Here is a 101,909-nt window from a genome sequence, read left to right as displayed (position 1 = left end):
TAATAAAAATACCATTTCGTAGAGACGACTTGCAGGCGTCTCCATTGGTCTGTGAATTGTTATTATTGTCTATGGGGAATTAAATTCCAAAATAATATTTGTTGCAATGGATAGCCTTGTGAATTGTTAATATTGTCTATGAGGATTATACTCTATAATAACGTTCTTTCCAATGGATAATCCAACGGAGACGCCTACAAGTCGTCTCTACAAGACGGAATATTGAAAATTCAATCCAATTATAAAAATACAATCTCTTTTCTACGAAACAAAATAATGCCCCATATCACCAACCACCTACCAGTCAATAAAAAAAATACGTATTTTTACCCTTGTATTTTCTCAATTCAGCAATTTTAATCCTACTTCGTTGGTGGTTATGGCATGAATAATGCTATCATTTACACATATCACGATTGAATATCTCCTGACCCGTTTTGAAGGCCAAACTATAAATTTATTTAAAATACCGTTGCATGAGAACACAACTCCTATTGTTTTCAAGTGTACTACTAATTTTGTCAGGAAATTTACTTTACGCACAAACCGTTCACAAAGATTATATAGACGGAGAGGTTTATATAAAACTGAAAGAATTTCCAAAAATTACTCAGATTCTACCCAACGGAGCAGTCAACACGGCTCTGGAATTGCCGTTTCTGTCAAAAGCGGCTTTTATCTCAAACACCATAGCTGCCCAACGGAGCTTCTATTTCTCCAATTCTGCCGAGCTACAAAGAATCTATCGGGTAAAAATCGGGAAGCCTAAGTTGGTTAATCAGTTCATCAAGGAAATCAGTAAAGATAATAGTGTTGAGTACGTTGAGCCCGTTCCCTATCATCAGATTATTTCAATTCCGAACGATGCAAGCGTAGGTAATCAGTTTTACCTCAATAAGATAAAAGCATACGAAGCATGGGATATATCGCAGGGTGGAATAGACATAGTGGTGGCGGTGATAGACAACGCTATTCAGACCAACCATGCTGACCTCGCAGGGAATATGTTAGCAGGGAGGGATATTTCAGACAACGACAACGACCCTTCGCCACCTGATTCTACTTTCTTTCATGGCACGCACGTGGCAGGATTAGTCGGAGCAGTTACCAATAATAATATCGGGATTGCCTCAGTCGGATTCAATAGAGTGAAAATATTACCAATAAAAGCTACTCCGAATAATGGCTCACCTGATGGTATTTATCACGGCTTTGAAGCGATTTCGTGGGCAGTAGCTCATGGTGCTAATATCATTAATCTTTCGTGGGGAGGGAGTGCCTACTCAATGACCGACCAGGCTGTAATTGATGAAGCCTACAATGCAGGCGTATTGATTGTAGCAGCCGCAGGTAACAACGGGCAGAATAGCAGTTATTATCCGGCTTCATATAATCGGGTGATTTCGGTAGGAAGTGTAACCGTAAATGACGAAAAAAGCTATTTTTCCAACTATGGTTCGAGCGTTGATTTAGTAGCACCTGGTAGTGGAATCTATAGTACGATGCCCGGCAACAAATATGATTATCATAGTGGTACTTCAATGGCTACTCCTATAGCCAGTAGTGTATTTGCGTATATGTGGTCTGTTAAGCCAGACCTTACCTTGCTTCAGTTAGAGAATCTGATTAAAAGCACATGCGATAATATTGACGGACTAAACCCCGGTTATGCCGGAATGTTAGGCAGTGGCAGAATAAATGTACTAAAAACTATCTCTTGCATGGAAGGGCATATTGAGCCTGTCATAACTCCATCGGTTACAACCGTTTTATGTCCGGGAGGAAGTGTGATGCTGACCTGCAATACGATTGATGGTGTAACTTACCAATGGAAAAAGAATGGAGCCAATGTAGGAACTAATCAAACCACTTTTACTGCCTCAGAAACGGGGCAATATACAGTAGTTGTTTCTAAAAATACCTGTACTATTGCGGCTTCGTCGGTAAGAGTAAGCGTGATTCCGTCAAGTTTTACTATTACTGTTGGGCTTACTACCGCCTGTGTAGGAGATTCTATTCTGCTGACAGGCCCTAATCTTCCGGGTGTTACATATCAATGGAAAAAAGATGGTAGCAACGTAGGGAGTAATGCCCGGCAATTATATGCCAAACAAAATGGCAACTATACATTGAGTTTATCAGGAAACGCCTGCCAGATTACTTCGCCTGCCATCAGTCTTTCATTTATTACCCTTAGTCCGGTTATTAGCTCAAATAATTCAACTATACTCTGTTCAGGGCAAAGTACTTTACTATCTGTCAATCCGGTTACGCATACTACCTATCAATGGAAATTAGATAATCAGGTAATTAACGGAGCAACTGTCTTAACCTATACTGCTTTAGAGGCAGGAGAATACCAACTTGAGCAGAAGTTAGGGCAATGTGTGGTAAAATCTAATAAACTAACCATTACTACCAGTACGCAACATACACCGATACCAACAGTAAACGATAAAGAAATATGTGAGGGCGTTCGGCTGAGTGTGGGAAATGGGTTACAGGCTACTGCTACCACCTGTGTTGGTTCGCTGACAAAAGCCTATACCTACAACGGTAATGTAATAGGCTACGATGGCAATGAACAAACAGGCGCAAACCCTGCCATTGAAGTAACAGATTTGAGTGGCAACTCAGTGGCTAAAGTGAAAGTTACGATTGTGTTTCACAAAAAAGACCAAAACGGATTAAATGATTGTGATTTACCCCATCAGGGTAGTTTACCTTATACCGACGAAATTTCTTTTAAAATAAAATCACCCTATGGTACAGTTCTGACACTTTTGCCAAGTAATACTTATAATTACTATTCTTACAACGGACAAATAACCTTGGTTTTTGAAGATGGAAAACCTGCTATTGCTCCTGAGTCGGCACCAACATCAGGTACATTTGCCCCAAATGAGGCGTTGTCAGCATTTATCGGTCAACCTGCCAATGGTACATGGACTTTGCTGCCTAACGATAATTCAAGCGGAGACCCTCTTTGTGTATCAGGCTTTGCTGTGGATATTCAGATAAACAACGTGAATCTTCCGAATACTTTCAGTTGGTGGACATCGCCATCAGGAGGGGAGAGGTTAAGCCTTGGTAATGAGCTTGTAACCGCAGATTCTTTATTAGGAACCTACACCTATTATGTGCAGAACCAGTGTTCAGGACTTTGCCCAAGCGAAAGAGTGAGTGTAAACCTGACTATCAGCCATGCGAATATCGCTCCACCGTCAATCATGGCTTATATTATTGATGAAGCAATGGCTACTGAAATAAGCCCTTTATTACCTACGGCAAGTCTGAGTAATCATGACCCAATGACCATTCAGAATCAGGGCAATCCGACTATTATCTCAGACAGAGCTGCATTAATTGACCCGATAACAATTTGCAGCGGAACAGACCTATTATTGTTAGGCTCAGGTTGTGGCACTATTTATCAATGGTCAACCAATCAGACAGGCGTGGGGATAATTACCGTACCCACTACTACCCAGACATATTCGGTAAGGTGTAAGGATGCTTCATCAGGCTGTTGGACACCTATGAGGGACAAGCTGATTCAGGTAAAGCCAACAGAAGTGGTTATCAGCAATAACATTCCACAAAAAGGTTTGCAGACATTTGTAGGCAATCGTGTATCTGCTTCCAATAGGGTGGGCAATCAGTCTGCCACAACCATCAAGGCCGACAATGCTGTGGTATTTCTTCCGGGGTTTGCCGTTGAAGGTAATAGTGTTTTTACCGCAAAAATTGAGAATGCTTGTGGCAATTGAGTAGAACAAAGTACAAAAAAAACTTTATTTAGTAATAAAATTCTGTGAGAATCTAAAATGACAAAATTATAATTTGCTGATAGTGAGATATTTAGATGTTTCTGCTTATTTCTGCCTTTTATTTTTCAAATTATCCAATTTTCAAATTCAAGTTCTTATTGTAAATTTGCAGACTTTGTAAAAAATACTTACTAAACTCAAAATAATTCATTATGGATTCAATGATTGTCTATCTTGTTCCGGTGTTCGGAATAATCGGATTACTTTACACTGCTTGGCGATTCAGTTGGGTTTCTAACCAACCCACCGGAGACGCTAATATGCAAAAACTCTCGGGCTATATAGCCGACGGAGCGATTGCATTCTTAAAAGCAGAATGGAAAATCTTAGCTTATTTTGCTATTCCAACCGCTATTTTATTAGCATGGTTAGGCTCAAGCGAAGGCACTCCCGAATCCCCAATTCATTCTTCCCCTATTATTGCAGTTGCATTCTTAATCGGAGCGGTTTTTTCTGCCACAGCAGGTTATATCGGTATGAAAATCGCTACCAAGGCTAACGTTCGTACAGCACAGGCGGCTCGTACTTCATTAGCCAAAGCGCTTCAGGTCTCGTTTACAGGTGGTTCGGTAATGGGTATGGGTGTAGCAGGTCTGGCGGTTTTAGGTTTAAGTGGCCTTTTCATTATTTTCTACAACTACTTTGCAAAAGGAGAATTACTGACTTCTGACAATATGAAAAAAGCCATTGAAGTACTGGCAGGATTTTCATTAGGTGCTGAGTCGATTGCCTTGTTTGCCCGTGTAGGTGGTGGTATCTATACCAAAGCTGCCGACGTAGGTGCTGACCTTGTAGGTAAAGTAGAAGCAGGTATTCCTGAAGATGATGTGCGTAATCCGGCTACTATTGCCGATAACGTAGGTGATAACGTGGGTGACGTGGCAGGTATGGGTGCTGACTTATTCGGGTCTTATGTGGCTACTATTCTTGCCACAATGGTATTAGGACAGGAAATAAATGTAGTAGATGGTTTTGGTGGTTTCTCACCTGTTATTCTTCCGATGATGATTGCAGGCGTAGGTTTATTAGCTTCTTTAGTTTCTACCTTCTTTGTGCGCATCAGCAGCGAAGAATCTTCTGTACAGAATGCGCTGAACTTGGGCAACTGGGCATCTATTATTATTACGCTTGTTGCTTCTTACTTCCTGGTAACTATGATTTTACCGGAAAATCTGAATTTACGCGGAAATGAGTTTACAGCAATGGGTGTATTCTGGGCTATTGTTGTTGGGTTGGTAGTGGGAGCTTTAATGTCAATCATTACCGAGTACTACACAGCTATGGGCAAACCTCCTGTATTATCAATCGTTCAGAAATCAGGTACTGGTCATGCTACCAACATTATTGGTGGTTTGGCAGTTGGTATGGAATCAACCGTATTACCAATTATTGTATTGGCAGCAGGTATCATTTTCTCGTATAGTTTTGCAGGTTTATATGGTGTATCTATTGCAGCTGCAGGTATGATGGCCACTACCGCTATGCAGTTAGCCATTGATGCTTTCGGACCAATTGCTGACAACGCAGGTGGTATTGCTGAAATGTCTCAACTACCTCCGGAAGTTCGTGAACGTACCGATAACCTGGATGCCGTAGGTAACACAACAGCAGCAACCGGAAAGGGTTTTGCTATTGCTTCTGCAGCCCTTACTTCATTAGCTTTATTTGCAGCTTTTGTAGGGATTGCAGGTATTGATGCCATCGATATTTATAAAGCTCCGGTATTGGCAGGTTTGTTTGTAGGCGGTATGATTCCATTTATTTTTAGTGCATTATGTATTTCTGCAGTAGGTAAAGCAGCAATGGAAATGGTGAACGAAGTTCGTCGCCAGTTCCGTGAAATTCCGGGTATTATGGAATATAAAGCTGAACCTGAATATGAAAAATGTGTCGCAATTTCTACTCAAGCATCAATCAAACAAATGATTTTACCGGGAGCTATCGCTCTTATAGTGCCAGTATTAGTAGGTTTTGGATTCAAAGGTGTATTTGAAGGTACTTCATCAGCCGAAATTTTAGGAGGTTTGTTGGCAGGTGTTACGGTATCAGGTGTATTGATGGGAATATTCCAGTCGAACGCTGGTGGTGCATGGGACAACGCCAAGAAATCATTCGAAAAAGGAGTATTAATCGATGGTCAGACATACTACAAAAAATCTGAGCCACACAAAGCTTCAGTAACAGGAGATACTGTGGGTGACCCATTCAAAGATACATCTGGTCCATCAATGAACATCCTGATTAAATTGATGTCGATTGTTTCATTGGTTATCGCTCCATACATTGCTGTAAAATCAACAACTATTACTATTAATGAGCCAAGCTCTGGAATCATCGAATCTTCGTTGCCTGTAAGCATCAATAAACAATTATCTTCTGGTGTTACTTTAAACTTTGTTGAAGGTGGTATTGAAGACCAGTTAATCAAATTCATTGAAGACCCGAGCCAGGAAGCAGGTAAAGAAAACTGGTTTAACTTCAAAGATTTGAACTTTGCTTCAGGTAGTGCCACGATTGATTCAACCTCAATGAACGAAGTACAGAACATTGCAGAGATTCTGAAAGCTTATCCGATTGTAAACATCAAAGTAGGTGGTTACACAGATAGCGAAGGCGATGATGCTAAAAACTTGAAATTATCAGGCGATAGAGCAGGTGCAGTAAAATCTTCGTTGGTTGGTTTAGGCATTGCTGATGCTCGTTTAGAGTCAGAAGGCTATGGCGAACAACATCCGGTTGCTTCTAATGATACAGAAGAAGGCAGAGCACAAAACCGCAGAATTGCTGTGAGTGTTCGTAAGAAATAATTGATAGAAACATTCTATAAAAATACCTCCGGTGATGATTTGCCGGAGGTATTTTTGTTTGGATAAATACAACACTAATAGATTCAATCCCCACAACCCCCAATTCTCGCCGTAAAAACGCTATTAGCATTTACACTAAAACCTGCATTAAGCATTACTGCTGTATTGGCTCTGTAAGTAACTTTTGCAGGTGCCTGTATAAAATTAGTAGCATTGATGCTATTCCCGGTAAAAGTCTGCACGGTGTTTTCATAGACTTTATAAGTAATATTCACAGCATCGGCAGGAGATACAAACAGAATATTATTAGAAGAAATAGGTGCACAAGGCGACCACTCTTTATGGCAGTAAGCATTATAGCCGATTGGGGAAGCCGGTGTAACCATCAATGATTGTCCGTTTGCACCATTATTCCACGTAATTACGTTGGTAGGGCAGTCTTGTGCTATCAGTAAGTAAGATTCTGCGGTTGAACAAAGCGTAACAGGACTCGCCATAGGTGGTGTATCGCCTAAAGGAACATAGTCAGACTGAGGATTGGCGGCATCATATAGCTGATAGATATTCTGTTCATTTTTGCTGAACCTGAGCGTTTGTTTCTGTATTAGTTCCTTAAACTTCGGATTATTGCTCACATTGGAAGAAACAGGAAAAACAAAGACTTGCGGAACACTCACTACATTCAGCTTTGCAGGTATTCTTTGGCTTGGACATAAACCTTCGCATTGAGCCTGTACAAAAAATGTTTTTTCTCCTAAAGCATGGGTTGACGGAAAATACTCAGCACCAGTGGTTAGTAAGTTACCTCCCGTAGCAGCACTCCACCACGTAAGTACAGGCAGTTGCGGCGTACCATTCGTGGTAAGGGTAATAGCAAAACCTTTTACACAGAGCGGGTCAATAGAATTATCATCTTCAGGCAGTAAAGTCCATAATCCACTGGAACTCTCATTAAAGAAGGCAGCAAACGACTGTGCAGGAGCATAAGTACCCGAAGCAGGTAAAGAACCCTGTGGTATAGGGCTGGCTCCTGTCTCAAACACAGTAGTAACAATACCAGAAGATGAGGGTCCACCAGCATAAGTGCCATTGGCTATCAGGGTAATAATTTTGCCCGATGGAGATTGTAATTTAAACGAAACTTCATCATTAAAAGGCGATTCACCACCATCTGCATACCCGCATGAGTTTTTATCAAACTGGTCTTTCTTTTCCCACGTAATAGAAACTTTCACGGCAGTTATATTGCCTTTCAGACTAAAAACATTGACGGCAGGATTATCGCCACTTTTATCAAAACCATCGTAACCAACCACAGGGCCATTGTAAGTAAAAGTGGTAGGCCCGTTGTAATTGCAATTTATAGCAGAGGCCTTTAGCCCACTACTCTGGCTGAGGTCAGCACAATAAGAGGCTTCTTTATCGGTTGCACTGGGTAGGCCTGTAAAAGTAGTATTCAATTCTATTTTAGTTCTGTCTGAAATAATGGTACAATTACCATTACTGATTATTACCTCGTAATTACCAATGAAATGGGCATTGAACGCTTGTGTGGTAATATTGGTCAGTGTTCCGTCTTTTAACCATTGATAAGTATTGCCGTTGCCCGCATTGGCACTAAGTGTAACTGACTGTCCCGCACAGATATAAGTACTGCCGCTTGCCATAATGGTAGCGGCTGTGAGACCTATATTCGGACAGGCAATGGCTTTCAGCAGATTCACTCTGCCAGCCCCCAATAATCCTTTGTAAGAGGGGTTTACAGCATCTAAATTATCGGCGGTATGCAAAAGGATACTCTCTAACTGAGCAGGCGTTAAATTGGGAAAACAAGACCACAGATAACCCATGGCACTTGCTACTAATGGTGTAGCCATAGAGGTTCCCCCGATACTGGCATAGGTATTGAACGGAAAGGTGCTGTATATGCCTCTGCCGGGAGCGGCAATATCAACCCAGGTGCCATAGTTAGAAAAAGAACTCCGTTGGTCGTTATTATCTAAACTGGCTACCGAAATCACGTGCCTGTAGGCAGCAGGATAACTTTCTATGGCAGTATCTTCATTGCCTGCGGCGGCTACTACTACAATACCTTTATTAAAAGCATAGTCTATCACCTCCTGTTCTGCCTGAGAATAGCCAATGCCACCCCACGATAAACTGATAATATCTGCCCCGTGGTCAGCAGCCCATAAGATGCCTTCAAAGCCATAATAAATGGCCGTATGGTCGGCCGCATTGGGCGTAGCTTTTATAGGCAATACTTTCACCCGATTATTACTGGCAGAAGCCACGCCGATATTGTTATTCGACACCGCACTTACAATGCCTGCCACATGCGTGCCATGACTGAAACTAACATTTGGCGGATTAGGGTTGTTGTCATTATCGCCTAAATCAATACCGCTCAGCATATTGGCCTGTAAATCGGGGTGATTGGTTTGTATCGCATTGTCAACTACTGCGACTACAACCGTTGCACCTCCCGGATTGACATCCCATGCCTCAAATGCTTTAATTTTATTCAGAAACCATTGAGAGCCAACGCTTGGGTCGTTAGGTGTGGCAATGATTCGTCTGAGTCTGACTTTCTCAACCATCGCAACCTCGGGTAACTGTTTCAATACTTTAAGCATTTCATCAGTTTTCTCCGGGCTTTTAAGTTTCAAACGGTATATCTTTTGTAGATTTTCTGAATTACCGATGAAAAAAGGTTTACTTGCTTCCTGTAACAAAAAATCGGACGAAAATTTTTGCAGAAATACCAATTCATTCGATAAGTTAACTGCATTGGAAACAGCACCTAAAGGTTTTTGTTTCACCTTTAAATAAATTTCACCATCAATAAAATCTTTATTAACTTTCTGACCGAGTGAAGAAATAGTGATGAGTGTGGCAAGAATAAGTAGAGTTGTACGCATAGATTCGAATGATTATTTATTTCCACGACAAACAGAACAGCAGATAAACCCTTTTTTGCAGACTAAGTAAATTGCTACGTCTACACACAGCAGTGCGTTTATGCTAAATAGATATATTTGTATAGAGTGAATGATTTATTGAACAAATTTATCTCGAAAAATGTAATTCAAGAAATCTATCACTGGTTACAGGTGGTTCAAACCTAAATATTGTATAATTTTTGAAAACAATGAAGAAAACCCTAATTTTTTTACTACTTTTTTATTCTACGTTAAGTTTCGGGCAAACGAAACAAATGAGTACAGGGGAATTGATACAAGCCATGAAAAGGCTGAATGTGGTAGGTAATGTGTTGTATGTAGCTGCTCACCCCGACGATGAAAATACCCTTTTTATAACCTGGCTTTCAAAAGAAAAAATGGTACGTGCAGGCTATATTGCCATGACAAGGGGCGATGGTGGACAAAACCTGATAGGTTCGGAACAAGGCGAATATGTGGGTTATCTGCGTACACACGAGCTATTAGGCGCCAGAAGTATTGACGGAGGCGAACAATATTTTACAAGAGCTAATGACTTTGGTTTTACCAAAACAACCGATGAAGCCCTGAGCACATGGGGTAAAGAGCAGATTCTGTCAGATTTGGTGTGGCGAATCCGTAATTTTCAACCTGATGTGATGGTTAACCGTTTTCCGCCTGATGCCAGAGCAGGTCACGGGCATCATTCAGCCTCAGCCGTATTGTCGGAAGAAGCCTATAAGGCAGCCGCAGACCCGACTCGTTTTCCTGAGCAATTGGCTTATGTAAAACCCTGGCAGGTAAAAAGAGTAGTATGGAATTCTTTCTCGCCCAATTTTCAGAATACAACACCCGAAGAAGGTAGTTATATTAAAATTCAGTTAGGTAACTATAATGCCTTATTGGGTAAATCTTATACAGAAATTGCTGCTGAAGCACGCAGTATGCACAAAAGCCAGGGGTTTGGTTCTGCCAAAACCAGAGGGCAACGGGTAGACTATGCTTTACATAAAGTAGGCGAGTCTGCAAAAGATGATTTATTTGATGGTATTGATATGACCTGGAAACGAGTAAAAGGTGGAGAGAAAGTAGAAGGGTTAGTTAACGAGATGTTAGCTAATTTCAAAGTGGAAAATCCCTCAGCTTCTGTTCCGGCTTTGATTAATATTTATAACACAATCAATGGATTGGAGGAAAATGTGTGGACTACTTACAAGAAAAATGAAGTGAAAGACCTGATTTTAGCTTGTGCCGGATTATGGTTTGAAGCTAATCCCTCAGACTATTCAGTAGCAGGTGGTGATAAAATAAAGGTAAATCTGAATGTGGTTGCTCGTTCAAATACCACTATTGTTTTAGAGAAAGTGAGTTTTAAAGGTATTGGCAAAGATTCAGTTATGAATACAAAACTGGTTAATAATGTGCCAGTAAATCAGAATTTTGATGTACAGATTTCTGCCAATACACCTATTACACAACCTTATTGGCTAATGGAAGAAAAGGAAAAGGGTTTCTATAAAGTAAATGACCAACTATTAAGAGGATTAGCGATGAAACCTGCCGACCTGGTTTGTGAGTATTCTTTTTCAATTGATGGTAAGCAATTCAATTTCCAGACGCCATTGACTTATAAATTTGTTGAACCTTCCATTGGAGAAATCTATCGTTATTTTGAAGTTCGCCCGGAAGTAATGGCTACTATTGATGAAAAGGTTTATGCTTTTGCCGATAACCAGCCGAAAGACGTACATGTTACTTTGAAAGCAGGCAAAAAAGGCGTATCAGGCTCTGTGTCGTTAGATGCCCCTAAAGGTTGGAAAATCGAACCTGTGGCTATCAATTTCGAGTTGAAAGATAAGTATGAAGAAAAGAACGTAACATTCAAGGTGTTTCCATCAAATACAGCTTCAGAAGTAAGTTTAAAGGCTGTTGTTAAAACCGCCAACGGCACTTATAACAGAGGTATTGCCACTATTGACTATAAGCATATTCCAACCCTTACCCTTTATCCGGTATCAGAAGCCAAAGCTATCAGAATTGATTTAAAGAAAAAAGGTACCATGATTGGCTATATTGCCGGAGCAGGAGATGAAGTGCCAGCCGCTTTAACGCAGATTGGCTATCAGGTAACCATGCTTACCCCTGTAGAATTGGGTAAGAATTTAGGTGTTTATGATGCTATTATTGTAGGAGTACGTGCCTATAATACAGAAGAGCATCTGAAATTTTTTCAGGATAAACTCATGGATTACGTAAAAAATGGTGGAACTGTAGTTACCCAATACCAGACGAATGCCTTTTACGGAACATCGAAGGTGAAAGAAATCGGGCCATACAATTTCGGCATTGGTCGTGGAAGAGTAACTGATGAAAACGCAGAAGTAAAGATTCTTAACCCAACACACCCATTGTTGAATACCCCTAATAAAATAACAGCCAAAGATTTTGACGGATGGATTCAGGAAAGGGGTTTATATTTTGCCGATAAATGGGCCAAGGAATATGAAACTATTTTTTCAATGCACGATGCTAAAGAAAAAGAAGAAGAGGGAAGCGTTTTGTATGCCAAATATGGCAAAGGTAATTTTATATTTACAGGTTTAGCCTTTTTCAGAGAACTACCCGCAGGTGTACCCGGTGCCTACAGATTGTTTGCCAATATGATTTCTGTGGGTAAGTGAGATTTCGCCCCTAAACGCACGGCGAACCGTCCCTAAAGGGGAATGAAAAAAGCTCTTGCCAATTAATTGAAAGAGTTTCTTTAATTCCCCTTTAGGGGTTAGGGGCTGAGTTTATACCACTACATTCACAATTCTCTTAGGTACTACAATCAGCTTTTTAGGAGTATTGCCTTCAAGCCATTTGATTACGTTTTCATTGGCTAAAACAGCTTTTTCTATGTCTTCCTTGCTCATATCAGCAGGGAAAGAAATAGAAGTTCTCACTTTGCCATTAATCTGTATCGGATACTCGAAAGAATCCTCTATTAAATGATTAGCATCAAATTCAGGATAGCTTTGTTGGGTAACAGTTCCCTTTTCATTGCCTAATATTTCCCACAATTCCTCTGCAATATGTGGGGCATAAGCAGATAAAACTATTACCAATTGTTCTAAAATAGTCTTTTTAGAGCATTTCAAATCAGATAATTCATTGACACAAATCATGAATGTACTCACAGAAGTATTGAAAGAAAAGTTCTCGATATCTTCTGATACTTTCTTGATAGTTTTGTGTAAAGCTTTTAGTTCGGCTTTGGTTGGTTCAGCATCTGTAACGCTGTATTTACCATTCTGGTCGTAGAACAAACGCCATAGTTTACGGATAAAGCGGTAAGTACCCTCAATACCGCGGGTATCCCAGGGTTTGCTTTCTGTCAATGGTCCTAAGAACATTTCATATAACCTGAAAGTATCAGCCCCGTATTCTTCTACAATATCATCAGGGTTAACCACATTATACAGCCGCTTAGACATCTTTTCTACCTGCGAACCACAAACATATTTATCATCTTCAAGAATAAATTCAGCATTGGCTAAATCAGGTCTCCAGGTTTTAAACTTCTCAATATTCAATACATCGTTTTTCACCAGACTTACATCTACATGGATGGTAGTTGTTTCATATTGGTTTTTCAAGTTATAAGAAACAAATACGGGATTTTTATCGGCGCCCTCACTTGATTTCAAACGATAAACCAGACTCGAACGTCCCTGAATCATGCCCTGATTAATTAATTTCAAGGCATATTCTTCCTGAGGTACATAGCCTCTATCTTTGAGGAACTTATTCCAGAATCGGCTGTATAACAAGTGTCCGGTAGCGTGTTCGGTTCCCCCTAAATACAAATCTACGTTTTGCCAGTAGTCGATGGCTTCTTTAGAAGCAAATTCGTTTTCGTTGTGAGCATCCATATAGCGATACCAGTACCAGCTACTCCCTGCCCAGCCCGGCATGGTACTTAATTCGTAGGGATTACCTTTATAATTCCAGCCATCGGCACGTCCTAATGGTGGTTCACCGTCTTCTGTTGGTAAATATTTGTCAATCTCCGGTAAAATCATCGGTAAGTCTTGCTCATCAATTAAATACGGTAAACCATCCTTAAAATATACAGGAACTGGCTCTCCCCAGTATCGCTGACGGGCAAAAACCGCATCTCTTAAACGGTAGTTAACCTTACCTTTCCCAATGCCTCTTTCTTCCAACGAATCAATCAGTTTCTTGGTAGCTTCCTGATAGCCTAAGCCGTTAATCATGCCCGAATTGATATATTTACCTTCTTTGGTAGCATCAGCCTGTTGGTCAATATCCTGCTGCGAATCAAGGATTGGCACAATAGGCAAACCGAAATGTGTAGCAAAATTCCAGTCACGTTGGTCGCCAGAGGGTACACCCATTACTGCGCCTGTACCATAGCCAGCCAAAACATAATCAGCAATCCAGATAGGTACTTTTTCACCACTGAATGGGTTGATGCAATAGCTACCTGTAAATGCCCCTGAAACTTTCTTTACGTCTGACATACGGTCAAGTTCAGAACGCTTCTGTGTTTCAGTAATATAATTATCAATACTTTCTTTTTGTTCTGGCGTGGTTAAATCAGCCACCCATTCATGTTCAGGTGCCAACACCATAAAAGATACACCATAAATGGTATCAACACGGGTTGTAAAAACCTCTATTAACGTATCTGGTTTATTCTCAACTTCAAATTTCACCATTGCCCCAACCGAGCGACCGATCCAGTTGCGTTGTTGTTCTTTCAATGAGTCAGACCAATCAATGGTAGTCAAACCACTAATCAGGCGGTCTGCATAGGCAGTTATACGCATCATCCACTGCTGCATTTTCTTCTGTATCACCGGATAGCCCCCACGTTCAGACACCCCGTCTTTTACCTCATCATTTGACAATACCATTCCTAAAGCAGGGCAGAAGTTTACTACCGCTTCTGAAAGATAGGTCAAACGGTATTTTAATGAAATGGTATATTGTTCGGTTTCAGAAAAGCCATTCCATTCTTCCGCTGAAAACATTTTCACCTCTTCATCACAAACTGCATTTACGCCTTTAGTGCCATTCTGGGCAAACTTTTCGTAAAGTGTTTCAATCGGTTCTGCTTTATCTGTGTCTTTATTATACCAGCTTTTAAACAGCTCCATAAAAATCCACTGCGTCCATTTGTAATATTTGGGGTCAGACGTACGCACTTCACGGCTCCAGTCATAGCAGAAACCAATCTTTTTTAACTGACTGATGTAGGTGCTGATATTGGCTTCTGTCGTAATAGCAGGATGCTGACCTGTCTGAATCGCATATTGTTCGGCAGGTAAACCAAATGAATCAAAACCCATCGGGTGTAAGACATTAAAACCTTTCAGTTTTTTGTATCTTGAATAGATATCACTGGCAATATAGCCCAGTGGATGCCCCACGTGCAGGCCTGCGCCTGATGGATAGGGGAACATATCTAATACATAGAACTTGGGTTTTGAATGGTCAATCTTTACTTCATAGGTTTTATTTTCTTCCCAGAATTGTTGCCATTTCTTGTCAATCTCACGATGGTTATACTCCGACATAGAATTTTGAATAATTGTGTAAACGAGCGTAGCTGCCCGATGCTTATGAAAATTTTTGCAAAATTAGCATATTAAGGCTTAAAATTGCGTAATTTGTTGAATATTATCCCTAAAACTTATCTACAATTAGTATCAAACCTAAAACGAATCAGCTATGATACGTAAAATTTTACTAACCCTTCTGTTATTGATAATTCTTGGCACTTTAGGTGTTTTCTATATTCTTTCTGACAAATCGAAATCGGCTTTAGTTTTAATGACTGATTTCGGCGTTAAAGATGGTGCTGTAGCCGCTATGAGGGGAGTGGCGTTGAAACTTGCACCTGAATTGGGTATTCATGATTTAACACATGAAATTCCTACTTATAATATCTGGGAAGGAGCCTATCGGCTGCAACAGACAGCCCCTTATTGGGCTGAAGGAACGGTGTTTGTATGCGTGGTTGACCCGGGCGTAGGCACAGAGCGTAAATCAATTATACTGAAAACAAAAGCCAACCATTATTATGTAGGTCCTGATAACGGACTGTTTACTTTAGTAGCAGAAAGTGAGGGAGTAGAAGAGGTGAGAGAGATTTCTGCTGCCAATCGTTTACCAAATTCACAAGGCTCATATACTTTTCATGGAAGAGATGTTTTTGCTTACTCGGGGGCTAAACTGGCATCGGGAAAAATCAGGTTTACAGAGGTAGGGGAGGCGATACCCAATAACCAGTTGATAATGTTGGATTATCCAAAACCTAAATTTGAAAACAACATAGTATCAGGTGGTATTCCGATTTTAGATATCCAATATGGTAATGTCTGGACGAATATAGATACCCAGACATTTGGCAAATTAGGGGTAAAACAAGGAGATATGTTAAACGTTAAAGTATTGGCTAAAGATAGTCTGGTATTTCAGGGTTTAATGCCTTATGTTCATACCTTTGGTGATGTAAAAGAAGGAGACAACCTACTCTATATGAACAGTCTGATGAATCTTTCAATTGGTATAAATATGGACAGTTTTGCCAATAAATATGGTGTTTCAAGCGGAAACGACTGGAAAGTGGAGATTACAAAATAAGGTTCTAACAGCAAAAAGATGTACCAAATGCTGATACATCTTTTTGCTGTAAATTATGTTATCTGATTTATTTCTTCGCAGCCTTAGGAGCAATGAAAACAATCATACGTTTGCCTTCTAATTTTAGCTCTCCTTCAGGCTTGCCATACTCATCAAGACCTGCGATGAAGCGTTTCAATAATTCGGCACCCTGGTCTTTAAATACAATTTGTCGTCCGACAAAGTGTACATAAGCCTTTACTTTGGCGTTTTCTTTCAAGAAACTAATGGCATGCTTTAATTTAAAATTAAAATCATGGTCATCGGTTTGTGGGCCGAAGCGAATTTCTTTAATGACCGTTTTAGCAGCTTTGGCTTTTATCTCTTTCTGCTTTTTCTTCTGGTCATACTTAAATTTAGAATAATCAACAATTCTACAAACTGGTGGATTGGCTGTAGGAACGATTTCGACTAAATCAAGACTCTGGGCTTTTGCCATAGCTAATGCCTGCTCGACGTCAAAGATTCCTTGCTCAACATTGTCGCCGACTAATCGGACTTGAGGTACTCGTATTCTCTGATTGATACGATGTTCGTCTTCTTTCTGTACTGGTCTTCTGAAATTACGATTGAATGGTTGTTGTGCCATTTAACGATTTTAAGGTTGCTAATAATTGAATTTTACGAAATTATAAATAAAAATCATAAAAACAAACAATATTATCGTTTTAAACGATTTTTTGTTAGGGATTGTTTGTTTTTATGATTAAAATGTAATTAACACTATTTTTGACCAAACTGAGGGATATTTTTATTTATTTCGGTTTTGGCATAAGCAATAAACTCTTCGATACTCATAGCGCCTAAATCTCCCTCACCTTTTCGGCGTACAGACACTTTGCCTTCTTCGGCCTCTTTTTCTCCGACAATCAGCATTAAAGGTAATTTATTAACCTCTGCATCACGTATTTTACGACCGATTTTTTCGTCTCTATGGTCAACATATCCTCTGATATCATGCTCTTGTAAAGTCAGGAACACATCATTGGCATAGTCTTCATATTTTTCAGAAATCGGTAAAATAGCAATCTGGTCGGGCGATAACCACAATGGAAAATTACCTGCTGTATTTTCAATCAGAATGGCAATGAAACGCTCTAATGAACCAAATGGCGCACGGTGAATCATTACCGGGCGGTGTTTCTGGTTATCAGAACCAACATATTCGAGGTCAAATCTTTGTGGTAACTGGTAATCGACCTGAATGGTTCCCAACTGCCATCTTCTACCTAAGGCATCTTTTACCATAAAATCAAGTTTAGGGCCATAGAAAGCTGCTTCACCTAATTCTTCAACGGTTTGCAATCCTTTTTCGGCTGCTGCTTTACGAATAGCGTTTTCTGCACTATCCCATGCTTCATCTGTACCAAAATACTTGGTTTTGTTCTCAGGGTCTCTGAGTGATACCTGTGCTGAGAAATTCTCGAATCCTAAAGCTCGGAATACATATAATACCAAATCAATCACTTTCTTGAACTCTTCCTCTACCTGGTCTTCACGACAGAAAATGTGTGCATCATCTTGTGTAAAGCCTCGCACACGGGTTAAACCATGAAGCTCTCCACTTTGCTCGTAGCGATACACAGTCCCGAACTCTGCCAGACGCAAAGGTAATTCACGATAACTTCTCGGGCGTGCTTTATATATTTCGCAGTGATGAGGGCAGTTCATGGGTTTCAGCATAAACTCTTCGCCCTCTTCCGGTGTTGTAATGGGCTGGAATGAATCTTTACCATATTTTTCCCAATGACCTGAGGTAATATACAATTGTTTGCCCCCGATATGTGGCGTAACTACCTGCTGATAACCTGCTTTTACTTGTGCTCTGCGTAAGAAATTCTCTAATCTTTCTCTCAACATAGCCCCTTTAGGCAACCATAATGGTAAGCCTTTGCCTACTTTTTCAGAGAAAGTAAATAATTCTAATTCCTGACCCAATTTACGATGGTCACGGCGTTTGGCTTCTTCTAAAAATTGCAGGTAATCGTCTAATTCTTTTTGTTTAGGGAAGGTAACCCCATAAATGCGGGTAAGCATTTTGTTGTTCTGGTCGCCTTTGAAGTAAGCACCTGCCACATTCATAATCTTGGCAGCTTTGATAAAACCTGTGTTGAGAATGTGCGGCCCACGACACAAATCAGTAAAATTGCCCTGGCGATAGAAAGTGATTGAACCATCTTCTAAACCCGACAATAAGTCTAACTTATATTCATCACCTTTTTCTTCAAAATATTGAATGGCATCGGCCTTCGACATAGGAATACGTTGGTACTCGTTTTTCTGACGAGCCAGTTCCAGCATTTTATCTTCTATTTTTTTAAAATCATCGTTTGAAATAGCCACCCCATTGGTATCAACATCATAATAGAAACCATTTTCGAGGGGAGGACCAACCCAGAATTTTACACCCGGATACAATGATTCAAGGGCTTCTGCCATTAAGTGAGCAGAAGAGTGCCAGAATGTAGATTTACCGTCCGTGTCATTCCAGGTCAAAAGTTGCAAGGTTGAGTCTTCTTCAATAGGTAAATTGGCATCCTGAACTTTTCCGTTCACTTTAGCTGCCAATACATTCCTTGCCAACCCTTCGCTGATAGATAGGGCGACATCATAACTTGAGCTTCCTTTTGGATATTCTCTTACGCTTCCGTCCGGTAATGTAATTTTAATCATAAATCTGGTTGTACTGTATATATTAATAATCAATAATGGCTATGATATGGTTCAATCAGAACCTGATTCTTTTTGAAGAATCTGTTTTAACATTTACTTTTTCCTTGGGTTTAATAATATTGATTCTCAAACGTGAAGTATCTAAAAGTTTTTTAGGTTCTTCAACTACCACAGGTTTTGGAGCAGGTTTTGCAGGTTTTCTGACAGGAACCGATGTAGGGGTGTAATTAGGCATTCCGGCATTTACACGACCTGATACTCTGTTTAAGGCGATGATTGCCTGCTCATCATTCGGATTTTTCTCAACTGCTTCTTTCAGTGCTTCTTCGGCGGCTTCCATATTCCCTAATTGCTCCTGAGTTAAGCCAATCAGGTAATTAACCTTTGGCGTATCTTCATTGATGTCAAGCACTTTTTCGTAATTCTCAAGGGCTTTTAAGTAGCTTTTCCAACGGTAATAAATAGCAGCTGAATAAAGCAATACGTCAGTCCTTTTAGAATCTACAACTGTTACCTTTTCGTAATTAGCCAAAGCACTATCTAAACGACCAGCTTTAAAGAAAACCAAACCACGCTCTACCATGAAATCGGGATTGTCTGGAAACTGAACCATAGCCGACTTATTAACTACCAAAGCAGAATCATACATGCGGTAATTCTGCAAAACTTCGGTTAATTTTGTATAACCCTCTCTGAATGATGGCTTCATTTCTATCGACTGATTCATCAATGCGATGGCTGTAAGGGTATCTCCTTTTCTGGCCGCTAAAGTTCCCTTATAAAAATAGGTTTCACCATCATATGGAGCAATCTGTAAAGATTTTGCAAGATATTTCTCTGCTGAAGCAAGGTCATTTTTTTGCTGCGACAAGTCGCCTAACAGAGTATATAATTCAGGGGTATCTATATTCAATATTTCAGCACTTTGTGCAAACGAAAAAGCATCGTTATACCTTTTCATTTTTCTTAATATCAAAGCCTTTACGAACAAATATTTGCCTGTATTCTGTTTTAACTGGTCTGCTCGGTTAATGTCTTCAAGGGCTCTTTCGGTATTACCGATTTTCAGAAATACACTGGCTCTTTTAAAGTAGTTTTCAGCCACGCTCGGGTTACTTCTGATAGCATCTGTCAGGGCATCAACTGCAGCAGTATTCATAACACTTTCAACCTGAAAAGGAGACGGCGGAATCTTTGAACGGTCACGATTCCCCTGTCCACAGGCAGCAAGCAATGCAGCTACAATTACTAAAAAATATATGTTTAACCTTTTTTGCATTATTTCAATGATATACTCTATGGTATATTCCGGAATTTTTCACAAAAATCTGAAAATTTTCTAACAATAAAAACCTTTGCCAAGAATATAGAGGTTTATTTGCTGTGGTTTAGCACGATAAATCGCTTATTCTGTATATTTGATTGAAGGTTTTATTAAAATGAAGCAAAACGGTAGAAAACTCCTAAAGGTAAGCGTTTCTGAAAAGAATCCTGCAATACCAGTTCACCCATTTCAGCGTTTGTAATTGAAGGGTAATTCTGCTTAATAATGGTTTCTGCAATTACTGCCGAGAAACCCATCGAATAGAGATTTAATATAAAAAAGAAGTTTTTATCGTCAATCAGTTGTAGGCATCCTTTAATTAATTCGTTAATTCCTTCTTCCAGAATCCATTTTTCACCGTCGGGTCCTCTGCCATAGGCTGGCGGGTCAAGTATAATTCCATTGTATTTTTTACCTCTTTTTACTTCTCTTTTAACAAACTTCAAGGCATCTTCAACCACCCAGCGAATATCAGTTAACTGACTGATTTCCATGTTCTCTCTTGCCCACGAAATAGTTTGTTTAATAGAGTCAACATGCGTAACATCAGCCCCATTGCCTTTGGCTACAATAGAAGCGCCACCCGTATATGCAAAGAGGTTCAATACTTTTGGGGCAGGGACACCAATTTTTTGTAGTTTGGCTTCAATATATTGCCAGTTTTCTGCTTGTTCGGGGAAAATGCCTACGTGTTTGAAAGAAGAAAGGGAGAGTTTGAATTTATATTTCCGGCCAACCTGTTCATAGTTCATATACCATTTTTCAGGCATTTTTTTCAGGTTATGCCATTCGCCTCTCTCATCGGGGCTTAACTGGTCTTTTCCTTTGGTTTTTCTGAAAATAGCTGAAGCACGTTTTTGCCATTCATCTTCGCTTAAAGATTTATCCCAAACGGCCTGTGGTTCCGGTCGAGCCAGTATATAATCGCCGAAACGTTCTAATTTTTCAAAATTGCCCGAATCTATTAATTCGTAACCGGATATTTTGGGCTGTAGAAGCTGATACAAGGTAAGTACATTTAAATGGATTACTGAACCTTACTCAAATAAATGATTTTTTTGATATTTGTTTGAGGAAGTGATTGTTGCCCTTTTTTACGCTTTGTAGGTTTTTCTTTCGGAGCATCCAGATCTTTTATTGCCTCAAATTTAATACGACTTCCGTCAGCAATAAAATAATTTCCGTACCAATTTCGCACACCATGATAACTTGGTACAAATTGTATGTTTTTTACATCTATTTGCTCTTCTGAAAGTCGGTAAGTAGCTGGCCTTGCAAATTCGGACAAGTTGCTGACCGTTAAAGCCCCTTTGATACAAACTGCGGTAGATTTATCTTCAGAAATGGACAATGCTTCTTCTACTTGTGGAGAAATGAGATTCATATCAATTCTGTGCTGATTAATCAGGTTTCCTTCGAGGTCAAAATTAGCAATAAATCCATTCAGGTAATTATAACCTTTAAAGACCTGTTTCGATTGTGTACGTGGATAATTGTAGTTTGAATTACTGTATCGTCCGTAACTCGGGTAGGGGTCATACCCATTGTAATAAGGGGTACTGGTAGTAACTGTCTGAAAGTTTGCCTGAAAAAAAGTGCCACCTATGGTGAGAATATTATGACCGAAAACCGGCTTAACAGGTAATAAAACAAAGTTATCAATGAGTTTCTTAACTGTGACATCATCAATAGGAGGGATGCCTTTCAATAATTGACGGTAATCATAAAATTTGGTAGTGGTGGTTTTTCCGTCTTCTAGTTTTGAGATATACATTCCCTTTGCCCCTGAATTTGACTGGTAGGTACCCGAGATAAACTTAGTAGTTGGGCTAATCTCGGTTAAAGTAGCCGTTAAAGGAAAGTTACCTGCATTTGAAGCAATGGTATTCTTTATAATCAGCTTTCCGGTGGTATCGTATTTAGCATACACCACATACGCATCTTTGATAAACTCTCCTTTCTTTTTCTTCTGGTTGGCATAGGCTGATTCTTTTATAGCCCAGAGGCTCTCAATGATATTTTTCGGTGCATCATAATTAAAGTACTGAACCTGTGCTTTACCTATGAGTTCGGCCGTAATGAATTCGCCTAAATCTGCATCAAAATTATAATTATAAAAAGTTGCTCCTTTTTCGTTTACCCCAGCCATTAAAATCCGGTTTTTGAAAAAGACATAATCCTGGTCCTGAAAAAACTCTCTCAACTCAAATCCATTATTATTAAACTTTCCATCTTTCAACGAGATACTGAAAACCTGATAATACATTCCTTTGGTTTCGCTGAACATAAAGGTAATGTGGTCTTTATCAATGGTATAAGAAGAGGGTTTCTTTTCTACATCAAGAAATATTTCTGATTCCCACACTTTTTTTAAATCGGCATCAAACTTTACTGCCACAGCCTTGGTAATATCCTTTTTGGCAAACAGAATAATTCCGTCTTTGCCTAACGGAATCAACTGCTGCCAGGTGGGACGGCCATTAATTTCAAATTCTACCGTTTTCAGCACTTGCGCAGAAACCTTGACACAACTCAATAAAAAAATAATAACGAATGCCTTTCTCATCAATAATTGAGGTTATTGAGTGATTAATTGAAATATTTTTAACCAATTATTTAGCAATAGCCATTTACTAAAAAGCAATTTTATTCAGATAAAATACTTTTCTGGAGCCTCCATTTTTATTGGCTATTCTCTGATACCCCCATGCCAGATAATAATTCTGATGCCAGAATTCGAGGTCATCAGTAGCTGTATCCCTGATTTTATCGCCCTCCTGATTACTGCTTACTTCAATTACTTTGTTTCCTTCTATCACTTCGTTGCCTCTTACAATTTTACTGGCTAATTTGCCTTTATTGCTATAAACAAGCGTAATATCGTTGTTATCTAATTTAATCTTTACCTTTTCTTTCAGTTCCTGACTTTTCACATTGTCGAAGCTAAAGCTGTTATCCCAAATCAGATTGCCTTTCTGGTCGAATGCCGCTACTACAGCATGGGTATATTTAAAACCATCAAATTGCTGGTTGTTAAACCCTCTGCTACCAGACCATAACCACGGATTCCAGGCCCATGAATTGAGTCCATAATACCGATAATAATTCATGGTATTAAAGCCATAAGGACTATAAAACGGACTCCCGTACATACCTGAACCATAAAAATTATTGTTGTTTCTGAATTCAGGGTAGAAAACTTCAGCCACTAAAATATACTGATTGTCTTTCTGGATAATATCATGAACCAATACCCGGTAATTCAGTCGCAGGTCGCTTCCTTTATCTTTCTTTTTCGAAATCTGTTTTTCTATTCTGTCCTGTTGTTTCTGAGACATAAATTTGAAAAAGTTTCTGAATTCAGTAAAACTATGGAGTTTCAGGTATTCAGGATTCTCTTCATCAACTTTACTAATATACAAACCCTGCGACATAGGCACACCGTTTGACTGATAACCTCTATAGCCGAAATTACCAATCATCAGTTGAGTACCATCATTTAACGAAAACAATTTACCTGTTAAAAGACCGTAATCGTCTTCGGGTTCAACCGTAAGTTGTTCTACTATTTTGCCATTCTGGTTGATTCGTTTTACAGCCATATAACTCGAACGACCTTTCTTAACAGAATAAGAAACTACCAGTAAATTGTTCTCATCATCAAAATCAATAGAAGAAATACTGGCTGTTCCTTTTAATCCTCCGGCCAGAATCCGGGGTTGAAGTTTCTGAAGATTTACGCTCATCAGTACAGGTTCTTCTTTTACCATTCCGGCGAGATAGGCGTAATCATTGTGTACCTTAAATTCTGACACTTCAAACCTTGAGATATTTTCGAAGAAGAATTTCTGCATAATGCCTATGCCTGTCGATATTTTAATAATCTGGTATAGGTCGCTATTAAATTTACTGAAAAGAAAATACACATCACGGCCATCTCGGTAATAGTCAACATAAGACTGATTTTCCTCCAAATCGCCGTTTACCGACCATGATTGTTGCAATTCGGTGTCAAACTTGGTTATGTTGAAAGTTTTCTTTGATGTTTTTGATAAAATCAGCAAACCTTCATCACCCAAAGTGATTACCTGATACTTGTTATCTTCTCCGTTGGTTGGTATTTCTATGCGTTTAACGCTCTGAGCCTGGGTAGCAGTTAAGGTTAAAAGAAACGTTACGCATGCCAATATACACGACTTTACAACAGCGATGGTTACTTGTGTACGATTGGTCTTTGAATGCTCATATGTCTGATTACTGTTCATAACTTTTAGCGACAATTATGTCGAACTCTTCTTTTTTTACTGGTTGTACTGAAAGTCGGGAAAGGCGGATTAAGGCCATGTCTTGTAGTCTTTCATCTGTTTTAATTGCTTGTAGCGTAACCCCTTTAGGAAGTTTTTCGACTGGGGATAAATCGACAACTACCCAGCGTGGGTCTTCACAGGTCGGGTCTGGATAACATTCTTTCACAACTCTGGCAATTCCAACTACCTCAAGTCCTTCATTTGAGTGGTAAAAAAGCACTAGATCATCGAGTTTCATAGCTGCCAGATTATTGCGTGCAGCATAATTTCGCACACCGTCCCACATCCCTACGCCTTGATTAACGAAATCATCCCAAGAATATTTGAATGGTTCTGATTTTACAAGCCAATAGTTCATTTTATTCGATAGTATTTAAATGTTTGGAAATTTATAATCAAAAAAGCCCCAGTAAATGGGGCTAAATTCTTAATCAAGTTATGGAAACTTAGGGAATTTTTTAAAATCAGGTTTGCGTTTTTCCAGGAAAGAACGGAAGCCTTCTTTAGCTTCATCAGACAAATAGTAAAGCAAAGTGGCATTACCTGCTAACTCCTGAATTCCGGCCTGACCATCTAATTCAGCATTAAACGATGATTTCAACATTCTGACTGCCAGCGGAGATTTTTCCTGTATTTTTTTACACCATTCCACTGTTACTTCTTCCAGTTGCTCTAATGGCACTACTTTGTTTACGAGGCCCATATCTAAAGCCTCCTGTGCGTTATACTGGTCGCATAAATACCAGATTTCACGGGCTTTTTTCTGGCCTACAATGCGAGCCAGATAGCTGGCACCAAAACCACCATCGAAGCTGCCTACTTTAGGGCCTGTTTGTCCGAAACGTGCATTTTCAGCAGCAATAGTCAAATCACATACCACGTGTAATACATGGCCTCCGCCAATAGCCCAACCTGCAACCGACGCTATAACAACTTTAGGAATAGAACGTATCATTCTTTGCAAGTCAAGCACATTCAGCCTTGGAATATGGTCGTCGCCGATATAACCCCCATGCCCACGCACAGACTGGTCTCCACCACTACAAAAAGCCTTGCCACCTTCTCCTGTAAGAATAATTACTTCAATTGAGGGCTCTTCCCGACAAAATGCCATCGCATCTATCATTTCTTTTACCGTCTGCGGACGGAAGGCGTTGTGTTTTTCAGGACGATTAATACTGATTTTGGCTATTCCCTCAAAGTAACTGAACTTGATGTCTTCGTACTCTTTTATTGTTTCCCAGTTAATCATATACAGGCAGAAATATAATTAGTAAAAAATATTAGATAATTGGTATAATTAGTAAAACTATGGATTGTAAAAGTAAAATGATGAACCTAACTGACCATTAGTCTAATTCATCTAAATCAATGGTGTCAGCCCGATTATCTTCCTGAAAAAATTCCACTTTCCAGGTATGGTCGGCTAATAGAAAAACACGTGCTAAAAATTGATTGAAAGGAAAAGAACGTCCCCACTCAGCCGGAGCTACCATTGACAGAATATCTGAACCATCTTTCTTCTCATATAAATAATACGTATGATTAATAATTGGTTCAAATCCGATGGCGGCATCATAAATTCTTTCTGAAATATCAATCCTGTTTTTTATTTCTTTAGCCTGTTGAGCTAACAGTTCCATTTGCCTGTAAATCTTGCTCAACTGCTCATTGGTTTGCTGACGCATGGCCAATTGCGCTTTCCCTTTTACTTTTCCAATATCTTCCGGACGAATCACAGCTCCACCCGCAGTATGGGCATATTCCATTATGCCCGGGTTTTCGGCTACTTTAATTTTGTCTATCGGATTCTTTTCCATGATGCAAATTTATTTTGAAAACTTTGTTTCCGTACTAAATATTTAAAAAATAATGATTCTTTACTCTATTTTTCCAGAACATAATATGATTTAATAAAACCAAAATGGGTATTTTGAAGTTTTAATGATACACGATTATAACTGTTTATTTCGGCAAAAGTAAATCAATTTAGATAATACACAAAGTAAAGTTAATATAAATTAGATTATATATCTAATATGTGGTTAAAATTTAGATTTTATTACTTTTTGATTGCTTCTTTTGCGACCTTTCATGGAAATCTTACGTCTTAAATGATATAAAAACCATTCTAAAACTGCTATCGTACATTCATTTAAACCTTAGAAAAAATAATATGACTCCTGCTACAGACAGTAAAACAATTGACAGAAAAGAATTTATGAAACAAGTAGGCATAAGTTTTGGAGCTATTATGTTGATGAACTGCCTGCAATCTTGCGGTGGAGGAGAAATACCTGACCCTGACCCGAATGGTAATTCGGATAAAGTAGATTTTACTTTAGATCTGAATAGCTCTACCTACAACACCTTAAAAAATAAAGGTGGGTTTGTAGTTGTAAAACCGCAGAATATTATTGTGGCTCATACCAATACAGATACTTTTATTGCGGTGAGTTCTATCTGCACACATGAGTCGGCTACTATTGATTACCGAGCCTCAACCAACGATTTTCTTTGCCCCAATCATCAGTCAGAATTTAAAGCAGATGGGAGCGTACAGAAAGGCCCTGCAACTACGGCTTTGAAGAAATATTCAGTTTCTTCAGATTTAACCAATAATACTGTGCGCATTTTTGAGTAAATTTGCAGCATAATCTTAACTCAACCCTTCTTAATGCAGTTAAGAAGGGTTTTTTATTACTGCTACCATGATATTTTTAGAAAAAGATGGAACGCTTATCAATACTTCTCCCGATAATATCTATTATAAAAAAGTATTGAAATTTAAAGAAGCGTGGGATTCAGGACAGCAAAGTTTTACTATTCATACTTCAGGTTCAACTGGTATTCCTAAGTCCCAGACATTTACGAGGCTGCAACTCATAGAATCAGCTTATCTTACAGCCAAGACATTTGATTTACATGAAGGTGATACGGCATTTTGCTGCCTGAGTGTAGATTATATTGCTGGAATGATGATGCTTGTGAGGGCATTTGAAATAGGCATGGACATGATGATTGTTGAACCCAGTTCAAGCCCTTTTACTGGTGTCGAAAAACATTTGTATCTACTAAATTCTAATCGTGGGAAAAACTTTTTTGCCTTTGTTCCCCTACAGGTGCAAACCCTGCTGGAAGAGTCGGACAAGTTTCTGGATACTTTAAATGCTGCTAGAAATATTCTTATCGGAGGAGCTGGCATCAGTGAGTCATTGCACCAACAGCTACAAAAAATTCATGCGCCTGTATATGCTACCTATGGTATGACAGAAACCCTGACGCATATTGCCATAAAAAGAGTAAACGGCTCGGAACAGGAGAACTTTTTTACAGTTTTGGAAGGTATTGAAATTGCACAGGATGAGCGGGATTGTCTAAAGATTAAATCTAAAACTACTAATAATGAGTGGATTGTGAGCAATGATATTGTAGAACTGATAGATGAGCGCAGATTTAAACTGATTGGCCGCTTTGATAATATTATAAACAGTGGAGGGGTAAAAATTCAATTGGAAAAGGTTGAACACATAGGAGAGGAGGTGCTGGCGAAGATTAAATTTAAAGGAAGATTTTTTGCCTATGGTGTTCCTGATAATAAATTAGGTCAAAAACTGATTCTGGTAGTAGAAAGTAAAAAGCCACTTTCAAACGGAAATGATTTAGGAATAATTTTCTCGGAAAAATTGCCTAAGTTTGAGATTCCCAAAGAAGTATTTTTTGTTGAAAAAATGATTGAAACCCCAACCGGGAAAATCGATAAAATTAAAACCGTCAATGCCTACGTTCTCCCTCAAATACCAAACCTCTGAAAATATTCCACCGCCCTTTGCGCATGCCATTGAGCTTTCGGGGGAAATTGAACAAAATAAAGAATTAGCTCTTTCTTTTGAATTGACTTATCTGGACAGAAACCTTCTTACCGAAGAGGAAATTTTGGATGAAGGTTTTTCGGGTAATGACGACTTTAGCTGGAAAGGGACTTTACCAAATGTATGGAAAGATATTTTATATGGCAATCTTAAATCGGCCAAGCCTTTAAAAATAAAAGACTTAGAGCCACATCAGAACTTCTGGCAACTTGATTTCGAGCAGCAATCGTTTTATCCATCTAATGCAGAAAAATTTTCTTATTTGCTGGAAGAAATACAGCAAGCTGTTTTCGAAAAAGCGCAAAGAGAGTTGCCTCTCCATTTAATTTTCTATAAAAATCAATCAGGAGAGATAAAGGAAACAATTATTAAGGCATCGTTTGTTGAAAGAAAAGTAGAAATTACAAGAAATTTGAATAACCAAGGCAGAAAAACATCAGAACTGCCGTGGGATGAACTTAACTTTATTCTGAAAAATACTTTTTCAGGAGAATTTGTTATGGATGTAGCTTTCAACCAAAAGCCATTGCATAAGGGAACCTTTGTAAATATCGGCGATGGATATTGGTATGAAGTGGGCAAATCATTACTGATTGAGCCTTATAAAATTCAAAAACTTTTTAAGTTATAAAAAAAACTCATCTCTAAAGTTTGAGATGAGTTTAAACATTATCTATTCAACCTATGATTATTAATTCGCTCCTTGAATACGGGTATTTTTTGTAAACTTTACATCTTTATAAGTACCCGTCCAACTCAACAGAAGAGTAGTTCCCGCTTTAGGTTCAGTTATACCCAACTCTACCCATGACTTTGTCAAAACTGCTATTCCCTGGTCATTAGTTGTTAAGTCACCAATCTTAGCTCCATTTCTGAAAGATAAAGCTATTGGTAAAGCCTTTACTGCAATAGAATCTATGCCTTTGGTATTGTCTAAAATATTGGTCTTATCTAACTCAACCAGTTTAATGGTAAAGGTTACACCTTTTGAAATTTTGGCGCTTACAGTTGGTTCAGTTGTCAGGCCTGAGGAAGCAACTCCGTTATCGTCTATTACCAGAAATAGTAAAGGAGAAACTACTCTATCCACAAAAGGGTCTTTCTTTTCGCAGGCTGTTGCCAACAGAATAAGCCCTAAATAAAATATATATGCGGTCTTTTTCATTTTCTTAAAGTTTTAATTGTCAAATGGTTATTTAATCCGCCATTTTTTGATGATTAATTCATTGAAAACCTGTTTCAGATAGTGAAAGCAAGCTACGTCGGACACTATTTTTCAGCCCACCATAGTTTGGTTCGCATGTTATCTGCACCACCGTTCAGGGTAATTCCTTTGTCCAGACTGGTTTTGTTCAGTGAATATTCGGTAGTCGGATAAGGCAAACGGGTAGGTAATACACCTTCGTTCTCAAAAACAGCTCTTGGGTCTTTGGCAGGTAATACAGGAAATCCGGTGCGACGGTATTCTGTCCAGGCTTCTACGGCATTACCAAATAAGGTAATCCATTTCTGGTCAAGAATTTTCTCTTTTGTGGCCGTACCAACTGTTTCAAAATAATTGGCAGGAACTGTTACCTTATACTGGTCGTAAGAGGCCTGAATACCTTTTTTCATCAAATCATTAGCATCTGCAGTAATATCGCCATCAATAGCTGCCTCGGCTAAAATCAACAGCAACTCACTGTAAGTCATAATCACGCTTGGTGTATTGGCCTGGGTGAAAAAACTACCAAGTGTAGAAGCCGAACTCAGGTAAGTGGTAGCAATGGCATCAGGTAAGCCGTTCGGAATGCCTTCATATTTTCCGGCTCCGTTCATATTGGCAAATACCGACAAACGAGTATCTCCTAATCCGGTGAGTTTATCAACAAAGGTTTTGCTCATGCTCCAGTCGGTACGGCTACCCATTACCATTACTTCATGCCACTCATTATTACTTGGGCGAGTAGCTGTGTTTTTCAGAAGTGCATTGTCATCATTGCTGGTAAAGATGGGAAATTTTACTGCATCACCTAAAATCTCGGCCATAATGGCTTTAGATTCTGCCGACTTCTTGGCGGCCTGACGGTTAGCCAAACGAAGTCTTAATGAATTGGCAAATTTTTTCCATTTCAGAATATTACCATCATAGAGAATATCCCCTGAAATAGCCGGACCTGTAACGCTCAGTTTTTCGTTGGCAATTTTCAGGTCATTCAATAACCCTGCATACACTTTATCCATCGAGTCATATTCCGGCACATAGATAGGCGTAGCATCAGTTCCTTTTAATGCCTGAGAATAAGGAATAGCACCATAAAGGTCTGTTAGTACCGAGAATACCCAGCTACGCATCACAATGGCAGCTCCTTCGTAATTAGCGTTTGGTGTTTTGCTTTCAGGGCCTGCTTGTTTAATAATACTCTGGAAGTTGACCAATCCGTCGTTGAAGAATGATTTCCAGGTATTATTATAAAACGTTGGCGTGATTCCATAATTATCGCCTTCGTTTGAATAAATATTTCTTGACAAATATTGAATCCAGAGCATAGCCCCATCCAAATTCAAACGCTCAAATCTGATATTACTTCCCCAATATCTATCTACCGATTTTTCTATGGCATAAGGCAACAGGTATTGCGGGCTTATACTCGTCGGGTTATTGGGGTCTGTGTTCATTTCGTCGAATTCTTCTGTACACGAATTCAAAGAAAGGCTCATGGCAACTGCTATTGAGACTAATATTTTATATGATTTCATAAATTTTCAGGTTTAAGTACAAACTACGTTAGCGGTTTAGAATCCTAAAGATAAGTTGAATCCAAGGCTTCTTGATGATGGCAACTCTCCATAAGCAAAACCTTGAGAATTACCGCCAAAACGGTCAACTTCAGGATCGATGTGTGGAGCGTTCTTGAACAGAATTGCCAGGTTTCTACCTACTAATGAAAGTTTTGCATTCTGGATTCTTACTTTTCTCAGCATTGATTCAGGTAAACGGATACCGAATGAAATCTCACGAAGCTTAATGTAGCTACCATCAAAAATAGCTGCTTCGTGGTATCTTCTTGGGTTATTATATCCATAGAACTGGTTTCCTGCCACAATTACATCATTAGGCACGTATTGAGGATTATCAGCAGTTCCGATGTTTTTTACACCTTTACCAATAACTCCTTCCTCACGACCAATTCCGGTTTCAGCATATTGACCAGTCCAACGGGCAGTACCTGTTCCTTCATCGAAGAAATCTCCGCCTTTTTTCACATCAATCAGGAATGAAAGACTTAAACGCTTATATGTAAACGTATTTGACATTCCTCCGGTCCAGTCTGGTTGAATATTACCCAATACTCTTGGAGTGGTTTCCACCACAGGTAAACCATCTACATAGACCAATTGTCCGTCTGGTGCATGTTTGAATCCGATACCATACAGCGAGCCATAAGGCTGACCCACTTGCGCTATCGAAATCAAGCCTCTGCGCTCTTGCAAAGTATAGGTTGTTAGACCTTCAGCTAATTCAACTACCAGATTTCGGTTTCTGGCAAAGTTAAGCGCCACATCCCATTTAAAACCTGACATAGTTTCGAAAGGTGTGCCTGAAAGGGTAATTTCAACGCCTTTATTATTAATTTGCCCTGCATTCAAAATACGTTTGTCGTAACCGCTGGCTTTAGAGATTTCTACTCCTAAAATCTGGTTTTTGGTAGTCTGGTCGTAATAAGTAAAGTCTAAGCCAACTTTGTTTTTAAAGAAACGAAGGTCAAGCCCCAATTCAATTCCAGTCGTAATTTCAGGTTTCAGGGTTGAGTTCGAGATGGTGATGTTCTCATAATACTCAGGAATTGAGCCGTTCCATGAACCGCTGGCACGGAAAGTTTGCGCTAACTGATAAGGGTCAGCATCGTTTCCAACCTGTGCGAGACTGGCTCTTACTTTACCGAATGATAAGATATTCTTAGGAATATTTATTAAATCTGTAATAACAGCACTTGCCGAAACAGATGGGTAAAAATAAGAACGTGCATTAGAAGGCAATGTGCTCGACCAATCGTTTCTTGCAGTAACATCTAAGAAAAGGGCATTGAGGTAACCAAACTGAACTGAACCATACAAACTTTGTACATTGGTTTTTTCAATGCGGCTGGCTACCGAGTTCTGGCTTGGATTAGAGTTAGACAGGTTATAAACGCCATCAACTACTAATTCGCCCACGTTAGTAAAATTTCTTTTATAATAATTGGTTCTGAGCGCTCCACCTGCCTGTGCAACCAATGAGAAGTTTTTACCAAAATTTTTATCGAAACTTAGTAAGAAATCATGGTTACTTTCCTGACGGCGAAGTACTTCTTCTGAATAAGTACCCGGTGTTCTGTTTCCGTTACGTACTCTCTCGAAATTGGCAATGTTAATTCTTGTATCGGTCCACATATCGGTACCCGAACGAAGCATTACTTTAAGATAAGGTAGAATTTTGGCATTGATGGCGATATTTCCAACTAAGCGATCTTTATCATTTTTATTGGGTAAATACTTATTGGTATAATAAGGGTTCGTAAAATAGGTATGTTGCCAGTTAGGTGGGTCTGTGTCGGGCAATTTGCCTGCTACTGCTCTCTGAATGTGAACACCTCTGTAATCTTCATAATTGGCCAATTGGTCCCATGACACATGTCTGTGCGACCAGATAAACGTATCACCATTCTGATAAGTACGGTTACCACCCGATTTGATGTATTCACCGGATACGGTAGCTGAAAGATATTTAGTCAGGTTATAGTTAGAATTAACTTTGAAATTACTTCTTTCAAAACCATTGGCAAATGCAATACCTTTCTGGTCTAATCTGTCATACGCCAAACGGAAGTTTCCTTTCTCGTTCGCACCTGATAGGGCAATATGATTGGTAAAAGAAGTACCTGTTTCCCAGAATTCATTCCAGTTATTAGGTTGCGGTGTTAATGGCGCAACATCTTTTCCCGAAAACCATTGACGCACCAGACGTCCATCCATAGGTGCGCCCCAGCTTTCATCAGTTCCATCTGTTCCGGTAGTTCTGCCCGGATTTACAAAACCGTAAGCAGCTTTATACTGGTCATAGGCATCTGGTTGAATGGTACCACTCCAGCCATCTGAATACCAGGTTGTATAACCGTTTCCACCGCCATACGTATTCTGGAAATCAGGTTTTACCAATGGGCGTTCTGCTGTAAAGTTTCCGTTGTATTCTATCCCTAAACCTTTTGAGCCTGAACCATCTTTGGAGGTTATCAGGATAACCCCATTGGCTGCTCTTGACCCGTAGAGGGCGGCGGCGTTTGGCCCTTTCAAAACCGATATATCTTTAATATTGTCGGGGTTTATTTCCGAAATACCACCACCGAATTGTTTATCATATTGTTGTTGAAGCGGTACACCATCTAATACAATCAAAGGCTGATTGTTGCCTGAAACTGATGACGAACCACGAATTTGTATGGTAGAGCCACTACCAGGGCCACCATTACTGCTGATTCTTACCCCTGCAATACGACCAGCCAATGAGTTTACTACATTGGTAGAGCGTGCTTCCACGAGATTGTCGCCTTTTACTTCCTGCTGTGAGAATCCTAAAGATTTTTTCTCACGAGAAATACCCAAGGCGGTTACCACCACTTCGTTTAATGTTTTGGCATCGGCAACGAGCGAAATTTCGAAACTGGAACGGTTGTCAATTTTTTCTTCTAATGTCGTAAAACCAATGGCGCTAAAAACTAAAATACCGCCTGAGGCAGGTACTTTAATTGAGAATTTTCCGTTGGCATCTGTCAGGGTTCCTATGGCTGTTCCCTTTAAGGCAATTGAAACCCCCGGCAAAGTCCCCTCTTCAACCGAGCTTACTACCCCCGTCAGAACTTTGTCCTGAGCCAGAATAACCAAGGGGAGAAGCAATATAACTGTCAGAAAGTATAAGTGTCTTTTCATAAGTGTTAAGGAGTTTGTAAAGGTTTAATAAAACAATAGGAGCGTGAGACGTACGAAGCTGTCCGACTCAATCAATTACCCGAAATTCCGACCGCTCAGCTTCGAGATATGATTGAAGTCGGGAGCCACGTCAGCAAGAGAGGTGCAAGCCTGTCTCTTCTTAATCTTTAAGGTTTAGATATTTAGTTTAGTTTATTGATTTTATAAGGCAAATACATTCTTGTACAGGCCGAAAACGGCATGTAAATAAATGATGAACTCTGTTTTTGATTTATTCTGAATATATTTAATGGTATTCAGCAATTGCTAATAGTCGTTAATCTGTATAGACTATCAGCCCCGCAACTTCGCTTATGAGAAGTTTTGATTTGTTATAGGAACCAGATACTCGGCTTTTGCGGTCGGAAAGGAGTTTCTGATGAAGTGTTATTGTACTTTTCTAATAATTTCTACTGCAATATAATAGGTTGTAAAAATTACTTGCAAATTATTTTAAAGAAAATTTAATAATACATTAAAAATAGTTTAAAATATTAAATAATAACTTGAATATGTGCAATATTTTGAAATTTTATGTAATTAATAAATATTTTTGTAAAATTTATATGAAGTGTGATTTTTGATATAAAATTAATAAAAAATGAAAAATATTGGATTTATATGTTTGAAAATAATTGTATTTTCGTTGAAAAATTAAAAACATATAAAAAATAAGTTGAAATTTTATTCAATTAAACTTTGACAATTTGTTGTATTATACTACTTTTGTCAGAAATAATAATTTCTACAATTTTTAAATTCTCATTGAAATACTTCAGGAATATTTCAATAGTTTCAGCAAGCCGAATCTTCTGAATTTATCAGTTCAGTTACAAATTACTACTGTCTGTTTAAATAACCATAACTTATCTTAACTCAGAGTTATTAAAGCTAAACAATTTTATACTCTTTAAACACTTGAAGAAAATGAATCAGAACATTGACAGACGCAATCTCTTAAAATCAGGCTTGATGACACTTGGTGGAATGGTATTAGCCCCTCAATTAAGTATGGGTGCATTTCCGAATACACCTGTTCAATTAGACAGCAAGAACAGATTATATTATACCCCTTTAATGCGCGAACACTTCATCAGTAATCCACCTGATGTAACTAAATTAAAGGCACGTTTAAATGCAAATGAAAACCCATATGGCCCACCAGCCAGTGCAAAACAGGCAGTAGTTGATTCAGTAGTTTTAGGTAACCGTTATGCCTGGAAAGAATTAAGTGATTTAGTAGGTAAAATCGTAAAAAAAGAAGGGCCTGGTGTAACGCCTAATCATATCATGATGGGACCTGGTTCATCTGATTTATTAGAGAAAGTAGCACTTGTGCAATTTATGCACGGAGGTAACATTGTTTCAGCTGATCCTTGCTATATGTCGTTGGTGAGTGTAGCAAAATCTGTAGGTGCCAAATGGAAGGCTGTTCCTTGTAAAAGTGACTGGTCGCATGATTTGCCAGCGATGGAAGCTGCCATTGATGCCGATACAAAATTAGTGTATATCTGTAATCCGAATAACCCGACCGGTAGTATTACCTCTGGTAAAGAATTATTAGATTTCTGCTCACGAGTATCAGAAAAAGTGCCTGTTTTTATTGATGAAGCCTACCTCGAACTGGCAGAAGGAACAGGAACACAAAGTATGGTGTCTCTTTTAGGACAAAATAAAAATGTAATCATTGCCCGTACTTTCTCTAAAATCATGGGTATGGCAGGTTTGCGTGTAGGTTATATTGCTGCTTTGCCATCTTTCTTAGACAAAATACAGAATATTACCCGTGGTGGTATGGGTATTTCTTATACTTCTGTTTTAGCAGCCTCGGCAAGTATCGAAGACATGGAGTTTCAGACAATGACCAAGAAACTGAACTCTGAGACTAAAGCGTATCTATATTCGAATCTTGACCGTATGAATTATAAATACATTCCATCTTATACCAACTTCGTTATTTTCCCGATTGCGATGGACGGTAAAGATTTTCTGGGTAAAATGTATGCTAAAGGTATTGGTGTAAGAACTTTCGACATTCAAAAGAAAACATGGTGTAGAGTAAGCATGGGAACTATGGATGAAATGAAACTCTTCGTTAAGGCTTTAGAAGAAATCAGCTAAGCATACTTCAGATTTTTATATTATTCATTGATGTTTGGATAAGAAGCTCTTGAATGACTCTTATCCGAACATCACAGGAAAATATTTTCCTAAATCTACAATTTCTTATGGCAGTAGCACTTCAAAAAACATTTATACTCCTGTTACTTATTGTGATTGGATTGGCGTTAAGGTCGAAATTCAAGAGTAAGACAGAACTGAATGGAATAAAAGAAATGATTCTTTCAGTAGCGCTTCCTTCTACGGTTTTCGTAGCCTTGATGGGAGTAAAAATAGATTCAACGTTAATAATTTATCCACTCATCACATTGGCATTTAATTTCTTTATTTATCTGTCAATGCCTTACATTCTGACTCTTTTTAAAATAGAAACTGATAGTTCTATCGGGCGGACACTTACCATGCTGATGCCATCATTGGCACCGGGTTTGTCAAGTTTCCCGTTTATTCATGAGTTTCTTGGAAAAGAATCTTTAGCGAAAGCTGCAATGGCAGATGTGGGAAATAAATTTTTTGCCTTGAATTTTCTGTATTTCGTTGCCATGAATATGTATCTTAAAAACAACAAAGCAAACGAAGTAAAAGAAGAAGGAAAAATAAAAAGTTTATTACTTAGCCTTGTGAAAGAGCCGATTAACATTGTGATGTTACTGGCTATTGCATTTTTAAGTTTTGGAATCAGTTTTGATGATTTACCTCCTGTTGTTTCAGAAATTTTTAACCGTACAAGTGCGCTAATGACTCCGATGGTATTAATTTACATTGGCCTGGCAGTACAACTGAAAGAAGGAAAAATCAGACTGGTGAGTTCGATTCTGCTTTTCAGAGCAGGTATTACCATACTTTTCAGCGTGTTAATTATTACTGTTTTTCAGATTTCGTCCCCAACGCTTGTGTTATTGGCCGTGGTGGTACCATTGAGTTCTTGTAGTTTCTGGCCTTTTGCTCATATGTCAGCTATTGCCCTGAAAGAAGAAAATAGCCATATTCCTAAGGAGAAAAGAACATTTAATATTGAGTTCGCCGTCTTGGTATTAGCTTTTTCATTGCCTTTCTCTACTATTTTAGTGATGGGTATATTAACCGCAGGGACATTTTTTGCGCATACAGAAACGCTTCTAATGACCGGGCTTGGCCTGATTGCTATCAGTTTTGTGCCAAGGTATTTAGGAAAAGCAATTGTAAGAGTTTCAAAAACACAGGTTGAAAAAATAGAAGCTTAAAATATTATTTGGTTTGACATCAGTTAGAGGAAGCTTTTGAGGCTTCCTCTTTTATTTATAGCCTGCAAAGTCTTTCAGCGGCTTTTTCAAGCATTTCATCATCTTTGGCAAAGCAGAATCGAAGAATTTTATTATCATATTTTTCATGATAAAACACTGAGATAGGTATAGAAGCTACCCCGATTTCTTTCGTCCATCTTACTGCCAATTCATAATCTGATTCGTCTGTTATCTGGTTATAAGATACCATCTGAAAAAAGCTACCCTCGGCTGGTGTCAGGGTAAATCTTGAACCTTTCAGCCAATTGATAAATTTATTCCGCTTCTCTTCATAAAAATTGCGGACAGATAAATAATTGTCGGGTTCTTTCATAAAATCGGCAAAGGCATATTGCATAGGCGTTGGTGAAGCAAAAGTTATCCATTGATGCGTTTTTCTGAACTCAGCCGTTAATTCTACGGGTGCTAAACAATACCCTAATTTCCATCCGGTAGTATGAAAAGTTTTGCCGAACGACCCACATAAAAAGGTTCTTTGCTTTAATTCAGGGTGGGAGGCAGGAGATAAATGTAATCTGTTATCAAAAATAATATGTTCATATACTTCGTCAGAAACAATCAAAATATCTGTGTCTCTAACTACCTCAGCTAATTGAGCTAAATCTTCTTGTGTCAGACATTTTCCGGTTGGGTTATGTGGAGTGGTTAGCATGATAGCTTTGGTGTGCTTAGTAATCTTGCTTTTTACCACCGACCAGTCAATACTGAAATCATTTTCGGCGGTAAGTGTTACAAATACTGGTTTGCCGCCATTCAACTCTATAGATGGTACGTAACTATCATAGGCGGGTTCAAAAACAATTACTTCATCGCCTTTGTGCAGAATTGCCGCCATGGTTGCATATATGGCTTCGGTGCAACCAGAAACAATAGTTATCTCATCATTCGGATGATAATGGATATGATATAAATCGGCAGTTTTCTGGGCTAATATTTCACGCAAGGGCATAATACCAGCCATTGGTGCATATTGATTCATACCCTTTTGCATGTAATGATTCACTAATTCTATGAGCTTTGGAGAGCAATTGTAATTTGGGAACCCCTGTGAAAGATTGAATGCCCCGGTTTCAGCGGCTAACTGAGACATCACTGTGAAGATGGTAGTACCAACATTCGGCTGTTTAGATGTAATGGTCATTGGGTTAAATGTCAGCCATTAAACTATGGCAGACAGGAAATGATGAGAGTAATGTATAAGTGGTTATTTTTTCAATCGGTCTAATTCGAATTTCATTTCACCCACCAAATGATTCAGTTTATCAAAACTGGCGCTTGGCTCTGGAAGAACATAACTTAAAAAAGCTTTTATTTCCCAGGTTTCAAGCACATCATTGATAGAAATTTCAGTACTTGGGAATCGGTGATTGTCAGAACTCAGTAATAAAGTACCTTTAATTTTTACCTGATTATATACTCGGCGGTAGATAATGCCTTGTGGCTTGGTTACCAGTACATAATTTTTGCTATCGGCAATATCATACCAGTTCTTTATCAGGGTACCAATCAATAAAGCGCCTTCAAAAGCAAAATCCTCTGTTGCCTCAAAAGCACGGTATTCTCCTGCTGGTAAAGTAGGCAGATGAAATTCTGTCAGCGTTTTCAGAAAACTCAACTCCTTGTTTTTCATGAGGTAATCGTTGTACTGAAATCGCCGAACAATCTGAATGGCGTTTTTGATGCTTTGATTTTCTTGTATATACTTTGGTGCAGGTTCTGTGTATTCTACCTGAGGCTGTGGTTTATAAGGCTGATTGTCTGGAATAAATTTTGGTACTGGTTCAAAATATTCTTTTACCTGATTGGGGTTTGGTAATGGCTTTACGGGCATAGGTTCTGGCTCAAATTGCATTTTGTCGTTTGGTTTGAGCATAACCTTCTGGGCAATCATTTCCGTATTTTTTTCCTGTGCTGGCGTTTCATTACCTAAAAATTCCTGCATCAGATTTCCAATAGATGGTGGAAAATCGAATGGGTCGTCAGGTTCGGGGGCATCATCGCTGTAGGTTGGTTTGGCCTCAAATCCAAAAGTAAGATCTGGGGTTTCTCTTAGTTTTCGTATATCTTTTTTTACAAAATCATCTACACTAATGCCAAACGTATTGGCAATAATTTTAAGTGTATCTACAGGAGGCACCGCCCTTGCCTCTTCATAGGCCCCCACATTGGCTCTTTTGGTACCGATACGACGGGCAAACTGATCTTGAGTCAGACCATTGATACGACGAAGATATTTCAGATTATTACTTATTAATGACATCCGAGCTCATTTCTTGTTATAAGTGGAACAATTTACAGATTATTAGTCTCTTTAGCAGAGATTGAAAGCATAAACACTCCCCGAATATCTAAAAATTTTAATAATTCACCAAATTGTTTTCTTGTTGAAAGATTTTTGTATAATTAGGCGTTTTTTTTGAATTTTGTACATCTCGCATTTAACTAAGGCAATTCATGACTCATATACCCACCAGTGCTGAAACGGATATAGAAACTTTGTTTCAACTTCAGAAGAAAAATCTGTTAAATCTTGCAGCTACCACTTCAAAAGAGCGGATTGCTAAAATACGGAAAATTATGAACTGGGTGCTTGATAATCAGGAGCGTATGGCCGAGGCTTTACAGGCAGATTATCAGAAAAGTCTGTTTGAGGTAAAAGTCAGCGAAGTAATGCCTGTAGTAAGCGAGGCAAAGTATATAATAAAGCATTTAGACCAGTGGATGCGAGCCGAGAGCGTAGAAACGCCTTTGAAAATGCTTGGTACTACCTCTAAAATTATACACGAGCCTAAAGGAAATTGCCTGATTATGAGTCCGTGGAATTATCCGTTTAATCTTACCTTAAAACCATTGCTACAAGCCATTGCAGCAGGTAATGGAGTGATTATTAAACCTTCAGAGGTTGTTCCACATGCTTCGAAATTATTAGCAGAAATGATTCATGAATTGTTTCCTTCCAATGAAGTGGCTGTGGTAGAAGGTGATGCCAAGGTGGCAACTTTATTATTGAATCTGCCCTTTAACCATATCTTTTTTACGGGAAGCCCTGCTATAGGAAAAGTGGTGATGCAGGCGGCTGCCAGGCATCTGGCCTCTGTAACTTTAGAGTTAGGTGGGAAATCACCGACCATTGTCGATGAAACTGCCGATATTAAATTTGCCGCCCAGACTATTGCCGCCGAGAAATTTCTGAATAACGGGCAAACCTGTATAGCCCCTGATTATATTTTGATTCATCGCTCAAAAACGAGTCAGTTTTTAGAAGAGATGGGAAAATATATTGAAAAAATGTATGGCAGTGATGTATCAAAATCGCCGGATTATTGCAGAGTAGTGAATAACAGGCATTATAAAAGAGTAAAAGGATTGATTAATGATGCGGTAGAGAAAGGAGCAAAAATAGCCATTGGTGGAAATACTATAGATGCTGAGAACTTTATTGAGCCAACGGTAGTTAGTCAGGTAAATGCAGAAATGCAAATCATGCAAGAAGAAATTTTTGGCCCTGTTCTGCCGATATTAGCCTTTGATAAACTGGAAGAAGTAAGTACCTATATTAATAATAGTGAAAAACCATTGGCCTTATATATATTCAGTAAGAAGAGAAGTCATATTGATTTTATCCTGCAAAACACTTCTTCTGGTGCAGTAGTAATTAATGAAACGACCATCCATTATTTACAGAATAATCTGCCTTTCGGTGGGGTCAATAATTCTGGCATCGGTAAGTCTTTCGGCAAATACGGCTTTGAAGAGTTTTCTAATAAGAAAGCAGTGGTAGAGAATAAGTTTTCTACATTCAGCATGTTTCATCCACCTGCTACTAACCGGGTAGTGAAAATGCTTGATATGGTCATTAAATGGCTTTAACCAAACACTATTATGAAATTTACCCGAAGGACTTTTATTGTCTTTTCTTCGTTTATCACCCTTGCAGTTATAGGTACAATTATTTTTATGAGACAAAAATTTTTCGGTAAAAATCCATCTGGTGAAAGGCTTAAAAAGATTCTGAAATCTGCCCATTATAAAAACGATTCATTTCAGAATTTATCACCTACTTCTGTTACGCTCGAAGATGCTTCTTATCTGAAAATGATGAGAGAGTTTTTTAGTAAGCCAAAAGATGTGAAACCCTCAACACCTTTACCTTCAGTTAAAACAGATTTGAAGAATTTAAGCGCAGATAAGCCTACCATTGTATGGTTTGGGCATTCTACTTATTTTATCAAATCTAAAAATGTAACCATCATGATTGACCCGGTAATGAGTGGTTCTGTTTCGCCTTTCGGATCTTTTGGCAAAGCATTTGCAGGCGCAGATATTTATAAAGTCGATGATTTGCCTGAAATTGATATACTATTTCTCTCGCATGACCATTATGACCATCTTGATTATCAGACAGTAGTACAACTCATACCCAAGGTGAAACAGTTTTGTGTATCTTTAGGGGTAGGGTCTCACTTAGAATACTGGGGAGTTGAACCATCAAAAATTGTTGAATTTGACTGGTGGGATAAACACAAAGTAAGCGATGACATTGAGATTGTAGCTGCTCCGGCACGTCATTTCTCGGGGAGAAGCCTCGCAAGAGGAAAGACCTTATGGTCGGCTTTTATACTTTCAATACATGGCTACAAACTTTTTCTTGGCGGAGATTCAGGCTATGACACACATTTTAAGGAAATTGGCGATAAATATGGCCCTTTTGATATTGCAATGCTTGAAAACGGGCAATACGGTAAAGAGTGGCCTTATATACATATGTTTCCGGAACAAACGGCTCAGGCTGCTTTAGACTTAGGGGCTAAACTATTACTTCCGGTGCATTGGGGAAAATTTGTATTGGCTAATCACTCATGGAATGAGCCTATTCAAAGATTAGTAGTAGCCGCAGAAAAAAGTCAACTGCCCATTACTACACCCATGATTGGAGAGCCCGTTGTAATAGGAGAGAAAAACCCTGATAAAGTGTGGTGGAATGCCTAATTAATAAGAAAATTTATTAGTTTGGTAAATAATAAACAGCTTACCCTTTAATATATACGTAAAGGGTAAGCTGTTGTCTTTTAGAGAATTACTTTCAAAATATCTTATGCCGCAATGAAAGGGGTGGCAATTGCTAACACCTGTTCTTTGTTTAATGGCTCATCAAATGCTTCTGAAATAGCTTCATCTGATTTTCCGGCAAGACCTTTCAGATTTACTCCGCCTTGAGTCAGATTATCATCTGCGGCATATACAGCAGCAGGTGTACCTTGGTTCAACGTAATCCAGCCTTTTGCGCCTGGTACAAAGCCTTTAGTGTTTAACAGACGACGAACAACCGAGGCATGGCGTGCTTCAACTGAGTGAATCTGTAAAGCATATTCTAATAAAGGTTTATCTTCAGCCGCCATCAGATTTCCTGCTTGTCCTTTATAAGCTCTTACACCTGTATCTTCTAAAGCATGCGAAACAATGGCAAATGTTTTATAATTAGTGAAAACATCGGCAAATGCACCTTTAGCTGTAAAGTCAAATTTAGGTTTAGCTACTGCTTTGTTTCCTAAAGCCGCCAATAAAAATGCAACGTGAGCTGTTTCATGTTTACCAATCTGAGTAAAAATTGGTTTCTCAGCAGCAGGGATGAGATTTGCAGCGGCATTACCCATTTTATAAAATTCATCTTCGAGGTACTCAAGTGTCAGCGCATAATTCAGTACATCTATGGCTCCCGGAGTTGCCGCATAGGCTTTATGAATGGTGGTTGCCAATAAAGCAGGAAGTGCATAAGCTGAAACTTTTTTACCAATAGTGCTAAACATGCTGCGTCTTGAAATATGCTCAAGTCTTTCGTGAACGTCTGCGTCCACTTTCTCTATTTCTGATAATATATTGAAAATATTCATTGTCTGATTGAATTAAGAAGTTGGAAGATTTGATGCTGTAATAGTCGTTTTCACATAAGGCTTAACCGCTGCCAGAATATCTGCTGGTTTTACGGCCTTATCAAGTCCTTTAGCATCTATGATATCATCACCTGCAAACGAAGTTGAATTAGGCATCAACAAATCTCTGATAGCTGCTGCATGACGTGCCTCAACTGATACAATTTTACCGGCTATTAATAGATAATTGGCATCTTTAATCAGGTTACCTGCACCATTGTACGCTTGTACGCCTGTATCTTCAAATAGCTTAGCTGCTCCTAAAACACTGGCTCTGCTCGTAAAATCAATAGAAGAGAAATTTACTTCAAGGCCAGCTATGGCATTATTGCCAAGTGCCGCTTTAAGAAAATCTCTGTGGATGATTTCGTGGTCACGAATATCGGTAAGCATTGATCTTTCAGCATCTGTAATGCCTGAAAAAGGTGTAGCAACTACCTGTGTGTAAAAAGCAGCTTCTAATTGTTCGAGCGCATAAGCATAATTCAGGATTCCTACATCACCACTACCCAAATCAACCGAGGTAGGAGTAGGTGTCATGTCATCATCTTTGTCGCAACCAGCTAAAAATACTGCTCCGGCAACGGTTGTCATTCCGGCACTTCTTAAAAAGTTGCGTCTGTCTACGGATTTTACTGATTCATTTTTCGAGCGCACATCAGGCGATGAACCCAGATTCTGTGTTTCCATGGGCATGAAATTGTTTTAGATGAATAGCCGTTGAAAGCTACGATTGGATTTAATTTATTTATTGTAATACTAATATTTACGAGGTTTCAATCTAAACGGATTTCTTCAAGAGAAGTTTTTTTCTAAAAGAGTTGAACGCATTGGTATTATTCTATACTTTCAAAAATTTGCCGAATATTATTCTTCAAGTATAAAAAACTATACCACTTGTTTAAAGTAAGATAAATGTACTTTGTTTGGGGAATATTTTTACTTGCACCTATAAGTTTGATGAAATTTTGTAGAAGATTTCTCTCATATTTTAAAACAAAGCCCTATACCAAACGCATAGGGCTTTTGAGAAGAACATAGAAAAAAATTAGTTACACCCTCCGGTTTCTGCAGTAAAAACAACTCCGGTTTCTGCCTTAAATCCTGCGTTCAACTCCACGGCTTTCGCCATATAGGCTGCTTTGGTGTTTCCTCCGGTAATATGATTGGTGGCAGTTATTTTTCCGTTGGTAGCTGAAGCTAATCGGGTAACATTACCTGAAGTGATATTGTTAGCAGGGTTGGTGAGTGTTAAGTTAGTTGGACAAGGCGATGCTATAATTGTCAGCTTTTTGCTGTTATTGCTGAAAAGAATACAGCCACCTAAAGCATAAGCCTGGCTCATCGTTTTATTAAGCATAGTATTGGTATCGAAACCAGTTGCATAAGAAACACCATATACCTGATAAGTACCTCCGGGCAATGAAGTAAAGTTTGAAGAGGACGATACAGCTGAAATTAGCCCGCTGGTTTGATTAACGGCTAAATAGGTATAGCTCAAACCTGCTGGTTCAGTTTGAACATCAATAATATCTCCCGAGCCGCTAAAGTTAAAACTAAATGAAGAGTCATCATAAAAGTCATAAACCAGGGCGTAATAGGTTGTACACTCATTTAGTGTTATTGCTGCATTAGAAGACCAGCTAACTGCACCGTAAGCATTAGAACCAGTAAGATTAGCACAATTAAAGGTAAGCGCACTAAAAATACTGAAAGGAGCAATGCTTGTGCCATTGCGTAGTGCTGAAATAGTGTATGAACCTGTTTTAGTTACTCTAAATGTTACTAATTTAGAATTAACATTCCATGAATGGACTTGACAAGCTGTTTTATTTTCATCAGTGTATACTACAACTGGTCTTATAGACCCACCAGTAAAACTAATGGTTTTACTTTTATTAAAGTATAAACTTCCAATTGTTTTGGTTAATCCTAAATTGAATACCGGAGCACCACTATTACCTGAAACTTCATTGTCCGGGCATATAAATGATGTAGTAGCGTTACAATTTGAAGTGATGGTGAAATTGGCATTACTTACATCAAAAAACTCGGCTGTTGCACTATTGGTACTTACTATTTTAACCCTTGCTGTAGTAGAGTTAGGAATATAAGCAGGGATATTTACACTTTCAGAACCATCGTTAGTAGTGGAAGCTGCTAAGGTAAAAGGATAACTACTTCCACCATCAATCGAAAGTAAAATATTTACATTAGCACTTAAAGCGTTGGTACTATTTACACTCCAGGAAATGGTTTTGGCTGTACCAGCCGCCCAACTTTCAGCACCATTAGGTGCGGTTACGGCCAATGGACCTTTATTCCCATCTACTGTAATGGTTAGGGAGTGCATATCCACTCCACCGCCTCCGGCACGATTATCTCTGGCAGTTAATCGAAAAACCATTGTTCTGCCTACATTTGGTAAATCCTCACCTTCTGTATCCGGTGGATTGTTACTATTATTTAAAACAAAAGCCATGTCAGGAAAATTTCTTACAGGCGATAAGGAGTGCTTGCTTCTGAATAATGGCGCAGTTGTACTACCTACGGCATTATTGGTGTGTCCTAATTTCCCTGAATCACTTGCCATAGGCTGGTCATACTCTTCCCAGGTAAAAGTAAGTGCATCGCCATTGGCATCAGTGGCAGAACCGATTAAAGTAAAAGGTGTATTTTTAGGAATGGTATAAGCTGTACCAGCATTAACTACCGGAGCACTATTGCCTGTAGCAGTAGGAGTGCCGCAAGTGCTTCCTGTTCCGGTTTGAATATAGTTAATCATATTGTCCAATGAGTTGGTATGGAAATAGGATTCTTTCGGTCCGGTCAGATTTTGAGTGATGGCACAAAGACCATGATAAGACATAATGGTAGAACCACTACCAGGCTCATAGGCTGTAGGGGTATTTCTGTTACCTATATTACATGCAGCACTACCATTCCCATTAAAAGTATGGGGTGCGGTAAACTGATGACCAACCTCATGTGCCAATATTAAAAAACTACTTGGTGTGGTACTGCCAGACCAGCCCCCTCCTTTATAATCATTGCTACAGACCCCATAATAGGCCAAACCGCCGCCTACAGTATGAAGCGCGTGTCCTATATCATAATTAGATACACCATATATCGTATTCATTTGTGCACGGATGACGTCCACATTCTGATAATATGAATTTGTGTTCTCTGTTTTACGAAAGAAAACATTGGCACTTGCAGGGTTAACAGGAGATTTAAGGGTAAATCTGACGGCCATTTCTTTCTCGTACAAACCATTAAGGCTATTAAAAATGGCCGCTAATTCGTTGTTAATGGCAGTATTGGTATTACCTCTTGTGGTATAAAATTCATTGGTAACTATAATAGCCATTCTGTAAGTTCGCAGGCTTGTACCGTTGGTGTAATCGTTTGTTCCGGTAATCTCTTTGATACGACCGTTTTTTAGTAAAGCTTCATTCACATTACACTCAAAGGCCTCACTTGTTTGTTGATAAACATTATAAGTATTAGAAATAGTGGACTGTGCGTCTGGTTCTATCACAATCATCTGACCGTTAGATTGAATAACCGCAATTAGTTTCTCTTTGGTTAAGGTAATTCGACAGCCAACAGCAGGATTGCCCACTTGCTCGCCTAAATATGTTTTGGCATCACTATCAATACCTGCGGGTAATATAGAATATTCAACCACTCTGAACTGAGCAGATGTGCCATCTGGCATAGGCAGGGTTATAATTGTTTCTGAGTTTTTGGCATTGCCAATACCTAAAACAGATTCATGCTTGGTTGCCGCTAATTGTTGTTGAAATGAAGTGACATCTATAGTTACTTTTCTGACTGAGTTCTGCGCCAGTAAACTACTAATTGAGGCAAGATAAAAAGAGAAAAAGAATAAAGTTTTTTTCATAAACAATGAGTTAAAGGGGAGTGATGAATGATACTACTTTCTGGAATAAAAAATGCTTCCTACAAAATAGTTATTTAGTGGAAGCATTGTTTCTGCAATTTACTATTAAAAAATAGCATTCTTTAGATTTTGTATTAGTTTTTATCTTATGGTATTAAGTCTGAATGACTCCGACGTTATATCTTTTGGTGATAGGCGCATGATTCGCCGCCTCGATGCCCATTGAAATAATTTTTCTGGTTTCCAAAGGGTCAATTACACCATCGACCCATAAGTGCGAGGCAGCATAATAAGGGCTTAACTGAGAATTGTATTTATCGGTTATGGTAGTTAAGAGTTCCTTTTCTTTTTCTTCTGAAATCTCTACACCTTTTGCTTTTAAGGCAGCTTCCTGAATCTGGAGGAGCGTTTTGGCAGCAGATGCGCCGCTCATGACAGCCATTTGCCCTGTTACCCATGAGTAAATCAATCGGGGGTCGTAAGCTTTGCCACACATGGCGTAATTTCCGGCACCATAAGAGTTGCCAACTATAAAGGTGAACTTGGGTACTACCGAATTGGCCATTGCATTCACCATCTTTGCTCCGTCTTTAATGATGCCGCCATGTTCCGAACGACTACCTACCATAAAACCAGTAACATCCTGCAAAAATACCAATGGTATTTTCTGCTGATTACAGTTCATAATAAATCGGGCGGCTTTATCGGCAGAATCTGAATAGATAACGCCACCCATTTGCATTTCTCCTTTTTTCGATTTTACAATTTTACGCTGATTAGCAACAATTCCGACTGCCCAACCGTCAACTCTTGCTAGACCGCAGAGAATGGTTTGGCCGTATCCTTTTTTGTATTGGTCAAAAACTGAATCGTCAACTATCCGCTCAATAATTTCAACCATGTCATATGGTTTTACTCTATCTGTCGGTAAAATGGTATAGATTTCTTCTGGGTCTTTTAAGGGTGGGAGTGAGGGTTTTCTGTCAAAACCTGCTTTGACATTATGCCCCATTTTATCAAAAATATTTCTGATTTCATCCAAACAAGCTGCATCATTCGGAAATTTATTATCAGTAACACCTGAAATCTCACAATGCGTAGTAGCCCCGCCTAATGTTTCATTGTCTATCTCTTCGCCGATAGAAGATTTTACCAGATAAGACCCTGCCAGAAAAACAGACCCGGTACCCTCTACAATTAAGGCATAGTCTGACATAATAGGAAGATAAGCCCCACCTGCCACGCAACTGCCCATAATGGCCGCGACCTGAGGAATCCCCATTGATGACATCTGTGCATTATTCCGGAATATGCGTCCGAAATGTTCTTTGTCAGGAAAAACTTCTGACTGCATAGGTAGAAAAACACCGGCAGAGTCAACCAGATAAATGATTGGTAACTGGTTTTCCATAGCAATTTCCTGCGCTCTCAGGTTTTTCTTAGCCGTAATCGGAAACCAAGCTCCGGCCTTTACGGTGGCATCATTTGATACAATCACACACATTTTTCCACTCACATAACCTATCCCACAAATTACTCCGCCATTCGGGCAACCTCCTTCTTCTTCATACATTCCTTCGCCAGCAAATACCCCAAACTCAACAAACTCAGATTCTTTATCAATCAGGTACTCAATGCGTTCCCAGGCAGTCATTTTGCCCTTGGCTTTATGTGCCTGAATTTTTTTTAAACCTCCACCTGATTTTATTTGTTTTTTCTTTTGATTCAATTCTTCTATAAGCGATTCCAGACTTAGCATAATATTTGATTAATTTCGTTAGTAAGGCAAAATAATGATATTAATTCTTAATATTGAACAATTTTTCTGTAAATATGACAAATAGTTGTCAAAAAAATAATTAGTATTGCAACTAATTCTCAACAACCAACAAATAAAGATATGACAGTTTTTGAATTAGAGACAGACGAAGAGCTTGAAATGATTCGCCAAAGTGCCAAAGACTTTGCCGAAAACTATATTCGACCACATGTTATGGAGTGGGATGAAACCCAGAAATTCCCGGTTGACCTCTTTCATAAAATGGGTGAATTTGGCTTTATGGGCGTACTTGTACCCGAAAACTATGGTGGCTCGGGTCTGGGTTATCAGGAGTATATCACCATCATTGACGAAATTTCGCAGGTTTGCGGGTCAATCGGTTTATCTGTAGCTGCCCATAATTCATTATGTACTAATCATATCCTGACTTTTGCCAACGAAACGCAAAAACAAAAGTACTTACCCAAATTAGCCTCTGGTGAGTGGATTGGTGCATGGGGACTGACCGAAACAGGTACAGGTTCGGATGCGGGAGGAATGGCAACCACGGCCGTAGAAGATGGTGATTATTTTGTACTGAATGGGTCTAAAAACTTCATTACCCATGCCATTAGCTCAAATGTGGCAGTAGTTATTGCCCGTACCGGAGAGAAAGGAGATTCTCATGGCATGACTGCTTTTGTGATTGAAAAAGATACACCGGGTTTTTCTGCCGGAAAAAAAGAGAATAAATTGGGTATGCGTGCCAGTGAAACGGCGTGTTTGTTCTTTGATAACTGTCGGGTACATAAAGATAATATTCTCGGAAATGTAGGTGATGGTTTTATCCAATCTTTAAAGATTCTGGACGGAGGACGTATTTCTATTGCTGCCCTTTCTTTGGGTATTGCCAAAGGAGCTTTAGATGCGGCTTTGAAGTATGCCCAGGAAAGAGAACAATTCGGAAAAACTATCATAAATTTTCAGGGAATAAGTTTTAAACTGGCAGATATGGCAACTAAAATTGAAGCTTCAGAACTCTTAACCCGAAAAGCGGGTTTTCTAAAAGATACTGGTAAGAAGGTAACTAAAGTGTCGGCAATGGCCAAATTATATGCTTCTGAAACGGCGGTTGAAGTAGCAAACGAGGGTGTTCAGATACATGGAGGATATGGCTACACGAAGGATTATCCGGCGGAGAAATACTATAGAGATGCCAAACTATGCACGATAGGAGAGGGTACTTCAGAAATTCAGAAAGTGGTAATTGCCAGAGAAATTACCAGAAAATAAAGTAGAAGGAGCTACTAATCAGCGCTATGAAGATAATTGAATGCCCGAGAGACGCTATTCAGGGGCTTCATGATTTTATTCCGACACAAAAAAAGGTTAATTATATTAACCATTTATTGGCAAGCAATCTTTTTGACACGATTGATTTTGGTAGCTTCGTTTCGCCAAAAGCTATCCCTCAAATGGCTGATACGAAAGCCGTTGTGGAAGGGTTGGACTTCTCTAATACGAAAACTAAACTCTTAGCGATTATTGCTAATGAAAGGGGAGCCATTGAAGCGGCACTATATCCTCAAATCACTTATTTAGGGTATCCCTTTTCAGTTTCAGAAACCTTTCAGTTAAGAAATACCAATGCTACCATAGCCGAATCATTGGAAAGAGTAAAGTTGATTCAGGAAATTTGTGTAAAATCAGCTAAACAACTGGTATTATACCTTTCTATGGGTTTCGGCAATCCTTATGGTGATGCCTGGAATGCAGAAATTGTTTTAGACTGGATAGAGCAATTGAAACAACTCGGAATAAGCATATTTTCTTTGTCAGATACAGTTGGTGTAGCCACACCTGAAAATATTGGTTATTTATTCAAAAACCTGATACCAAAACATCCTGACCTGGAGTTTGGGGCACATCTGCATACAACCCCTGATACCTGGAAAGAAAAAATAGAAAGTGCCTACATAGCAGGTTGCCGAAGATTTGATGGAGCCATAGCAGGATATGGTGGGTGCCCGATGGCGGCAGATGAACTGGTAGGTAATATGCCAACCGAAAATATTCTATCTTATATAGGAAATGCTGATACTGATAAAATAGAGTCTTTAAAAATTGCTTTTCAAAACCTCATTGCCTGATGTATTTTTCAGAAACTGCAATTGCTTTTTTCTCAGCCATTGAGCTGAAAATGATAAAAACAGAACTCAGAGAAAACCTGTTTATTATTACCCTCAGCAGACCTGAAAAGCGGAATGCCTTTACCCCGACAATGGTACAGGAGATTGCGCTGGCCTTGGCTTATGCCAACATGCAGGATAATATCTGGTGTATATTAATAGAGGCAGAAGGGCCTGTTTTTTGTGCCGGAATGGATTTAAACGTATTTCAGAATCCTGACCTTGATAGTAGTAATAACCATTTGCCTAAGCCGGAGAAAGAAATAACTTTAGGAGATGCTTTCAAAAGTTTATCGAAACCATGTGTAGCAAAAGTAAAAGGTGACGTATTAGCAGGCGGATTTTTATTGATTGGAGGTTGTACATTTGTGATAGCGACAGAAAAGGCTAATTTTAGTTTGCCTGAGGTAAAAAGAGGGATTTTCCCTTTTCAGGTAATGGCGACTTTGTTAAAAATTATACCTCAGCGGAAAGTATTGGAAATGTGTATTTTAGGTAAAAAATATTCAGCAAGAGAGGCTTTGGATTTAGGTTTAGTCAGTCAGGTTTCTACTGATGACGCCATTGAAGAAGATACTCATCATTTAATTCATACAATTTTAAGTGGCGCACCTTTTGCCATTAAAAAAGGCATTGAAGCCTGTCAGCATCTGTCTGAAATTCCTGAAAATGAGCAACACGTATATCTGATTAACCTTTTGCAGGAGGTTCGCCAATCATCTGATGCACAAGAAGGTATTGTGGCATTTAAAGAAAAAAGGAAGGCTGTCTGGCAGAATCGTTAAAAAATAGGGCTACTCAATAAATTTCAGGAATATTTTTTGCTGTAAAGTATTCAAATCCTTTCTTTGAACGGCATTCCGCTTATGGTAAATTTGCAGTCCGGAATTTTAATGTTATTTTTGGCGAAAATTAAGAGAGGTACGCATGAATCGTAATGAGCTTGACAAAATTATTGATAACCTTGACACTGTTTTTAGAGGAGATGCCTGGCATGGCCCTGCTGTAATGGAATTTATCAACTCAATGTCTATAGATGTAGTTGATACCAGAAAAGAATACTCTAAATACACAATTTGTCAGATAATTTTCCACCTTGGTATCTGGAGAAAATTTGTTTTAGAAAAACTGAATGGAAACATACGTTTTGATTTAGTAAGTGAAGAAGAAAATTACGGAACCGAGGAGGACATTACACAAGCCAACTGGCCGAATCTTGTCAGTCAGTTAAAGAAGAATCAGGAAGAATTACTGTTAAAATTAGAAAATTTTGACGATGAATTACTGGTTAAATTAGTACCGGGTCAGGACTACAATTATTATAAATTATTAACAGGATTAATTCAGCATGATACCTATCATTTAGGTATGATTTGGGTTTTATGGGAATAATAAGGCATATTTAAACGTTAGCAATAGAATTAGATTTAAAATATAATGGAAGAACTACAAACTAAAGAAATAGACAGAATTAAAACTTTATTGAATGCCGCTTTTCATGGCGGTTCATGGCATGGCCCATCGGTATTGGAGAATGTCAAAGATATAAAGCCTAAAACTGCCGGAAACCGTCAGAAAGGAATTCATACTATTGCTGAATTAGTTTACCACATGACGACCTGGAGAATTTTTGCTTTAAAGAAAATTCAGGGAGAAGCTGATTTTGATATTAAAACGGAAAAACAGAACTGGGGGAATTTAAAGGAAATTGATGAGTTTGAGTGGGAAACCCTTCAGATGGAACTTACCCTGAGCCATGATGAACTGATGAGCAGCCTTGAAGACAAAACTGATGATTTTCTGGCTGAAATAGTTCCGGGTAGTGAATATGATTTCTATACGCTTCTGCATGGTATTATCAATCATGACCTTTACCATAACGGACAGATTGGAATTCTGAAGAAAATGGCACCTAAAAGCAGCAAGTTTGATGATGAGGAAGACATGAGAAGTAGCCGTTATTTCAGTGAAGGTTTTGATGATGAGTACTGAAAAATAAATAAAATATAGAAAAAACTTGGAAATGTATAAATAGTTCTTATAATTTTGAGAAAAATTAAATTCACTCAAAAATCCATACGACTATGTTTACACTTACCAAGTGGGCAGGGAAGCACCCCACGCTCGTTCGTTTCATTATTCTTCCTGTTTTATTTTACATTCAATGCCGCATGGCTTTCGTACTGGGAGCCGAAATGTTTTTTGAGGGTACTTCACTTTCTATTGCATTTTTGTTGGCTATGTTTATTATTAATATTGGTATTTGTGTGGTTTACCCTTTCAATGCCAAAGAACTAATCCATAAGTATTATTATAGATTAAAAGTAATGCAATTAGTGGCTTGCTTGTCTGCCGCAGGCTTATGGGGATTCATTGGTAATCAGACAGCAGCCTATTATGAGCATGTGCGTATTGCTGAAATGGGAATTAAACCCACTTATAGTTATCCTTTTTCGATTCTGGCAGTTACCCTTACCAACACAACTGTAGGGGAGTCAGAAAGTTCCATGCTCACTACCAAAACAGTTTTCAAGAATTATTTTAAAAATGCCATTGCCAAAATAAAAAAATCAACTTTGCTTCGGCCAAAAGCTGACCAATCTGCTAAAGTTTTATTAATCATACTTGGTATAATTTTGCTTGGCCTTGGCATTGTAGTATTAGTTTGCGGTATCCAATGCGGAGGCGCTTCAGGTTCAGTAGCTTTGGGCGTCATAGGGGGATTAGCCCTTTTGGGTCTGGGTATCTGGGCTTTGGTTGGTGGTTTCAGGAGGGCATTCAGAATGATGAAAAGACCTGTGGTGAATTAGATCGATAATAATCTTTATATAAAAAAATGGCTCTTAAAGGGATTAAGAGCCATTTTTTTATATAGTATTTTCTAATGCTGAAAACTGATAATCAATTCTTCTAATATTTTCTGATCTTCTTCATTTAAACATTTAGCGGCACTCAGGTAGCTTAACGCACTTATGATTTTACCTTTATCTAATGGCGTTCCTGCATTGCTTACATAAGCAGGTAGAATAAAAGATAAAGGTTTTAATTCTTTTCTCTCACACCATTTATCAATTAATGAATCTAAAACGGGATTTTGGTTTTCTAAAGCATTCATTCTTTTCAAACCCTCGGTAATTCCAGACTTTATCATATTTCCGTAAGGGTTAGTTGAAAGAGCATCTGCATAGTCAGCCCCTAATTGATAATATTGAATGGCTTCCTGATTTTGTCCAAGGTCTTCGTAAGATTTGCCGACGTTCAAGCAAAGCGATGGGAAATATTTCTGCATCGCATCTCCTTCAACTTTTTTTGCCAACTCAAACGATTCTAAATTCCATGTTAGCTTATCTGTTAAAGAATTTTGTCTCCGGGCTATATAATGTGCAGCGATAAAAGCCTCAAAATTATCAGATGCCGATTCCCATGCCTGTTTGAATAGCTTTTCAGACGCTTCTAACCTGCCCTCAAATTCTGCATTCATACCTTCAGCACATAACTGAACAATTCTATTGCTTGGGTCGAAGTCCATTTTAGTGAGGAATATTTACCGTTTCCAGACCTTTAATAGTTACTCTGTCGGCTTCTACTAATACTGAGATAGGCGTTTCTGAAAGGTTATCAATCGTAATATAATCATGAAAGATGGCTACTTGTAAAGCATTTTGTCTGAATCCTACTCTAAAAGAAAAACTCTGCCATTGTTCCGGCAAAAATGGACTGAATGCGAGCGTATTCTCTTTGATACGCATCCCACCAAATCCTTTTACAACCGACATCCAGGTTCCTGCCATAGAGGTGATATGAAGCCCGTCTTCAGTATCATTATTATAATCATCAAGGTCTAAACGGGCTGTTCTGACATACATTTCATACGCTTTATCTTTCTTGCCCAATTTAGCTGCCTGTATAACATGCACACAAGGAGATAAAGATGATTCATGAACGGTCATAGGCTCGTAAAAATCAAAGTTTTTACGCAATACATCTACTGAAAAATCATCTTCAAAGAAATACAAACCTTGCAAAACATCGGCCTGTTTGATAAAGCAAGACCTTAAAATTCTATCCCATGACCATTTCTGGTTAATAGGGCGGTGTTCTGCAATATCATGTACGGTCAATAACTCTTTATCAAGAAAACCATCCTGTTGAAGAAATACTTCCCGCTCGGCATCATAAGGGAAATACATATTTTTGATAATGTTTTTCCATTTTGATGTTTCAGCAGTTTCGTCGAAACTGGTCAGGTTTACAATCTGTTCATATCTGAAGGGATTTGATTTAACTTTTTCAAGGGCTTCAAGCGTATATTTCAGACACCATACTGCCAGATAGTTGGTGTACCAGTTATTATTCACATTGTTTTCATATTCGTTTGGTCCTGTAACCCCGAGCATTACATATTTTTGCTGCGCCGATGACCAGTTGATGCGTTGAGACCAGAATCTGGCAATTCCGATTAAAACTTCCAAGCCATATTCTTGCAGATAGTTTTCATCGTTTGTATATCTGATATAGTCATAGATGGCATAGGCAATAGCTCCGTTGCGATGAATTTCTTCAAAGGTAATTTCCCATTCATTATGACATTCTTCTCCATTCATTGTAACCATCGGGTATAAAGCAGCACCATTTGAAAAGCCGAGTTTTTCAGCATTCTCAATAGCTCTTTTCAGATGATTGTGTCTGTAAACCAATAAATTACGTGCAACTTTTTGTTCTGACGTTGAAAGATAAAAAGGCAGGCAGTAGGCCTCTGTATCCCAGTAGGTAGAGCCGCCATATTTTTCACCTGTAAATCCTTTAGGGCCAATATTCAGTCTTGAATCTTCTCCGGTATAAGTTTGTTGTAGATGAAAAATATTAAATCTTATCCCTTGTTGTGCCGCCACATCGCCATCAATCTGAATATCATTCCCTTCCCATTTGGCTTTCCAGGTTAGTATCTGCTCCTCTAACATTTGATTAAAACCTTTAGCTGTAATTCTTGCCAGATAATTTTTGGCCTCAGCCGTAAGGTTTTCAACTGGATAATTTTCAGAGGACAGATTCACCGCATATTTATAAATCACGGTTTCTTCGTTTTGCTTCAATGATAATTTTACTTCATTGGCTACATACTTATCCTTTTTGATAGGCATGGTTTGACAATCGACTGACTCGCCACCCTTGAAACACTCGAACTTCATGCCTGTACAAACCTGAAAAGTAGGCACCGAGTCCCATTTAGACTTTTTGGTTTCTAAGGTTAGATAACACTCACCATGTGTTGTTTCTTTGCTAATCTCATTCCAGAATTTTTCTCCGTGGTTAGAGTCTTTATTAGAAATATCTCCATCTAAAGAAACGGTTAATTTAGCTTGTGTTGAAAAATTCAGCGGTGTAATGGAATAGCTTATGGCTCCGGCTTCGTCGTCTTTTAAACTACAAAATCGTAGCGTGTTTATTTTTAAAGATTTACCTGAGGGGAGTTTTACCACAAAAGAGCGTTCAAGTGTTCCTTCCTGCATATTCAGCACACGTCTGAATTCAGACACTTCACATCTGGCTAAATCAAGGGTCTCTCCGTCAATCTCAAGGTCAATACCAGTCCAGTTACAAGCATTTAGTACTTTGGCAAAATAATTAGGATAACCATTTTTCCACCAACCTACACGAGTTTTGTCAGGAAACCATACACCGGCTACATAATTACCTTGTAGGGTTTTACCTGAATATTTTTCTTCGAAATTACCTCTGCCTCCCATACGTCCATTTCCCAGGCTCATCAGACTCTCAGTAATTTCGTTATATTCCGGATGAAAACCCTCTTCAATAATGCACCATTCATCATGGACAATATAATTTTTCATACGCGTTTTTTATAGCGGTTGTCGCTTATTAAAGGTTAAAGTAAGTGTTTTGTAATTAGTTATCTTCTTTGGAAATCGTAACTGTCTTAAAGTCTAATACGCAAGGTTAATTTATCTGGGCTAATAATTCATGAATATCAACGCCTACAAGATTTTCAAAAACTACATCGGCTTGTGTAAGTACCTCCTTTTTGCCAATACCTACTACTTTCATGCCACCGTTTTTGCCTGCTTCTACGCCTGCCACTGCATCTTCAAACACCAGACATTCTTCTGGTAATACAACCAGTTCTTCAGCACCTTTCAGAAACACTTCCGGGTCTGGTTTGCCTTTAGCTATTTTAGTACCATCAATAATGGCATCAAAATCATCAGACATACCAATGCTTTCCAAAATTAACTTGGCATTTTTACTTACTGAACCCAGTGCTGTTTTAATATTTTCTTTTTTTACCTGTGCAAAAAAGTCGGTTACTCCCGGCAGAATATCTTCAGGACTCATTTTGCTAACCAGATTAAGATAATTTTCATTTTTTTGGGTAGCTAAAGCTAATTTTTCTTCCTGACTTAGTTCAATCCCGCCATGTGTCAGTATAATGTCCAGCGAGTCCATACGGCTGACCCCTTTCAGTTGCTCATTAAATTCTTCTGAAATATCAAACCCTAAACCATTTGCCATCTGTTTCCAGGCCTGATAGTGGTATATGGCAGTATCAACGATTACTCCGTCTAAATCAAATAGGAATGCTTTAATCATCTTTTTCTTGGGTTGTTTTGGCAATCTTAATCAGGTTTGTAGCTGTAAACTATCCGTCGTCTATAAACCCAAATAATTATTTTCTGCGGTATTACAAATTAACAAATAGTTTTTCTAAGCGCAATTGTTGTTAGCCAGAAAATTGCGCTTAATTGTATTTTTTTAATAAGTGAACTTAATTAATCTCTAAGATAAGGGCTGTCATTGGAGGAACTTTTATGTTTTTTATATCATTCAGGGTCTCACCAGTCATGATATTTTTTGCAGATTGAGACGTTTTTAAAATCTCGGCAAAATTTTTAGTGCTGATTTCTTTTTCAGTAGTATTAGAGTTGCTGACAACCATTACACGTTGTTTATCTGTATATCTGAAATACACATAAATCCCGTCGAATGGTAAAAATTGTTTCATCTTACCCTGAGTAATAGCCTCTGATGTTTTGCGATAATTCAGAAGTTTCTTGTTCCACTCAAATGCTTCATTTTCTTTGTCATTTCGGCCACTTGCTACAAATTTATTTTCTTTGTCGCCAGCCCAGCCCCCCGGAAAATCTTTCCTCACCTCGGCATCGGTTGGATTTTTAAAGTTTTTCATCAGAATTTCTGTGCCATAATACATTTGTGGAATCCCCCGTAAGGTATAAAGCCATGTAAGCCCCATCTTATATTTATTAAAGTCTTCGCCGATGACAGAGAAATATCTGTCGCTATCATGGTTTTCAACAAAAGGCACTAATCTTTCAGGGTTCTGATAAACCATGTCCTGTGCAATTACCTGATATAACCGATTTACACCTTCACTCCATCCGAATTTTTCGTTCAAAGCAGTGTTAATGGCACTCTGAACCTGAAAATCACAGCTTGAAGGTAGATTGCATTTAAAGGGAATATTAAAATTGTTTTTGGTGAAGTATGACTGACTGACAACTGTTCCTACGGCCGACTCTCCAAAAATCAACATAGTGGGGTGCTCGTCTAAAATAGCCTTATTACACCTGTTCATAAACTCCATATCATTATAAATATATGTGTCAATCCGCCAGGCGTCAATATCAAAATATTCGATTGTCCAGAGGGCATGTTGAATCAGAAAGTTTGCCAGAAACGGGTTTTTCTGATTCAAATCAGGTAAAAAGGGTACAAACCAACCATTTGACGTTACTTTTTTGTCGTATTCTGAGGCATGAATGTCGAATATTGGTTGATCTTTATAAGAAGTATTGGTATAGCTATCCCACCGATTCAGCCAGTCTTTCGAAGGCATATCTCTTAAAAACCAGTGGTTGATACCCACATGGTTATACACAGCATCCTGTATCACTTTAATGCCTTTCTCGTGGGCAACTTTAATAAGTTTCAGGTAGGCTTCATTCCCTCCTAATCTTTTGTCAACATTATAATGGTCTGTAAAACCATAACCATGATACGCACTGCGCATAGTACCGCCTTCATTGGTAACAGGCTGGTTATTTTCAACAACAGGGGTAAGCCAGATAGAAGTAGCGCCTAATTCTTTGATATAATCTAAATGATTGATAATACCCTGTAAATCTCCTCCATGACGCAACCAAGGGTTTTTTCTATCAGAATTATTATCAACCATATTGTCAAATTTATCATTGGTTTCGTCTCCGTTAGAGAAACGGTCAGGCATAATCAGATAAACCACATCTGCCTGCGTTACGGCTTGTGGTTTGGCTGTTCTCGATTTTAGCTCATAATCAATTTTCAGGGCATCTGCTCCTGTTCCCAAGGTAAAAGCCAGTTTTCCTGCCTTGGTAGTTTTGGCAATTTCTAAGTCTACAAATAGATAATTCGGGTTTTCGACCTTATTTGTCTTTTTTATTTTTACCCCTGCATAGGGTTGTAAAGTGAGTTGCTGAGCAGCTATATTATTGCCATAAAGCAAGATTTGGAGGTTGGGGTTTTTCATGCCTACCCACCAGTTGGTAGGGTTGATTCGTTGCAAATCAGGTTTTTGTCCAAAAAGTTCAGTAAATAGTAATAATTGTACAAAAACAAGAATTGCCGATTTTGACAGGGATTTCATAGAGGTAAAGTGTTTCGTTTATCTGGCAAAATAACACAAACAAAGTTTTTTTTCATAAAAAAATACTCATTAGATTTGAAAACACTTTAACCTATGTGCAAGATGTATAAGATTATATGCTTTGCGGTGTTATTCTTTTATAACTGGGCAATAGCGCAAACCCCTACAAAAATGACCAAAGAAAAAAAAGAAAGTGAAAAAAAAACCGATAAACTGGTGGTTTATCAAATCTACACGAGGTTATTCAGCAATACCAAAACAACAAACAAATTCAACGGAACAATCAAGGAAAATGGTTGTGGAAAGTTTAATGACATCAACGACAAAGCCTTGCAGGCTTTAAAGAAATTTGGTGTATCTCATGTATGGTACACGGGTGTAATTGAACACGCAACCATGACAGATTATTCTAAATATGGTATTCAGAAAGATAATCCACTGGTGGTAAAAGGAATGGCAGGCTCGCCTTATGCAGTTAAAGACTACTACGATGTTGACCCCGACTTAGCTGTAAATGTAAAAAACAGGATGAAAGAATTTGAGTCATTGGTGAAGCGAAGCCATAAAAATGATTTGAAGGTAGTCATAGATTTTGTGCCTAACCACGTAGCACGTCAATACCATTCTGATGTGAAACCACCACACGTAAAAGACTTAGGTGAAGATGATGATAAATTGAAAAGTTTTGCGCCTAATAATAATTTCTACTACATAGAAGGGCAGCAGTTTGTGGTTCCTGAAAATGTGAATCCGCCTGTGAAAGTTGCCGAACCCTTTATAGAAAATCCAGCTAAAGCAACAGGAAATGATGTTTTTACTTCCATTCCCAGTATAAACGACTGGTTTGAAACTGTAAAACTTAACTACGGCATTGACTATCTGGATAATCGCAGTACGCATTTTAATCCTGTGCCCAATACCTGGTTGAAAATGAAAGACATTCTTCTTTTCTGGGCTTCGAAAGGTATAGATGGTTTCAGATGCGACATGGCAGAAATGGTTCCTAAAGAGTTTTGGGGCTGGGTAATACCCGAGGTGAAAAAAGTAAACCCTCATCTGATTTTCATTGCAGAAATCTATAACCCATCGGCTTACTGGTCTTACATTGCCGAAGGTAAATTCGATTATCTGTATGATAAAGTGGGTTTATATGATGGTTTAAGACGTTTGATGCAGGGTGGGGGAGATGCTAACGATATTACGAAGGTCTGGCAGAATGAGTCAGGAAATTTTGCCAATCAGATGATTCGTTTTTTAGAGAATCATGACGAACACCGCATCTGTTCCAAGTTTTTTGTTGGAGATGCCTTTAAAGCAATTCCCTCAATGATTGTGAGTGCTACGCTCCATTCGGGGCCAGTCATGCTGTATTTCGGACAGGAGTTAGGGGTAAATCCTAATGTAGCGGAAGGCTTTAGCGGCGATGACGGACGTACTACTATTTTTGATTACTGGGGTGTGCCGGAGTTTCAGAATTGGGTGAATGACCATAAATATGATGGTGGTAAAATGACTACCGAACAAAAGAAAATAAGGAAATTCTATGCCGATTTACTAAAATTTGTGAATACCAGCGATGCTGTGCGGAATGGACAATTCTTCGATTTACAATACGTGAATAATAACGGTCAGGCACCTCATTATAACGACCAAAAAATATTTAGTTACCTGAGATTTACCGAAAAGCAAAAATTATTGTTTATTTGCAACTTTGACTTAGAAAATTCATATTCAACTGCTGTTAATATCCCCGTTGGTGCATGGGAAATGATGAAGCTTGACCCTTCTCAAAAATATACTTTTAAAGGAGTTTTTGGTAATAAATTAGTTATTGAAGAAGGAAAAGCCGACAAAGTAAAAGTTGATATTCCGAAAAACAGTGTGCTGATATTTGAGATTAAATAAAAAATAGCAAACCAACCCTTTAACCTATATAAACCCAATCAGATAATGGCATCGAGTGTCAACAAAGACAAACCACTACTTTCGTTCTGGCAGATATGGAATATGAGTTTCGGCTTTTTCGGTATTCAGTTCGGATTCGAATTACAGAACTCCAATGTTAGCCGCATTTTTGAAACCTTAGGAGCTAATAAAGATGAAATACCTTTGCTTTGGATAGCTGCGCCTGTAACAGGCTTAGTAGTGCAGCCGATTATCGGCTATCTGAGCGACCGCACCTGGCATCCTTACTGGGGAAGAAGAAGACCCTTTTTCTTTATCGGCGCAATTTTAGCCACAATTGCTCTCTTTGTGATGCCTAATTCGTCGGTCTTGTGGGTTGCCGGGGGAATGCTCTGGATTCTTGATGCTTCTATTAATATTTCTATGGAGCCGTTCAGGGCATTTGTCGGGGATAAACTAAACTCTAAACAAAGAACTACAGGTTTTGCCATGCAGAGTTTCTTTATCGGGGTGGGTTCGGTTATTGCCGCTTTATTACCCTATATTTTCACTAACTGGTTTCATTTTAGTAATACGGCCCCTGCTGGAGAAATTCCTGACTCGGTTAAGTATAGCTTTTATATAGGCGGTGTAGCATTCCTGACAGCAGTATTATATACGGTTTTTACCACTGATGAATTCCCTCCGGAAGATATGGAGGAGTTTAAGAAGGAGTTAAAAAAAGCCAGTTTTATGGACGGGTTTAAAGAAACCTTTGTAGGAATCTTTAAAATGCCTAAAACGATGGCTCAGTTGGCTGTTGTGCAGTTTTTTACGTGGTTTGGTCTGTTCGCTATGTGGATTTATAGTACCAATGCTGTTACAAGCACCAAATATAATATGAAGGTGGATAAAGCACTGGTAACAAAAATGGAAACGGCTTTGCAGGCTAAATTACAATCACCACAATTAGATGCGAAAGAAGGCAAGATATTCAAATCGCTACAGGCTGATATTAATGAGATAAACGAATACAGAGCTAATCAGAACCCTGTAACTATCTCCATTAATCTGGCTAATTATTTTGAAGAAAACAAAGAAAATATACTCAGCGCTGAAGAAGTAAGTGTATTGCAAAGAGTAAAGCATGAGTATAACGACGGCGCCGACTGGTTAAATCTTTGCTCAAGTGTAAGAAACGGAATAGCGGCTTTATTTGCCTTTATTATTCCACTCATTGCCCTGCGCACCAATCGTAAAGTTACCCACATGATTTGCCTGATTATTGGCGGAATCGGCCTGATTTCTATTTATTTTATTACCAATCCGCAATTAATCATTCTTTCAATGGGTATGGTTGGTATTGCCTGGGCAAGTATATTATCTATGCCTTATGCCATTCTTTCTGGAGCATTACCCGCCAACAAAATGGGTTATTATATGGGGGTTTTCAATTTCTTTATTGTTATTCCTCAAATTGTTGCCGCTACAATTTTAGGATTCTTTACAATGAAAGTTTTCGGTGCTAATACTTTAAACACGATTGTTTTAGGCGGTGTGTCTATGATATTAGCAGGCTTATTAGCTCTACGGGTAGAAGATAAAGACTGATAATTGTTATTTTTGCGATTGAAATCGTATAATTCTACAAACTGCCATATACTGTAAGCATTATTCGGTATATGGCTTTTCTTTATTTTTTTTCATTTACATTGACTGATTTGACGACTTTAGATTCATAAATGATGCTGTAATTTGTTATAATTGCAAGTCTATACAATTATAATAATGGTCTTATTCCACTACTGCTTTATCTTAAAAGAATTTCTTTATGCTTAATTAACTCTATATTGTACTGAAACTCCGGACAAATGTTTAAAAACAGGTATCTATATCCATTTCTTCATATCATTATGTGGTTAGGTTATACCGCCTTACCGCAATTGAACATTAATTTGCGAGATAGTTCAAGACCGCAGGTTAATCCTTATAGCAATGGCTATTATTGGGCTTATGCTTCTTTTTCGGCTATATTCCTGTTTTATTTTCACTCCGAATATTTATTCCCCAAAGTTTACAAACAAAGGCCTATCAGGTATTTTATTTATCTGGTTGTAGTAATTGCTGTATTGTTAGTAGGGAGATATATGGCTCGAATAAATTTTGTAGGTAACGACATTAATCAGACTCTGTTTTATGTGAATGGTTTTCTTCAGTATTTGTATATTTTTGGCATTAGTGCTTCCTATAGTTTCTTTACATTTTATCAAAAACAACAAAGTTCACAGCGTGATAATGAGCATGAAAGACTAAAGTCTGAACTTTCATTTTTACGCTCGCAGATTTCTCCGCATTTTATGTTTAATCTGCTTAATAGTCTGGTGGCCCTGAACAGAAAAAAATCAAACCTCGTTGAGCCTGTTTTATTGAAAATGTCGGATTTATTGCGGTATATGCTTTATGAAAAGGACGATAAACAGATAACCCTTGACAATGAGGTAAAATACCTGCAAAACTATATTGATTTGCAAAAGCTGCGTTTCGGAGACTATGTTGATATAGACTTTATGGTAAAAGTGCCTACTTTCAGTAAAAATATTGAGCCTATGCTACTGATACCATTTGTCGAAAATGCCTTTAAACATGGCGTAGGTATGATAGAGAAACCTATCATCAGGGTAGAACTGCAAATGATTGATAATCAGCTTCTTTTTAAGGTAATGAATAAATTTAATAAAGATATTCAGGAGGTAAAAGACGGAGCCTCGGGCATTGGTCTTACCAATGTAAAAAGAAGATTGGAATTGCTATATCCGGACCAACATTCGTTGCTGGTAGAGGAAAAAGATAATTTTTATACGACTGAACTGACACTTAATTTAAGACAAGTAGCCTGATTTTTCTGACAGGATTCTGTCTTGATATATACTAAATTTCAATAATTACTTTGAATTTCTGTATTTTTGTAAGGTAATTGTATTTTGAAACTGAAATTCATTTGCATCAAAAACCAGAAAACCCCCAATAATATGCGTTGTATAGCCATTGATGATGAACCATTAGCCTTAGACCTTTTAGAAGATAATATCAGGCAGGTGCCCTATTTAGAACTAGTCGGACGCTGTAGAAACGCTTTTGAAGCCATACAGTTGATTCAGAAAGAAAAAGCAGAATTGCGCCAGATAGACTTGCTCTTTTTAGATATTCAAATGCCCGGTATTACCGGTGTTCAGTTTCTTAAAAGTCTGGTTACAAATCCGATGGTTATTTTTATAACAGCTTATGAGCAATTTGCTTTAGAAGGATTTGAACTGAATGTTATTGATTATCTGCTGAAACCTGTTTCATTTGAACGCTTCCTGAAGGCCTGTAATCGTGCACACGAGTTGCATCAACTGAAAAATACGCCACAGCAAGTAACGGCACCCGTAGCTTTAGAAGAGCATTTCTTTGTAAATGCCGAGTATTCGCTGGTTAAAATCCGCTACAACGATATTTTGTATATAGAAGGCTTAAAAGACTATATCAAAATTTATTTGGCTACACAGAGTCGTCCTGTCATTACTCGTATGACCATGAAAGGTATCGAAGAAAAGCTGTCTTCCATGCCATTTATGCGTGTACACAAATCTTTCATTGTCTCTCTCAATAAGATTGAGTCTATCCGCAATCTTAAAATTAGCATTGGTACTCACCAGATTCCTGTTAGTGAGCAGTTCTCCGAGGAACTTATGCGTAGGATTGGAGGTAAATAGACGTCGCAAAAATCGGGTGTTTTGTCGAAAGTATTTTAAAGAAGGTACATATATGTTTAATATTGTGCATCTCTTTAGATGAAAACATCGTCTTTTATGTATAAATTCAAAGAGTGTTTCCTTGCATAGTGTGTAATCAGATTTAGGTATTCTTTAAACCTAAATCCTGAATCGATAGTAGAATGTCAGCCCAATACCGTATTACGAGTAAGAAGTTGTTCAAACCAAAAGCTGATTTGAAGATATGTAGGAAATTTTTGGAATTGGAGTAAATATCTACTCATAAATAATAGGTTAGTACGTAAAACTCGCGAGCTTTGCTTGCGAGTTTTTTTATCTCAAATTTGCATCAAAAATAATCAATAGAATTTAATACTGATGAATCATCGACAAATTTTCCTGCAAAATATGGCACAGACCTCTGACTTCCCATTGGCACTCGAAATTGAGAAAGCAGAAGGCATCTATTTGTATGAGAAAAACGGTGAAAAGTACATGGATTTAATTGCCGGAATAGGGGTCAGCAATGTGGGACACCGACATCTGAATGTAGTAAATGCTATTAAAGACCAGTTAGATAAGTATATGCACCTGATGGTGTATGGCGAGTATATTCAGCAATCACAGGTAATGCTGGCGCAGGCCTTGACCAAGACTCTGACTGACTTTCAGACTTCTTCTGGGTTAAAATTAGATAATGTTTATTTTACGAACTCAGGAACCGAGGCTGTAGAGGGTGCAATGAAGCTAACCAAGCGGTTTACGGGGAGAACAGAGATAGTTTCCTGTTATAACTCCTATCATGGCTCTACACAAGGCGCATTGTCTTTGGGAGACGAGCATTTTAAAAGAAATTTCAGACCCTTACTGCCATCCATTACAAAAATCCATAGAAATCAATTAATTGATTTAGAAAAAATTACAAATAAAACAGCCGCAGTTTTTTTTGAACCCGTAGGAGGGGAGTCAGGTGTGCGGCCTGCTAATCCAATTTATCTGAAACAATTGAGAAAACGGTGCGATGAAGTAGGGGCATTATTGGTTTTTGATGAAGTACAATCTGGTTTTGGACGAACAGGTACTTTCTGGGCATTTGAGCAATATGAAGTTGTGCCTGATATATTGCTATGTGCCAAAGGAATGGGTGGAGGAATGCCCATTGGGGCTTTTATTGCGCCACAAGCGATTATGTCGGTTTTTAAAGACAATCCGATTTTAGGGCATATTACTACCTTTGGTGGGCATCCGGTAAGCTGTGCGGCTTCATTAGCTACTCTTTCAACTATTTTAGAAGGTAATTTAATAAATGAGGTAAAAAGAAAGGCCGAGCTATTTAAAAAGCTATTAGTACACCCAAAAATTAAAGAGGTGCGTAATCAAGGATTAATGATGGCTGTTGAATTTGATAATTTTGAAGTTCTTAAACCTATCATTGACAGAGCCATTACAAAGGGCGTTATCACAGACTGGTTTTTGTATTGCGATAATTCCATGCGCATAGCTCCGCCATTAATTATTACAGAAGAAGAAATCAGACAGGCCTGCGCAATTATTTTAGATAATATTGATTAGGCTTATGCATTATCATAAAAGAGCTGATTCTGATAGTCAAGATATGGTTTAAGTATAGCACATCCTTTGATTACTTCTTGTGCAAAATCTTTGGCAATTACCTCTTTGTCTGTAAATTGGTGATAAAAAAAGAGTTGTTTATACTTTAGCAATTCAATGTCAGGATGGTCAGCTGAATACCCTTTGGGAACATTTTTTACTTTTTCGCCTGATATATGATTATAATAGCTTCTGAATGTAGGGGTATCGATAATGCTTTTTAAATGCTCTGGATTATAGTCTATCTCCTGTCTGAAAGTTACCAGATGGGCAGAGGTGGGTTCCCACATGCCACCACCCAAAGTTGATAAGTTATCGGGCTGTATCTGAAGAAAAAAGTCAATTCTTCCGGACGACCTTCCACCGGGACCAAAAGCCGCAGAAAAGTATTTTTTATAAGGAGATTTATCTTTTGAGAAACGTATATCACGGTTAATTCTGAAAATACAATCTTTTACTTTAGTATTAATCAAGTCGTCCTGAAATGCTGATAATCCATTCAATATGTCCTGGCATAGCTTTTCAAAAGAAGCTTTTGCCCGGTCATACTCCTCACGGTTTGCCTGAAACCATTCCCGATTGTTATTTTCTTCAAGGTTTTTTAAAAATTGAAGTGTAAGTTGAGTAAGCATTAGTAATTTGTCTATTTTTGCCTCAAATTACATCATATTATTGAAAAAATATTAAAATCTATGACAAGAATTCTGACAGGTATCCAGGCAACGGGCCGACCGCACTTGGGGAATATTTTAGGTGCTATTTTACCTGCAATCAAGCTTTCTCAACAATCAAAAAATGAATCTTTTCTATTCATTGCTGACCTTCATTCGCTAACTGCCGTTAAAAATGCAGAGGAATTGGCCGCCAATACCCGTGCAGTGGCTTCTGCATGGCTTGCCTGTGGTTTCGATGCAGATAAAAACTACTTTTATCGTCAGTCTCGTCTGGCGCAATATCATACAGAGCTTACCTGGTATTTATTATGCCAGACACCTTATCCGATGCTGGCGAATGCTCATTCTTTCAAGGATAAGTCTGACAGGCTTTCAGATGTAAATGCCGGACTATTTACTTATCCGGTATTACAGGCGGCTGATATAGTCTTGTATCATGCGAATTTTGTGCCTGTGGGAAAAGACCAGAAGCAGCACCTTGAAATGTCGAAAGACATTGCAGGAGCTTTTAACAGAACCTATGGGGAGGTATTAACGATTCCTGAGCCTTTGATTGATGAAAGTGTGATGGTAATACCGGGTACAGACGGGTCTAAAATGAGTAAATCTTATAACAATTATATTGATATATTCTTGCCTGAAAAACAATTGTTGAAGTCAGTAAAATCAATTATTTCAGACAGTACGCCCTTAGAAGCACCCAAGAACCCTGATACAGATGTAACTTTCAAGCTATTTTCTTTAATGGCAGATGAAGCAGAAACTGCAACCATGCGTGAGAATTATTTAAGAGGTGGCTATGGCTATGGACATGCCAAGCAGGCATTGTATGAGTTGATCTGTAAAAAGTTTGAAAAAGAAAGAGAGCTTTATAATTATTATACAGAAGACACTGAAGCTCTTGAAAAGAAACTGAAAGAGGGAGAGGAAAAAGCAGCAGAGATAGCCAGACAAACGATTGCAGAAGTAAGAAAAGTTTTAGGATTCAATTGATATGATAGAAACTATCAGATATGCCGAATATGAATGGTTTCTATGGCTTAATAGTTTTCATTCTCCGTTCTGGGATACAGTCATGTATTGGGTAACCTATCGGTTAACATGGATTCCTCTTTACATTTATATTATTTATTATATTTTTGTTGTAATCAGGAAAAACGCCTGGTATAAACTGATTTTTGTTCTGATTTCGGTAGGGCTGGCCGATAGGGTTACGTCGGGTCTGATGAAGCCTTATTTTCAACGTTTCAGACCTTGCCACGACCCTGCCATAGAAAACCTTGTGCATGTAGTTGGCGGTTGTGGCGGACAATATGGTTTTGCTTCGAGCCATGCTGCCAATACTTTTGCGTTTGCATTGGCTTTTACACTTATCAGTAGGAGGCAGACCAAATGGAAATATTTTCTTTTTTTATGGGCAATTTTGGTCTCTTACAGTCGTATATATGTAGGGGTACATTATCCTACCGATTTAATGGCAGGAGCTATTGCCGGCTTGTTAAGTACTTATGTCATTTATTTTTCAATTACTCAATTCAATCAATCATTACTAACTTAAAACTGAGGGATTCTCACATTTGCACATGAAAAAACTATCTTTATTTGTTATTGTATTTTTACTTTCAAAATTCGCTTTCGCTCAGGATATTACGCAGGGTACCTGGTATAATGAAGAAAAAAGCGCTAAAATTCAGTTTTTTAAGCAAGGAGAGAAAATATTCGGTAAAATTGTCTGGTTAAAGGAGCCAAATGATGGTGGTAAACCGCGAACAGATAAAGAAAATCCTGATGAAAAACTAAGAACAAGGCCGTTGATAGGATTGGTAAACCTTAAAAATTTTACACAGGAAAGTAAAACTACCTGGGAAGACGGAGAAGTATATGACCCTAAAAATGGCAAAACCTATTCATGCAAAATGACCCTTTCGAGCCCAACCAGATTAGATGTGAGAGGTTTTATTGGTATTTCAATTATAGGTCGGACTTCGCACTTCACTAAAGCAGATTAATAGCAAAATAGCTTATAACAAAAAACTCCCTTAGTAATAAGGGAGTTTTTTATGTATTTCAATTTACTGACTTATTTTACCTCTTCGTAATTTACATCAGTAACTTCTTCGTCTTTGCCAGCACCTGCTGTACCAGTATTAGTTGGTTCGCCAGTTGGCGTAGCGCCTGCAGCATATATTTCCTGAGAAGCTGCCTGCCAGGCATTGTTTATTTTCTCCATAGAGGCATCAATTGCTGCTACATCTCTTGTACCATGAGCAGCTTTAAGTTCTGCTAAAGCATTTTCAATGGCCGATTTATTACCTGCAGATAATTTATCACCATATTCTTTCAACTGCTTTTCAGTGGTGAAAATCATGGTATCGGCAGCATTTACTTTCTCTACTTTTTCTCTTTCAGCTTTATCTGCTTCCTCGTTCGCTTTTGCTTCATCACGCATTCTTTGGATTTCGGCATCTGATAAACCAGATGAAGCCTCAATACGGATTTTTTGCTCTTTGCCTGTACCTTTGTCTTTCGCAGTTACATTCAGGATACCATTGGCATCAACGTCAAATGTTACTTCAATTTGAGGTACTCCTCGTGGTGCAGGTGGAATACCATCCAGGTGGAATCTACCAAGCGTACGATTCTGGCTTGCCATTGGGCGTTCACCTTGTAAGATGTGTAATTCTACCGAAGGCTGGTTATCTGCTGCGGTCGAGAATATCTCGTTCTTTTTGCTTGGAATAGTTGTATTCGCTTCAACCATTTTGGTAAATACTCCACCCATAGTTTCGATACCCAATGAAAGTGGAATAACATCTAACAAAAGAATATCCTTTACTTCACCTGTCAAAACACCACCTTGAATCGCCGCACCGATTGCAACTGCTTCATCAGGGTTTACGTTTTTGGAAGGCTTTTTACCAAAGAACTTCTCCACTTCTTCCTGCACACGAGGGATACGGGTTGAACCACCTACCAATATTACTTCATCAATATCGCTATTATTCAGACCTGAGTTTTTCATGGCTCTGCGGCAAGGCTCCATTGCTCTCTGAATTAATTTATCGGCCAATTGCTCAAATTTTGAACGGCTCAGGCTTCTTACCAGGTGTTTTGGAATACCATTTACCGGGAAAATATACGGCAGGTTAATTTCTGTTTGTGCCGAGCTTGATAATTCAATTTTAGCTCTCTCAGCAGCTTCTTTCAAACGCTGTAAGGCCATTGCATCCTGACGAAGGTCGATTCCCTCATCTTTTTTGAATTCATCAGCCAACCATTCGATAATTACCTGGTCGAAGTCATCACCACCTAAGTGTGTATCACCATCAGTTGCTTTTACTTCAAATACACCATCACCTAATTCAAGTACTGAAATATCGAATGTACCACCACCCAAGTCGAACACCGCTACTTTCAAATCTTTGCCCTGCTTGTCAAGACCATAGGCAAGTGCTGCAGCAGTAGGTTCGTTAATGATACGTTTCACATCAAGCCCTGCAATCAGCCCTGCTTCTTTGGTTGCCTGACGCTCGGCGTCATTAAAATAAGCAGGAACTGTGATTACGGCTTCACTGACAGTTGTTCCTAAGTAATCTTCTGCTGTTTGCTTCATTTTTTGAAGAATGAAAGCTGAGATTTCCTGTGGAGTATATTGACGGTCTCCTATGCGTACACGAGGCGTATTATTAGGGCCTTGTTCTACATCATAAGAGATTGTTTTCATTTCTGCACTTACTTCATTGAAACGTTTTCCCATGAAGCGTTTAATAGATTGTATCGTGTTTTTAGGATTGGTAATTGCCTGGCGCTTAGCAGGAGCCCCTACTTTTTTCTCACCATTTTCTAAAAACGCTACGATTGAAGGAGTTGTGCGGGCACCTTCGCTGTTAGCAATAACAACTGGTTCGTTACCTTCCATTACGGCAACGCAAGAGTTGGTTGTTCCTAAGTCGATTCCAATAATTTTTCCCATATTTTTTATTTATCAGTAAATTAATTCAAAGTATTTATTACTACTTCCTCAATGGACGTGCCAAGCATATATTTGGCAGGAAAAACTGACAGATTGACAGTAGGTAACTTATGAATCAGTACTAAATAAAGCGATTTTGGCTTATAGGATAGTTTTGGAGAAAAATTAAAATGTACAATCTGACACAATCTCTTAATTATTACACCCGGCAATCTGGACTCGGAAAACCGTGCCGTATTCAACCTGAAATCCTGGCTGGAGCGTAACCGATTGCCCGGCCTGGTACATGATTTTAGCATCGGGCAAAATTACATTGCGGGCAGTAATAACCGTAGAGGCTCTGAAATTGAGGTTGACATTTGACCCATAGAAATCATCGGTGGGACTAACCAAATTATAAGAAGTAGCACAATTGGGAATGACTTTGACAGTTATTTTTACAGGTGTACTGGTACAGTTTCCGATTTTGCAAGCCGCAGAATATTCTGTAGTAACAGTTGGACTTACGCTGACTGATTGGGTTTGGGCTGTAATGCCAGGGCTCCAGATAATTGAGCCACCAGAACATCCATAGGTTTCTAAAGTTGCCGATTGGCCTATATTAATGGTTTGTGGTGAGGCTGCAATAATTAACCCTGAAGAAGTAACTATTTCTGCCACATTGCTAAATCCTGATGAATTACCTGAGAAATCTCGGGCTCTTACCTTAACTGTATAGTAATGCAGGGGCTCCAGACCCTGAATATTATAATTCGTTACCGGAGCATCAACCGAACCTACCAAAACATCATCCACATAAATATCATATTTTTCAACCTCCATATTGTCAGTTGAAGCAGTCCAGGTAATGGTAGCACAGCTTTGCCCTACCTGACTTACATTTAGGTTTTGCGGGATAGATGGTGCCTGGTTATCTACACAGTGTAATCTGGCTCCTGCCCAGTCGGTATGGTCAAAATTAAAATTATCAGGTCCCTGATTGGTAATTAATTTTAACTCCTGTACGCCTGTTACATCTATATTGAGCTTAATTGTAGCACTTGTATTGCTAAGTAATGGACTTTCGTAGCGCAGGGCATTATCGGCATATACTCTGAAATAAACTGAGCCACGTGTAGGTGGTGGAGCAATTTCATCATCAATACCTATATGTGTGATAAACCGCCCAAAATTTCCATTAAGCTTGTAAGTAATTTCAGAATTGGCATGACACCCAATGCCTTTAGGATAAGTAATACCTTTTAGTTTGATAGGGGCACCATCATTACTCTGGTCGTACTTAACAGCTCCAAGACCATTAATAGCAGTACAAGCTACCATATCTGAAAGATAAGTTAAACCATTGCAACTGATTGCCCCTGAGCAGCCGCAGATTACAGGTTGAGTGAATGTAATATTGCCTTGGTTATCTGTCAGGTAACAGCGGTAAGTACCACTGGTTCTGCTTATCATCTGTGCTGTCGATTCGGCAGGGTCTTCGTAATCAGCATTGCCAATATCAAGTCTTACCCATTTATAGGCTACATATCCTCCGGGAGCAGTTAACTGAAACTCAGAATTTACTTGGCTTACACTCACCGTCGGAAGTATTTTAGCCGGAATAGGCGTAGCATTATTAAAGAAGTTTTGATCGAGTGCTGTCTCCCAGAGATTGGCTAATTCTACTACTCCACTATGATTAAAGTGCACATCATCTTGTCTATAACTGGCATTCAGCACATCAGTGTCAGGGCCGGGGAAAATTTTGTTTCCATTGTTGCCACCCAGATTTTGTTGGGCTACTTTTATATCAGCCTGTGTATCGCTATAATTAAAAAGTGTAGCTTTTGAAATAACCCACGGAATAGTGCTGCCGAAGTCGTTACGGCTTTTATTGATTACATCATTTACATTGGTGTGATATTCACTACCAAGGGTATTAATAAAATTATCTGTTTCTCCATGATGCCATAAAATAGCTCTTACACCAAAAACAGAGGCATAATAATTCATAATTCGTTTCAAACCTGAATAAGGAACTCCCAATTGATTACAAAAGGTAGATTGGTTAGGATTATAATGATTGGCAGTTGGTTGACCTAAAGAACTTTCTTTCCAATTGATACTTGAAGTGGAAGTGGCCGCTGCATTAAAAAAAGCAACCGGAATCCCTAACCTGCTGGTGAGTAAGTCGCCCAATCTGCCATAACACCAGGCGCTATAACCAGTTTTAGAGATATAACCATCAGAAAGCTGGGTAAAAGCCGGATAACTCGGAAATTTGTTGTCGCATTGTCCGGCATTACTGTCATACCATGTCAGCTCATTATGGGCTACAACGCGCTCATCACCGGCACCTGTAGCAATACCTTCTAAACCCTGTGCATTAGATTGTCCTGCAATTAAGAAAACTTCACCTACACCCACCCGGTTGAGGGTAGCAGTTCCGCTGATATTACCACCAGAAAAACTCCTCAATTCCAGCCTGTACCACCCGGCAGGAACACCTGAAAGGTTTCCGTTAAAAACTCCGCCGGAAGGACTATTCTGTATGGTTGTCCAATCAATGACAATACCTTCATTGTAAGGGTTTATCAAACGCGCCTGAACGTAGCTGATGGAAATGTTGGCAGGAAAACTTCCGGCAATTGAAAGTGTTGCAAGATTATTCTGGTTTCTCTGAAACACAGCTTTTTCCATCGGAAAAGTGATGCTTATCTGAGCATTTGCAGTAACTATTATCAGCAAAAGAGCAAACAGTAGGTATGGAGATTTAAGAGTCATATTTTTTTTATTAGACACTGCCAAAGCATAAAACTAAATATTAATATTTACCTTAATACGTATCATACTATTTGATGGTCAGGTAAAGAACTCTTTTAATAAATGTTCAAACAGCTTGCGTATTATTACTTTTCGAGTATAGGTTTATCATGCAAAAGTATTAAAAAAGAAAAACCAAACCATAAAAATCCGGCCATAATTGATTATACGGCAATGATTTAATGGTTTGGCTTTGGTTAAATTTTAATCAATAACTATTTGCCACCAAAAAGGCCTCCTAAAAGCCCCCCAAGTCCTTCGCTGCTGTTTTGTGGTTTTCTGCCTCCCATAGCTCCGCCGGCAATATTAATCAAATCGTTCATATCTAATTTACCATCAGATAAGGCTCCGGCACCCTGGCTGAGAATACTTCCGAAATCAATGCCTGAAGTTTTCCCACCTGATAGCACATCCATGATACCTCCGGTACTTACTGAGTCATCATTGGGGTCGTTTGCTTTATTAATCAGGCTTCCTAATACCTGTGGAATCATACTTGCCACTACACTTGCAGCAGCCGAATTTGACAAGCCAAATTTTTGCATCAGGTTGCTGATAACACTTTGAGCAATGTTACCAACAATCGGGTTAGACATCATACTTTGACCAGAACCTGAGCCACCACCAAGCAATCCAAGTAAACTGCCAAGTCCACCCTGACTATTGGCCTGGTTCGACAAGCCACCCATAAGACCTGTCATTACTTCATTCATGACACCTTCATTATGTTGATTTGGTACAGCAGGATTGCTAACTACGGCACCTTGGCCATATTGCTGAATGAGACCTTGCAAAACTTCTAACATTTTCTTGTTTTTTTATGGTTATTAAAGGGTAAGTTATTATTTTTTTCTTACATTTAAACCAGAATCCGGTTTAAATATGCAATTTTTAGACTATTAAATTTTTGTAAAGTAACAAAATGGAATCAGAAAAAAATAATGTTGAGTCAGAATCTTCAAAAGAAACAAGCGTAGCTCAAAAATCTGTGGTTGATTTACTAAAAGAAAATGCTGTTGATGTATTATACCCAAGTGAATCTGATGAAAAGGTAAAGGTGATTGACTGGCAGGCAGACCATCCGGCACCCTTTAATACTATTTTATTCAGAAAATATATTGGTCTGACCCCGGCTGATAGAGTAGAGACTCTTCCCTGGGAAAAATTCTTTAAGGTAGTGCTTGAAGAGCAGGACTGGTGGACCGATTATGAAAAAGAACGGGCAGAAAAGTTTGCCAAAATCAAGGCTATTATGCAGGAAAACCTGACAGAATTAGAGTATCTGAGAGCAGGTAGGGTAGAAGTTGAGGCATACCTGATAGGGAAAGATGCCGAAGGTAAATGGAAAGGGCTGAAAACATTAATTGTTGAAAGTTGATTATATGATATAAAAAAAGAGGTACCAATCTGAATTGATACCTCTTATGACAGAGAATAATTAATCTGCTGTTTATTTTACTTTCTCAACTACTGCTCTGAACGCCTCAGGGTGGTTCATTGCTAAGTCGGCCAATACTTTTCTGTTTAATTCAATGCCAGCCTTGTTTAATTTGTCGATTAAAACAGAATAAGATAATCCTAAAGGACGTACCCCTGCATTAATACGCACAATCCACAAACGGCGGTAACTTCTTTTCTTTTGCTTACGACCTTCATAGGCGTAAACTAAACCTTTTTCAACGGCGTTTTTAGCAACCGTCCAGACATTCTTACGACGTCCGTAATAGCCTTTGGCTAATTTTAAAACTTTTTTACGTCTTGCTCTTGAGGCAACGTGATTGACACTTCTTGGCATTTTAATTTTAGTTTTTTGACTTTGGCGGCCCGGTTTAACCAAGCTCTTTGGTGCCATTCATCGGGTGAAACAATTGAACCAGTGTAAGAGTCCGGAGACTACAATTACATGCTTAATAACGACTCGATACGGTTAGTATCTGCCGGACTTACTAATGTAGCAGAAACAAGGTTTCTTTTACGTTTGTTTGATTTTTTGGTCAGGATGTGGCTATGGAAAGCGTGTTTACGCTTAATCTTACCAGTACCTGTAATTTTGAAGCGTTTTTTTGCTCCAGAATTGGTTTTTTGTTTTGGCATTGTACTGAAACTTTAAGTATTGAACAAAAAAGTAAATTGGGCTGCAAAATTACTATTTAAATCTTGTTTTTACAAATCTGAGTCCAAAATCTTATTTAATCGTACTACAGATTGAACCATCGAACGCACATCATGGTAATTAATCTTCCACGAATGGCTCATGTGCTTCCAGATGGGCTCACCCTGGCGTGTCATTAAAGGCCACCATTCACCCAAAGCATGATTAATCATTTTGTCGAAAACAAAGCGGTGTACATTCACATAAGCCTTCCAGTATTTTTCATCTTTCAGGTATCTGAAGGCATCTAACATCCCTATTAGCATTTCTGCCTGTTGCCAGAATTCTTTTTCCCGATCATATACATCTCCGGCATGAGAGCCTTCTACATATACGCCACCATGTTCCCAATCTACTCCATAATCTACCGAATGGCTGTAAGATTTGATGATTTGCTCACGATGAGTATCGTATGGCAAGCCTAAAATATCCAGTGCATGCATAAGCAACCACGCAAACTCAGAATTATGCCCATAGCTGGTATTATCTTCTGCGGAGGCTTTTTGCCCATCTTCCGAAAATCTATCCCAACCCCATACAATATCAAACTTAATTTGTGGCGCTACTGTCCAGTCAGCCCAGAATTGCGGAATACCAGTGCCGTATTCAGGGTGCATGATTTTTTTGGTCAGTAATTCTATGATTTCTAATAATTTACGGCGGTGCACCTGCTGGCCTGTACATTCATAGAGGGTGGTAAATGCTTCCATTAAGTGCATATGGGCGTCTAATGTTTTTCTATCTCCACCTGCGGCACCCGAGCCTTTTAAATCCCAGTTTCTTAAAAACATTTCCCAATAGCCACCATAATAGGTGTCAACCGCATATTTTTGCAATAGGTCGAATACTTTTTCGGCATATTCTTTTCCTCTTGGGTCGCCTGTGGCCAATGTATATTCACTCAGGCTGTAAATGGCAAAGCTATGTCCATAGATAATTTTTTCATCAATCGTTACTTCGCCTTTACGATTCACCATCCAGTAAAAACCGCCATACTCATGGTCCCACATTTTATCTATCAAAAAATCTACCCCGTGTTTAGCCATTTCAGCTAATTTTCCTCCGCCATATCCGGCACGATGGGCAGATGAATAAGTAAATACTGAACGGGATTGTGCAATCAATGATTTTTCATCTTCTCCCGAATCGTTGCCAAACTGGTCAAAGTGGGTCAGGAAGCCCCCGTATTGATTATCGACCGTACGGCTTATCCAGAAAGGTAGGAGGCCAGTATTAAGGTAGTTAATTATTTCGTCACGAAGTTGAATAGCGGTTTCTTTTGAGTACATAGGTGTTGTTATCTATTTTGAGTTGAATTTTTCTGATAAACTGATAAAATTTCGTTTAAGGTGGCCGTGCCTGTTTGTCTGAGTTTCTGCACGGTTACGGCAGCTGCCAGATTCGCAATCTCTAATGATTGAAGTATAGACGCACCGGCACCTCTGCTGGCCGAAAACGCTGCCACAACCGTATCGCCAGCCCCTACGGTGTCTATTTCATTGCTTATAGGTATAGCCTTTACGTTCTGTGTTTCTTCTTTATCCAGATACAAAATGCCATATTCTCCTCTGGTTACGATCAGACAATCTCCTATCTGATTTTGTAAAGTTTTTCCATGTTCAACACAGGCACTTTCATCTGCTTCATCAATTTCCTTTACATTCAATAATCTGGCCATTTCTTCGGTATTTACTTTCAGGATTGTATTTTTGATACAATACCCATAGGCTCGTAAATCGGACACAAAAAGGCAATTTGGTGATTTGGCTATCAGCGAATTAAGCTGCTCTATCCTTTGTGGGTTCAATAACGGATTAGGGAATTGCTGATTAATCACTAACACATCAAGCTCTGGTAATGATTGTGCCAATGTATCAAGCAATTCATTGAATAAATGGTCAGATAACTGATTGTTTGTGCCGAAATCCAAACGGTTCGATTCACCGTCTTTTGCCATAGGCTTGGTATAAGTACAGGTATCCCAATCAGTAGAGAGAATTTTTAAGTATTTGGTGTCCGCACCTATTCCATGAAAAAGACTCTGCATTTCACGCCCGTAAATATCGTTACCAATACACCCGAAAATACAGATATTTTTAATGCCTAATGCACTTAAATTATTAACAACATTTCCTGCACCACCTAATGAAGAATGTGGTTTACTGGCCCAGAAAACTTCTTTATTTGTTTCAACCGAGAACTCACCAGTCTGATAATTAATGTCATAATAAAAATCGACTGCAAAATCACCAATGACTCCAACACGCAGGTTACTTATTCTTTGAAAAATGGCTTCAATTTCACTTCTGATAATAGGCATTCGTCAGGATATTAAATTCTTACTAAGATTTATGCTAATAGTACAAAATAGATAGGGGCGGTAAAATTGCTAAAAAAATGGTAAATAGAAATTAAAAACCTGAAAAACTTATTGCATAGAAAACGGTCTTTTTATTAGACTGAAAAAACGCTGAAAACGACTACTGATATTCAGGGATTTATCGGTTTGTTGATAAATAAATGATGACAAGGACAGTTTTTTTCGTAATTTAGTGTTATAGTATTATAAGCAAACCCGATATATGCAATTTTCCCATTTACATAACCACACCCAGTTTTCACTCCTCGATGGTGCTTCCGATATAAACAAATTATTTGCAAAAGCCCAGGCCGACAATATGCCAGCAATGGCTATTACCGATCATGGAAATATGTTCGGTGTATTTGATTTTGTAGCTACTGCCGGAAAATACAATGTGAAGCCCATAGTTGGTTGCGAGTTTTATGTGGTAGAAGACCACACCCGAAAACAATTTACCAAAGAGCAAAAAGACCAACGTTTTCATCAGCTTTTGCTGGCGAAAAACCCTACCGGCTATAAAAATCTGACTAAACTGTGTTCATTGGGTTTTATTGAGGGATTGTATGGTAAATTCCCACGTATTACTAAGGCCTTGATTGAACAATATAAAGAAGGATTGATTGCTACCACTTGCTGTATTGGCGCTTCAGTGCCTAAAACTATCTTAAAAAAAGGAGAAGAAGAGGGAGAAAAGGAATTTAAATGGTGGCTCGACAGGTTTGGAGAAGACTATTATGTGGAGATTCAGCGCCATGATATTCCTGAGCAAATCAGAGCCAACGAAGTGTTGTTGAAATTTGCCAAAAAATATGGTGTAAAGGTAATTGCTTCCAACGATAGCCACTATGTTGACCAGCAAGACTGGGTAGCCCACGATATTCTGCTTTGTGTAAATACCAACGAAAAATTATCGACCCCATCAGCCAAAGAGTTTAATGATGATGAGGCGATGTCGAGAGATACACGTTTTGCCTTCTTCAACGACCAGTTTTATTTCAAGACTACCCAGGAGATGTCGACACTTTTCAGCGACATTCCTGAATCAATAGATAATACGAATGAGATTGTAGGGAAAGTTGAAACACTCAAGCTGAAGCGTGACATCATGCTGCCGAACTTCCCGATTCCTCCGGAATTTAAAGTTCATGCAGACGATGTAATGAACCAATGGGAATACCTGAAGCACTTAACCTATGAAGGTGCCAGACAACGCTATGGAGAAATTGGTTCGGAAGTACAGGAACGCCTTGATTTTGAGTTGTTTACTATTAAATCAATGGGTTTTGCCGGGTATTTCCTGATTGTATCAGACTTCATTAAGGCCGGGCGTGATTTAGGGGTAATGATTGGGCCGGGGCGTGGGAGTGCAGCCGGAAGTGCCGTGGCTTATTGTATTGGTATTACTAATATTGATCCGATTAAGTATAATCTGCTATTTGAGCGATTCCTGAACCCTGACCGTAAGTCAATGCCCGATATTGATACCGATTTTGATGATGAAGGTCGTCAGAAAGTAATAGATTATGTGGTGCAGAAATATACCAAAAATCAGGTAGCCCAAATTATTACCTATGGTACAATGGCTACCAAGTCGTCTATTAAAGACGTGGCGCGGGTGATGGAGTTACCTTTGGCAGATGCCAACTATATAGCTAAACTAATACCCGATAAACCTACTTATGGAATTGATTTCAAAAAATTGATTCATTATCCTTTAGAGGGGCCTAAAAGTCTAACGGAAATCGGCCTACAGCCTGATGAGATTGAGAATGTAAAGAAAGTGCGGGCATTATACCACGGCAATGACCTTACCGCCAAAGTAATGCAGCAGGCTGAGAAACTGGAGGGGACGATTCGTAACACGGGCATCCACGCCGCAGGGATTATTATTGCTCCTGAAGAGTTATTCAATATTCTGCCAGTTTCTACTTCAAAAGATTCTGATTTATTAGTTACCCAATATGAAGGGAAAATTATTGAGGATGCAGGGGTAATTAAGATGGACTTTCTGGGTCTGCGCAACTTAACAATTATCAAAGATTGTCTGCGTATGATTAAAGAAAACCATGACCTTGAAATCGATATAGATAGTATTCCATTAGATGATAAGTTGACCTACGAGTTGTTCCAGAGGGGTGAAACCAATGCGGTGTTTCAGTTCGAGTCTGACGGTATGAAAAAATACATGAAAGACCTGAGACCTGACCGTCTGGATGATTTAATTGCCATGAATGCCTTGTACCGTCCGGGCCCGATTGCTTATATACCAGACTTTATTAAACGTAAACATGGTTTGCAAGAAGTAAGTTATGACTTGCCGGATATGGAAGAGTATCTGGGTGAAACTTATGGGATTACCGTATATCAGGAGCAGGTAATGTTACTATCGCAAAAGTTAGCCGGATTTACTAAAGGCGATGCAGACGTTTTGCGTAAAGCAATGGGTAAAAAAGACCGGAAAACACTTGACAAACTAAAACCACAGTTTTTAGAAGGAGCGAAAGCTAAGGGACACCCCGAAAAGAAATTGGAGAAGATATGGACAGACTGGGAGGCGTTTGCTTCTTATGCCTTTAACAAATCTCACTCAACCTGTTATGCTTTTGTTGCCTATCAGACGGCCTATCTCAAAGCCCATTATCCGTCTGAATATATGGCTGCCGTTATGACCTCACAATTGGGTAACATAGAAAAAATTACTTTCTTTATGGAAGAGTGTAAATCTATGGGATTAACTGTTTTAGGACCTGATGTTAACGAATCACAAAAGCAGTTCAGTGTCAATAAAAAAGGAGACATTCGTTTTGGAATGGGGGGTATTAAGGGTTCTGGTGATGCGGCTGTTGATGCTGTTATTGAAGAAAGAACCAAAAAAGGACCTTTTCTTGATATTTTTGATTTCATTACCAGAGTTAATCTAAGAACAGTCAATAAAAAGACGCTTGAGTCTTTTGCTTATGCGGGGGCATTTGATTGTTTCACAGATTTACACAGGGCTCAGTATTTTGATAATGCCGATGGTACTACATTGATTGAGAAATTAATCAGGTATGCCAATAAGCACCATGAGAATGCTTCTGCCGGACAAAACTCTCTTTTTGGTGCCATTGGTGGCAGTGGTTTCGATATTGCTAAACCGAAGATAAATCATTGTGAGAAATGGGGAGATATAGAAAAACTCAGGTTAGAAAAAGACGTAGTAGGGTTTTATATATCGGGTCATCCATTAGATGAATTTGCCATGGAAATGAGGCGTTGTGTGCCACTTGACCAGGTTTTTGAACCAAATAATCAGAATAAAGAAATTACGATTGGTGGGGTGGTAACCAATGTACAACACAAGCAATCGAAGAACGGCAATCCGTTTGGGATTCTGAAAATAGAAGACTATGGGTCAAGCATGGAAATGATGCTTTTCGGGCAAGATTATGTCAATTTCTCGAAATTCCTCAATATGGGTTTATTTCTTTTTATCAGAGGCAAATTACAGAATAAGTGGGGCAGGGAAGGAGAATGGGATTTTAAACCTGTAAGCATGGAATTATTAAGTGAATTAAGAAACAAAATGTTTAAGGAAATTAAAATCACCTTAGGTTTACAGCAAATCAATGCACAATTGATTGAAGAAATTGATGCAATGACTACCCGCTATCCGGGTAATTTCGATTTTAAATTGTCAGTACATGATGCTGATGAAAGATTAGATGTTTTGCTGCTTTCAAGAAGGGCAAAAGTGGCTTCTACAAACGATTTTGTGAAAGAATTGAAACAAATTGTTGGTGAAGAAAATGTTGTCTTTGCCTGATGGAACTTTTATTAAATGTTGATTTGTTAGACGTATAATAAACAAAATAATAAAATAAAAAACCTTTCTGCATAACGCGTAAAAAGGTACTAAATCATTATAAAATGGCACATAAAGCAATTGAAGTCACGGATGCAAATTTTGCTGAACTGATTAACTCTGACAAACCGGTATTAGTAGATTTTTGGGCTGAATGGTGTGGCCCTTGTAAAATGATTGGACCAGTAGTTGAAGAAATGGCTGGCGATTATGAAGGCAAAGCCATCATTGGTAAAATGGACGTTGATGCTAACTCAAATGTTCCGATGAACTTCGGTATTCGTTCAATCCCGACTTTGATGATTTTCAAAAATGGTCAGTTAGTTGATAAAATTGTTGGGGCTGTTCCGAAACACATACTTACTTCAAAATTAGAAGCTCAATTGAACTAAAATATATAAGATAAGAAAGCCTGATTCTTGCTAAGAGTCAGGCTTTCTTGTTTATGGACTTATCGATGTGTCAATTAGTCAAACTCAAGACTTTTGCGAAGTCAATCTCTGTGTTATCAATTTTTTCAGCCCTTAACAAGTCTCTGATAGGTTTTTCTAAAGAGTGATTATCGGCAATATTAGAAAAATATACGAATAAGAATTGTTTTCCAGGCACTACATTCACTACATTACTGAACCCGCATGTACTTCCGGTATGATATAATTCTATACCCTTATCGCCATAACCATTAAACCAACCCAAGCCATAATTAATATCTTTATTTCCTTCTATTAGATGGTTTATCTTCTTCAATTCATCTACTACATGAAATAGTCTGTTACTTGCTATAGCCTGATACCATTTACTGTAATCCTCTAATGAGCTATAAACACAGCCATCACCTTTGGTAGCACTTGTAATGCTCTGATCTGCAAATACAACCTTACCAGATTTATCACGGGCATAGCCCATTGCCCTGTTGAGCATTGGTCTGCCAGCTTCATAAATAGTGCTGTTATTCATACCTAAAGGCTCAAAAACATTAGCCTTGATGAAAGTAACAAAATTTTGCCCCGAAGCCTTTTCTATAATTTGTTCTAACAGACAAAAGCCCGAATTGCTATAGCGGAATTTACTACCTGCTTTGAAATAAGTTTTGGTCTGCACTTTCAGAAACTGCAATACATCGGCATCAGAAAGTTGTTCTTTCTGATTGTCGGGAATTAGTTCTTCATAATCTAAAATGCCTGAAGTATGTGTAAGTAAGTGTTTGATTTGTATTTGAGAACCAATTTCCTTGTTGAAATCAGGAAAGAATTTCAGTAGATTATCTTCATAACTGAGCTTCTTTTTGTTTTCAAGTAAAATAATACAAGCTGCTGTAAACTGTTTCGACACAGACGCCATTCTGAAATTGGTTTCCGGAGTAATAGGGGTTTGTGTATCAATGTTCGACAACCCAAAACCTTCTTTATAGAGCGTTTTTCCGTTTTTCATTACAAGCACAGCCATTCCTGCTTTATCTTTCTCTGCATGTGCTTGTAAAAGAGAATCTAATTTTTTCTGAAATAGCTGTGCAAAAGAGACATTTGCCATAAGCAAGAGTAAAATGATTTTTCTCACGAAGAAAATGGTATTAGGTATGTTGAGATTATTGAAAGTCTCTGATGAGAATTTCTGCTAATTGAGGAACCCCAATGGATGCCGTTTCTGTAATAAAAGTAATGTTCTTATAGTTGGAAGAAGCCTCCGGAATATGTGGGTCAACCATAAATTTAGGCTTTGTTTTATTTACGTAATTGAGAAGTCCGGCTGCAGGATATACTTGTAGTGATGTACCCACTACAACAAAAATATCTGCATTTATGGCTATATCAGTGGCTGGCTCAATCATCGGAACGGCTTCTCCAAACCATACAATATGCGGACGAAGCTGGTGTCCATCTTCAGCTAAATCTCCAATTGCAATGGCTTTTCCGCCAATATCAGCAATTAAATGGCTATTTTTAATGCTTCTGACTTTATTCAGCTCTCCGTGTAAATGTAATACACTGGTCGAACCGGCCTTTTCGTGAAGATTGTCAACGTTCTGGGTAATTATGTTTACCTCAAAATATTTTTCCAGTTCGACTAAAGCCAGATGCCCTGCATTGGGGGTGGCTTCGTACGCTTTGGCACGACGGTCATTATAAAACTGTAAAACCAAGGCTGGATTTTTTCTCCAGCCTTCCGGTGTTGCTACGTCTTCAATACTATGATTTTCCCATAAACCATCGCTATCTCTGAAGGTTTTTAAACCACTTTCGGCACTGATGCCTGCACCTGTTAAAACAACCAGCTTTTTCATGAGATAGGGAATAGGTTTATCGGGTAAAAATTATCCATTTGCCAGTTTCAAGCAATCTTCTAAAGTTAGAGAAGCGGGGTCTGTACCTTTAGGTATCTTCACATTTCTTTTACCTGCTTTAATATAAGGTCCATATTGCCCGTTCAGTACCTGTATAGTCTTGTTTTCAGGGAATTCTTTGATAATCTTATTGCTTTCAGCCGCTTTTTTGGCTTTAATAATTTCAATGGCTTTATCAATACTTATTTCGGCGGCATTGGTTCCTTTATCAATATTATAATATTTGTCGCCATGTTTCACATAAAAGCCGAATCTGCCTTTACCCACATTCACTGCCAATCCCTCAAAAATGCCTAAATCTTTAGGTTGAGACAAATCTCCGCTATTGCGTTTGGCTTCAATTACTTCAATGGCTCTTTCTTCTGATACCAGATAGGGGTCATCTGTTTTTTCCAAGTTATAAAACTTATCATCATGTCTGATATACGGCCCGAATTTCCCAGTAGCCACTACCAATGGTTTATCTTCATAAAAGCCTACTTCCCGAGGTAATTTGGGCATTTCAAATAATGCGAGGGCATCTTCTAAGGTAATGGTATCAACCAATTGATTTTTTAATAAACTGGCGAATACAGGTTTTTCTTCATCATTGATATCGCCCAACTGCACATAAGGCCCAAACTTGCCTATCTTAACCGAAATCTTTTTGCCTGTTTTGGGGTCTATACCAAGTTCTCTGGCACCTTTTGTTGCCTTCACCCCATCGGCCTGTTCTACTTTCTGATGAAAATCTTTGTAGAAATCGGCAATCATATTTTGCCATTCTACTTTGCCATCGGCTACTTTATCAAAATCTTTTTCAACATTAGCCGTAAAACTGTAATCAATTACATCATCAAAGTTTTCTACCAGAAAATCGTTTACTACAATTCCGATATTTGTAGGGAACAATTTAGCTTTTTCTGTACCGTAGGTTTCTGTCCCTGTTTTCTCAGTAATGGTATTATTTTTCAAAGAAAATTCTTTGAAGTTTCTTTCCTTACCCGGGCGGTCTTCTTTTACTACATAATTACGCTTAATAATAGTAGTAATGGTTGGTGCATAGGTAGAGGGACGTCCTATACCCATTTCCTCTAATTTTTTTACCAGACTTGCCTCTGTATATCTTGCTGATGGTTTAGAAAATCTTTCAGTGGCTTTCATTTCTGAAAGATTAAGGATTTGCCCAATTGATAAAGGTGGTAACATTCCTTTATTTTCTTCATCCTCATCATCACTTGACTCTAAATATACTTTTAGAAAACCATCAAATTTAATTACCTCACCTGTAGCAATCAGTTCTTCTGAAGTAGTAGATATACCTATTGTGGCAATGGTTCGCTCGAGTTCTGCATCTGCCATTTGCGAGGCAATAGACCGTTTCCAGATTAACTCATAGAGACGTTGCTCGCTTCTGTCTCCTTCTATGCGTTCTACGCCAAAATCTGTAGGCCTGATAGCTTCGTGAGCCTCCTGTGCCGACTCACTTTTGGTTTTATATTGCCTAACCTTTACATATTTTTCTCCGTAAGCATTTTCAATCTGAATTTTTGCCTTTTCAATCGCTTCTCCCGAAAGGTTTGTTGAGTCAGTTCTCATATAAGAGATTTTACCCGATTCATACAATTTCTGGGCTACGGTCATGGTTTGTAAAACCGAAAAGCCTAATTTTCTCGAAGCCTCTTGTTGTAAGGTTGAAGTAGTAAACGGCGCAGCGGGTGATTTTTTAGCCGGTTTTACCTCTAAATTTCTGATGGTAAAAATGGCATTGATACATTTTTCTAAAAATGTACGTGCCTGTTGTTCAGTCTCAAAGTTCTTAGGTAACTCTGCACTCAGTATTTTACCTTTTTCGACTAAAAACTGGGCAATTACTTTAAATGATGATTTGGCATTATGGGCATCAACTTCTCTTTCACGTTCAACTATCAACCTTACCGCTACCGATTGTACTCTCCCTGCCGATAAATTGGTTCTTTCTCCTGTTCTGATTTTTTGCCATAAAACAGGCGATAATTCAAAACCTACCAGTCGGTCAAGAATCCGGCGGGCTTGTTGCGCATTCACTAAATCCATATCAATCGTACGTGGATTCTGAATGGCAGTAGTAATTGCTTTTTTGGTAATTTCTCTGAAAACAATTCTTGGGGTTGAATCTTTTAAACCTAACGATTCTTTCAAGTGCCATGAGATGGCTTCTCCTTCACGGTCGTCGTCAGTGGCAAGCCATACTGTTTCAGATTCTTTGGCCAGTTTCTTCAACTCACTGATTACTTTTGTTTTATCTGAAGAAATAGCATATTTGGGAGTAAAATTTTTACTGATATCAATTCCTAATTCCTTTTCAGGTAAATCTCTTACATGGCCAAAACTTGATTTGACTGTAAAATCTTTTCCGAGATAACCTTCTATGGTTTTTGCTTTTGCGGGCGACTCAACTATTACTAGGTTCTTCGACATTCTTTGGCCTTTAATTTTAATTTTTGTGCGATATTAAGATATTAATGCAAAAGTGAGCACAAAAGTTTTAGAAAAATTATTAAAATAATATAAAACCGAAAATATTTGAACAAAAAAGTAGGGCATTGAGGTTATTTCTATGGAGACATATTATTAAAAACGGGATTTGAGGGTATTTGAATACCTATTTTTATTAATATTTAAAAAATTACTATTTGTAATTTGATGATGTTTCGTAATTTTGGCGCAATCCTTCATCTCCTCAATCCGGATTTGAGTTTTTAACATTTAAAAATTTCTTTACAAATGGCAGTTTTTGATTTAGATATGATTAAGAGCGTTTATGCTCGAATGCCTGAAAGGGTAGAAGCAGCCCGCAAAATAGTGGGAAAACCTCTGACCTTAGCGGAAAAAATTCTTTATTCTCACTTATGGGAAGGGGCTCCCGAAAAAGCATATAACAGAGGGGTTGATTATGTGGATTTTGCTCCTGACCGTGTAGCTATGCAAGATGCTACCGCTCAGATGGCATTATTACAGTTTATGACTACCGGACGCCCAAAAGTTGCTGTTCCGTCTACGGTTCATTGTGATCACCTGATTCAGGCTAAAGTGGGTGCGGTAGATGATTTAAAAGTTGCCAACGAAAAAAATAAAGAGGTTTATGATTTTCTTTCATCGGTTTCTAATAAATACGGTATTGGTTTCTGGAAAGCAGGTGCTGGTATCATTCATCAGGTAGTGATTGAAAACTATGCTTTTCCGGGCGGTATGATGATTGGTACTGACTCACATACACCAAACGCAGGTGGTTTGGGTATGGTAGCCATTGGCGTGGGTGGTGCTGATGCCTGCGACGTAATGTCGGGTCTGGCATGGGAGTTGAAAATGCCAAAACTAATTGGCGTAAAATTAACCGGAAAACTAAAAGGCTGGGCTTCTGCAAAAGACGTAATTCTTGAAGTAGCAGGCCGCCTGACTGTAAAAGGTGGAACAGGATATATTGTTGAATATATAGGTAAGGGTGCAGATGCTTTATCGGCAACTGGTAAAGGTACTATCTGTAACATGGGTGCTGAAATTGGTGCCACTACTTCATTGTTTGGTTATGACCGTAAAATGGCTGCTTACTTAAAAGCAACCGGCCGTGCAAAAGTAGCTTCTTTAGCCAATGGCATTAAAGACTTACTTCGTCCTGACCAGGAATGTATTGATAATCCTGAACTATATTATGACCAGGTAATTGAAATCAATCTTTCAAGATTAGAACCACGTATCAATGGTCCATTCACACCAGATTTGGCCTGGCCTCTTTCTAAATTCGCTAAAGCTGTTAAGAAAAACAAATGGCCTGAGAAATTAGATGTAGGTTTGATAGGTTCATGTACTAACTCTTCTTATGAAGATATGACACGTGCCGCCTCAATTGCTGCACAGGCTGCTGCCAAGCACATTGCTGCCAAAGCGGAGTTTACGATTACCCCAGGTTCTGAGCAGGTACGTTATACGGCTGAAAGAGATGGTATTTTAGACACGTTTAGCTCGATAGGTGGCGTAGTGTTAGCCAATGCCTGTGGACCGTGTATCGGGCAATGGGCAAGACATGGTGCAGAAAAAGGAGAGCGTAACTCAATCATTACTTCGTTTAACAGAAACTTTGCGAAACGTGCAGATGGTAACCCGAATACGCACGCATTCGTAGCCTCTCCCGAAATCGTAACGGCTTTTGCTATTGCAGGTAGCCTTACTTTCAACCCTGCGAAAGATACCTTGACTAACGAAAAAGGTGAACAGGTGAAATTAGACCCACCATTAGGTGTTGAATTACCTCCATTGGGTTTTGATGTAAAAGATGCCGGATACCAGAAACCTAAAAAAGATGGTAGCGGTGTGAAAGTAGCCGTTAGCCCGACATCTGACCGCTTACAATTACTCGAGCCATTTAAAGCATGGGAAGGTACTGACCTGACTGGATTAAAATTATTGATAAAAGCTAAAGGTAAATGTACTACTGACCATATCTCTATGGCAGGTCCTTGGTTAAAATACCGTGGTCATTTAGATAATATCTCTAATAACCTGTTGATTGGGGCCATTAACTTTGCTAACGGTACTGCCAATAAAGTGAAAAATCAGATAACAGGCGAATATGGTGAAGTTCCGGCTGTGCAACGTGCCTATAAAGCCGCAGGTGTGGGAACCATTGTAGTGGGAGACGAAAACTACGGTGAGGGTTCATCACGTGAGCACGCAGCTATGGAGCCACGTCACTTAGGTGTTCGTGCTATTGTTGTTCGTTCATTTGCTCGTATCCACGAAACAAACTTGAAAAAACAAGGGATGCTGGCATTGACTTTTGCTGACCCGGCAGATTATGACAAAATTCAGGAAAATGATACTTTCGATATCTTAGGTTTAACCACCTTTGCCGAGGGAGTGCCTTTGACTTTAGTAGCACATCATGCAGACGGGTCTAAAGACGAAATCAAATTGAACCACACGTATAATACAAGCCAGATTGGCTGGTTCAAAGCTGGTTCAGCCTTAAATCTGATTGCGGCAGAAGTTTAATACCTGAAATTATATATTACCTGAAAATATCCTGTGGAAACGCAGGATATTTTTTTTGCCTTCTTCGCTTATGTTTTTCGCTTCTATTACACTTATCGAGCATTTTTATATAAAGCTTTTTACTTAGAGGCTAATTCTGTAACATCAATATGCTATTTACAGCGGTTTCTTTATTGAGTTATTTTGTCAGATAATTAAACTTATTATTAGCATGAAATTTTACCTGACTTCAGTGCTTTGCACTTTGCTTTTGCTGAACAATCTATGTGCCCAAACTTTAAACGGAAAATGGGAATGCGAGAGTACAACCTTCTCTATAACGAAACAAAATGGCACTACCTTAACAGCGCTGAATAACCTTAAAGAGAAAGGTGTAAGTATAATCTGGGAATTTATGAGTAACAGCAAATTTATTGCCCGACAAGATAATTTGATTCAGGAAGGCACATGGGAATTAAAGGGTAGTCAATTGATTCTAAGAGGCAATTTTACTAAAGAAATTGCACAGGCAATGGGTCTGAAAGAACTGATTTACGAAGTTGAACAGAAAGGAAATAAAGTAGATTTTAGTGTTGATGCCACCAAAATGGGACCTTATAAAAAGAATATTCTGACCTACACTTTTAAGAAATTATGAAAAAATTACTACTATGTATATGTGTTATTTTATTAGCGATTAAAATAGCCATAGGACAATCAGGTGAAATAAGCAGCCAGAGTATTGCCTTTCCCAAATATACTACTTCTAATCGACCCTCGGCCAATACTGTAGGAACAGGTAGTGTTTTATTTAATACTACCGAAAACATACATGAATATTCGAACGGAACTTCGTGGCTTAACTTAGTAGGAACAAATTCGCTTCCTTCGGGTACAAATCATCAGACTTTGCGTAACAGTGGCACTAACTGGGTAGCTGATGATAATTTTAAAAATAATGGTACTAATGTATGGATTGGGAACGTAACACCGATAGCTTCTGATTTCTTGACAGTTACTGCACCAGCCGGATTAAATAACACTGCCATCAAAGGAGTTGCACCGAGTGGCTATGGTGTTTTAGGTTCATCGACTTCGGGGTATGGTATGGTTGGTATTTCAGATTCTTTTGTGGGTGTAAAAGGTAGATCAGTATCAGGAAATGGAATTGAAGGTGAGTCACAGACTGGTTATGGTGTATATGGTACTTCTTATAGATATCCGGCAGTTGCCGGCTTTTCAACTATTGGGCAAGGTGTTTACGGGCATTCTACAGATAGCTATGGAGTTGTGGCAGTTTCTGCTGGAAATGTAGCCTTATTGGCTTCATCAGTTAATGGTTATAGTGCTTATTTTGATGGGAAGTTAAAAGTTTTTAAAGGGGCAAATACCGCCGATGCGGGAATTGACTTTTCAAGTAACTCTCTCTCAGATGGTTATATCGGTATGAGGGGGAATAGTGAAATGGGAATTTTTGGTTATGGTTTGAATGATTGGATTCAAAGATGGAATGTCTATTCTGGAAGCATTTGTTATGCAACTACTCCGACTATTTGTTCTGATATCCGGTTAAAGAAAGATTTTCGGCCAGTTCAGAACTCGTCTCTAAGACTTTCTCAGTTGAAAGGTTTTAATTATTTGTGGAAGAATGAGAAAATGACAGACTTGCAAACTGGTTTTATTGCGCAGGAAATTCAAAAGATTTTCCCTGAATTGGTAACCACTGATGCCAAAGGTTTTTTATCAGTCAATTACGTAGGATTAATCCCTCATCTGGTGGAAGCGAATAAAATTCTGCAAAAACAAAATGAAGATTTATTATCCAGAGTTGAAAGACTTGAGAAAGTAATATTAGCTCAGGAAACCACTCTTAATACCCCTAAAACTAAAAAATAATGAAAAACATATGGTTTATTTTTGGCTTTTGTTTACTTTCAGCTCAAATATTTGCACAAATACCTCAACCTAAATCAGTTACTATCGATCCGAATGGAACTCATATTCAGGATGTACAAGGGAATTTAAAAGTACAGGGTATTACAGAAAGCCATACTGTTAGGGCCAGTGGTCTGGCAACCGGAAACCCTTTCATTGCAAGACCAATCTATGCTAATGGAGAGGGTTATTTAGTAACGGGATACAAAGTTGGATATTTTAGTATTCCACCTGTTGCATTCAGATTAGATTGGGATGTACAATCAGAAGGACAAGCTTCGGGCTTAGGAATTGATATAGTAAGTTATGATGCAGATAGAATAACTTCAATTTCTACAAGTAGTAATAAAACGCTTTTAGCTCCTCTTTATTTTCCGCATAGAAGCAAACTGGCCTCTATAAAAATTACTTTTTATTCATACCCTATTGAGCCTAACTCTCTAATTGGAGATATTGTGCAGGCACCACTAAATGAGGGGAGTGGTCTAAGTACCATTTTTAGTTTTACCACACCAACTTCTTCAAACTCATCATTGATTGTAGCTGAATTCCCGATTAACTTATTAGAAATAGATAATCAGAATTACGTCTATTCTTTAAAATTGAGAAATTCGGCTAATACCTGGACTTTTCTTAGTATCAGAGGCGTGAGTATTGAGTATAGAGACTTTTAACAAAACGGACTTCTCCAAAAGAAGAAGTCCAGAAAGTATAGATGATTGCTAAGATTATACTTATGGTTTAGGAAAATTCTTAGAAGCATCATCTAAAACCAATACCCAGTCTTGCCCATAGCCTGAACGTGGAGGAGTAAATTTTTGAGTACCTTTATTCTCAACTTTATTAATCTCCTGCACTTTACCATTTTTGGGGTCAAACCAGTAAGCATTGAGTTGAGTGCCTGATATTCTACCTAAATTAACTGTAAATGGTTTTCCGGCGGCAGAATAAATAAAGGCATAATCTTTTCCTCTGGTTGCCTGAATGCGTTCGCTTGCGGCTAAGTCATTTTCAACGATTAATGACTGGTCTGGTACTCTGTCCAAAAAAGGACGTGATTCTATTAATCGTCTGGCATGTTGCATTTGTCTGGCACCGGGCAATTCCATTGCTTCCTGCCAGTAAATATGCGGACCATTCACCGCTTCACGATTTGCTGAATACATTTGCCAGATGTCATGGCAACCATAGGTATGCCCGAATGCGCCAGCAAAAAGGTCGAGATAGGCATATTTACGCACATCGTAAGCGTTTGACGTACCTAAATCATTGACATTAAAACAAACTGGGTGATCTTCATAAATAGGTTCGCCATCAATTACCGGTTTTATCACAGTGCGGTCATAAGAACGTTTGATATTATCATAAATAGGGGTATCTCTGCAATGCCCATTCTGAAACATATTAAAGTCAAACCACTCATCGTCATGAAACCATTGGCTTGAACCTTCTTTATTTGGTTGCGGATGGTAAGTTATAAGGGCATTATCATTGCCACCCACACCCTCTACAATACCTGCAGCCATAGCTCTCCAGACTTCTACATCATTTGAGTTGTCTCGTGGTTGCCTGTCTCCACCCAGTATCCAGATTATATTTTTTTTGTTTTTGTAACGGATTGATAGCCACTTACCATAAATCCGGGCATTATCGACAGTAAAAACCTCAGGACCTTTACCCCAGCTTGATTTATTCAGTTTATCTCCCCAGGTTGGTAAAAAACCTATGGTTAAACCATATTCAGCCGCTTTATCAATTATAAAATCGACGTGTTTAAAATAAGCTTCATTGGGCTTTGTAGGGTCATTGTTAATCAAAGGTTTTTCTCCATAAGGGTTCGGCTCATTCAAGCCGTCAAACTCAGCCAATGCAACTGCCTGAATAACTGTATAGGCTTGTGAAGCACGTTTTTTAAGATAGAAATCTGCTTCTTCCCGGTTGAGGCGATGGAATAATTCCCATGCGGTATCTCCTAACCAGAAAAAAGGTTTGCCATCTTTTAATAAGAAACGTTTGTTTTCACTTACAGAAAAGGTTTGTGCAGAAACACTAAAACCAAAGAGGAGGAGTAAGAAAATGAAGTAGGTCTGATTTGATTTCATGTGTAATAGGAATTCTTGGTTGAATAGACTTCCAAACTAATCAATAAAATCGAAAAAATATACTGGATATAAAGAATTATTGAAAAAATGCCGATAAGTCGCTTTTACGATTATCGGCATCTATACTCAATTGTAAGGTTGCAGAGCATCAGTCTTCAAAGAATCCGCAACTACCGCCAACCCAATCAAAATTCTTATTAAAGTTTACCCCAATCATTTCTCCTCTGCTCAATCGGGCCAGATTTGTAACAAGTGTAGGGCGTGGTGCTGAATCTTCCCAGGCAAATAACATTCTGATTTCTGTTTTTATCAGATTGCCATCTGGGTCTTTAATAATGGGTTCATATTTCACTTTACGCTGAATCAGAAAGTTTTCCTTGTCTTCAATAGCATCTAAATCTTCTTTGGTGAAATTGAGTTTTACACCGCTTCCGGCAAACGAAAACAAGGGTTTTAATACGTAGTTTTCTAAATCAGCAGGATATTCTTTTAATTCTGATAAGTAATAGCTTTTAGGTACAAATGGACTGTTGAGTAGGGGTAAAGTAAACTTGCTGATTCTGAAAAACCAGTTTGGATGTGTTACCCATTTTACATCAACATCATCAGTTAGTTTAAAGTCTGTTTCTAAATCAGGGAAATTCTGCAATAAATCATCAAAAATCAGGCGGTTGTAGATGCGTTTGATTTTAATTTTTCTACCGTCTTTTTCATAATAGAGTTTACGACCGTCTTTCTTTATTTTAGTGTAGCAAACCGATTCAATACCCCACAACTGTTTGGTGATTTCAAAATCAAGCCTTGTTTTCTGTTTTTCGGGATAAATTTCAAGCAGAATAACATTCTCAGCCTTTTCGCCTCCCAGAAAAACTTTTTTCATAAACTCTACATAAGTAGCCATATTCAGTCTGTTGAAGTACTGATTGAAATTCTTAGGATTGTAGAAGAATTTCTTATACTTCTGACCTATATACCACTGATACCCATATAATGACGGAAATCCCTGTAATTCAATTAATTGTGGAGTCAGGTCTCCATTTTCATCCCGACAAACTGCAAAATCAATGGCTAAAAAATTCGGATGATTGTCTTCATTGGGTACATGCTGATTGGCCGGAATTGCCCTGATCGTCCAGGCTTTGAAGTCGTCTTTAAGTAAAGAATCAATAATATCATTGCAAGCCTGTAGAAGCCTAATTTTGAGTGATTGCGGTACAAATACTGGCGTTTCAGCCACCCGAAAGTCTAATTGTGAAGGAAAATCTTTTTCAATCTCGGCTAATAACGCCTGATACTTTTCATTGGAAAAACTTTCATTGTATTGCTGACGAATTTCAGGTATCATAAATAGGAGAAGTATTAATGGATTGAAATTAAAGATTGTGGTTACAAAACACAAATAATTTTTGAAGTAAGGCAAAACTGGTTATAGGAAGCTATAACCAGTTTATCAATATCAATTATGCCAATTCCAAAATATTTTCGGTGGCAGTACGGAGAAATGTCGGGATAACAACCGATTCGGTAAGCATAATCTTGTCAGGGTCGTCTAAACGCTCAATCATTTCTTCGTATTTTTCGACACCATATTCCTTAATAACTGCCAGCATTTTTTCTTCCTGCTTAAAATAACGCATCATTCCTTCTGAGTCTGCTTCAGGGTGAAACTGGGTACCGAAAACTTCATCAGAAAATCTGATAGCCATAACTGCCCTTTCCAAAGGAACATAAGGCCGGACTTTTTCTAAACACAGTATTTTTGCCCCAAATTCGTTGATTTTCTCCCAGTTGGGTTGTATCAACTGATAATCTCTTGAGTCGACAGCGAAGAAAAGCTCAGGCAATTTCTCGAATAAGGGCTCATTTTGGCCATCTTCTGTGCGGTGCATAGGCATCACACCAAATGAAGTTGATTTTCTTTTGCATACCTGACCAAATCCTAAATGATGGCTCACAATCTGAAAAGAATGACAAATCAGAAAAACATATTTCTTTACTTCATTGTGCTTGTTATAGGCAAAAATAGAGTCTATAAAGTCATAATATTTCTGTTCCCAGGCATGGCCTTCCGGTAATGGACTGCCCGGGCCACCTGTAGAAATAAAAATCTGATACTTGTTTATGTCCGGGATTTCATTTTTTTGACGCACATCAAAAATATCATAGCCACCATTAATCCCTTCCTGCGATAAAAACTGGTCGCATAACATCTTAATACAACGCATACCCTCATTGGTTTTTCCGTCGTAAAGGTCTAAAATTGCAATATTCATAAAACACAACAGGCTTGCTGTATAGGCAGCAAGGCTTATATTAGTAAAATTTAATACAAAATTAACAAAAATAAAATCCTGTAAGTAAATACCTTACAGGATTTTATTGCTATTAAAAGCATATAACAAAATTAAGCGACTGTTTCGTTCACTTACTAAAGACCGATTTTAGTTTCTGAAACAATGTAATCAACCACCGATTTCAGGCTGTTTGTTTCTTCAAATACTTTTAATTGTCGGTCTGCTCCACTGCCCATTTTTAGTATTTCATGAATATACTCTACCTCTTTACGACTTCCTAACTCATCTAATACATCATCCACAAATTCCATAAGTTCTTCGGCCAGATGAGAATAGGGAACTTCTGTTTCTTTACCAAAATCAATCAGATTTCCTTGAATCCCATATCTGGCAGCACGCCATTTATTTTCGCTGATGAGCATTCTATGATAAGTACGAAAACTCAAATTCTGTTTATGTAACTTATGAATTTTGGCTATAATTGCCTGCATCAGTGCTGCTAAACAGATAGTTTCATCGACCCGCATCGGAATATCACATATTCTGAATTCGACCGTAGGATAGAAAGGATGCAAACGGATATCCCACCAGATTTTCTTTCCATTATCAATACAATTAGTTTTTATCAACAGATTAACGTAATTATCGTACTCTGCAACGCTCGAAAAATAATCAGGAATACCTGTTCTTGGAAATTTATCAAATACTTTCGACCGATAAGATTTGAAACCTGTATTACGGCCACACCAGAATGGAGAGTTGGTAGAGAGCGCATAAATATGCGGCAGGAAATACCTTGCAGTATTCAGAATCTGAATACCTTCTTCCCGGTTTGGGATACCAACGTGAACGTGCAAACCGAAAATCAGGTTTGAGCGAGCCACATCGCGCATATCGTCTATTAGCTTCTCGTATCTTTCATTAGGCGTAATTAATTGTTTCTGCCAGTCTGAAAACGGGTGCGTTCCTGCTGCTGCAATCTGAAGATTCTGTTTAGCAGCTAAGTCAAACAACATCCGTCGCAGATAAGTTACTTCCTCTCTGGCTTGCTGAATATTCTCGCAAACGCTTGAAATCATTTCCACCACCGCCTGGTGCATTTCCTGTTTGATTCTTTCCTGCAAAATTACCTGGCCTCCCTCAACTAATTTAGACATGTGTGAACGAAGCTCACGAGTTTTTGGGTCAATAGTCTGAAATTCTTCCTCAATACCTAATGTGAATTGTGACATAATTTTCTTAGTTCAGGGGTTAACAGTGGAACAGTTTAGTCTGGTTGGCAATAATCAGGCATATTGCCAACCTATTCATTCGTTTATTTCTTCTTTGCTGGTTTTGCAGAAGCTTCATCCTTTTTAGCAGCCGGAGCTTTCTTGGCCGGAGCTGCCTTTGGTGTTGCTTCTGCTTTTTTAGCAGGCGCAGGTTTTTTCTCTGCTACAGGATTTTGTGCTGATGGTATCAATAAATCAGCCCCATTTCCTAAGGCCGAAGACCCTATAAATGTACCCCAGGTACAGTTATTTTTGCCATCTTTTTGCTCAATCGCTCTTTCAATAGCCATTTTAGCAGCATTTTCCACAATCCATTCAAAATTCTTCTGTCCTACCGAATTTACATCAGCATCCGGCGCAGGATTACAGAAGTCAATGGCATAAGGGATTCCGTCACGGATGGCAAATTCAACCGTATTAAAATCGTAACCTAATGCTTTGTTTAATCTTAATACATAGTCTGTAATAGTTGCCATCAATTTTTTATGCTCTTCACCTTGTGTTTTAGGTTGTGTAGCATAACGTAAATGATGCGGATTGCGTGGTTCGTACGGCATAATATGTACATATTTACCATTCAAGCAGTAGCAACGATAGTAATCAGTAAACTGAATTTCTTCTTGCAATAACATCACTAACTGGCCTGTTTCTTCGTGTTTTTGCCAAAGGTCATTTGGGTCATATACTTTATACACACTTTTCCAGCCACCACCTGCATGAGGTTTCATATAGGCCGGGAAACCGATTTGGCCGAACATATATTCCCAATCCATCGGAAATTTAAGGTTTCTGAATGATTTTTCAGTGGTATCTGTTGGTCTTTCTTTTGATGGTAAAAGAACCGTTTTAGGTACCGGAACACCTAACTTTATAGCCAGACAGTTGTTGAAAAACTTTTCGTCAGCACTCCACCAGAAAGGGTTGTTGATTACTGCTGTACCGCAAAGGGCTGCATTTTTTAAATATGCTCTGTAAAATGGCACATCTTGTGATATTCTATCTATAATTACGGCATAATCTGTTGCTACCCCTTGTTCTACTTTAGCAATTGATACAGGCTCGGCGATGATTCCTGCAGGAGCAGTTCTGTTTACTTCTTCAATAAATGCCCACGGAAAAGTGTCTTCCATGCCAAAAAGAATTCCTATTTTTTTCATAAACAAGTCTTGATTTAGATTTTGCTTTATTATTTTATTAAATGTAATGGATATAAATTCATTTTACTGTATAACCGGATTTAATCAATTATGGCCTTATAACTGTCCGGCCACCATTTTGCCTACATATTCAGGGAACATCATGCGCCAGAGTGGCCAGTCGTGCGATGCCCATTTCTTTTCATCATACCAGTGGTCAATGCCTCTGGCGGCGAGTATTCTTGACATATTAATGTTGTCATCTTTGCATATATCCCAATCAGAGGTGCCCAATACAATTTTCATGTGATTGTATTTCCAACCATCCTGATTCTGCATATAATCAATCGGATTATTGAAATACACATTATCATCAAAGTATCCTTTCATGAAACTCTTAATGTCAAATGCTCCACTCAGGCTGAAACAATAATCCACTACATCGGGGTATTTCAGGGCAAAGTTGGTACAATGGTATCCTCCGAAACTGCATCCGGCAACGGCAATACGGTGAACGCTACATTCTCTCTGAATTGATGGAACCAGTTCTTCCCGAATGAAACGGGTATAGAGGTTATAATTGAAAATTTTGACATTTGGAGATAATCCTTGTCCATAGAAACTCTGGAAATCGATACTATCAACGTTATAAAGTTTTACTTTACCGTCATTTACGAGATTAGCAACAGAATTATTGAGTCCGAAGTCACGGTTTTGAAGGTAATTGCCCATAGAGGTCGGAAACATAAGAATCGGATAGCCCCAATGGCCACTAATTAAAATGTCAATATCTCTGCCCAAAAAATGAGAAAAGAATTTAATATGTTTTTCGTCCATACAGCTTAGAGTGCTTAAAAGGTCTTTGCTTTAAGAGCAGTTTATTTGATTGATGAAATATTTTTATGCAAAAATCGCAGATAATCTGTATATGAAAAAATATTTTGCCAAATAAAATTTTGATTATTAAATGTTTTTATCTTTTTGTCAAATATAAAATTTTGTATAAATTGTGTAATAAAAAATAAAATATTGTTTTGATTAGTTTTGGTGTTTTCGTATGATGAATTTGTATTTTTGTCAGAATAAAACATTTAACTGAAATATTAGTCGATTTTAATCAATGAAACAAATGATTTGGAAAAATTTTGTTCGGGCAATACGGCTAATTACTTTTTTATCAGTCTTTTTATCCATTAAAACCTACTCACAAGTGCATCAGATTTCCGTTCAGAAAAACCTTAAAATTCAGTCAGAATACCTAAACAGAGAAGTTATATACGATGTAATTTTACCACCCAATTATCAGAACAATGTTCAACCCGGCAAAGTATTATTAATGAATGACGGACAGGACTTATCAGCCCTGAATATGGAAAAGGTAATACTGAATCTTTATCAGAACTCAGAAATAGAACCTTTTGTTTTGGTGGCTATTCATACCAACGAAAAGCGGCTAAGAGAATATGGAACAGCTTCTGTGGCAGACTATAAAAACAGAGGTGATTTAGCCCAGCACTATACTAACTTTATCGTAAAAGAGTTTTTACCTTATATCAGAGGGTATTATTCAGTATCAGCAGACAAAAAAGATAATTTCTTCTGCGGGTTTTCTTTAGGTGGTCTTTCTGCTATGGATATTGTCTGGAATAATTCTGAAGTTTTTTCTAAGGTCGGGGTATTCAGTGGGTCATTCTGGTGGCGCAAGAAAGCTTATGAAGAAGGGTATGATGAAGATAAAGACAGAATTATGCACACGATCGTAAAAAATGGTAGTTATCATCATGGGCAGGAATTCTGGTTTGAATGTGGTACAAATGACGAAAAAGACGACAGAAATAATAATGGCATTATAGACTCAATTGAAGATACCCTTGACTTAATTACCGAATTAGAAAACCTTGGCTACAAAAAAAACGTTGATATAGTGTATTACGAAGTAAAAGATGGAGAACATAATCCGAAAACATGGAGTGAAGCTATGCCTGTTTTTTTGAAATGGTTGTTCGGGAAATAATACCTCTTTACTTACGTTAATTCACTTTTAATGTGAATCAAGGGTTGAAATTATCAGAAACAAACAAGGAGTATTTTGTTAAATTGCAAAATGCGACCTTTACAATTAATACAAACTTACAGCCTTGTTTGTGAGTGCTATGATACGCACATGAGTTTACATTTCCAAAGACAGAGCAATAATAATTGTCCTGAATTTACAGACCAAGAGGCAATAACGATTTACCTATGTGGTATTTTCGAAGGCCATTATAGCCATCGCTCAACTTATAATTATATGGTCAATCATTGGTCATCATGGTTTCCAAAATTGCCGTCATATCAAGCTTATAATGCACGAATTAATGCAATATACTGGCATTTTGAGGTAATTATTTCCCATTTGATGAATCAAATGAATTTTAATGATTGCTATGATAATGTATCTTTGGTGGATTCATTGCCTATCATGCTTTCCAAACACCCTTATACAGCTAAAGTAGCATCT

General features: G+C 38.5%; 74 protein-coding genes and 1 pseudogene. 34 read left to right on the top strand and 41 right to left on the bottom strand.

Annotated elements, in window-relative coordinates; genetic code table 11:
• Positions 1-476: 476 nt before the first annotated feature.
• The gene (locus EWM59_RS15200) at positions 477-3,770 is read left to right on the top strand and encodes a S8 family serine peptidase (protein ID WP_130022039.1); all 3,294 of its coding nucleotides are present in this window, start codon (positions 477-479) and stop codon (positions 3,768-3,770) included.
• Between the two features lie 212 nt (positions 3,771-3,982).
• On the top strand, positions 3,983-6,637 hold the full coding sequence (locus EWM59_RS15195; RefSeq protein ID WP_130022037.1) for a sodium-translocating pyrophosphatase: 2,655 nt from the start codon (positions 3,983-3,985) through the stop codon (positions 6,635-6,637).
• Between the two features lie 83 nt (positions 6,638-6,720).
• Here the strand turns inward: EWM59_RS15195 and EWM59_RS15190 are convergent, their stop codons facing one another.
• Positions 6,721-9,558, bottom strand: a complete 2,838-nt coding sequence (locus EWM59_RS15190) for a S8 family serine peptidase (protein WP_130022035.1) — start codon at positions 9,556-9,558, stop codon at positions 6,721-6,723.
• A 230-nt stretch (positions 9,559-9,788) separates the two neighbouring features.
• On the opposite strand from EWM59_RS15190, the gene EWM59_RS15185 reads away from it, so the two are divergent.
• Positions 9,789-12,260: a PIG-L family deacetylase gene (locus EWM59_RS15185; RefSeq protein WP_130022033.1), complete on the top strand. Its 2,472-nt coding sequence runs from the start codon at positions 9,789-9,791 to the stop codon at positions 12,258-12,260.
• Between the two features lie 111 nt (positions 12,261-12,371).
• Here EWM59_RS15185 and leuS read toward each other — a convergent pair whose 3' ends face one another.
• Positions 12,372-15,164 carry a leucine--tRNA ligase gene (gene leuS, locus EWM59_RS15180; RefSeq protein ID WP_130022031.1) on the bottom strand — a complete coding sequence of 931 codons (2,793 nt, stop codon included), beginning with the start codon at positions 15,162-15,164 and terminating at the stop codon, positions 12,372-12,374.
• A 154-nt stretch (positions 15,165-15,318) separates the two neighbouring features.
• On the opposite strand from leuS, the gene EWM59_RS15175 reads away from it, so the two are divergent.
• Positions 15,319-16,233: an SAM hydrolase/SAM-dependent halogenase family protein gene (locus tag EWM59_RS15175; RefSeq protein WP_130022029.1), complete on the top strand. Its 915-nt coding sequence runs from the start codon at positions 15,319-15,321 to the stop codon at positions 16,231-16,233.
• 67 nt (positions 16,234-16,300) lie between these two features.
• Here the strand turns inward: EWM59_RS15175 and infC are convergent, their stop codons facing one another.
• The 9 genes from infC to EWM59_RS15130 all read right to left on the bottom strand — a co-directional run bounded on the left by infC (position 16,301) and on the right by EWM59_RS15130 (position 26,396).
• The gene (gene infC / locus EWM59_RS15170) at positions 16,301-16,861 is read right to left on the bottom strand and encodes a translation initiation factor IF-3 (protein WP_130022027.1); all 561 of its coding nucleotides are present in this window, start codon (positions 16,859-16,861) and stop codon (positions 16,301-16,303) included.
• A gap of 134 nt (positions 16,862-16,995) precedes the next feature.
• Positions 16,996-18,945, bottom strand: a complete 1,950-nt coding sequence (gene thrS / locus EWM59_RS15165; protein WP_130022025.1) for a threonine--tRNA ligase — start codon at positions 18,943-18,945, stop codon at positions 16,996-16,998.
• A gap of 55 nt (positions 18,946-19,000) precedes the next feature.
• Positions 19,001-20,224, bottom strand: coding sequence for a tetratricopeptide repeat protein (locus EWM59_RS15160; protein WP_130022023.1), 1,224 nt, complete (start codon positions 20,222-20,224; stop codon positions 19,001-19,003).
• Positions 20,225-20,379: 155 nt separating this feature from the next.
• Positions 20,380-21,276: a class I SAM-dependent methyltransferase gene (locus EWM59_RS15155; RefSeq protein ID WP_130022021.1), complete on the bottom strand. Its 897-nt coding sequence runs from the start codon at positions 21,274-21,276 to the stop codon at positions 20,380-20,382.
• Between the two features lie 20 nt (positions 21,277-21,296).
• Positions 21,297-22,835 carry a hypothetical protein gene (locus tag EWM59_RS15150; RefSeq protein ID WP_130022019.1) on the bottom strand — a complete coding sequence of 513 codons (1,539 nt, stop codon included), beginning with the start codon at positions 22,833-22,835 and terminating at the stop codon, positions 21,297-21,299.
• A 67-nt stretch (positions 22,836-22,902) separates the two neighbouring features.
• Positions 22,903-24,534, bottom strand: a complete 1,632-nt coding sequence (locus EWM59_RS15145; RefSeq protein WP_130022017.1) for a hypothetical protein — start codon at positions 24,532-24,534, stop codon at positions 22,903-22,905.
• On the bottom strand, positions 24,524-24,934 hold the full coding sequence (locus EWM59_RS15140) for an EVE domain-containing protein (RefSeq protein ID WP_130022015.1): 411 nt from the start codon (positions 24,932-24,934) through the stop codon (positions 24,524-24,526). The genes EWM59_RS15145 and EWM59_RS15140 overlap by 11 nt, the downstream gene beginning before the upstream one ends.
• Before the next feature lie 78 nt (positions 24,935-25,012).
• Complete coding sequence (gene menB / locus EWM59_RS15135) at positions 25,013-25,828, bottom strand: 1,4-dihydroxy-2-naphthoyl-CoA synthase (protein ID WP_130022013.1); 816 nt, start codon at positions 25,826-25,828, stop codon at positions 25,013-25,015.
• 97 nt (positions 25,829-25,925) lie between these two features.
• Positions 25,926-26,396 (bottom strand): DUF2452 domain-containing protein, encoded by a 471-nt coding sequence (locus EWM59_RS15130; RefSeq protein WP_130022011.1) that lies wholly within the window; start codon positions 26,394-26,396, stop codon positions 25,926-25,928.
• Positions 26,397-26,752: 356 nt separating this feature from the next.
• On the opposite strand from EWM59_RS15130, the gene EWM59_RS15125 reads away from it, so the two are divergent.
• From EWM59_RS15125 to EWM59_RS15115, 3 genes are all read left to right on the top strand, one after another.
• Positions 26,753-27,220, top strand: a complete 468-nt coding sequence (locus EWM59_RS15125; RefSeq protein ID WP_130022009.1) for a QcrA and Rieske domain-containing protein — start codon at positions 26,753-26,755, stop codon at positions 27,218-27,220.
• Between the two features lie 67 nt (positions 27,221-27,287).
• The gene (locus EWM59_RS15120) at positions 27,288-28,388 is read left to right on the top strand and encodes an AMP-binding protein (protein WP_130022007.1); all 1,101 of its coding nucleotides are present in this window, start codon (positions 27,288-27,290) and stop codon (positions 28,386-28,388) included.
• Positions 28,354-29,079, top strand: a complete 726-nt coding sequence (locus EWM59_RS15115) for a hypothetical protein (protein WP_130022005.1) — start codon at positions 28,354-28,356, stop codon at positions 29,077-29,079. Before EWM59_RS15120 ends, EWM59_RS15115 begins: the two co-directional genes overlap by 35 nt.
• A 60-nt stretch (positions 29,080-29,139) precedes the next feature.
• Here EWM59_RS15115 and EWM59_RS15110 read toward each other — a convergent pair whose 3' ends face one another.
• The 3 genes from EWM59_RS15110 to EWM59_RS15100 all read right to left on the bottom strand — a co-directional run bounded on the left by EWM59_RS15110 (position 29,140) and on the right by EWM59_RS15100 (position 34,394).
• The gene (locus EWM59_RS15110; protein WP_130022003.1) at positions 29,140-29,613 is read right to left on the bottom strand and encodes a hypothetical protein; all 474 of its coding nucleotides are present in this window, start codon (positions 29,611-29,613) and stop codon (positions 29,140-29,142) included.
• A 104-nt stretch (positions 29,614-29,717) separates the two neighbouring features.
• Positions 29,718-31,187, bottom strand: a complete 1,470-nt coding sequence (locus tag EWM59_RS15105; RefSeq protein WP_130022001.1) for a SusD/RagB family nutrient-binding outer membrane lipoprotein — start codon at positions 31,185-31,187, stop codon at positions 29,718-29,720.
• Positions 31,188-31,223: 36 nt separating this feature from the next.
• On the bottom strand, positions 31,224-34,394 hold the full coding sequence (locus EWM59_RS15100; RefSeq protein ID WP_130021999.1) for a SusC/RagA family TonB-linked outer membrane protein: 3,171 nt from the start codon (positions 34,392-34,394) through the stop codon (positions 31,224-31,226).
• Positions 34,395-35,360: 966 nt separating this feature from the next.
• Between EWM59_RS15100 and EWM59_RS15095 the strand changes: the two genes are divergently transcribed.
• On the top strand, positions 35,361-36,554 hold the full coding sequence (locus EWM59_RS15095; protein WP_130021997.1) for a pyridoxal phosphate-dependent aminotransferase: 1,194 nt from the start codon (positions 35,361-35,363) through the stop codon (positions 36,552-36,554).
• 107 nt (positions 36,555-36,661) lie between these two features.
• On the top strand, positions 36,662-37,777 hold the full coding sequence (locus EWM59_RS15090) for an AEC family transporter (protein WP_130021995.1): 1,116 nt from the start codon (positions 36,662-36,664) through the stop codon (positions 37,775-37,777).
• Between the two features lie 55 nt (positions 37,778-37,832).
• Here the strand turns inward: EWM59_RS15090 and EWM59_RS15085 are convergent, their stop codons facing one another.
• Together EWM59_RS15085 and EWM59_RS15080 are read right to left on the bottom strand one after the other, a co-directional pair.
• A complete protein-coding gene (locus EWM59_RS15085) occupies positions 37,833-38,978 on the bottom strand; it encodes a methionine aminotransferase (protein WP_130021993.1) in 1,146 nt (381 codons plus the stop codon).
• Positions 38,979-39,041: 63 nt separating this feature from the next.
• Positions 39,042-40,097: a helix-turn-helix domain-containing protein gene (locus tag EWM59_RS15080; RefSeq protein WP_130021991.1), complete on the bottom strand. Its 1,056-nt coding sequence runs from the start codon at positions 40,095-40,097 to the stop codon at positions 39,042-39,044.
• Between the two features lie 194 nt (positions 40,098-40,291).
• Here EWM59_RS15080 and EWM59_RS15075 point away from each other — a divergent pair, with 194 nt between their 5' ends.
• Both EWM59_RS15075 and EWM59_RS15070 read left to right on the top strand, forming a co-directional pair.
• Positions 40,292-41,707: an aldehyde dehydrogenase family protein gene (locus EWM59_RS15075; RefSeq protein ID WP_130021989.1), complete on the top strand. Its 1,416-nt coding sequence runs from the start codon at positions 40,292-40,294 to the stop codon at positions 41,705-41,707.
• A gap of 12 nt (positions 41,708-41,719) precedes the next feature.
• On the top strand, positions 41,720-42,826 hold the full coding sequence (locus EWM59_RS15070; RefSeq protein WP_130021987.1) for an MBL fold metallo-hydrolase: 1,107 nt from the start codon (positions 41,720-41,722) through the stop codon (positions 42,824-42,826).
• A gap of 104 nt (positions 42,827-42,930) precedes the next feature.
• On the opposite strand, the gene EWM59_RS15065 is transcribed toward EWM59_RS15070, so the two are convergent.
• The 4 genes from EWM59_RS15065 to EWM59_RS15050 all read right to left on the bottom strand — a co-directional run bounded on the left by EWM59_RS15065 (position 42,931) and on the right by EWM59_RS15050 (position 49,436).
• Positions 42,931-43,728, bottom strand: coding sequence for a ferritin-like domain-containing protein (locus tag EWM59_RS15065; protein WP_130021985.1), 798 nt, complete (start codon positions 43,726-43,728; stop codon positions 42,931-42,933).
• A gap of 12 nt (positions 43,729-43,740) precedes the next feature.
• Positions 43,741-44,457: a ferritin-like domain-containing protein gene (locus tag EWM59_RS15060; protein WP_130021983.1), complete on the bottom strand. Its 717-nt coding sequence runs from the start codon at positions 44,455-44,457 to the stop codon at positions 43,741-43,743.
• A gap of 358 nt (positions 44,458-44,815) precedes the next feature.
• Positions 44,816-47,677 carry a M12 family metallo-peptidase gene (locus EWM59_RS15055; RefSeq protein WP_130021981.1) on the bottom strand — a complete coding sequence of 954 codons (2,862 nt, stop codon included), beginning with the start codon at positions 47,675-47,677 and terminating at the stop codon, positions 44,816-44,818.
• A 154-nt stretch (positions 47,678-47,831) separates the two neighbouring features.
• Positions 47,832-49,436, bottom strand: a complete 1,605-nt coding sequence (locus EWM59_RS15050) for an acyl-CoA carboxylase subunit beta (protein WP_130021979.1) — start codon at positions 49,434-49,436, stop codon at positions 47,832-47,834.
• Between the two features lie 141 nt (positions 49,437-49,577).
• Here EWM59_RS15050 and EWM59_RS15045 point away from each other — a divergent pair, with 141 nt between their 5' ends.
• The 6 genes from EWM59_RS15045 (at position 49,578) to EWM59_RS15020 (ending at position 54,435) form a co-directional block, all read left to right on the top strand.
• The gene (locus EWM59_RS15045; protein WP_130021977.1) at positions 49,578-50,729 is read left to right on the top strand and encodes an acyl-CoA dehydrogenase family protein; all 1,152 of its coding nucleotides are present in this window, start codon (positions 49,578-49,580) and stop codon (positions 50,727-50,729) included.
• A 26-nt stretch (positions 50,730-50,755) separates the two neighbouring features.
• Complete coding sequence (locus tag EWM59_RS15040; RefSeq protein WP_130021975.1) at positions 50,756-51,586, top strand: hydroxymethylglutaryl-CoA lyase; 831 nt, start codon at positions 50,756-50,758, stop codon at positions 51,584-51,586.
• Positions 51,586-52,410 (top strand): enoyl-CoA hydratase/isomerase family protein, encoded by an 825-nt coding sequence (locus EWM59_RS15035; RefSeq protein WP_130021973.1) that lies wholly within the window; start codon positions 51,586-51,588, stop codon positions 52,408-52,410. The genes EWM59_RS15040 and EWM59_RS15035 overlap by 1 nt, the downstream gene beginning before the upstream one ends.
• A 142-nt stretch (positions 52,411-52,552) precedes the next feature.
• Positions 52,553-53,017 (top strand): DinB family protein, encoded by a 465-nt coding sequence (locus EWM59_RS15030; RefSeq protein ID WP_130021971.1) that lies wholly within the window; start codon positions 52,553-52,555, stop codon positions 53,015-53,017.
• A 45-nt stretch (positions 53,018-53,062) separates the two neighbouring features.
• Complete coding sequence (locus tag EWM59_RS15025) at positions 53,063-53,617, top strand: DinB family protein (protein WP_130021969.1); 555 nt, start codon at positions 53,063-53,065, stop codon at positions 53,615-53,617.
• A 92-nt stretch (positions 53,618-53,709) separates the two neighbouring features.
• The gene (locus tag EWM59_RS15020) at positions 53,710-54,435 is read left to right on the top strand and encodes a hypothetical protein (RefSeq protein WP_130021967.1); all 726 of its coding nucleotides are present in this window, start codon (positions 53,710-53,712) and stop codon (positions 54,433-54,435) included.
• Positions 54,436-54,506: 71 nt separating this feature from the next.
• Here EWM59_RS15020 and EWM59_RS15015 read toward each other — a convergent pair whose 3' ends face one another.
• The 4 genes from EWM59_RS15015 to EWM59_RS15000 all read right to left on the bottom strand — a co-directional run bounded on the left by EWM59_RS15015 (position 54,507) and on the right by EWM59_RS15000 (position 60,284).
• Positions 54,507-55,154 carry a hypothetical protein gene (locus tag EWM59_RS15015; protein WP_130021965.1) on the bottom strand — a complete coding sequence of 216 codons (648 nt, stop codon included), beginning with the start codon at positions 55,152-55,154 and terminating at the stop codon, positions 54,507-54,509.
• A gap of 1 nt (position 55,155) precedes the next feature.
• Positions 55,156-57,477, bottom strand: coding sequence for a family 65 glycosyl hydrolase domain-containing protein (locus EWM59_RS15010; protein WP_130021963.1), 2,322 nt, complete (start codon positions 57,475-57,477; stop codon positions 55,156-55,158).
• A 106-nt stretch (positions 57,478-57,583) separates the two neighbouring features.
• Positions 57,584-58,234 carry a beta-phosphoglucomutase gene (gene pgmB, locus EWM59_RS15005; RefSeq protein WP_130021961.1) on the bottom strand — a complete coding sequence of 217 codons (651 nt, stop codon included), beginning with the start codon at positions 58,232-58,234 and terminating at the stop codon, positions 57,584-57,586.
• Between the two features lie 175 nt (positions 58,235-58,409).
• Positions 58,410-60,284, bottom strand: coding sequence for a glycoside hydrolase family 13 protein (locus EWM59_RS15000; protein WP_130021959.1), 1,875 nt, complete (start codon positions 60,282-60,284; stop codon positions 58,410-58,412).
• Positions 60,285-60,386: 102 nt separating this feature from the next.
• Here EWM59_RS15000 and EWM59_RS14995 point away from each other — a divergent pair, with 102 nt between their 5' ends.
• The 5 genes from EWM59_RS14995 to EWM59_RS14975 all read left to right on the top strand — a co-directional run bounded on the left by EWM59_RS14995 (position 60,387) and on the right by EWM59_RS14975 (position 67,495).
• A complete protein-coding gene (locus EWM59_RS14995; RefSeq protein WP_130021957.1) occupies positions 60,387-62,189 on the top strand; it encodes an alpha-amylase family glycosyl hydrolase in 1,803 nt (600 codons plus the stop codon).
• 45 nt (positions 62,190-62,234) lie between these two features.
• On the top strand, positions 62,235-63,779 hold the full coding sequence (locus tag EWM59_RS28410; protein ID WP_229239367.1) for an MFS transporter: 1,545 nt from the start codon (positions 62,235-62,237) through the stop codon (positions 63,777-63,779).
• A gap of 260 nt (positions 63,780-64,039) precedes the next feature.
• Positions 64,040-65,065, top strand: a complete 1,026-nt coding sequence (locus EWM59_RS14985) for a sensor histidine kinase (protein ID WP_130021955.1) — start codon at positions 64,040-64,042, stop codon at positions 65,063-65,065.
• A 132-nt stretch (positions 65,066-65,197) separates the two neighbouring features.
• Positions 65,198-65,923, top strand: coding sequence for a LytR/AlgR family response regulator transcription factor (locus tag EWM59_RS14980; RefSeq protein WP_130021953.1), 726 nt, complete (start codon positions 65,198-65,200; stop codon positions 65,921-65,923).
• A 378-nt stretch (positions 65,924-66,301) separates the two neighbouring features.
• Positions 66,302-67,495, top strand: coding sequence for an aspartate aminotransferase family protein (locus tag EWM59_RS14975; protein ID WP_130021951.1), 1,194 nt, complete (start codon positions 66,302-66,304; stop codon positions 67,493-67,495).
• Between the two features lie 2 nt (positions 67,496-67,497).
• On the opposite strand, the gene EWM59_RS14970 is transcribed toward EWM59_RS14975, so the two are convergent.
• Positions 67,498-68,166, bottom strand: coding sequence for a DUF2461 domain-containing protein (locus tag EWM59_RS14970; protein ID WP_130021949.1), 669 nt, complete (start codon positions 68,164-68,166; stop codon positions 67,498-67,500).
• Positions 68,167-68,226: 60 nt separating this feature from the next.
• Here EWM59_RS14970 and trpS point away from each other — a divergent pair, with 60 nt between their 5' ends.
• From trpS to EWM59_RS14955, 3 genes are read left to right on the top strand one after another with little or no spacing between them, the layout of a single operon-like run.
• Positions 68,227-69,201, top strand: coding sequence for a tryptophan--tRNA ligase (gene trpS / locus EWM59_RS14965; RefSeq protein ID WP_130021947.1), 975 nt, complete (start codon positions 68,227-68,229; stop codon positions 69,199-69,201).
• A 1-nt stretch (position 69,202) separates the two neighbouring features.
• A complete protein-coding gene (locus EWM59_RS14960; RefSeq protein WP_130021945.1) occupies positions 69,203-69,766 on the top strand; it encodes a phosphatase PAP2 family protein in 564 nt (187 codons plus the stop codon).
• Positions 69,767-69,791: 25 nt separating this feature from the next.
• Positions 69,792-70,217 (top strand): DUF2147 domain-containing protein, encoded by a 426-nt coding sequence (locus tag EWM59_RS14955; protein WP_130021943.1) that lies wholly within the window; start codon positions 69,792-69,794, stop codon positions 70,215-70,217.
• A 71-nt stretch (positions 70,218-70,288) separates the two neighbouring features.
• On the opposite strand, the gene dnaK is transcribed toward EWM59_RS14955, so the two are convergent.
• The 3 genes from dnaK to EWM59_RS14940 form a co-directional block, all read right to left on the bottom strand.
• Positions 70,289-72,181, bottom strand: a complete 1,893-nt coding sequence (gene dnaK / locus EWM59_RS14950) for a molecular chaperone DnaK (protein ID WP_130021941.1) — start codon at positions 72,179-72,181, stop codon at positions 70,289-70,291.
• 192 nt (positions 72,182-72,373) lie between these two features.
• A complete protein-coding gene (locus EWM59_RS14945) occupies positions 72,374-74,944 on the bottom strand; it encodes an NPCBM/NEW2 domain-containing protein (RefSeq protein ID WP_130021939.1) in 2,571 nt (856 codons plus the stop codon).
• A 254-nt stretch (positions 74,945-75,198) separates the two neighbouring features.
• Positions 75,199-75,789 (bottom strand): DUF937 domain-containing protein, encoded by a 591-nt coding sequence (locus tag EWM59_RS14940; protein ID WP_130021937.1) that lies wholly within the window; start codon positions 75,787-75,789, stop codon positions 75,199-75,201.
• Positions 75,790-75,905: 116 nt separating this feature from the next.
• On the opposite strand from EWM59_RS14940, the gene EWM59_RS14935 reads away from it, so the two are divergent.
• Positions 75,906-76,361, top strand: coding sequence for a nuclease A inhibitor family protein (locus EWM59_RS14935; RefSeq protein ID WP_130021935.1), 456 nt, complete (start codon positions 75,906-75,908; stop codon positions 76,359-76,361).
• A gap of 72 nt (positions 76,362-76,433) precedes the next feature.
• Here the strand turns inward: EWM59_RS14935 and rplT are convergent, their stop codons facing one another.
• The 4 genes from rplT to EWM59_RS14915 all read right to left on the bottom strand — a co-directional run bounded on the left by rplT (position 76,434) and on the right by EWM59_RS14915 (position 79,455).
• Positions 76,434-76,778 carry a 50S ribosomal protein L20 gene (gene rplT, locus EWM59_RS14930; RefSeq protein ID WP_130021933.1) on the bottom strand — a complete coding sequence of 115 codons (345 nt, stop codon included), beginning with the start codon at positions 76,776-76,778 and terminating at the stop codon, positions 76,434-76,436.
• Positions 76,779-76,882: 104 nt separating this feature from the next.
• Positions 76,883-77,077 (bottom strand): 50S ribosomal protein L35, encoded by a 195-nt coding sequence (gene rpmI, locus EWM59_RS14925; RefSeq protein ID WP_101727000.1) that lies wholly within the window; start codon positions 77,075-77,077, stop codon positions 76,883-76,885.
• A 69-nt stretch (positions 77,078-77,146) separates the two neighbouring features.
• The gene (locus EWM59_RS14920; protein WP_130021932.1) at positions 77,147-78,424 is read right to left on the bottom strand and encodes a beta-1,2-mannosidase; all 1,278 of its coding nucleotides are present in this window, start codon (positions 78,422-78,424) and stop codon (positions 77,147-77,149) included.
• 8 nt (positions 78,425-78,432) lie between these two features.
• Positions 78,433-79,455, bottom strand: a complete 1,023-nt coding sequence (locus EWM59_RS14915; RefSeq protein ID WP_130021930.1) for a bifunctional heptose 7-phosphate kinase/heptose 1-phosphate adenyltransferase — start codon at positions 79,453-79,455, stop codon at positions 78,433-78,435.
• A gap of 262 nt (positions 79,456-79,717) precedes the next feature.
• On the opposite strand from EWM59_RS14915, the gene dnaE reads away from it, so the two are divergent.
• Positions 79,718-83,302, top strand: coding sequence for a DNA polymerase III subunit alpha (dnaE, locus tag EWM59_RS14910; protein WP_130021928.1), 3,585 nt, complete (start codon positions 79,718-79,720; stop codon positions 83,300-83,302).
• Between the two features lie 104 nt (positions 83,303-83,406).
• Complete coding sequence (gene trxA, locus EWM59_RS14905) at positions 83,407-83,733, top strand: thioredoxin (protein ID WP_130021926.1); 327 nt, start codon at positions 83,407-83,409, stop codon at positions 83,731-83,733.
• Positions 83,734-83,803: 70 nt separating this feature from the next.
• Here trxA and EWM59_RS14900 read toward each other — a convergent pair whose 3' ends face one another.
• Genes EWM59_RS14900 through topA form a run of 3 tightly spaced genes read right to left on the bottom strand, consistent with a single transcriptional unit; the run spans position 83,804 to position 88,121 of the window.
• Complete coding sequence (locus tag EWM59_RS14900) at positions 83,804-84,898, bottom strand: serine hydrolase domain-containing protein (protein WP_130021924.1); 1,095 nt, start codon at positions 84,896-84,898, stop codon at positions 83,804-83,806.
• Between the two features lie 28 nt (positions 84,899-84,926).
• A complete protein-coding gene (locus EWM59_RS14895) occupies positions 84,927-85,622 on the bottom strand; it encodes an SIR2 family NAD-dependent protein deacylase (protein WP_130021922.1) in 696 nt (231 codons plus the stop codon).
• A 30-nt stretch (positions 85,623-85,652) separates the two neighbouring features.
• Positions 85,653-88,121, bottom strand: a complete 2,469-nt coding sequence (gene topA / locus EWM59_RS14890; RefSeq protein ID WP_130021920.1) for a type I DNA topoisomerase — start codon at positions 88,119-88,121, stop codon at positions 85,653-85,655.
• Positions 88,122-88,427: 306 nt separating this feature from the next.
• Between topA and EWM59_RS14885 the strand changes: the two genes are divergently transcribed.
• From EWM59_RS14885 to EWM59_RS14870, 4 genes are all read left to right on the top strand, one after another.
• A complete protein-coding gene (locus EWM59_RS14885) occupies positions 88,428-90,692 on the top strand; it encodes an aconitate hydratase (protein WP_130021918.1) in 2,265 nt (754 codons plus the stop codon).
• A gap of 211 nt (positions 90,693-90,903) precedes the next feature.
• Entirely contained in the window at positions 90,904-91,329 is a 426-nt protein-coding gene (locus EWM59_RS14880; protein WP_130021916.1) for a hypothetical protein, read from the top strand.
• Positions 91,326-92,567 carry a tail fiber domain-containing protein gene (locus EWM59_RS14875; RefSeq protein WP_130021914.1) on the top strand — a complete coding sequence of 414 codons (1,242 nt, stop codon included), beginning with the start codon at positions 91,326-91,328 and terminating at the stop codon, positions 92,565-92,567. Before EWM59_RS14880 ends, EWM59_RS14875 begins: the two co-directional genes overlap by 4 nt.
• Entirely contained in the window at positions 92,567-93,280 is a 714-nt protein-coding gene (locus EWM59_RS14870) for a hypothetical protein (protein WP_130021912.1), read from the top strand. The genes EWM59_RS14875 and EWM59_RS14870 overlap by 1 nt, the downstream gene beginning before the upstream one ends.
• Before the next feature lie 60 nt (positions 93,281-93,340).
• On the opposite strand, the gene EWM59_RS14865 is transcribed toward EWM59_RS14870, so the two are convergent.
• The 6 genes from EWM59_RS14865 to EWM59_RS14840 form a co-directional block, all read right to left on the bottom strand.
• The gene (locus EWM59_RS14865; protein WP_130021910.1) at positions 93,341-94,708 is read right to left on the bottom strand and encodes a glycoside hydrolase family 140 protein; all 1,368 of its coding nucleotides are present in this window, start codon (positions 94,706-94,708) and stop codon (positions 93,341-93,343) included.
• 148 nt (positions 94,709-94,856) lie between these two features.
• Entirely contained in the window at positions 94,857-96,053 is a 1,197-nt protein-coding gene (locus tag EWM59_RS14860; protein ID WP_130021908.1) for a hypothetical protein, read from the bottom strand.
• 115 nt (positions 96,054-96,168) lie between these two features.
• Positions 96,169-96,981, bottom strand: coding sequence for a type 1 glutamine amidotransferase (locus EWM59_RS14855; RefSeq protein ID WP_130021906.1), 813 nt, complete (start codon positions 96,979-96,981; stop codon positions 96,169-96,171).
• Positions 96,982-97,136: 155 nt separating this feature from the next.
• Positions 97,137-98,234, bottom strand: a complete 1,098-nt coding sequence (locus tag EWM59_RS14850; protein ID WP_130021904.1) for a carboxylate-amine ligase — start codon at positions 98,232-98,234, stop codon at positions 97,137-97,139.
• Positions 98,235-98,317: 83 nt separating this feature from the next.
• The gene (locus EWM59_RS14845) at positions 98,318-99,430 is read right to left on the bottom strand and encodes an ATP-grasp domain-containing protein (protein WP_130021902.1); all 1,113 of its coding nucleotides are present in this window, start codon (positions 99,428-99,430) and stop codon (positions 98,318-98,320) included.
• Positions 99,431-99,526: 96 nt separating this feature from the next.
• Positions 99,527-100,246 carry an alpha/beta fold hydrolase gene (locus EWM59_RS14840; RefSeq protein ID WP_130021900.1) on the bottom strand — a complete coding sequence of 240 codons (720 nt, stop codon included), beginning with the start codon at positions 100,244-100,246 and terminating at the stop codon, positions 99,527-99,529.
• A gap of 373 nt (positions 100,247-100,619) precedes the next feature.
• On the opposite strand from EWM59_RS14840, the gene EWM59_RS14835 reads away from it, so the two are divergent.
• Both EWM59_RS14835 and EWM59_RS14830 read left to right on the top strand, forming a co-directional pair.
• On the top strand, positions 100,620-101,423 hold the full coding sequence (locus EWM59_RS14835; protein WP_130022041.1) for an alpha/beta hydrolase: 804 nt from the start codon (positions 100,620-100,622) through the stop codon (positions 101,421-101,423).
• 150 nt (positions 101,424-101,573) lie between these two features.
• A pseudogene (locus EWM59_RS14830) lies at positions 101,574-101,909 on the top strand (hypothetical protein); the annotation flags it as partial.

It is taken from the genome of Emticicia agri (genome assembly GCF_004168285.1).
Classification (GTDB): Bacteria; Bacteroidota; Bacteroidia; order Cytophagales; family Spirosomataceae; genus Emticicia; species Emticicia agri.
This window is presented reverse-complemented; position numbering and strand designations above follow the sequence as displayed.

What these genes read in the sequence shown, in the direction of transcription:
- EWM59_RS15200 (WP_130022039.1), top strand. Translation starts at nt 477, where the DNA reads ATGAGAACACAACTCCTATTGTTTTCAAGTGTACTACTAATTTTGTCA.
- EWM59_RS15195 (WP_130022037.1), top strand. Translation starts at nt 3,983, where the DNA reads ATGGATTCAATGATTGTCTATCTTGTTCCGGTGTTCGGAATAATCGGA.
- EWM59_RS15190 (WP_130022035.1), bottom strand. Translation starts at nt 9,558, where the DNA reads ATGCGTACAACTCTACTTATTCTTGCCACACTCATCACTATTTCTTCA.
- EWM59_RS15185 (WP_130022033.1), top strand. Translation starts at nt 9,789, where the DNA reads ATGAAGAAAACCCTAATTTTTTTACTACTTTTTTATTCTACGTTAAGT.
- leuS (WP_130022031.1), bottom strand. Translation starts at nt 15,164, where the DNA reads ATGTCGGAGTATAACCATCGTGAGATTGACAAGAAATGGCAACAATTC.
- EWM59_RS15175 (WP_130022029.1), top strand. Translation starts at nt 15,319, where the DNA reads ATGATACGTAAAATTTTACTAACCCTTCTGTTATTGATAATTCTTGGC.
- infC (WP_130022027.1), bottom strand. Translation starts at nt 16,861, where the DNA reads ATGGCACAACAACCATTCAATCGTAATTTCAGAAGACCAGTACAGAAA.
- thrS (WP_130022025.1), bottom strand. Translation starts at nt 18,945, where the DNA reads ATGATTAAAATTACATTACCGGACGGAAGCGTAAGAGAATATCCAAAA.
- EWM59_RS15160 (WP_130022023.1), bottom strand. Translation starts at nt 20,224, where the DNA reads ATGCAAAAAAGGTTAAACATATATTTTTTAGTAATTGTAGCTGCATTG.
- EWM59_RS15150 (WP_130022019.1), bottom strand. Translation starts at nt 22,835, where the DNA reads ATGAGAAAGGCATTCGTTATTATTTTTTTATTGAGTTGTGTCAAGGTT.
- EWM59_RS15145 (WP_130022017.1), bottom strand. Translation starts at nt 24,534, where the DNA reads ATGAACAGTAATCAGACATATGAGCATTCAAAGACCAATCGTACACAA.
- EWM59_RS15140 (WP_130022015.1), bottom strand. Translation starts at nt 24,934, where the DNA reads ATGAACTATTGGCTTGTAAAATCAGAACCATTCAAATATTCTTGGGAT.
- menB (WP_130022013.1), bottom strand. Translation starts at nt 25,828, where the DNA reads ATGATTAACTGGGAAACAATAAAAGAGTACGAAGACATCAAGTTCAGT.
- EWM59_RS15130 (WP_130022011.1), bottom strand. Translation starts at nt 26,396, where the DNA reads ATGGAAAAGAATCCGATAGACAAAATTAAAGTAGCCGAAAACCCGGGC.
- EWM59_RS15125 (WP_130022009.1), top strand. Translation starts at nt 26,753, where the DNA reads ATGACTCCTGCTACAGACAGTAAAACAATTGACAGAAAAGAATTTATG.
- EWM59_RS15120 (WP_130022007.1), top strand. Translation starts at nt 27,288, where the DNA reads ATGATATTTTTAGAAAAAGATGGAACGCTTATCAATACTTCTCCCGAT.
- EWM59_RS15115 (WP_130022005.1), top strand. Translation starts at nt 28,354, where the DNA reads ATGCCTACGTTCTCCCTCAAATACCAAACCTCTGAAAATATTCCACCG.
- EWM59_RS15110 (WP_130022003.1), bottom strand. Translation starts at nt 29,613, where the DNA reads ATGAAAAAGACCGCATATATATTTTATTTAGGGCTTATTCTGTTGGCA.
- EWM59_RS15105 (WP_130022001.1), bottom strand. Translation starts at nt 31,187, where the DNA reads ATGAAATCATATAAAATATTAGTCTCAATAGCAGTTGCCATGAGCCTT.
- EWM59_RS15100 (WP_130021999.1), bottom strand. Translation starts at nt 34,394, where the DNA reads ATGAAAAGACACTTATACTTTCTGACAGTTATATTGCTTCTCCCCTTG.
- EWM59_RS15095 (WP_130021997.1), top strand. Translation starts at nt 35,361, where the DNA reads ATGAATCAGAACATTGACAGACGCAATCTCTTAAAATCAGGCTTGATG.
- EWM59_RS15090 (WP_130021995.1), top strand. Translation starts at nt 36,662, where the DNA reads ATGGCAGTAGCACTTCAAAAAACATTTATACTCCTGTTACTTATTGTG.
- EWM59_RS15085 (WP_130021993.1), bottom strand. Translation starts at nt 38,978, where the DNA reads ATGACCATTACATCTAAACAGCCGAATGTTGGTACTACCATCTTCACA.
- EWM59_RS15080 (WP_130021991.1), bottom strand. Translation starts at nt 40,097, where the DNA reads ATGTCATTAATAAGTAATAATCTGAAATATCTTCGTCGTATCAATGGT.
- EWM59_RS15075 (WP_130021989.1), top strand. Translation starts at nt 40,292, where the DNA reads ATGACTCATATACCCACCAGTGCTGAAACGGATATAGAAACTTTGTTT.
- EWM59_RS15070 (WP_130021987.1), top strand. Translation starts at nt 41,720, where the DNA reads ATGAAATTTACCCGAAGGACTTTTATTGTCTTTTCTTCGTTTATCACC.
- EWM59_RS15065 (WP_130021985.1), bottom strand. Translation starts at nt 43,728, where the DNA reads ATGAATATTTTCAATATATTATCAGAAATAGAGAAAGTGGACGCAGAC.
- EWM59_RS15060 (WP_130021983.1), bottom strand. Translation starts at nt 44,457, where the DNA reads ATGGAAACACAGAATCTGGGTTCATCGCCTGATGTGCGCTCGAAAAAT.
- EWM59_RS15055 (WP_130021981.1), bottom strand. Translation starts at nt 47,677, where the DNA reads ATGAAAAAAACTTTATTCTTTTTCTCTTTTTATCTTGCCTCAATTAGT.
- EWM59_RS15050 (WP_130021979.1), bottom strand. Translation starts at nt 49,436, where the DNA reads ATGCTAAGTCTGGAATCGCTTATAGAAGAATTGAATCAAAAGAAAAAA.
- EWM59_RS15045 (WP_130021977.1), top strand. Translation starts at nt 49,578, where the DNA reads ATGACAGTTTTTGAATTAGAGACAGACGAAGAGCTTGAAATGATTCGC.
- EWM59_RS15040 (WP_130021975.1), top strand. Translation starts at nt 50,756, where the DNA reads ATGAAGATAATTGAATGCCCGAGAGACGCTATTCAGGGGCTTCATGAT.
- EWM59_RS15035 (WP_130021973.1), top strand. Translation starts at nt 51,586, where the DNA reads ATGTATTTTTCAGAAACTGCAATTGCTTTTTTCTCAGCCATTGAGCTG.
- EWM59_RS15030 (WP_130021971.1), top strand. Translation starts at nt 52,553, where the DNA reads ATGAATCGTAATGAGCTTGACAAAATTATTGATAACCTTGACACTGTT.
- EWM59_RS15025 (WP_130021969.1), top strand. Translation starts at nt 53,063, where the DNA reads ATGGAAGAACTACAAACTAAAGAAATAGACAGAATTAAAACTTTATTG.
- EWM59_RS15020 (WP_130021967.1), top strand. Translation starts at nt 53,710, where the DNA reads ATGTTTACACTTACCAAGTGGGCAGGGAAGCACCCCACGCTCGTTCGT.
- EWM59_RS15015 (WP_130021965.1), bottom strand. Translation starts at nt 55,154, where the DNA reads ATGGACTTCGACCCAAGCAATAGAATTGTTCAGTTATGTGCTGAAGGT.
- EWM59_RS15010 (WP_130021963.1), bottom strand. Translation starts at nt 57,477, where the DNA reads ATGAAAAATTATATTGTCCATGATGAATGGTGCATTATTGAAGAGGGT.
- pgmB (WP_130021961.1), bottom strand. Translation starts at nt 58,234, where the DNA reads ATGATTAAAGCATTCCTATTTGATTTAGACGGAGTAATCGTTGATACT.
- EWM59_RS15000 (WP_130021959.1), bottom strand. Translation starts at nt 60,284, where the DNA reads ATGAAATCCCTGTCAAAATCGGCAATTCTTGTTTTTGTACAATTATTA.
- EWM59_RS14995 (WP_130021957.1), top strand. Translation starts at nt 60,387, where the DNA reads ATGTATAAGATTATATGCTTTGCGGTGTTATTCTTTTATAACTGGGCA.
- EWM59_RS28410 (WP_229239367.1), top strand. Translation starts at nt 62,235, where the DNA reads ATGGCATCGAGTGTCAACAAAGACAAACCACTACTTTCGTTCTGGCAG.
- EWM59_RS14985 (WP_130021955.1), top strand. Translation starts at nt 64,040, where the DNA reads ATGTTTAAAAACAGGTATCTATATCCATTTCTTCATATCATTATGTGG.
- EWM59_RS14980 (WP_130021953.1), top strand. Translation starts at nt 65,198, where the DNA reads ATGCGTTGTATAGCCATTGATGATGAACCATTAGCCTTAGACCTTTTA.
- EWM59_RS14975 (WP_130021951.1), top strand. Translation starts at nt 66,302, where the DNA reads ATGAATCATCGACAAATTTTCCTGCAAAATATGGCACAGACCTCTGAC.
- EWM59_RS14970 (WP_130021949.1), bottom strand. Translation starts at nt 68,166, where the DNA reads ATGCTTACTCAACTTACACTTCAATTTTTAAAAAACCTTGAAGAAAAT.
- trpS (WP_130021947.1), top strand. Translation starts at nt 68,227, where the DNA reads ATGACAAGAATTCTGACAGGTATCCAGGCAACGGGCCGACCGCACTTG.
- EWM59_RS14960 (WP_130021945.1), top strand. Translation starts at nt 69,203, where the DNA reads ATGATAGAAACTATCAGATATGCCGAATATGAATGGTTTCTATGGCTT.
- EWM59_RS14955 (WP_130021943.1), top strand. Translation starts at nt 69,792, where the DNA reads ATGAAAAAACTATCTTTATTTGTTATTGTATTTTTACTTTCAAAATTC.
- dnaK (WP_130021941.1), bottom strand. Translation starts at nt 72,181, where the DNA reads ATGGGAAAAATTATTGGAATCGACTTAGGAACAACCAACTCTTGCGTT.
- EWM59_RS14945 (WP_130021939.1), bottom strand. Translation starts at nt 74,944, where the DNA reads ATGACTCTTAAATCTCCATACCTACTGTTTGCTCTTTTGCTGATAATA.
- EWM59_RS14940 (WP_130021937.1), bottom strand. Translation starts at nt 75,789, where the DNA reads ATGTTAGAAGTTTTGCAAGGTCTCATTCAGCAATATGGCCAAGGTGCC.
- EWM59_RS14935 (WP_130021935.1), top strand. Translation starts at nt 75,906, where the DNA reads ATGGAATCAGAAAAAAATAATGTTGAGTCAGAATCTTCAAAAGAAACA.
- rplT (WP_130021933.1), bottom strand. Translation starts at nt 76,778, where the DNA reads ATGCCAAGAAGTGTCAATCACGTTGCCTCAAGAGCAAGACGTAAAAAA.
- rpmI (WP_101727000.1), bottom strand. Translation starts at nt 77,077, where the DNA reads ATGCCAAAACAAAAAACCAATTCTGGAGCAAAAAAACGCTTCAAAATT.
- EWM59_RS14920 (WP_130021932.1), bottom strand. Translation starts at nt 78,424, where the DNA reads ATGTACTCAAAAGAAACCGCTATTCAACTTCGTGACGAAATAATTAAC.
- EWM59_RS14915 (WP_130021930.1), bottom strand. Translation starts at nt 79,455, where the DNA reads ATGCCTATTATCAGAAGTGAAATTGAAGCCATTTTTCAAAGAATAAGT.
- dnaE (WP_130021928.1), top strand. Translation starts at nt 79,718, where the DNA reads ATGCAATTTTCCCATTTACATAACCACACCCAGTTTTCACTCCTCGAT.
- trxA (WP_130021926.1), top strand. Translation starts at nt 83,407, where the DNA reads ATGGCACATAAAGCAATTGAAGTCACGGATGCAAATTTTGCTGAACTG.
- EWM59_RS14895 (WP_130021922.1), bottom strand. Translation starts at nt 85,622, where the DNA reads ATGAAAAAGCTGGTTGTTTTAACAGGTGCAGGCATCAGTGCCGAAAGT.
- topA (WP_130021920.1), bottom strand. Translation starts at nt 88,121, where the DNA reads ATGTCGAAGAACCTAGTAATAGTTGAGTCGCCCGCAAAAGCAAAAACC.
- EWM59_RS14885 (WP_130021918.1), top strand. Translation starts at nt 88,428, where the DNA reads ATGGCAGTTTTTGATTTAGATATGATTAAGAGCGTTTATGCTCGAATG.
- EWM59_RS14880 (WP_130021916.1), top strand. Translation starts at nt 90,904, where the DNA reads ATGAAATTTTACCTGACTTCAGTGCTTTGCACTTTGCTTTTGCTGAAC.
- EWM59_RS14875 (WP_130021914.1), top strand. Translation starts at nt 91,326, where the DNA reads ATGAAAAAATTACTACTATGTATATGTGTTATTTTATTAGCGATTAAA.
- EWM59_RS14870 (WP_130021912.1), top strand. Translation starts at nt 92,567, where the DNA reads ATGAAAAACATATGGTTTATTTTTGGCTTTTGTTTACTTTCAGCTCAA.
- EWM59_RS14865 (WP_130021910.1), bottom strand. Translation starts at nt 94,708, where the DNA reads ATGAAATCAAATCAGACCTACTTCATTTTCTTACTCCTCCTCTTTGGT.
- EWM59_RS14860 (WP_130021908.1), bottom strand. Translation starts at nt 96,053, where the DNA reads ATGATACCTGAAATTCGTCAGCAATACAATGAAAGTTTTTCCAATGAA.
- EWM59_RS14855 (WP_130021906.1), bottom strand. Translation starts at nt 96,981, where the DNA reads ATGAATATTGCAATTTTAGACCTTTACGACGGAAAAACCAATGAGGGT.
- EWM59_RS14850 (WP_130021904.1), bottom strand. Translation starts at nt 98,234, where the DNA reads ATGTCACAATTCACATTAGGTATTGAGGAAGAATTTCAGACTATTGAC.
- EWM59_RS14845 (WP_130021902.1), bottom strand. Translation starts at nt 99,430, where the DNA reads ATGAAAAAAATAGGAATTCTTTTTGGCATGGAAGACACTTTTCCGTGG.
- EWM59_RS14840 (WP_130021900.1), bottom strand. Translation starts at nt 100,246, where the DNA reads ATGGACGAAAAACATATTAAATTCTTTTCTCATTTTTTGGGCAGAGAT.